Raw genomic sequence first — 115,343 nt, 5'->3', positions numbered from 1 at the left:
TTACCAAAGTAAGAGCAATAGCTTAAGTAACCAACGATACCATAGAGTTAACAACTATTTCATCTTTGAGGGCTACATTAATATTCAAGTGTAGTAATTAGTTATATCTGGGTCGTCACAATCACGTTTTAATCATTGGAATTATGAACACCGTTAGGCAACGGAATTATAAGTGCCCTTTGTATGCCAAACCGCAAGACGAGCTATATGTATTAGCAAACACTGAGAACCAATATACAGTGACCAATTTACGTATTTCGCAACAGGAAAGAAACCTTCCCCGCCATTGCCGTAGATCCAAAATTGACCAATAACGCCATCAGCAACCGCAGCTAATACAAGCCCAATGGCAACAAGCCAAACGACACGCTTTATTGCTGAATTATGATACGCAGTTAACAAGATAAATCCGCTAACACCAACAAGAGTGATGAGCACAGCATAACTACCCGTTACAATGGAAACATGTGTTCCAGTACCTGAAAGATGCATAGAAACAAAGGATACCACCCCTATTAAAGATGCGATAAGCCCCCAAATAATCAGCAATTTTGGTTTGAAGCCATTGGCGACAGCGAGCGAGCAGGCAACCGTTAGAAATAAAGCGTAACCTGGAGCAAAAAAAGTGACTGAGTCGGCAAGATAATCATGTTTTACAATGCCGCCATAGCGATAGTATGTCAGTGGTAAATTAAAATTAACCACATCTCCACAAACGCACAAGGCCAAAGCAATAACAACAACCCACGCGATAACCCGATGTGATGTTTCTGTGGAATGACGATATACCCAGTTTTTTATGGCATAACAATTAGCAAGAAGCGCGACAAGAACAGCACATTCAATAAACAAAATAACGAAACGTGCATTGCCGGTAATAGACCAGTAACCCGCAAGGCCACCAATAGATTCAATCGTAGCAATGACCCAAATAATGAGTGAGGTTACGAAATACCTGTCTATAAGGTTCATTTAATAAAGTCGATTTTAAATATCATTAAAAAGGAGTAAAACGCACAATAAAGACGCGCGTTAACGCGTCATTATTGCTCGTTATTATACTTTATCTAACGCTTGGCTAACATCAGCAATGATATCGTCAATGTGCTCGATACCTACAGATATTCTGATCAAATCGGAGCTTACACCTGCAGCAGCGAGTTCTTTCTCATTTAATTGTCTATGAGTAGTAGAGGCAGGATGACATGCTAGCGACTTTGCATCACCAATATTAACTAAACGTAAAATCATTTGCAGCGCATCAATAAACTTAGTGCCTGACTCAAGTCCGCCAGTAATACCAAAACTTAAAATACCAGAGGCTTTACCAGAGGTGATTTTTTCGCAGTTTGCACGATAAGGACTGTCAGGTAATGCTGCATAGTTAACCCATTCAACTTTATCATGCTGTTGAAGATAGGCAGCCAGTTTTTCAGCATTTTCACAATGACGATCCATACGTAAACCGAGAGTTTCAAGGCCTTGTAGAATTTGAAAAGAATTCATTGGTGATATTGCAGCGCCCGTATTTCTTAACGGACCTACACGACATCGACCAATATAAGCAGCAGCACCTAAGGCTTCTGTGTATACCACACCGTGATAAGCAGGATCTGGTTCATTTAATACTGGAAAACGTTCTTTATTGGCTACCCAGTCAAATTTACCAGAATCAATGATAACACCACCAATTGAAGTACCGTGACCACCAATGTACTTAGTGAGTGAATGCACAACAATATCTGCACCTAACTCAAACGGACGACACAAGTAAGGCGTAGCCACTGTATTATCGACGATTAACGGCACACCATGTTTATGAGCAATGTCAGCTAAACGCGAAATATCGACTACGTTACCGGCAGGGTTTCCGATAGACTCACAAAAGATCGCTTTAGTTTTTGCATCAATTGACTGCTCAAATCCTTCAAAATCATCGTGCTTAACCATGCGAGATTCAATGCCTTGCTTAGGTAATGCATGAGCAAATAGGTTATACGTACCACCATAAAGCTCGCTGGTGCTAACAATATTATCGCCCGTTTCACAAATACACTGCAGTGCATAAGTAATTGCAGCCATACCTGAAGCAACACAAACTGAGCCTATGCCACCTTCCATTGCCGCAATACGTTTTTCCAACACATCAGTCGTTGGGTTCATAATACGTGTGTAAATATTACCCTGCACTTTCAGGTCAAATAAATCGGCACCGTGCTGAGTATCATCAAAGGTATAAGAGGTTGTTTGGTAAATAGGAACTGCAGCCGCTTTCGTTGTATCTTCGGATTTATAGCCTTCGTGTAACGCTATTGATTCTAATTTCATTACGTTTCTTTCCATAGTTAAGTTTAAATTCGTATTTATATTTAGGTTTAAGTTAAATAATAAAAAACCACCTCAAGTGGCTAAAACAGTTGGTTATAATAATGAACAGAGAAAAACCAATCGTAATTGTTATGTCTTACCTTCAGTTGCAACCAAAGCGCTTTATGCGAGAGCACTATTGATTACAATCACCTCCATTTAAGAGCTAATAACAACAAAACAATGATGTATTATTCGATAATGACCACATTCAAATAGACAACATAGTCTCATGCCTAAATATCAAAGCAGAGTCAGCTTATTATGAATAGCATAAATAATCAAAATGAAATTAACCTCGACGATAAAACAATAGTTATTAGTTCGATATTTGACGCAATATTCTCGTTATTTATCTCATGATTAAAATATAGAAAGTGTTTAAAAACCAAAAAAGTGCACTTTATTAATGATTTACTTCAAGGAAGAAAGAAATTTAATAAGCTGTAGTTAAAAGAAGTTCAGTCAAATATAAGGCATAAGCAATAACAGCGTTAAAGCAACACACCTTAACCTTACCAAATAAACAGATTGGTGAAGTGAATATAAAACGTCAAAAAGTAAATAATTAATACAATAGTGACAAACAAAAAATAACGTTAAATGAAATAATTATCACTAATCATCGTTCTACTAAAGGTACTGAGATGAACACCATAACTAACTCAAGGAACGACTAGAATGAAAACGAGAAATTTACTTATTATTGCGTTATCCCTTTTCCCTGCAATAACCTTTGCTACCGATAATAAAGTCCTGGTAAAACCAAACTTAGAAGGTTTAACCTTACCCGAGAAATATAAAGACTGGCGCGTAATTTCAGCTTCCCATCGAACAGACAACAAGAGTATGAGAATTATTTTAGGTAATGATATTGCCATCAAAGCATCACGCTCAAATCAAACCAACCCATGGCCAGATGGTACGATATTAGGAAAGTTGGTTTGGAAACAAACGACTGAAAAGAACTGGCCTACAGCAATTGCCCCAGAAGAGTTTATTCATGCTGAATTTATGTATAAAGATAGTAATAAATTTAAAGCGAACGGCACAGGTTGGGGATGGGCACGTTGGTTAGGAAAAGAACAAAAACCTTATGGTGATGACAACGATTTAAATCAATCGTGTATCGCTTGCCATACCCCCGTAAAAGGAAGAGATTGGGTTTACACTACCCCAGTGCAATTACCCTAAGCAATAAAAAAGAAGCAACAAAGGAGCAACAAAGGAGCAAAAACCAAGGCTTATGACTCCTTTTGAGTACTGCGTTAAGCTTTTATTGTCGTAGCCAATAACATCACAGTGCTTTTTTATATGCTAGTTGTTACATGCACAAGCTAGTTTTCCGTCTTTTTGATACCATTCTTCATAATTACCACCGGAACAATTACGCTTAATGTCTGCGCAGCTTGCACCATTGTAACTGATATCATTTCCCGTAGCGTGTTCAAGGGCACGCTCAACTATTTGCTCACTAAGAGATCTAGAAGAGCAACCTGAAAGTAGGATGAGTATAAATATTAGCGCTAGATATTTCATGCGGACTCCATTGTATTTAGCAACTTAAGGCATTGTTATATTTGGTTAACGAATTAACTCACATTTACCTTCAACACCATGTTTATCTAGTCTTGTTTGACACGCTTCAAGAGCTGCTGCTTTTGCTTTGTATGTTGAGCTATAACCTTCTCCGTAACCATAAAACTCCGAACCATCAGATGTCTGACCTAGAGCAAAAGCTTTGTTTGATTTTCTAGATGCAAACTCTTCGAGTGCTTGATCGGTATTATACTGATAAGTTTTTTGATTACATAAATTTGAATCAGGCTCACTCTCACAAAATGATGGTATTGACTGACAACCAGCCAGAAAAATTATTGATATCAATCCTAAATATTTCATTGATAGTCCTTTAAAAATGTAACGCCCAGATAAGGGGCTGATTAATAGTTGGTTAAAATTAACGACGAAGGAGAAAAAACCAACTGTTATTTGTCCTGATTAATTTGCTTGTTGTGTGTTTTTTGCACTCCACCTTCCAAAGACAATAATGACATAAACACTGATGGTAATTGTACCAAGCATGAACCCTATGAAAATCGATGAATTACCAACGAAAATAGACATACCAAGTGAAGTACTTAAACATAAGGTTAAAGCACCAAGTTGGGCTCGATTGAGTTTGTTGTTGAATCTCATTTTTGACTCCTCATCCGTGAATTTACAGTGAATAATCCTAAACACATCACGCCTACTTAAGCGGAAAAATATAGTTGGCTAAAATGTAGAACGGAGTGAAAACAGCCAACTGTATTTTTACCGTTTGAAGTTCTTGTTATTTATTATTACGACTAACTAGTTCTTTTTTATACTTTCGTTCCGACATATACCAAGTCAGCACACCAAACAGCACTCCAGTTAATGGCCAAACTATATAATGAATAATGGCGGATTTCGATGTGAAGCCATCAGCAAAAGGTTTGTTCATGAAAGCCATTAAAATAAACATTGGTAAGCCCCATGATAAGACACCAGTAAATAGAACAAAATTTAATTTTCCTTTTGTTCGCGTTGATTCCCATGCTTTAAATTGATCATCTTTCATTTGATTTAACGTCCATATTTGAATAAAACATAACAATTTATTATGTAGACGTATCAGTAATCATCATCTACTTTAATGTTGAATAAAATAACTCAATATCCTTTAATTTCAAACCCTTATTCTATTATTTTTTACTTTGTTAATAGAAAAGCATAAATATTACTGAGTCTTCTCAGTAATTTGACGATAGGATGCATTATAAAATATGAGAAAAATTAAAGCTTAATGTCCACAATGGCACTTAACAGCCTTTCATAGGAAGATTAAACATTAGATATATCCTCAAAGTGATTACCATCGCACCCTATGTCACAGGCTAACCTTGTTCCACCTCTTCTTTGTAGATTTTAAAACCGCGCGCTTTGTAATTTTGTAAAGCACTTAGGTGGTCAAGGCTACAGGTATGCAACCAAACACGTTTTGCATCAGGCAGAGACCATGCTGATTTAATGGCACAAGTCAGAAGATAGCCGCCGAAGCCTTTACCGATAAAATCTGGTGCCAAGCCAAAGTACATAATTTCTACATCACCTGATGAAGTATTTTGTAGTTCAAAATAACCTGCAATAGCGCCTCGATAATAAGCCACATAAGTACTGACCATTGGACTTTCAGCATAAGTTTTCCATGATTCATCACTGTGGGTAAGTTTATCAGTCCATTCCCATGGCTCTCCAACATACTGATAAAGAAAACGGTTGAAGCGGAAATTTTTAATTTCAACCTGTGTAACAGTCAAACCTCTGGACTCGAGCTTAGGGTTTAATTCAGTTAGTGTGTTCATTTCAAGGTAATAAATAGTGACTTCAGACATCTGTTAATCCTGTTATTATTGTTAAGTGACGAAGTACCATCAAGGCTAAAAATAGTGCTTTATGCTGTAAACATGAAACCAAGCATACCAAGAACAAAACCTAGTACAGCGCCCATTGGTGGAGCCCAGTGTTTTTCTAGTTTTACTTGAGGGGCTATGTCTTGGAATATTGAATAGAGAATACCGCCTGAGGCAAATAGCATAATCGCTGCGATAATTTCTGGGTAATCAGATAACCATAAATAACCAGAAACGCCAGAGATTGGGCCAAGTAAAGCCATTAACGTAAACATGATGATAATTTTTTTCGGTTTATAAACGGAAGTCCCGTTCAACTCACGATAGGCACTAAACCCTTCTGGTAAATTTTGTAATGCAATTAAACCTGCAAGTAGAAAAGCGGTACTTTCTCCCGTCGCAAATGCTGCCCCTAAGGCGATTGATTCTGGAATAAAATCAGACAGCATTGCAGCAAGTTGACTCGCTGGGGTATCTATTTTCTTTAGGTAAATATCAAGGGACATAAAACTGAGCCCACCGACTATAAACCAAAAACATACCGACAGCGGTTCTAGAACAGCCATGCCTTCAGGCACTAGCACTAGCGCAACAGCTGACAATAACGCCCCACCCCCAAATGCCATAACACTGTGTCTAAACTCTTCCTCAATCCATTTTTCTTTGATACTTTCAAAATGTGCAATGGCAGCCCCTAAAGGCATAGCCAAACCAGCAATTAAGCTTGAAACGATAACTGTCAATAAAAGATACATGTGCTCATCCGTGTTGGGGTATAACGCCCTTTAAAAGGCTGATAATGTCCGGAGTTATAGTTAACTTTTTACCTGTCGTCCATTCTCTGCAGGTTATCTCCTTCAACGCTATGAATGTTGGTAGTATAGTAATTTAAACTGTATTCAATGTTTAACGAAAAATATAAGCTTTGTTTTAAGTGCGCTTTTACTGCCGCTTCTATTTCACTGCTTAACTTTTGGGTAAACCTTTTGTCTCGATGCGGTTTAGGTAATAACGAAACGGTAACAAGTATGTGTGCGTATTTATATTGAGAGCATGGGTAGGCTCTTGATTTGCATTCCCCTGCACTTACATCGTGCTTTGTAATGACCGCTTCTATCGCGTCAAAAACTTTGTTCGTATCGAACTCTACATTATCTGAATATTTAATTTCTACATGAGGCATTTGAATAATTCCTTAAGCTTACAGGTTTAATAAAGGACTAAAATTGAGAGCAAACTTAGGAACACAGCATAACTGAGACAGAGCTATGCCACTACTAGCAGTCTCGATTTAATTACTAGTGACTTTTTGTATTTGGTGATTATGAATTTTTGATAAGACCATTAAAGAACAAATTGCACCTAACAAGGCCAACCCCATATCTGACTGTGTATCCCATACATAACCTTGTGTTCCTAAAAAGGCTTCTGCATCTTCACCAGACATTAACGCAACCCACCATTCAATTAACTCATAAAAAGCACTGAATGCTAAGCAGATAGAAACAATAATAACATTTCGCCAAACGTTACCGTTGACAACATTTTTACGGATTAAAATTTCTCTCGCTAAAAGTGCAGGAACAAAGCCTTGAAAAAAGTGTCCCACTTTGTCGTAGTTATTGCGCTCTGCACCGAATAAACCATCAAAAAAAGGTACTTCAGCATAGGTGTAATGACCGCCAATCATTAACACAATGCAATGTAATAAGATGAAGAAATATAGCATCGAAGTAAGGCGGAACGAGCGGTATGTAACTGTTAATAAAGCAGCCCCGATTAATGCAGGAAACACTTCAAGAAACCAAGTGAACTGATCTTTAGGAGATATTCCCGACCAAATAAGCACAGTGATAAATATGACTATCCATAGAGGTTTAATGTGAAGATACTCCTGATAAAGGTCACGAACACTTAAATAGACAACTATTGCGGGTTATCAGATATGCGTAGTTTTACGTGAACAACTCTTTGTATTAAATCAGTTTAAAATATTGTTGAGAACTTTTAAACAAAAATATAATAGTTATAGACTTATACCAATAGTATTAGTTACCGTAATCGCGTTCTACTTTTGAAATTCGCACTTTAAACGAATCATACCAAGACTTACGACCCGTTTTTTGAGCTTCTAAATGTTCCACGTTCGCCTTCCAGTTTTTAATAGAGTCGAGGTCTGTCCAATAAGAAACAGTGATACCAAGCTCTTCTCTGGCTGATTCAATGCCCAAAAATCCTGATTGCTGCTGTGCTAATTCAACCATTCTGTTGGCCATTTCACCATACCCATTATCACCTTCAGTCCTTGTAGACGTGAAGATTACGGCAAAGTATGGCGGTTTAGGTGTATTTGAGATCAACGACATTATTACTCCGAGTTAAATGATTTTGTCCCTATCGAGCTAAAGTTTGTTAATTAATCCCTGTTGGCTAAATTTAGCACCCCTATCTTAAAAAGCTTAAATAGAATATGAGATAGCGAGTGATACTGTTATTTACCTCACATTAATTCCCACGGGTTGTCACTATACTGCTAACATAAATGATGTTAACCCCATTGATTTTAGAGAAGTAATTATGCGCTTAATCGTCTCATTAATAGTATTGTCATTCAGTATAAATGCAATCGCTAAACCTAATTCTGAAGAAAAACCCTGGGGTTTAGGTCTTCTCGTCAGGAGTGCTAGCATCCCATTTGATGCCGAGGATGATAAGGTTAACAGTATCGTACCTATGATGTTTTATGAAGGTGATACTTTTTTCTTACGCGGCATCGAAGGTGGCGGTCACTTGTTAAAAAAAGCTGACTGGGAACTAAATGCCCTTGGTCGTCTGCGCTTTGTCGATATTCCTACTGAATACCAAAATGAAACACAAGCAGATACCTTTGATTTTGGTTTTCAATGGCGTAAAAACATAAGTGACAGCCATCATTTTGATGTGGAAATATTGAGTGATCTTGATGGTAAACCGTATGCTAATTTCATCAGTAGCTGGTACTTTCAAAACGATAGCTGGGAATTTATGCCAAAAATATCAGCGCGGTATAAAAGTGCTGAGTTTAATAGTTATTATTATGCCTTGAATGAATTAACAGATGAACGCATTGGTGCGGGTATTGATGTAAATGCAACCATTGAATCAAGATACCATGTAATTTCAAACTTATACTTCATTGGTTCACTCGGCCTAACCGGATTAGATAATAACGCTTATCAAAGTGCTATTGTTGATAAACGCTGGCAAAGTGAAGCTTACCTTGGTATTGCATTTTTTAATGATAAAACAAAAAGTAGAAAAAGCTCCCTCAATAATGGTAGCTACCTGCGCGTTGCTCATGGCTGGGCAACCCCTTCTAATATTGGCGAAATTCTCGCCGGTGACACTGAAAAAGACGAATTCAACAATCAACTCACTTCAGTTTTCTATGGCGTACCGCTAACGGATGAATTATTTAGTTTACCCATTGAGTTGTATCTAATCACAGGATTGGCTTGGCACTGGAGATCAGATGTACAAGATAGTGAACAAGAATATCAACTCGGCATCAAAGCTTATTACACCATTCATTGGCCTGTTCGATGGCGCTTAGGGTTTGCCGAAGGAATTTCATATATTTCTGATGTGACTTATATTGAGAGAACCGAGATGGAAGAAAAAGGCTATAGCCCAAGTAAGCTCATGAATGCGATAGATTTTTCTATAGATATAAATTTGGGTGATATTTTCAATGCTAATGCATTAAAAGGTACGTGGCTTGGCTATGGTATTCACCATCGTTCTTCTATATTTGAATCGGCTTCGCAGTTTGGTCGTATTAAAGGTGGTAGTAATTACAATACTGTCTATCTGCAATTTGATTTTTAGCTTTTCACTTGTTGTATCTTTTCAATACATCCCCCAAAGTATTTTTAGGTCATGAAAAAGCTAATTACCACGAAGTTATAAAGTTATTTATTGTTCGTCAATCACTTTATACCAATTTGATTAAATTTCTTCCCAACTCAGAGCTATGTTAGATGTTCAATAACAAGGCGAATTTGTTTAGGTCTAGTCATTCTAAATCAAATGAATTTAACGATGTTAATGGGCATAGAACAAGCTCCCAAGGGCGAGTTTAAAAGGCTTACATGCAGCGTTATTGATTTTGACAAGGACGCTGCATGGATGCAGCTTATTAGAGAATGCAGGAGCATATTCTCCTGAATAACCATTCTCTTCAATCAATGTCTTGCCTCTAAGCCTTTTATTTCTCGCTGAGTGGGAGAGAACTTAATCAACTTGGTATTAGAGACTTTTTAGGTAAATTTGGTTTGAGTTACCCCTTTAAAAACACCGCATGACGCCACCGAGTGTTTGCTAATACTCGTAGTCACAATGCTATTTATAGCGTAATATTTGCCATTCTAACAGTAACAAATTCTTCAGGAATAATATCTACTTAATGGTTTTGAACATTCCACATTACCTCAAGACGCTATCAAAGATTTTTAATCTAAAAATCAAAATGTTAGTAGTATCGTTCTTGTTCCTATTTTTCACCAACGTCGCTCTTGCAAGCAATTTAAAGGTGACACTTGATGGCGAACTATCAAAGGCTGTTGAAAAAAACATCCATTCATATTTAGGTACTTTGCCAACATCTGATTTAGAACGCTCTGCCTTTATCTATTCTGCCAAAGATAATGCCTTCAAAGCATTAAATTCGTTAGGTTATTACCAAGCTGACATTCGTGTTGTAGTTGAAAAAGATCCGTGGAAACTGATCCTTATCATCACATTAAACGAACCAACTTTGCTCGATAATATCAACATCAACATAACTGGCGCTGCACAAAACGATCCGGCTTTTATTGCCTTACTAAATGATATTGACATTCACCATGGCGATAAACTTCATCATGGTAAATATGAAACTGTAAAATCTGACTTATTGTCCTTGGCACTACAACGAGGTTATTTCGACGGCAGTTTAGTCGATAGTAATATAACAATAAAACAAGGTTATCATTATGCAAACATCACCATTACTTATAATAGTGGTCCTAGATATCGCTTTGGTGAAGTAAATTTCAATGACTTTGATCTTAAACCACAATTATTAACCAGTATGATCCCTTTTAAAAAAGGCGATTTTTATAACACCCATGATTTTCATAAATTGCAGCAACAGCTTCAATCTACGCAGTATTTCGGTAATGTACAGGCGGTTCCCGCTCAGAAAATTGAAGACAAAGTAAATGATAATTACAGCATTCCTATCAATGTGACACTGACACCAGCAAAAAGTCATCAATTTGATTTTGGTGTCGGTTATGCCACCGATACTAAGTTTCGTCTTTCCGTTGGCTGGCGCACACCGCTTATAAATAAATATGGCCACTTTCAAGAAACAAAAATTGAGTACTCTCCTAAAAATCCTACTGGTAACTTTATTTACAGTATTCCGTTAGGTCATCCGACTGAAGACCTTCTACAAGTTAAAGTGACGGTTGAAAATGATGAATATCCTGATTTAAAATCTAAGTTTTATTCTGCTCAAATCGGTCGGGTGCTCAGTAAAGACAACTGGAATAGACAATTTTATACCCGACTGCATCAGGAAGCTTGGCGTTATAATTTAGACGAAGTTGAACCTAATATTGATTGGTCTAAAGAAGATAACGTGCAATACATTATTCCCGGTATTATTTGGTCTAGAACTATTCGAGGTGGCTCGGCTTTGGATCCAAGTTCAGGCTTTAGACAAATATATAATATAGAAGGAGCACATTTAAAAGCAGGCTCTGACAATAGTTTTTTTAGAATACACGGACGTTGGAATTACATTACCACATTAAAACCAAAACACCGTTTAGTGACCCGCGCGGAATTAGGGGCTATCTATATTGATAGAGACGCCGAATTAGCCCCTTCATTACGATTTTATGCCGGTGGAGACCAAAGTATTCGTGGCTTTGCTTATCAGTCCATTGGTTCTACCGTGCCTTCATCATCTGACCCTGAAAACTCTGTTCAAGTAGTCGTTGGCGGTACGCGGTTGATGGTAGCAAGCATTGAGTATCAATATTATCTAACCAATAAATGGCGTGTGGCATTATTTTCTGATGGCGGCAGTGTGGCAAATAAAGGTGAATTTAATCCGGTCTATTCATTTGGCACAGGTTTACATTACCTATCTCCCGTTGGTGCAGTTAAATTTGATTTTGCCTACGGCATTGATGATGATGAAAAAGGCTGGCGAGTTCATATTAGTTTAGGTGCTGAATTATGATGTGGCGCAGAATTAGTTTGGTTGTATCTAAGTATTTGGCAATATCACTTTGCTTTATCACCGTACTCGTTACGACTCCTTGGGGCACAAATATCACCTTAACATTACTCAATAATTTTGATGGTGTTACCTTTGACTATAACAGCGGAGCTTTAGTTCGAGATGTACGATTAAACTCATTTCAGTTGCAGTTAGCAAATCTTGATATTAGGGTAAATGGCTTATCAACTGAGATTAACTTTGCTTGTGTCTGGAATAAAACCTTATGTATTAAATCAGCAAAAGCTGACTATTTCTCTTTACGTTACTTGTCTGACGATGAGGGTGATGAGCAAGTTTCATCAGTAAATAATACCGCATCTCAACTTTTTGTAATGCCCTTTTCAATTAACGCTGATTCAGTTGAGCTTAAAAAAAGTCTGATAGTTATCAATGATACCGAGATCACAATTGAGCAATTTATTACACAATTGTCGATCAGTAAAAGTGAGTTTAACTTCTTACAACCCAGAGCAAAGCAGTTGACGTTATTACTCGTTGGAGAAGAACAAACAACGCCTGTTAACAACCAGAGCACAACTTCGTTAGTCAATAATACTTTTACTAAGTTACCAGAAATTAACCTGCCTATTGCGCTGAACATTGAGCAATTACAACTCGATAGTTTGGCTGTAGACACTTTGACTGTTAACACTAAGGCTCAGCCAGAACATGCTCAAGCTACTTCAATAGACAATCACCAAGCAAGAAATTCACTGTGGCTTTCAAACAATAATCATCTAAGCGCTACTTGGATTAATACCGATGTCAGTATCAGCCAATTTAAAACCACCACATCAGCGTTCTCTATCAACCAATTAACTGCTGAGGCAAAGCTACTACCTCCCTACCAGCTTACAACTCACTTAGAAAGCCAACTACACAAGGTGGCATGGTGGTCAGAAATTGATGACAGTACTCAACAATTATCAATACAAGGCTCATTTGAAGATTTAACATTTGATGTGATCAGCGAAGGTAACTTAGCGCTTAAAAGCCAAGGTAAAATTAACTTCATTGATGAAGCCATGCCCTTTAACCTAACCATAGACGCTCAACAAATTCCAACGCCTTTATCATTAACTGAGTATGGTGAGTATTCCTCATTATTGTTATCTCTCTCAGGCGATGTAAAACAACAAACGATGGATTTAGCCAGTCAGATTAAAGGTTATGGCTATAATAATGCACAGCTGAAACTCAAAGCCAGTTATCAGAAAAACCGCGCTACTATTGACCAGTTTATTTTTAACGATGAAGACTCAGAAAGCCAAGTATATTTAACGGGTGATATAGGCTTATTAGCTGACGATATTAGTTGGCAGTTATCTGCTCAATCAACCGGTTTTACCTTGCCCGAAATAAACATACCGGCGCTATCAGAGTTAGGCACCAGTGAAGAACAAGTTGCGATGTTAACAAAAACACTGCCTGATTTAATTACCGGTAGATTGCAAGGAAGCATCAACAGTCATGGTGCATGGTCAAAAAAAGCATGGTCTGTCTCGCTAAGCGATACCGACATTTCAGGAAATATAAATGCACTAGACCTAACGATAAAAGCAGATATTGGTTTAAATCAATTAGGTAATCTACAACCAGGTAAACTGCTGATCGACTTCAATAATAGTGCCTTAACACTGCAAGCCTCGGATAGTGACTTTTGGGATATTAAAGGAAAGTTAACAGTAGATAATATTAATCAATGGCATCAAGAGATACACGGCAGTTTTACCAGTGATTTTTCAGTTACCGGAGCGCAAGACAATCCTACTGTTAACCTACAAAGTCAATTAAACCAGTTAAATTGGCAACAATGGTATAGTGATTCGTTAGCTATTAAGGCGAACTATCAACCAATGAGTGGTCACGACATTCAATTAACAGTAAAGAATGACTATTTGGATTGGGTGAACGAATCTACGCGTTATCGCATTAAAAATATCCTATTTGATATAACAGGCAACGCGAGTAATCATCAAATAAACGCTCAGTGGTTAGGTGATTTTGCTGGCAAACTTGCCCTGTCTGGTCATTGGGATGATGAATTTACTTTATGGCAGAGTACTATTGAGCAAAGTGCATTAACCTATAAGAATATTACCCTTAAAAATAATAAAGACTTCGATGTTAATGTCGATTTAGCCAAACAAGAAAGCATGGTAGCGAGTCATTGCTGGCAAGGTGAAGGGTTTGGTCTTTGTTTGCCCCATCAAGTGAATCTCGGTAATGTTGGTGATGTTGCCCTTAAAATGAATATTGACCTTGCTGTCATTGACGAATTATTTTTACCTAAAGACACTGAGATCATTAGTGAAATTGACGGTGATATTCAGATAAATTGGTCTACCCAGCAAGCTATCTCAGCAAAGGCGCGCTTTACGATGTCGCCGGGTTATTTAAAAGTGAGTGATGATTTTGGCGAGCATGTGCTGTCACAGTGGTCGCAAGGTTTGTTTGCTTTGACTGTTGATGAAAAGCAATTAACGAGCAAGTTAGCGCTAATAGCGACTAATAACCTTCCCTTGGTAGATATCACTTCAAGCATTGACTTTATTGATGATAGTTTTACTGATAATAACTTAGTGAGTAACCCTAAAGCCGACTATTCTTTTACTGATTCCACGGTAAATGCACAAATATCATTAAATCAAATAAACTTATTACCTTTCCAAGGCATTTTAACAGATGTAATTACTTTAGAAGGTAAAGTAACAGCGGATATATCCGTTGATGGCACTCTCGGCTCTCCTTTGTTTAATGGTGACATAGCATTAACTAAAGGTAAATTTCGATTGCTGCAAAATGCCAATACCTTAGAAAACATATCCTCTTCAGTCATGATTAATAATAATCAAGCGACAATGGACGCTGACTTTTATCTCGCCGATAAACTGGCAAAAGTACAAGGAAATATGTCATGGCAAAACAGTTTGTCGATGAACTTAGATTTAACAGGCTACGCGTTGCCGTTAGTTTTCCCTCCACAATTAGTGATGAGCATTTCGCCCACGTTGAATTTTTCACTGGTAGAAAAAGCATTAACCATAAGTGGCAATATTGACGTGGTAGACGGCACGTTTAATATCGAGAAACTACCTCAAAGCAGCGTTTCATTGAGTGATGATGTCATCATTCTTGACCAATATGGCAAAGCTGTTGTTAAAGAAACTTCTGGTTTTGATATAAAAACCGACATTAGCGTAAATATAAAACCCGCTTTTGAAGTATCCGGACAAGGATTATCAAGCCATTTATCTGGCCAATTGAAAATTAGCCAACAAGAGAAAAACCCATTCCAGTTATTTGGCAATATACAATCGTCTGATGGTACTTTTCAAGCATACGGGCAAAAACTTAAAATAGAAAAGGGAGAGTTCACCTTCAACGGACCAATGGATAATCCTTACTTTAATCTCCGTGCAAGTAGACATATTAAATCTGAAGATATTGATGTCGGCATTCGGGTAACCGGATTAGCCAATACATTAAATATGGAACTTTTCTCAACCCCGACAATGGAAATGCCTGAAATTTTATCTTATCTAGTCAGAGGAAGAGGCTTAGATGCAGGGGCAGAAAAAAGCACCGTTGCAGCCAGTTTGTTGGTCGGCTTTGGGGCTACCAATAGCGCTGGATTATTTGACCAAATCGAAAAAATACCACTGATTAGTAATATCGCAGTGGATACTGAAGGTGAAGGCGATCAAATTCAAGCAACGGTTAGTGGTTATGTCGGCAACAGAGTTTATTTGAAGTATGGTATTGGCGTATATGAACCCATTAATGAACTTACGGTGAGAATGTTCATTTTAAATCGATTTTGGTTAGAAATTGTCAGTGGTATTGAGCAATCGACAGATCTTTATTACTCGTTCTACATTGATTAATAAACGGAGAAAGTCACTGTTAGTTCAGCCATTTTATCTTCATACAACAGAAGTTAAAATTTAATGGATATCAATAAAAATATATCTGTGAGGTGAAAATTGACTTACCGATTTCCCATAGCATTAACAATATTGTAAACACTAGATTTGAGCCTATTATATTATTGCTCTTCTAAGTTGTTAAAACGCCGATAGTATTATCTACAACCGTGTGCTGTCATTAATAAAGGAATAAGCTAATTGTTTCTGCTACAGACTACACTGCTAAATATATTGATATTTACTATATAAAAAGATAGCAATAGGACATTATACTTAATCAGCTTATAGGTTATCTATATAATGTTAGGAGATTGGATATGAATATAGAACACCTAAAGCTCTTTTTACGACTGGCCGCCACTAATAACATCAGCCAAGCTGGAAATGATTTAGGGCTATCACCTGCGGTAGCAAGTGCACATATTAACAAACTCGAACAAGGACTAGGCATCCGTTTGGTGCACCGTACCACTCGAAAAGTATCATTAACAGAAGAAGGTGAAACCTTTCTCCCACACGCTGAAGAAGTAATTTCTAGCATTGAAACCGCTCGAGCATCTGTTGGTGTAGGGCAAGCCTCTCCAAAAGGAAGGTTACGCATCACGGCCCCTGCTTCCTTTGGCCGAATGCATATTGTCTCAGCAATGAAGGGATTTTTATCCCTGTATCCTGACATACAAGTCGATATCCGCCTAACAGATAACATAGTTGACTTAGTTGAAGGTGGTTTTGATATCGCTATTCGTGATGCTGAGCTTAAAGATTCAACATTAATAGCCCGCAAGCTATCACCGGATAAACGTATTATTTGTGTCTCTCCTGATTACCTTAAAAAATTTGGCGAGCCTAATTCGCCACAAGATCTACGCGATCATCAGTGTGTAATTTTAAATGGCCTTGAAACGTGGGTATTTGATACCCCTGCAGGTCATATAAATATTAAACCAAAAGGCAATTTTAGAACCGATAATGGTGAAGCCATGCGAGATGCGTGCGTTGATGGTTTAGGGATCGCTATGAATGCCACATGGAGCGTCTATCGTCATTTACAATCAGGGGAACTGGTTCAAATTCTTAAAGAATATCCTCTGATTTCTAATGCTGCTATCTGGGCGGTTTATCCCAGTTCACGTTTATTAGCGCCTAAAGTAAGAGCTTTTATAGACTATTTATCCGAACAATATGGCAGATATCCTTATTGGGATGAATCGCTAAACAAATAAGTGTTCAATTATAACTGCATAAATTAAAATTTCGGCCGTTCTACACAGCGAAAATAAAAGCACTGCTGTTAATTGACTAAACTCACTCAATAGCAATAAGTTGTTTAGTAAGTGCCCAAAGCCTTTTTTGAGCGGTTAAATTGTAAGCTTGTTCATTCGCTCTGTCGGGACGTAGCTGTGTAAAATATTGTCCCGTCACACCGTTTAACTCAGGGGCACAAGCTAGAAACAATTGGGCAAGTGCTCCTGATTCAGGACTATTGTTTGAGCCGCCATAAGCCTGTTGAACCATACGAGTATTTAGAAATGAACCAGGGTCGAGTGCGTTAATTGTAATACCTTCATCACGAATCTGCTCAGCAAAAAAAGTACTGAACATCACCACTGCCAGCTTACTTTGAGCATAAGCCGATGAAGCATTAAACGCATTTTTCATCATCAAGTCATCAAACTTCAATGGTCGCTGCGCCGCCGAGGCAATATTAATGATACGACCTTGAGTTAGCGTTAGTGCAGGTAACAATAGTTCGCATAAATTGCTTTTCGCTGGGCCCAGGTCCGACACCCGCATTATTGATCAATACGTCAAGTTTAGGATGGTCTGATAATATCTCTTCAGCAAGATGTCGTATCTGTACTAACGCACTTAGATCAGCATGATAACCATACACTTGGACATTACCCGTTGTTTCTTTGATACTTTCAACGGTATCATTAATTTTATTGATTGAACGTCCATGTATCAACACTGTTGCACCACGTAATGCTAATTTTTCAGCCGTGATCCGACCGACGCCATTGGTTGACCCCGTAATGAGTACGGTTTTATTGTGCATAGTCAATTTGTAATCATCTAAATCGATATCATTCATATTGTGTCCCCCAATGGCGTTTTGTCACGTTAGTTATCAATAAAAACCGATTTTACGTGTAATGTATCCATATACTCTCTAATAGTTATGATTTGTTCATCCTTAATTTCAAACAAAAAATGGTACATGTTATTGTAAATAGTCCCATCAGATTTTTGACCATAGGATTCAACCTCAGCAGCAACGCGATCTCCGCTAGCTGTCCATCCTGAAGGCGTTAGTGTCATACCTTTTGGGAATATATTATTGACCGTATTCATCAAATCAGCGACAGCAATTTTGTCCATTTCGCCTGAAAGAGGTAAACCACCTTCTCGACCCATGACTCTCCAGATGGCAGCGTTATTTAGCAGAGATAGTACACCTTCCACATCATTAGCCGAAAATCGTTCAAGAAATCTATTAATCACTAATTTATTCTTTTCAGTACTCATTTGACCTCCTGAATGCCCATGACTAACTGGTCCCAATTACGTTGATTATCCATATCATTTTGCGCACCGTTATCATCAGCATATTGAAAACGTTGTTGAGCCGGTGTTTTACTCATAGATTGATATAGCCAATAAGCTTCTTCTTTAAGAGCAGCTTCAATTGGTAGATCAATAGATGCATAAACCGCACGCTTACATGCTTCGATTGATTCGGCTGGGAACTGACCGATACGATTAGCTAACTCATCTACATACGGACCAATTTTATCGGCATCGAGTGCTTGGTTGATAGTCCCATATGCTTGAGCCTGGTCTGCATCAAAATCACGAGCACTTAAAATTATTTCCAACGCACGACCCAAACCTACTTGTCTAGCCATACGAGATGCACCACCACCACAAGGTAAAATGCCCATACCCGCTTCCATCTGCATAAACTTCGCTCTACCCCTTGCAGCAAAACGCATATCACACGCCAGCATAAATTCATGTCCACCTCCACGGGCAAAGCCTTCAACTTTAGCGATTGTTGCTTGAGGAAGCGCACTAACTCGCTGTAAAACCTTTTGCAAATAAAGTAATTCTATTTCTTCCCTAGGTATAGCCTGCGTAGATATATCTTTAAGGAAGTTTGTGTCTGCATGAGCAACAAAAATTTCAGGATGAGCAGATTGAAATACAACGACTTTAACGCTGCGATCATCTTCTAAAGTTTCTGATAAGCGATTAAGATCATCAAGCATCGAAATGCCTTGAATATTAACAGGACCAAAGTCAAAAGTGACCGTTAGGACAGCTTGATTTTGGCTAGCATAAAACGTTGTATAATTTTCATAAACCATAAGAATCTCCAAATTTGTTACTAGATAAAAGTTGTAAATTACAGATACAGGTTAGCACTCGCATTATCTATTGATAATTGCCTTTTTGGTAGATTCTGTTTATAGATTTCATTGATAGTATTTTATGCTGTTATCCATTACTTATTTAAGCCACTATTTTGTAATATACATGGTGTAAAGCTTAGATATGAAAGCTGAAATTACACTATTACTTTCTTGAATTTCACATTCGTTTCACAGGCATACCCATACGATACCAGCATGAATTATTACTGTGGTGTAAATTTATGACTAGTTCAATTGAATTAAAAAGTGTGTCTCAATCCTTTGCAAGCAACTCTTCTGGCAGTCTTGGACATAAAAACTCTACTTCTGAAAACACGACTAATAAAAATAAGGCTTCAACTATTACCTTATTTAAAAATCTTGATTTAACTATAAACCAAGGACAATCCTACGCCATAACAGGCCCTTCAGGTGCTGGTAAGTCAAGTTTACTTATGCTGCTTTCAGGTTTAGAAAAACCCAGCTCAGGTCATGGTCATTACCTTAATGATAAACACACTTCAACACTTGATAACTTACGCTCAGACATTGGTTTTATTTTTCAACAATTTCATTTACTGCCTGAGTTAACTGCTTTGCACAACATTGCTTTACCATTGAAATTACGTGGTGATAAACAAGCAATAAGCAAAGCAAAGCAGTGGTTAGAAAAGGTAGGTTTGTCCGATAGAGCGGATCATAAACCATCACAATTAAGTGGTGGAGAACAACAACGTGTTGCCATCGCGCGTGCGTTAGTATTTTCACCCAAGTTTATATTTGCCGATGAACCAACGGGTAATTTAGACCAACATAATGCGAATGAAATTTCTGATATTTTATTTGCCTGCTGCCAAGAAAATAATGCCGCTTTAATCATAGTCACTCACAGCAATGCCCTTGCCAGTAAAGCACAGAACATTTATTCCCTTGCAGATGGAGAGCTCACTAAAACGTCATCGATTAATCCCACTGAAGAACAAGACATCACTAAATACCTCTCTACAGAAGAGCAGCGGGTAGCATCATGTTAAATCATCATATGCTATTGGCTTGGTACTATTTCACGCAAGAATACCGCCAGCCTCACCAACAATTACTGCGCTGGGTTCAAGCGATATTAATGATTTTTATCGTCACTTTATCGTTATCCAGCAACAGCATTCAAAAGTACCTGGAAGGAAATTTACAAAATCTTTTGGGTGCCGATGCGGTATTAACTCAAAAAGATAAATTAACAACGGCTCAGTTAACTTCGTTGAGCAATTTCAGTGATAATGTGGTCAAGACAATGCAGATTAATGCTACGTTAACATTCAACGATAAGTGGCAACGGTCCAAGCTCAAAGCGGTAGGAAATGACTACCCCTTACAAGGGAAACTACTCACTTCAACTTCTTTGCAGAGTCCAGCAACAGAAACCAACGGTGGTCCTACAGCAGGAAATATATGGTTAGACAGCCGTCTATTTGCCAGCCTAACATTATCGATTGGTGACGCTATAAGCATAGGTGAACGAGCCTTTATCGTATCAAGAGTGCTAATTCACGAGCCAGATAGATTGATGGAAGGACATAATGTAGCTATGCGCGCTATCATCAATGTTGATGATATGGAAAAGTTAGCTTTCCCAACAGATCTTATTCAGAATCGTTATCTTGTTACGGCATCAAAATCAAAAATACAGCAACTTATTGAGTGGCAACAAGCGCAACTTCCCGCAGCGAAAATTCATCATAAAAACGGCTCTCATCCGTTAGCCTCCTTTTGGCAACGCACTGAAAACTTTTTAGGCTTAGCCTCCATTATTTTATTTTTTATGGCTGCTATCGCTATTGAACAAATAGCGCAAGTACACTTAAAAAAAGAACAGTATTTTTCAGCAATTTGTATGAGCTTAGGCGCTTCAAAAGCAACAGGTTTACAGTTATCACTGATTAAATGGTTCATTAATATAGTGCTACTTATACCTGTTGTGGCGATTTTATCTATTTCATTGCATTGGTTGGTCATCGGTTGGTTATCTGAAACATTTGCTGAAATCACCTGGCAATTAGAGATCTGGCTTACCGCTAAAACGGTCGCAACTTGTGTATTACTGTTTGCCGTCTTTCATTCACCTGTTTGGTTAACCTTGTGTCAAACATCTGTGGCTAAGTTGTTTCATCAAAATCAAAAAAGTATTTCGTTAGCGCTCATTAAACTATGCGCCTTGGTGGTTCTTGTTTTTGTTGCTGTGAAGTACTCAGATAATGGTTTATTAACCCTGATGTTAGTCGGTAGTATTTCAATCACTATCGTATTAATGGCAGCGATTAGTTGGGCAGTGTTAAGCTTAGGTGAAAAAGCTACCCAACAATTTTCAGGACTCATCCCTTTTACCTTGTTTATGATGAAACAGCGTTTATTAAGCAAAAGCACTCAAATGTTGGGAATTGGATTAAGCACATTTTTATTATTGTTTACGCTCATGCTTTTAAAAGACTTAGGCGACACCATGGTTTCATACCAGAGAACACATGATGGTAATGTGATGATTTCACAAGCAAGTCAGCCTCAAATGAAAGCAATCGAGCAATGGTCAAAACAACATAATATTAGTCTGCGTCAAACTAAGCCTTACTTGTATGCCAAAGTAGTGAAAATCAACAACCAAACACTCAGTGAATTTACACAAAAGCCCAGTGACAGCTTAGCGACATTATCAAACGCTATTAGATTGCATTGGAGTGAAAAACTTCCAAAGAATAACCGCTTGGTTCAAGGGGCATGGTGGCAAAAAGAGGCTAAAAACTGGCAACAAATATCCCTTGAAGATGAAGTAATGACCGATTTAGGTTTATCCCTAGGAGACGAGCTTACCTTTATTATTCACCAACAAAGCTACACTTTTACTATTACAGCGAGTCATGAATTTAAACCCGGCGCAGGTTCAATTACTTTCTGGGTGCAAATGCCCCAGACAGCCCTGCAACACATCAATGCGCCGCAATATAATATGTCTAGTTTAGAACTGAATGAGGATCAATGGCCACTGCTTAGTCAATTATGGGAAAATCACCCTACTATAAGAATGGTCTCCCTACAGGAATTAACAAAACAGTTTGATGACATTTTAGCCATGATCACCAAAGTTATCAGCGGTTTTGCGGTGATGATTATTTTACTCGCTATTATTGTGATTTTGTCATCAATTAATGCACTTGAAAGCAAAGAAAAGAAAAAGAACAGCGTGATAATGAGCTTTGGTTTTTTAAAAAACACCTGTTTGCAGCTCAATATTATTGAATGGTTAATTACCGCCTTAATCATAGCAATAGGTGCAATAGCCGGTACCTACATTACCGGTATGTTAATTTATCAATCTCAGTTCTCACTTTCTTATCAACCTGACTTATTCATATTGTTCATAACATTAGCCATTATTTTGTCCACAGTTACCTTATTAGGTGTATACGCTAGTCGACATAGTTTAAAGAGTTCGGTTAAGCAATTAATGGCCGATATATAAAGCATTATGTTTAACAAAAAAGTATCACATATTGCTTGAGCCAAAACAGTTTCACATCTATTTCACGTAGTCTCGATCATAATGTCGTCATACTAAGGAGAGAGAAACAAATGAACATTTTAAAACAACACACAGTAGTATTAATCACGCTATTTGCTACGTTAGTGATGACGGCTTTACCTGCTCAAGCAGCATTAAAATCGGACAACAATAAAGTGTTAATGGTCGTTAGTGGTAATGACCAAGGAGATAAACAACCCGGATACGAATTTGATGATTTCTCAAAAGCGGATACTGTGTTTATAATCAATGGCATTGTTGTTGATATCGTCAGCCCTAAAGGCGGTCCAGTTGAAGCCAATAAGTACAATCCAAGTAATAGCTATAATGCAAAGGTATTAGTTGATAAAGCTATTACTGCAAAACCTAATTTCAAAGCAGCGCAAGACATGTTAAAAACCTTGTAAGATAATTGCTAACGCAAGCAGCCCTTACTATTTTTTACATCAAAATAGTAAAGAGCTCTTCAATTCGAGAAATTAAATGAATAATCAATCTTTGTATATTCTAGTCGTTGAAGATCAACAAAGTATCGCCCAAAATATTGCTAACTACATGGAAGATAAAGGACATGTATTAGACTTTGCAACCCAGGGTGATCAAGGATTGGAACTGGCATTAACTAATCATTATGATTTAGTCATTCTCGATTTGAATTTACCCGTTATGGATGGGCTTGAGGTTTGCAAAAAATTGCGTAAACAAGCTCGCCATCATGTACCCATTATCATGCTCACCGCAAGAGACAGTATCGATGATAAAATTTCAGGTTTTACTCTTGGTGCAGATGATTATTTAACTAAGCCCTTCTCTTTAGAAGAACTCGAAGTTCGCTGTTTCGCTTTATCAAGACGCCATTTATTACAAACCAATGATACCTTAATATTTGATCAGCTATGCATTGATAGAAAAAGACAACAAGTCACGCGTTCTGGACAAAACCTTGAATTACATACTATGGGCTATCGTATTCTCACAATTTTAGCGGAAGCTTATCCTCAAGTCGTGAGTCGTTCAAAGTTATCCCAGAAGTTATGGGGAGATGAGCCGACAGAATCCGACGCACTTAGATCTCATATTTACCAGTTGCGTAATATGTTAGATAAACCTTTTGATTATCCGATGATTAAAACCATGCACGGTATTGGCTTCCTCTTAAATGTAGAAAGTCATGTAAAAAGCGATGTAATAAACAATGATAAATAACAATAAAACTAATCAACCTCAAATTCCAACACCTAAAAATCCAGTGAAACTTCACAGTTTAAGTAGAAAAATTGTTAGCCAATTTTGTTTATTTACCTTGTTAATATCTGCGGTTTGGGGCGGGTTTTGTTTCATTTTAATGTACAACATTGAAGATGAATTTATTGAACGTGAAGTCAGACAAGAAGCTCAATTTTTACAACAACGTTATGATCAGGATAAGTCTTGGTCAGCCCCTCGCGTGAGCCATATGACGTTGTACTTCTCAAAAAGTACTTTACCTGATGACATCAAGCAGCGATATATTGCTGAACCAAACAGAAAAGAATTTTCAGGAGAAGACGGTCGTCACTATCATTTATTAGCATTACCCAAATCAGAAGATGTTTACCTTGTCGCAGAAGTCAGTGAAATGCTGTTAGTCCGCCCTTTCACTAAAGGCATCTTAAAATTAATGTTGATTGCAGGCTTAATATTAGTATTACTTGCCTTTGTTATCGCCTGGCAGATAGGCAGAAAAACCGCTATGCCATTGAAGCAACTCGCCGATTTAGTTAATGGTGTTGCCCCTGAACAAATCCCCGATAAGTTTGCACAGCAATTCCCTAATAATGAAATAGGAATTTTAGCGCAGACCCTAGAAACCGCGATGACCCGAATTAACCAAAGTTTGGTCAGAGAAAAATGTTTTACTCGTGACGTCAGCCATGAACTTAGAACCCCTGTCTCTATTATAAAAAATGCGGTAGAGGTTTATCGTAATCAACACTCGACTGATGTAAGTAATCCCGTGATCGATCGTATATCCCAAGCGAGCACGCAAATGGAGCAAACAGTTACCACGTTGCTTACCCTTGCAAGGGAAGAACATACCGAAGTAGACAAAAAGCACATAAAAATACTGCCCTTAATTGAGCAATCTATTATTGACCAGAATCACCTCATCAATAACAAACCAATACAAGTGGAAGTAAATGATAATTGTAATGTAGACGTTTATGCGCAATCAGGTATGTTAACGGTATTATTAGACAATTTAATTGCCAATGCTTTTCAATATACTCAACAAGGTAAGGTCATCATTGAGATGCAAGATAAAACACTGATTGTTGCTGATACCGGTCCAGGTATACAACAAAGCATTTCAGGTAATATAACCGAACCCGCAGTTAAAGGTAGTCAAAGTACGGGGTATGGTTTTGGCTTATCGATTGTAAAACGTTTATGTGAACATCAAAACTGGTTATTCACGCTTTCAAGTGAGCAAGGAACTAAAATTTCTATCACGTTGAAGTAAAACCTTGAAATGAATCACTTCGAAATAACGGTTTGCTCATGCATTGTCAATGGCCTGATTAATCAGGCCATTGTTTCATAGTTAAGCTGTTAAGCTGTTTAAATCAAGTTGGGGGAACTTTCAACTTCATTGTTGCTAGGATTTTCTTCTTCAGTCTCAACAATTATATCGCCATCAGGAAGCACCGCATTTAACAGCAACGCAATTACTGAGCCGGTAGTAATACCAGAAGCAAGAATGATTTTAAGGAAGTCGGGTAAGTGACTTAACAACTCAGGACGTACAGTTACTGCCATACCCGCGCCAATACTTACCGCGATAATAATGCCATTTCTTTTAGTATGTTTAGTGTGAGATAAAATATTTACCCCTGCAGTAATTATCATTGCAAACATAACCAAGCCAGCACCACCAAGCACAGGAAGTGGTATAGCTACTACCAAGGCACCAATGATTGGAAATAAACCAGCAAGAATCAACATGGCGCCCGTGATGGCAACAACATAGCGACTTGCTACGCCTGTCATGCCAACAATACCTACGTTTTGTGAGAAAGAGGAAAAAGGGGTAGTAGAAAATAATGACGCTAAAGCTGAACCTAGCCCATCACATAATATTCCACTAGATAATTTCTTTCCGGTTAATTTTGTTTTTGTCACATTCGATAGTGCTAAAAAGTCACCGGTAGATTCAACTATTGTCACCAAGTAGGCAATAGACATACCGATAATGCCGCTAATTGGAAAAGTTAAACCAAAATGAAAAGGACTTGGCAAAGCAAATAATGGAGAATCTTGCACAGGCTTAAAGTCGACCAAACCTAAGACCACACATGCCATGAATCCCAGCGCCATACCTATTACCACAGCGGCTGCCGATAAGATCCCTTTGCCAAAAATAGATAACAGTATCACCGTTGTTAAAACAAATAATCCTATCGCTAAATTAGGCAGTGATGCATAACCTTCTTGTCCTACTTGACCACCTGCAAACCAATCAACGGCGACGGGAATTAATGACAGTCCAATTAGGGTTACAACTGTGCCTGTAACTATTGGTGGGAAAAATCGTCTAATCATTGGCATAAAAAAGCTGCCAATAATCATAACGAGTGATGCAACTAAAGCCGAGCCTAGTATTCCTGCCACTCCGTGTTCAAATCCAATAGCGATGGAAACGCCGACAAAGGTAAAACTGGTTCCCATAACGCAAGGAAGCCTAATTCCAACGGGCCCAACCCCTTTACACTGAATAATAGTAACTACACCCGAAACTAGCATTGCCGCGTTAACCAATACGACAATATCCTCTACCGGTAGATTCAAAACACCACCAACGACTAGCGGTACAGTTATGATTGCTCCTAAAGCGGCGAGTAAGTGCTGTGCTGCAAGTAATATGGAGGTACCAATAGGCGGCTTATCTTCAACTTGATATAAAATTTCCATGATCTATTCCTAGTTTTTATTATATTTTTTGATATAGATTAAAAATATTGCTGATAATTTGGTCTATCAGATTCGCATGAACTTGACACTAGTGTCAACTCAGTGACGATTTAACTTTGGAAAGATGATTTCGCATAGTGAAATGTAATTTAGTTTTGACTCAGTCTAAACAACATTAACCTGCAAACAAAATTAGATAGAACGGGTGACTCTCATGAATAAACGATCAAGTTACTTATCAGGTTAATCGTTCTTCAAGTCTTCTAATAAGTAACCTACTAGAGATTTCATCAACGGATTTATCATTAACTTAGCAGGATAAACCAATGAAACAGGAATCCGGTCAAATTGAAATTCAGTTAATATTGGTATTAATGTTCCATTATCTAAATACTGTTGAGTCAGAAACGTCGGTAGATAAGCGATGCCTAGTCCTTCTGTTGCTAATTTTGCAACTATGTCGCCATCATTCGCTTCAGCAAAAGAATCAATAGCAGCATGATGCTCTTTGCCTTCTTCTTGATAACGCCAACGTAAAGGAAAGCGATTAGAGCTATCTACTAGACACTGATGCTTGGACAACTCTTTTGGGTGTTTAGGTTTACCATGTTGGTTGATGTACTGCTCACTAGCGACAAAGTTAATCTGGGTAGAACCGTATCGTCGAGCAATAAAATTAGAATCAGGTAACTCACCAACCCGAATAGATAAATCTATCCCCTCTTGCACCATATTGACGAATCGATTGACGAATAACCAAGATATTTTTACCTTTGGATGTAGTTTCATAAAATCACTGGCTGATTTTAGAAAGCCTAACGATGCAGAGCCACTAGGGGCTGAAATGGTTAAGTGTCCTGATAATACTCGATTCAAGTCGTCTGATTTATTCTCTAATTGTTCAACACTACCGATTATATTTCTAAATTGTTCAAGGTACTGTTTACCCTCGGCGGTGAGACTCATGGCTCTGGTGCTTCTATAAAGCAATTGACACGCAAAGTGATCTTCTAAATCTGAGACCTGTCGACTGATAGCAGAAGTCACTATATTGAGTTCTCTTGATGCCGCGCTAAAACTTCCTTTATCAATAACAACAATAAAGGTACTCATCGCTTTTAATAAGTCTATCTTTCTCTTCATGAGAACAATCATTTCTTTTCAAGGTTATTTTTCTATTTTATACAATCAATATAATACACACAACTTAAACAAGAAGACCATTTGGAGATTGATATGAAAATTTTATTAGTAGGTGCTAGCGGCACTATAGGACAAGCAGTTGAAGCAAACCTTAAAGCTAACCATGAAGTCATTTCAGCAAATTATGCTAACGGTGATGTAAAAGTTGATTTAGGTAGCCCAGAATCAATCCGCAACATGTTTGAAGTAGTTGGTCATGTAGATGCAGTGATTTCTACTGCAGGGGTAGCGGCTTTTGCAGGTTTTGATGACTTAACTGACATCGATTATCAAACGGCACTAAATAACAAATTGATGGGACAGATAAACTTACTACGTTTAGGAAAGAGTTTTATAAACGAAGGCGGTTCAATCACCTTAACATCAGGTGTTTTATCAAGAGAGCCTATGCATGGTAGTGCGGTAATAAGTATGGCTAACGGTGCATTAGAGAGTTTTGTTAAAGCAGCAGCTTTAGAAGTCGATAACTTTAGAGTAAATGTTGTTGCCCCAGTATTTGTTAAAGAAACAATGGCAATGATGGGTATGGATACGGAATCAGGTTTATCTGCTAACGATACTGCTAAAGCGTACATGGCAGCAGTTACAGGTAAAATGCATGGACAGACGCTAGATGCGCCAGATTACTTATAAGAGCACGAATTAACGACATAAATTAACTAACGACAGGTTAATTGCATCATTAAATCTGTAGTCCTGAATTAGGCTACAGATTTTTTATACTTAAGCGGATATAAAAATGACAATTAACTTTTTCTTTTTCAATTTTGATGTGTAAATAAACTCGGTACCCATAAAACGCCAACCAGGTAAATTTATGACATAAATATTAAAAATTCGAGCTACGTTTCACAACATTCTAAAATGAATATGATGTCATTCTACCGACTCAGTTTAGTTAGAATATACGGTAAAAAGTGATGAGTCGTTACTTCAAGAAAATGGACAGTCGTATGCTTGTCCTAGAAAAGTCACTGAGGTTCCAAATCCCATATGTTTCTCTATATAAATGGTATTAGCGCCAACGTCACTTGCTTGGTTCTTCAAGTCATTGATACTGGCAATAGTGAGTTCGGTATTAGAAATGAAAAAAAAGCTATACCAATGCCCTTCTGATCCCACTAATTCACTAATGTAACGACAACCACTTACTTGTTCGTAATTACTAATAACGATAATTGGGCGAGTATCATCGTGAAGTTGCTGGGTATCTATCAAACTTCAGGAAACTAGCGATAAGCTAGTTAACAACAACAGAATTTGTTTTATTTTAACTACTTTCATATTGCTCCATACTAGGGTCTGTTGATCTTTCGCGGTTAAATTTTGTTCGAGATAAAAGCGTTTTAATCGCGGCGAGTAGTATGTAGCCTAGTCATTCTAAGCAAATACTACTCAACAAAGAGTAAAACGCTTTTAGCCGAATCCTTCGGACAGCGTTTGTTGGTCATTTTTACGGCGTTATCGCCTTTTTATGTGGAACAACCACATGACAAAGGCTCTGCCTTGTATAAACACCCTACAAGTCGCTGCAAAAACAATCTCGAAAGATCAACAGACCCTAATGTAATTAACTGTTTTCTTACTCTTATTAATGAGATTAGTCTAATAAATACAAATTAAAACGTCATATTGAACATTATCTAACACCAGCCTACTTTGTCGTGCTTACCCTTAATAACACCTTAGCATTATACATTGGCGGAGTTGTTGCTAATTTTTAGCCAGAAATCTTCTTGGCAATGATTTATGAACGTCTTCTTTTTAGGAAATACTTGAGTATCGCCAGACTCAGCAATCACCTCATAAGAAATCCAACATTCAGCACATACTTGCTCATTCGCTTCAATTAAATCAGATTCGCTGCAATATTTCATTACAACGCCATTGGTAAAATGAAAGACTGATTCCGTGCACTTAACAACAATGTCTTGATCCACATATGATTTGTCAAACGATTGGGAAGTCACTAACTTCACAACGCTGATCTCACCTTTTGTTACCGCTATATAAGTACAAAGGTTGTTCATAAATCATCTTCCTGGTATCTAACTGATACATAAATCCATTTTACGTATTTGATAAGTATTAACTAAAACATATGAATCATGAAGCTATTCATATGTTTTAGTTCTGTTTTCATAACAGTTAATTATTTAATAAGTTAGGTTTCTTTTGCAAAATACGCCATTATCTCAGCGGTGGTCATTTCTTTTGTTTCATTGGCAAAGCAATAATAACTGGGACGCATATCACTAAAATACTGCATATCCATTTCTAAGCCTTCCAAGTTTGGAAACAAACCTACCGGCATATTATATTCACCTGTTCCTTTAAGTTTATAGAACAAATGCGTTCCACATTGAGTGCAAAAACCACGAGATGCCCAAGAAGAAGATTCATACATTTTAACGTTTTCCTCTCCTTCAATGTTAACATTAGTACCGCATTTAACTGCAAAAAAAGGAGCTCCACCCCAGGTTCTGCACGATTGGCAATGGCATACAGTAAATTTAGGATTAATTTGCTCTGCGGTAATTTTGACTGCTCCACAAAGGCAGCTTGTTTGTGAGTGAGACATTGATAACCCCTAAAAAAATAAAATGTAAATAATAAAAACTAAAATCCATTTATAACCGTATTAACCTAGATAACCAACTTAAAAGTGATTTAAATGTTCTCAATATTTAAGAAAGACCCAGTAAAAAAATTGAATAAACTTTATGAAGCTAAACTTGAGCAAGCGATGCATGCACAAAGAAATGGAGATATTAAATCCTATTCAATGATTACTGCAGAAGCAGAGAAAATAGCCGTTGAAATACAAGCAATAGAGAATTCAACAAAACCATAACGAACTAGTCATGACACGTAACGGTATAAGGTTGCGTGTCATTATTCATTACTTCTGATAAGTCATTTACACTGCAGTTAGCTTGGACAAAAAACAATTCTTATATACCGTTGCCTTAGTACTTTCAGATAACTCTTTTATACTGTTGCATATTACTTAGATTCTAATAATTCACGCAGTGCTACAGGTAATATTTTTCTCGCTTTATCTGTGATCCCTTGCTCATGTTTTTGCCATAGAATGCCAAGGTAAATGACCAATAATCCTAATACGGTTAATGTGATAGGAAATAACCAGCTATCTTGAAATATATCGAACGCAAGGTGACCTATGTAACCACTGCAACCTAAAGCACCGAAAACAACAAATACTCGACGAACCAGCATTACCCCAACAAAGATCATGATGAGATTAATACAAAAGTAAATGAATTTAGAGAGTTCGCTATCCGAGTATTGAAGTGACATTCCTATCCAAAAGGCAATCACCCCAAATAAATAGATCCAAAAAGCATAATCAGCTTTATTTCGTGATCGAATATCAATCCAAAAAGCTAATGCAATCATCAATAAACCGCTGTACATAGAAACTAATTTTCTTAGCTCCCAATCAAAATCTCCACCAGAAAGCATTGCGGTGATATCCATTGATAAATACCAAAGCGTCACTGCAATCGGCATCATTAAAAATGGGTATTTGTATTTCCATGCGAAAATAGCACCAACAGCTAATGTACTTAGCTCCATATACAGCCAATGCCATTTAATATACCGATGATATTCTCGATAGACACTTTCATCTGGCCATACACCTAAGGCATGTTGCAATCCATAAACAGCTAATGGTGTTAACGCAATAACAAAAGTCCCACATATCCCAGCAGGGATATCGTAACCTTTAGCTTTAAAACTATTGGTAAGTTTCAAGCCAATAGCAGCATAAAATAGAGAGATTGATACAATACCAAGACCTCCGAATGACTCCCAGCCTAAGCCCATAAAAAGCGTCATAGCAGCTATTGCAATCATGCCGCCAAAATAATAAAGAATATGAGTGAAATCGAATTTAGGTCCAATATTAGGTTGAGCGTTCAAAAATTCAATAAGTTTTTCTGATTGCTCAACGGAAAGAATATTTTCTGTTACAGCGTCTTTAAGGTTCTTTTTAGTTATGTTCAATCTAGATTCCTTCTATGATGAGCAGGTGACGTTCTGGTTAACAAACAACATTAAGTTTACGCGTATATCACTTTTAAATTGATATTATAAAAGTGCTTATTACAGCTCTGTTTCATGTACCGATATTGTAGTTTTACTTTTGACTGACTTATCAAAAAATTTTTCTTTAACAACTAAATAATCAGGATCTGAAAAAAAATCATCCATTTGCTTTTGATTAGGAAAAGCGATGGTGAAAACTCGATTAATATTGTCTGCTGTTTTTGTTAACAACACTTCAGAAACCCTGAAATCATAACCAAATGAACCACCAAAAGATTTTAGGATAGGCATCATTGCCTCCCGATACTTTTGATATTCTTGATCATCAATAACGTCTAGTCCCATTATTCTTTCATATGCCATGAAATATCCTTTAGAAGGTTGATAGATAGAAGGTCCCACTTAGAGGACAAATATTTTCACACTATTTATTAATTATTTTTCAACTTAATCACAAATAGATCTATAAAGCTACTCAATGCCTAGTAATACCAAACATTCATATACAGGGTAATTAGTGTAATATTTTACTAGCGGATTCAAAGGCTAAGCTGTGTTCGCATTGACTAGAAGAAAGGAGGGATATATTGCAGTATAAGAAAACATAGGGTCTAAATTCTCCTAGACCCTAAGCGATGATAGTAAGTGGCCTTGCAACACTACTTAACTATTACGCCAACTGATGAGTGGCATCAACGTTGGCTAAATTATCGGTTTTCTAATTATATCTTAACGATAAAACGCTTCAACTGTGCCTTTTACCGTTCTCATAAGAGGTTGTCCGCGACGATCTAATGCTTTGTGTGCTGGAATTTTTACCCAACCTTCACTGATGCAATATTCCTCAACATCAAAATGCTCTTTGCCGTTTAGCATAATACCTATGTCGTGCTCGAAGATTTCTTCCACATGATGTGGGCTGCGAGGGTTAACAGAAAGGCGATCAGGTAAAGCTGGTAGCGAGGTAGTGTCGTTCATGTGCGTGACTTGTAGTAAATAAAAAGTGCGCTATTGTAGACAATATGGGCATAACGCTCAAGAGTTTCAGCAATAAATGTTAGTCCCCTCTATCAGACTATTTGTAAACCCTCTATTTTATTAACACTTAAATCTACTTAAGAATACCCTACGTTGTGAATCACTATTAAACGTTTGTTAGTTCTCTAATCTAGAATATTTATTTTGCAACATACGCAACGCTTTACCCACTAAAACGATGATAACTGCCCCTATTAACACAGGTGTGATCAAAAACCCCCACCCCTGAGCTGATAGCATAATGAGAATAGGATTAGCTCCTGCTGGCGGATGCGTAGTCTTAGATGCCAACATTGCCGTGACACCAAGCCCAGTAGCTAGTGCTAACGTTAGTGGTGTTACACCGACATATTGAACAAATACCACGCCAATGAATGCAGTGATAAAATGCCCTAAAATTACATTTTTAGGTTGAGCTAACGGACTATCAGGGACGCCAAACACCAATACTGCGGTTGCCCCAAACGGTGCCATTAGTAAAGCAACATCCCCCAAAATAGCTTCCATATAGGACAACAAACCTATAGCTAAGAATGCCCCAAAGCCAGCTATAACGGATAGCAAATAATTATTCATAAAAACCTCACACAGAGTAGACCGATTTGTCTACCTGCTATAGTAGACAAGTCGGTATACATTTGTCAATATAGATATTGATAGCAAAGGAGAAATAAATGAATAAGAAACGTGAACTTTTGGTAAGTACTTCACTAGCGCTTTTTTACGACAATGGCGTAAACTCTATTGGTATCAATGAAATATTGAAAATTTCAGGTGTGGCCAAAAGAACGCTTTACAGCCATTTTGAAAGTAAAAATACGTTAGTTTTAGCCGCTTTAAGGCAAAGGCATGAAACGTTTATCACATGGTTAAAAGAGCAATTGTCAGACACTCAGTCTGATCAAGAGGTTATTGAGCAACTATTTAATGCGCTTGGGAACTGGTTCGATAACAAAGAGCCAAAGCTCGGTAATTTTAGAGGATGCTTCTTTATTAACACTGCGGCAGAATTTAGTGATAAGGGCAGTGATATTTCTCGCTATTGCAGTGAGCACAAAGAAGAAGTAAGACAATTAATACAAAAGAAGTTAACTTCAGATCACCCTCTCCTACTCGATGCTATATGCATTATGAAAGAAGGTGCCATTACTACAGCTTATGTAACAGGTAAAGGATCCGACGTTACCTCAAAATGCATCAAAGTATTGTCTGCGCTGTAAGTGCTAACGCCCACGTAAAGTGCCTTATAATACTGAACTTTAATAATTAAGAAACGAAAACAGGCAACAGTTTTTAATCCTTTTGAAGGTATTATTAGCTTGCAAGCTCTTCATTTAACACTTTTACTATTTTATTTATTGATGATGCACCATAACCAATTTTATGAAATAAAAGCTTACCATCCTTACCAACAATAAATAAATTTGGAATACCCTTAACGCCAAATTTTTTACCTATAGCACCACGTTTATCATGTGTTAGCGTTAATTTTAAAGTGGACAGTTTATTTTTAATGCGACGATATTGTTTACTATTTTCTTTAAAGTTTATAGCAACAACTTTAACTTTGTCGTCTCCAACTTTGTTTTGGATACCCTCTAAAATAGGAAGTTCTTTTAAACATGGTGAACACCAAGAAGCCCAAAAAGATATAACGACAATTTTTCCCTTATTATCTTCTAACGTAACATCGTTGCCATTAACATCACGACCTAAATAATTAGGTGGGTATTCGCCTAGTTCCAATACCGTCTCGGCATTAATATTTAGTGACGTCATTGCGATCATTAGAATAATTATACGATTTAGCATTTTTGTGATTCCTTTCTAACTAACACCCAAAATAACAAATTAAAGTATCGTTTAGTTAATTGTTAAAACAGCACATAACCTACTGCTTTTATTCCCTACTTTATTTTTTTATTGGGTAAGTTGAACACTCAATTCTTTTATTACAGGGATTACTGATATAACTAATAATCCCCCCATAGAATAGTTAAACACTTTCCGGTGTTGTTTAGATTTAAGTCGCTTTTTCAACGTTGATCCGAAAAACAACCAAATACCTACACAAGGAAACGAGATAACCAAAAATGTTAAGGCTATGATGATATTTTGGGTGTAAAAATCTACACCAACGGTTGTAAACGCAGCTATTGCTCCCGTTGCTACCACCCAAGCCTTTGCATTCAACCATTGAAACAAAGCGCCTTTCATGAAAGTTAACGGCTTGGCTGGAGTATTTGACATAGTTATTTCATCAGCCGTAGCGATTAAAAAAGCTAAATACAGTAAATACAAGGTACCAATAAATTTTATAAAGATATGTAAAGTAGGAATTTTTTCAAAGATCTGCCCAAAACCAATACCGACAAGCAGTAACATTACGGCAAACCCAACACAGATCCCCAAAAATAATGGCATACTTCTACGAATACCAAAATTGACACCAGAAGCCATAATCGTAATATTGTTTGGACCAGGAGTAACTGACGATGAGATTGCAAACAGTACAATTGCGATTAAATAATCCATATCCTCTCTTATTTTCCTAAGGCCTCATTAAGGCTAAATAAAAGGGACTGAAATTGAGCTGCATAACCCAAACTCGTATTGAGTCCCTATTAATGATTTATGATGTAAATTATTGTTATTTATCATCTTTCCTAAATAATAGATCGACTAAAATCGCTTCAACACTCAATGAATCATCACGGTTATCCTGAGCCATTTTACGTGATCTTTCAGCTGCTTCAGGCTGTCCTATAGATTCATAATAATCACCAGCCTTTTCATCATTGTCGGCTTTCTTGTTTAACGCTGAGTTTGATGCACAACCACTTAATATAAGGGTGAGAAGAAAAATAATAATATTTTGTTTTGGCATTCCATGCTCCATTTTAAAAATAGGTAGTATCTAGGTGACACTAACACTCTACGGCCCACTGAAGGGCTTTTATAGGTTGACTAAAATAGTGACGTACGTTCAGCAACTACTGTTGGGCATCACATTGATTTACCTTATCTGTTTTCACTCGCATCTTTAATGTGCTTTTTTAACGAATCAACTTTCGCCATACACTGTTCTCTTCTTTCACCTGTCATATCAGAGCACTTTTTTGAAGGTCCACTATCATGAGTAGCCATATTTGCAACGCCTGCTATGGCTAAACATACTGGAGTTGCAGAGCCACAATTTTTGGGTTCATAGTAATTGGGGTTTGAACTACAACCACTTAACCAAAGCACTAAAAAGATGAAGAATGATTTTAAAAATGACATATGTATTTAATCCTTTAAATATAACGGCCCCCTAAGAGGAAAAATAATTGGCTATTAGGCTAGTGGAACGAAAACTAGCCAAGGGTCACAAGGCCCGCTTAAATCAATGGCTATATGCCCTTTACCACTCTATATGGATTTTTGTACCTACTTTTACCAAAGACATAAATTGATCCATTTCTGAGTTCGTTAATGCGATGCACCCATTTGTCCAATTGAACCGCTGCGTAAATGCTGAAACCCCAGCAAGCTCATTTCGTTGTCCATGAATCATAATTAAGCCTCCTGCTGAAAAGCCTTTTATTTTTGCATTATCTAAATCGGCTTGATTAGGGTAACTAATATGCATTGCACGATAAAAGGATGAATCTTCCTTTTTGTAATCTAATATGTAAATACCTTCTGGTGTTTTTTCATCACCTTCTTTTTCTTTATGCCCTTTCGGATTTTCACCAAAAGCAACATGATATTCTTTAATTGTTTTTCCATTTTCAAGCAAATACATTCTGCGTTCAGATTTATCAATTTTAACAAGATCAATCTCTGCAAAGCAGGAAAAAGACAAAACAGTTAACATTAACACAAGTATTTTCATGGTATATAAGGTCCCATAAAGAGGTAAAAATTGATAGAACAACCAACTACATTTTGAACGTTTAAACGCATTGTTAGTTATAACTACAAGAGCTAATTATAACTCTTTAACCATAAAATACTTACAACCAGTTTTAGGATAATCCTGTTGTATCCACTCAGTTTTATAGCCGTGTTTTTCATAAAAAGGCATTGCTTGAAAATTTAGCGTATCTAAAAGACATTTTATACACCCGCGTTTTTTACCTAACGCTTCTACCTCTTTGAGAATTTTACTACCTATATTTTGGCCACGTAATTCATCTGAAACCCACAATGTATCTAATAATAACCAATTGCCAAATGAACGAGCTGCAGCACCAGCAATAACCTCACCTTCATCACTTTTAATTTGTACGGCTAAGGGGATTCGTTCGCTTACTTCCCAATTAGCCCAATTGAAGTCACTAATTTGTTTATTCAGATAATCAATTAATTCTTGCTCTGGGTTTTCTACTACTTCAATATTCATTAATACTCCGGGTTATCTTTTATTTGTTAATTTACTTGTTATATTTCTGCTCTACAAGTTATCAATCAGCTTAAAGTATCGGCTTAATACTCATTTTATTGGAATGATTAATTGATGTACCCAAGATAAACTCCTTCAACTGACTAAATATGAGATTGGTTAAATGTCTATCTAAGTGGAACATAGTCAACTGCTGCATGCCCTATTTTAGTTTTTTATAACCGAGTTTTTACGTAGATACAAGTTCTTCAAACACTCTGCTTCTCTTATATCTACGCATTGTAATAAAGTATCTTTAAATTTGCTCGATGCATCAACTTGTCCATTATCCTTAGGAATAAAAAAGAGTAGAGCTAGAAAAGAAAAAGTAATTGAGAATGGAATGTGAATAAGTGCATAGCCAATATGCTCGCTTTTAGATAGAGAGTAATCAAAGATCGCAATATAAATATGAATAGAAGTCACCACTATTATTGGTAAACTAAAAAGAATTAATAAATTCCCAGAGTATTGAATATCAAATAAATATAATATTATTGATAAAAAAACGTGTGCCATTGAAATAACAGGCGGAAGTATTAACAGAATATTTAGCATATGTTGTAAAAGCCTTTAATAACCTTTTAATAGACAGTTGTTTGAAAAAGAAAAAACGAGACATAATTGTCATTTAAAGCACATACTAAACCCGATTATTTCGCAACCAATACCCATTTATGAAGCTATTAAGGTTTTACTAAAATGGTGTAGAAAAGTGGCGCTTATTCTGTGTTATTAGTAACAGCCAAATCAATTAAAACACATTGAATAAAATGCCCACATGCACCTACAATGCTTAACGGCATTAATAAAATCAATAATGAATCAAGTTGATTTCCACCAGAAAAAAATTCAATACTTTTTATAAAAACAATAGGGACCATTGCTAAAAACATTGCAAACCCTAAATGTTTTTTTACAACTGATTCGATATTATTTTGAGTTAATAGATCCATATATATTCCTTTATTAGAGAGTCCTATATTCCAACCATATATCGCCCGTCAGAATAGGCAAAATTTAGTCGATTAGAAGGGTTTAACAAGATGAAGCGTAGCTTCAGGTACGTGTCCTAGTTTACTTTATTATTAGAGCTTTTCTCCACAAAATAATTTAATAAGTAACTGGTTTTGTTACGTAATGTAAATACGACCAAGGATAAAAACATTGCGACTGAAATAGCAGCTAAAATGTCGAGAGGAAAATGGATTCCACCAAACACTCTTGATAAACCACTAATAAGACTAAGTACAAACAACACAATACCTAAGCCCCACTACACTCCTTGCTTAATTTGTTATGTGTTAACAGCTAAATAATTTAACACTGAGACTGGAGAATATTTGCAAAATGTGGAGATACATAGCGCAATACCAATCCAAATGCGAAAAGCTACCGTACATTAATAAGAGAGACAATTAACAAAGAGAGCTTGTCATGAAAAAATTTGCACTTCAGATATACGATTACTACAAATATATTTTTGACTCTAGCAAAAACCCACTGAGACATATTCCTGACCCAGTCAGTAGATTCTATATTATGACAATCCTAGCACTTATGTGGAGCGGAGCATTTGCGGCCTATCTCGGCAGTATCATCTACTTTGGGATAAGCCTAGCAGCACACATCATATTATTACTCATGTTTTTCTTCACCATGGCCGTGTTTTATGATGCAGAGAGAAACCACACTTCCTGGTTGCTTAAATTGCGTAGAGAGAACTGATAGAACTTAGTTAGCGGATGCTTTGTGCGAAGGAGTTAGGAGTTTCTTTCATTATCAATTCGTTATTATCTAGAAATGAAACTCCAAGTATTTTGTCATTTGTTAGTCATATTTAATTAATTGTTATGCGCTTTACTGACTTTGCTTACACTCAACGTTTAAATCTTTGCATATTTTCAATACCGCCATTAATGGCGTTGATTCATTGTCAGAAGTGAGTCCAGAGGTGATTGTTAATTGAGAAACTTTAGCGTTTAATGCCGTGACTTTAATGCTGCCATCGTTTCCATTTTGACGTAAATCAAGCAACATAGCAGAATCATCTTTGTTTATAATAACTATGCTGGAATTTCCTTCCACCCTCTTAAGTACAGCTCTATAAATATTTTCACTAGGGGCTTCTATGTCAACTGACGCCACTTCATGATTTTGACTCTTGTAATACATCACAGCGCCAACCGTAGCAACGCCAAGACCTGCACAACCTGATACTGATAATACAACCAACAAAACCATTAATATTTTATTCATTCTATATCCTCTCTAAATTATTAAGCATAGTGTAAAGTTATAATTTTTGTGTGAATTATTCCATACTTACAACTAACACTTAATTGAGAGGCTCAACTTGGGCCATGTGAACGACCTGTTGTATTTAACTTTTGGAATCCGCTTTTATACCGACTTTTTATCTACCAGAATTTGGTAAGTTACTCTAGGAACAAAGGACAAACCATCACTGTTTGTTTACTATTATCATTTCTTTAGCTACGTGCGCTGCTGACGGTAAAAACATTGTAGAAACAATTCGTTGATCAACTACCACCTCATACTTATCTTTTAACGTTTTTTTATTTTGTGCAATAGCACCGTTTTTATTCAACTGACTTTCAACTAAGAAAGGTAATAAACTACCTTCTTTTGCCCATGGTTTAGACTTTTCAGTTGAGTCAGGAAAACCAGCAACTCTTTTACCTTTAACTAGAAATTGACCAGAAGATAAAGTCACATTAGCAAAAGAACCTGCTCCGTGACCTCCTGAACCTACAACACCATTTGCTTCATAAATTTTAGCAATAATTAACTGCAACTCTTTGTTGTTAGCAACATCAAACAATGGACCATAACCGCCACCAATATATACCCCCCAATAATTATCGGTAATAACTTGCTTGGGAGCTAAAGAGTTATTAGCTTTATCTAAAAAACCTTCATATTTTATGGTATAGCTACTGATCCCTAGAGGATCCATCATGAATTCAACCCGCCCTCCTTTAGGAGAAACAAAATCAACTTCATAACCATGACTTAAGAAAATATGATAAGGAGGGGCTACTTCCCATAAGTTATTTCTTGCATCATGCTTTTCAGCATCCCCCATATCAATGATGTTTGATGCAATAATTAAAATCTTTTTCGGTGGCGTCGCAGTTGAACTAAATGAAATTAATAATATTGTTATAAATAAAATAGAAGTTAAGTATTTCATTATTTTCCTTAATAAATAAATTTGTAGTTTAGATGCATCAAAGTAATAAAAGGTTTAAATGAAGATGTATAAGCACTTAAAATCTATATAGCAGCTTATACTATTGTAATTAGAATTTAATTTTACCGATTACCATATCCTTAAACATAACCCAATCACCTATCAAACTGTAAATCGGATATACAAAAGTAGCAGGTCTATTTTTTTCAAATATATAGTGTCCCATCCAAGCGAAACCGTACCCAATCACAGGTATAAACCACAATAGATGGAAACCTCCGTACATTGCTACGTAAAAAATCAATAATAGAATAAAACAAGAGCCAACAAAATGAAGTCGACGGCATATCAAATTTGTATGTTGGCTGAGGTAGAATGGATAAAATTCAGAAAAATTATTATATTTTTTTGCCATAGGACTCTACTTGAATGTTTACACTATTGGTGTTGGATAGAAAGCATATAATGCCGCACTAACGGGTGAAGTAATAGTTTACATAACTGTGCACTGAGTGAATGCATCCACCGCTGCGTGTTACTTTGAATCACTTGTTAACCTTCGAGACTTGAGATACCCCAAAACCCATTGCTTTTGGAGTTTAGTTTCCAACCTTTTTTTATTAACGATCTTCGAATATGCAGGTTTAAATACCCATGACCAAACAAAATCACTTTATCTTGTTCTCGTGCTAATTCAACTAAGTGATCCGATGCTAATTCAGCACGAATTTTTGCTTGGCGATACGATTCAAAAGAACCTTTTAGTCCGAGCATCCAAAAAGCTCTATTGATATAAACCCAAGTCATCGCTTTAAATCGAAGTGGAAATTTATATCTCGGGATTTCCATTTCTCGATAAAGTTTAGAGGTTAATTCAGGTGACTGTCCAGTATAGATACTTGCAGAATGTATCGCACGCTCAAGATCACTTGATACAATGTAATGGGATTTATATTCATCAAGTATACTGTCAGGTCGGCTATTTGTTGAAACATCAGAGAAGTTATACCGACGAACCCATTTAGTAAAATCTACCGCATTTAGAACGGGGTTATTTGCCGAAGTAGGCTTTCCATGCCGAATTAATATTATTTCCATTAGAAACCTAAGCCACGTAAAGCGGCAAATAATAGCAGGTTGAATATGTGACGCACAAACAACAACCATCGGTTATGTATCCTGTTAGTTTTTTTGTCATAATTTAAACTGACACATACTCTTCTTTGATTATTTTATCATTTTTCCAAGTTTGAATATGCTTACCCGTAAACTCATTTAGTGTAGAGTCAGAGTTCATCATTTTATAATTAAAGGTTAATTCAGCAACATTACCATCAATAGTTTTTGATACTAATTCAACAGTAAACTCTTTAATCGAACTAACAAAACCTTTTTGCTTATCATAAGATTCCCGCATGGATTTCGCGAAAACTTTACCATTATTAAGCATGATGACATCTTCAGCATAATACTTTTCACATAACTCAAGAACCAAACCCGCTTGGTTCATCGCAATGAAATCATCTATTAATTTATGCACGATACAAAACCTTAAAATACAATGCCCCAATTAAAGGCAAATGTTGTTTGCTAAAATATTTAGAAACGAAACAATAAACTGTTTATTGTTCATCAAAATGGCTTGTTAAATACCTATTATTCCATACCTATGTACTTAGGATTAGCTTGAATACGAGCAATCCATTGTTGAATTGATGGGTATTCTGACAGTTCAAATCCCCCTTCATCAGCCACATGTGTATAACCATATAATGATATATCAGCAATAGTTAATTCAGAACCAACAAGATAAGGGCTACATTGTAATTGTTCTTCCATTACTTTAAGCGCCTTATGTCCACCAAGTTGCTTAGCTTCATACTCCGCTTTACGCTCTTCAGGTAATCCTAAATATTTGGCGATAAATCGAGCAACTGCTATAAAAGGCTCATGACTGTACTGTTCAAAGAATTGCCATTGTAGGACTTTAGCAGTGGTAAAACGACACGTACCAACTAATGAAGTCCCCGCTGCAAGATAATTTAAAATTGCATTTGATTCTGAAATAAATGTTCCATCATCTAGTTCAAGTAATGGTATTTTGCCATTTGGATTCTTTTTTAAATATGACTCTGCTTGAGTTTCACTTGCTAAGATATCCACTTCAATCCACTCATGATCAATATCTAAAAGTGAAGTAAGAAGTTTTACCTTATAACAATTCCCTGATTGAATATCTCCATAAATTTTCACTGAATTCTCCTTAGTCATGTATCACCTAAATACTAGACATAATCTAACATTGAGATGTCCACTCATAGTGGCTAACACTAATGTTTAACGCCACGTTAAGCAGCAAATAATAGTTAGCTTAAATTTGGAAACGAAAAAGACTAACTATGTTTTCCGTTTGATGTTCTTCTTAGGGCAACTTACCATATGACGTATCAATATCCACAGTGTAAGTAATACCGTCACGGTTAAAATTGAAATTTGTACTCTCACCTACAGTCAAATCTGTAGCACGTCCACCAACATAATAAGGCTTACCTGTTGATAAATCCTTTAGGTTTATTAATACATTAACTTTCTTATAGTCTTCGGTTCGAGTAGTTAATTTTAATGAATATAATCCTTTAAAATCGAACGAATGAACGTCATTAAAGTTTACTAATACAGCGTTATTATAACTATGCTTGGTATTTGAACCATCAACGACTTTGGTTATAACAAATTGAGTAATTAAACCATCTTCAGCTGATGCACTTAATGAAAATACAGAAAAAATAATAGCAATGATAAATTTCATAACCTAACCTTCTTAGTGCCCTAGCGCCTATATAACAGGCTTGAAATGCGTGACTAAAATGTCAGAAGCGGAAGCTAGCCAACGGTTAACCAAAGTAATGACTGAGCCATTAATGCTACAAATGCTACAAATGCAAATATAACCAAGCATTTTGAGTCTCACCATGGTTGGTTTTGATGTCATACTGCTTATTAGCTTTTTTTAATGTAGCCATTAATTTATATGCTAATTTATTTCCCGCTTTTTCTAATAGATTACAATTGGCTTTAGGACCAATAGAAAGTAAATCTTTCTCTATTTTAAATGCAGTATCTTTCGCTAACTTCCCATGTCCCTTTTCATGTTTCTCCAAATTGGGATACCAATTAGACCAAACAACGTTAACGTCTGACTTTGAAGATGTAAGCTGAGGCATCGTATATTTTAACTTCAGTGTTGTTTCGACCTTAGTAAAAGCACATTGATTATTATTTGATTTCCACCAAAATCGCCAGTTAATTTCATATTTAGTGTAACCATGAAAAACATTACCATCTTCTCTGATTGGTGAGCTGCTATTCAAAGTTTCCAATAAGTCATCCTTAGATGTTGGGGCTACTTCATAAAATAAAGTATCTTCTACAACGATAGTTTCTGCACTTGAATAGAATGACAAGAAGATAGTTATTAATAGTATTACTTTCACAACATTCTCCGTGAGGCTGATTTATAGTTCAACAAAATGCGAAGCGGAACGAAACAGATAAAACGGTTAACAGTCCGGCTTTAAATTCTTGTTAAGCTACTATTTAGCAAAGAGTTTTAGTTTACTTGCAAAATAATAGTAATAAACGAATAGTAAAATACCTGTAAATAAAACGTCTACAGGTGTTGTTTGATAAGTATCACTTTCATCTAAGTAAGAGGATTCAATAAAAATTGCGTCAACTACTCCAAAGAGAATACCAACAACAATTAATAGCGCTAATAAACGTAAAGTAACCGGTAATCCTATGGTTACAAACCTAAGAATAAAATCTTTATCATCAATTGATTTGTTAACTTTATAACAATAAGTAATTCCAACAATAGTCAATATACTCATAGATACAGTATTGACTGCGTCATAGAATCCATAATCTAAATAAACAGATAAAGGTAGTTCTGAAGCAATAATCATTAGGACGCTATAAGTTAAAAAGTACTTCAATTGCTCCTTTTGACTTAAACTGTCAGATTTTAATTGTTCAATTAATGGTGATATCTTCCAAATATACATAACTTTCCTTAGTTACTTAGTTCCCTAATAAAGGGAAAGAATATTGTTTTAAAAATGTTGAGGGACGAAAAAACCAACAGCTTTTTTGTCCGTTAGAAGGTATTGTTAGCAGTAGATTACTCTACTGGTACAACAAATGCGGCATCAGGATTACCAACTTGAAATACTGCCAACTTTAATGAGTTTTCATTACTTGGATTACGCGCCTCCATTTCTATGCCTGAATTCATTTGAAGAGCCTCACCTTTTCGATAAGTGATTTTTTTGCTACCTTCGAGTTCTACTTCAAACTCACCTTCAATAACATATATAAATAAATTGCTATTGTGATAGTGACGAGGAGCTTTCCATTTAGGAGGAAAAAGTGCTTCCCTAATTTGAACATCCTTACCGTCTTTTTCAGAAATAAAGCTTTTAAATAGTATCTTGTTATATTTTGCTGGCTCATCCGCTTTAGATGAGTAAGCCACACTTAAAAGTAGTAAAATTAAAATAGTTTCAATAATTTTATTCATTAGGACTTCACCTTAAATCAATAATTACTATAACGCTAAACTAAAAATTACACCTTTACCACTTTGAAATGCTAGCGACTTGTTATAGTTTTTTTACTAAACAATATGTTGTATGACCTTTTGGATAATCAGGTAACTCACCAAATACTTTGTAACCTAGCTTTTCATAGAAAGGTTTAGCTTGGAAGCTAAGTGTTTCAGTTCGCATGTAGCCAAACCCTCTGTCTTTAGCAAAGTTTTCAGCTGCTTCCATTAAATTAGTACCTAGCCCTAAGCCCCTAGTTTCTTCAGATAACCAAAGCAATTCAATCGTGCAGTAGTTCCAGAATGCATTGGCTCTAATGCCTCCTAAGACTTTTCCATTTGCGTCTTTAGCAATGACAGCAAATTTGGTATCTTTTTCAAAACCAACTTCGTCAGGTAGGTAATCTTTATTATAAGACCCAATACCAACACTTAATGCTTTAAGATCTTCCTGCGTAGGTGAAGTAGTTACGACGAGATTCATATATTTCGATATCCGATAGAGTTATAACCCCCTGTTAACAGGGTAAATATTGTTGGTTAGAATAAGTGACGAAAGAGTAAAAGCCAACTATATTTTTGCCTGTTTAACAACTGGTTACATTTTAATTTACACCACACACATACCAATTACTTTTGCTGTCCCAAAACTCTGAGCCAAGGTTTAACAAAATGCCTTTTGCTAATGGAGGTTTTTTTAAATACGGTTGCCATTTTTGTAAATTTACGTTTTTTGTAAACCACCCGTAGTCCTTAATTTCATATCTTTGTGATCATCAGATAACGAAAGTATTACACCTTGAGCTTGAACTTTTGCGTGAAACATTCCACTCACTGCATTTTGGTCAATAACACGATAAGTTACTTCTACATTATCTCTACAGGCCTGTTGGTTCAACAACGGAGAAGCATTGTCGTTAACTTTTTCTTTTCTCTTAATATCCTGACCATGCTCATTAAAAAAGTTGATGGGTGATTGAACTACTTTTTGTTCCTTAATTGGAACTTGCATTGTAGATAACTTACCCAAGGCATGATTATCAATAATTGTTGGGTTAGAGGGGATTGTTTTTAGAGGGAATGATTCCTCTACTTTTTTACTTTCTGTTGATTGACAGCCTGCGAATAGAAAAACACAAGGTAAAATACAGTAGAGCTTTATGATAGCGATAGTCCTTTAAAATATAACGTCCAAAATAATAGCCTTAATAATGATTGGCTATAATGTGTTACTGAGCAGAAACCTAGCAAACTATTAAAAGTCCTACTCTAACTCCTTGTTAGCTTCGCCTAAAGCTCTTTTAGCATCCAAACATCACAACCGTTATGAATAGTACCTTGAAGTGGCTTATCTAGATGGCTAAACCCCAACTTCTCGTATAAAGCGATTGCTGACTTCATGCTTGTTAGGGTATCCAAATAGCATTTTTTATAACCTTTACTTTTGGCATACTTAAGGCAACCTTCGGTAAGATTTTTACCAATACCTAAACCTCTGCTTTCTGGTAAAAGAAATAATTTTCGTAATTCACAAATTTCATTACTGTTATTAAAAGCAGCGATACCACAGCCACCGACGATACGCCCTTCTATACTTGCGACGATATAGCGGCTAGAGCTTTCATCTTTGTAGTTCTGGCTCATCGCTTGAACTTCAGAATCAGATGGACCAAACCCCTCGCCAGTAGCACCGTATTCTTTGCCTACTTGTTTAATAATTTCGCACACTTGAATATCGTGTTGAGATTTGATTTCTTGAACTATATAACTCACTATTTATCTCCAATCCGTCTGTGCATTGATTAACCTATTTAGTAACAATTAAATAACTGTGCTCCAAAGCGGTACAAGATCAGAGTGGAAACTGACAATTGTAATTTGTCCCGCTTGAACAGCTTATTATCTTTTGATTACTCTACTTTAACCTGAAAAAGTTAATGATGAATTAAAACAAAATATCGGTTCCAAATCTATATAAGGCCCAGGAGCCCAACAAGTAGTTCTAAATTTTTCATAAACATCTCTAAAAGGAGATACTACTAATTCACTTTCATCCATCATTATATTAGAAAAATCATCGGACTTGATAACGATATAGATGCATTCAAATTTATCTTCTTTTTCATAAAATACAGAATCCCAAAAGTAACCTTTTTGCTCCATTTCACTTTTTGGAAACTCAATATTTTCGCGCATATAAGAGATCAAAGTATCTAAATGGCTTCGAGAATTGGGATTCAATTTGATTTTTAATAACTTAGATTGCACTCAAACCTCTAGAAAAACATAACGCCCCATTAGCGGGCAATAAAATAGTTGGTTAAAATTAGCGATTCAGGAGCAAAAGCAACTGCTTTTTTCCTGCTTTAATGACTTGTTATATAAAACTTTTAAATACACTCGCCATATAGAATGAAAGTAAGCATGGCGAAAAAGTACCAAGAATAACAAATGAACCGAGCAATAATTTAAGTATTAAGCTATTTCCATTTGCGAATGTTTTACCAAATAAAGTCGTACTTTGATCTGAAGGCCAATTTTTAAAGGTTTTAAACCAATGATAAGACCAATAAGAACAAGGCAACAATAAAAACATACCTACTTTCAACTCTAATAGGTAACGCTGCTCAAATAGATCTTCTATTGGTAGGGATGCGTTAGATGCGTTAGATGCGTTAACTATATTTTGAGTTTCAAAATAGCCAAACGCATAAGCAATAACTATTAGTAGAAGTGATAATCGATTTAAAAATTTATGCATGCACCGAACAGTCTCGTTTTATATAACAGCTTATTATGGAGACTTCTCAGTAATATCAGCCCCATAATATTTATTTAATTGACATTAATATCCCATAATTTCAAAGCTTTATATACTAAAAATATTTTATTATTTTCAGTATTTGGGCATTACTAAGAAGTCTCAGTAATGTCCAACATAGAATTAAATACAATTACTAATACTATCAATATATTACATTAAATACAGATGGTTTTCGGGTTATTACTGAGACTTCTCAGTAATATGACATGTTGTTCATCAGAGAATATATGGCAATCCAATTAATAATTAACATCCCTGCCCCTTTTATTAATGGTAAAGCACTTAATACAGAGAGATTCCCTACAAGTTTATAGCAAACATGATCCTGAATATTACACTCTGATTTTTAATCAATTATTTTAGTTGTCTTCTTGTTATATTATTGTTTATTTTACATAATATATAGTGTGTAGTATTAACTTGTTATAAGGATATTTTAAATTTATGTATAACGCTCAACTAGGTATTGGCATCCTAAAATACGTTAACACTATGACAAAATACTCTGCATTACTTGTTCTTTTCTTATTCTCAATGATCGCCAATTCTATCAATGCACAACCCTTTGTAGCATTGGATAATCGAAATAAAATTGAATTAAATGAACATGACCTTTGGTTTAAAACTCAGTCCCTCGACACCAATCCTAGCTTTTTAGCATTAAGTCAATTGCACCAAAATGCCAATAGAGTCACGTCTACGTTCGGCGGTAGTGGCGCTTATATTTCAAAGATTAAATTAACCAATACCAAAGGTCAAAAAGATACTTGGTTTGTTAATATTCATGCGGTTTACTTAGATATAGGGACAGCTTATTGGCAACCTGAACATGGCGAACCAATAGTATTAGAAAGCTTCGGCCACATGGGAAGTGAAAATCCAAAGCTGGCTCATTCACAAGCTTTTTCTTTGCTATTAAACCAAAACGAAAGTGGTACGCTTTGGGTTTATATTCAAGCTAAAATGTTTGCAACACCCGTCGTGGTAGAACTTTACAGTAAAAAAGAGTTCTACAAAAAACAGTTTATAACCAATAGTATCTCCACAATTTCATTTACAGTAATGATGACGCTAGCCTTAATCGCTTTCTTCATTTACCTCAGAACCAAGTATTTAGTTACCTTGGCTTGTACCGGGTATATTGGCATACAAGGCCTAGGTTGGTTTACTGCATCAGGAAGCTTTGGCCATTTATTGACTGTGTCTGCATTTAATCCTGTTTATAGCGGCATCATTATCTTTCCTTTTGCTATCGCCTCTGCCAGCCAGTTCACTAAGTTGCTGTTTAACTGCCCTCAAAAACACCCTAAGTTGACCTTAACATTTAACTTACTATCAATAGTCTGCTTTAGTTTAGGTATTATTATGCCTTTTATCCCCTTTACGCAGAGCTTCTTAATATCGCATATCATCGCAACTATATGGATTCCTCTTTGTATTGGTACCGGTATATTTATGCTCGCTAAAAATGACTTCAGGGCGAAGTATTACTTAATAGGCAACCTTGTATATGGTTTCACTTTAGCTGGCTATATTTTATCTCACCTCTATAAAATTGACTGGAATATTTCACTCGAAGTGATTGTGCAAATTGCATTAACTATTGATTGTATGTGCATTCTGCTTTCTTTATCAGAGTGGCTGCAAATTCAACAAAAAGAGTTTCATCGCAGTTATGCTATTTCTCGTATCGACCCATTAACGCAAATAGGCAACCGTTTTGCTCAAAATGAAAAGCTGGCTAGTTTAAAAGGCCCCTACTGCATCACTTTCATTGACCTTGATGGGTTTAAAAAAATTAATGACAAACTCGGCCATGAAGAAGGCGATAAAGTGCTCATTGCTACAGCCAATATAATGCAAAAGAAACTGCAAGAACTTGGATCTATATATCGCTGTGGTGGTGATGAATTTATTTGGGTAGTCGATATTGAAAATGTGCAACAAACCGAAGCGATAATCACGAAATTGTCTGATCTACTGCTTCAAACAGAAAAAGAGCTACAGCACAGAGGATGGAGCGAAGCTGGGCTTAGTTTTGGTATTGCCACCAGTTTTGAAACGCTAAATCAATCAGAGTGTTTATCACTAGCTGACCAACGAATGTATAAATACAAACAGGATAAGAAATCAATAAAGGGTTTGGCTGCATGTAGTTAGCCATATACCCAAACTACTTGGTGGTTACCCAGAGAATTTGTGCATCATGGTCACTCACAGAAATAACTAAATGCCCCATCATTGCATCATAATAGACGCTATCGCCTTCTACTAAATTCACGGGTTCATAGAATTCGGTAAGCAATTGTACCTCCCCTTCAAGCACTAACATGTACTCTTCACCACTATGGCGTACCCATTCACCGAAGTCATTGAAACTTCGCGCGTGAACTCTGCATTTGTATGGCATCATTTTTTTATGGCTAAATTGCGTGGACAGTAACTCATGCTCATACGTGGAAGTTAAATGATAATTACCTTGCCCCTTTAACGTTACATCACGGCGGCCAACTGCTTGAGCCACTGTTGGTTTAGTAAATAATTGTGGTAACTCAATATTTAAACCAGTTGCTAACTTTTGCATCACAGTAAAGGTTGGCGAAATTTGTTCATTCTCAATTTTAGATAAAGTTGAAGGCGCCAAGTTAGTCAGGTTACCTGCTTCTTTAAGGGTTAGCTTGTTCCTCATTCGGATCGACTTTAGCTGCGCACCTATGCCAATAGCCCTTACTGCGCGTACGTCATGTTTACTTGCTACTGTCATTGACATCTATATATCCTTTTCACTATTGCTCATCACTTCATTTTTCTAAAGTGCCCCGAATAAAAGACAAAGCGCGCTATTAAAATGAGGTAAAGACTTTAAAAACAGCGACAATACTTACGCTAAAGTTCATAAACATTGTCGTTGTTTACTGCTGATAAAAAGCCCGCTACTTAGAAAAGACCACAGTCTTTTTCCCGTACATGAATATGCGATGTTCAATATGACAACGCACCGCACGCGACAGCGTTAAACATTCTATATCACGTCCTTTAGCCGCTAAGTCTTTAGGATAATAACCGTGGTCAACCGTCTCAACGCCTTGGCTGATGATTGGCCCTTCATCGAGGTCATCACTGACATAATGCGCAGTCGCGCCCACTAACTTAATGCCGCGGTCATAGGCTTGAAAATACGGTCTTGCGCCCTTAAAGCCTGGTAATAACGAGTGGTGAATATTAATGGCTTTACCGGACAACTTCTGACACAAATCGCTCGATAAGACCTGCATATAACGCGCTAATACCACCAAGTCCGCATCAGATTCTTGAATTATCTGCCATACCTTGGCTTCTTGCTCAGGTTTAGTGTCCTTCGTGATGGGCAGGTGGTAATAAGGAATTCCATGCCATTTAGCGAGCTCTTCTAAATCTGGGTGATTAGAGATGATCGCGGGGATCTCTATATCCAAATCGCCGGTGCGATAACGGTATAATAAGTCATTCAAGCAATGATCGTGTTTGGACACCATGATCACAACTTTAGATTTATACGGACTGGAGGCTAGTTGCCATTGCATCTCAAATTCACTGGCGCGTTGCTCAAACTCTTGGCTAAAGGTTTCAGCGCTAAAGTCTGTCGCCGTCTGTGCTCTAAATTCTATGCGGATGAAAAAACGATTGACCGCGGTATCATCAAACGAGTGAATTTCATTAATATAGAAGCCTTTTTCGCACAAAAAACGGGTCACCACATCAACCGTTCCCGGCCGACTAGGACAATCTGCGGTAATAATATGCGTTTGCGATACAGGTTTGATATCGGACATGTTCGATCCTATTTTGAAGTGAAAACCGCTTAGTTTGAACAGAATGATTTTATGCATTCAAGCTATTCAGTTAAACATAAGCGGTTTTATAATGAGTGATCGCTACCCTTAACGCGCATTGAAACAACAAACAATGTGCGTTAAGGGGCGATTGGTTTTAGCTAAACAAGCGTTAAACGATCGTCAGGCCGTATTCTTGGCTACCTTGTTGGATCCATAACCACACATAGTCAGAAAAACTGCGACGTACCACCAGCTGAAACGAATCTTCGCTCACGCGCAAGATATGCGCACCCGTTTTAGCAAAGGTGGTACCCACGACTTTACCCACGGGAAAGCTATCCAGGTGTAAATCATAACCAGTTGATTTTTTCATCAAGTCGATAACATGCTCACCACTCAGTTCAATCAGAGTTTGCGCGCCACTGATATCACTGACGGCAAAGTGGCCGGTTAAATACGAACGCAGCTTTTGCTCGACTTCATCTTCATTGCCTGAGGCGACAATAATTAACCATTCATCGGGCGCTAACCACATGATTTGTGCGAGCTCACTCTTGGCGCTGCTACACGGCGTAATAGGCAGTGCGACCCCGAGTGCTTCTTGTACACCAGCTAAAAATTCAGCATCCGCACAGTTGCCACGTAAGTTAAGGTGACCCAATAACTTATGCTCATGCAAGACAATGCCACCCGCGCTTGATTGGCCAATTAATTGGTCAAGTTGAGCATGGTGTAGCGGCGATTCTACCTGGATTGAGTTAGACATTTTGACGGTCTCCCTTTGGATCATAAAATACTGGGCTGCAAATTTCAGCTTCCACGGTGGTGCCATCACTTAATGGCAAATAGACACTCTCACCTTTGCGGCTAATACCGCCTTTAACGACTGCTAAGGCAAACGAGTAGCCCATACAAGCACTGTAATAACTTGAGGTAACGTGACCCACCATTTTCATTGGGATGGATTGGTTTTTCTCAAAGACAATTTGTGCGCCTTCAGGCAGTACAAAAGTAGGGTCTTTCGGTTTCAAGCCCACCATTTGTTTACGATCGTCACGTTTATTGTCAAAGCGCGTCCAAGAGCGTTTACCAATAAAGCTAAAGTCTTTTTTCTTACCCACAACCCAGTCCATGTCTAAATCTTGTGGTGTCACCGAGCCATCGGTGTCTTGTCCGACAATGATAAAGCCTTTTTCTGCACGTAAAATATGCATGGTTTCGGTGCCATACGGGGTGATATTAAATTCTTCACCCGCCGCCATCACCGCTTTCCAGGCATGCATGCCATAGTTTGCTTGCACGTTAATTTCAAACGACAGCTCGCCGGTAAACGAGATACGGAAAATGCGTGCTTTAACCCCCGCAACCGTCGCTGCGCGCCAATCCATGTACTTGAAACTGTCATTACTGACATCAATATCACAGATTTTCTCCAAGACTTTACGAGAGTTAGGTCCTGAGATAGTCATGGTTGACCAATGGTCAGTCACGGTTGAGAAATACACCTCCAGCTCAGGCCACTCGGTTTGATGCCATAGCTCTAACCATTGCAATACGCCCGCCGCCCCGCCAGTGGTGGTGGTCATGATAAAACGATTATCGTCAAGACAGACGGTAACCCCATCATCAAAGACCATACCGTCTTCTTTACACATAACGCCGTAGCGACATTTGCCTACGCCTAACTTGCTCCATGGGTTGGTATAGACGCGGTTTAAAAATTCGCGTGCATCTTTGCCTTGAATATCAATTTTACCTAAGGTCGAAGCATCTAAAATACCGACACTGTTACGTGTTGCTAAACATTCACGCTCGAGTGATTGCTGCATGGTTTCGCCTGGCTGTGGGAAGTACCACGGGCGTTTCCATTGGCCAACATCTTCAAACTCAGCGCCATTTTCTAAATGCCATTTATGCATAGCGCTAAAACGTGCTGGGTCGAACAAGTGCTTCACATCCGCACCCGCTAAGGCGCCAAACGTGGTGGGGGTATACATAGGGCGGAAGATAGTGGTGCCCGTTTCAGGGATAGTTTTACCTAACGATTTAGCGGTAATTGCCATGCCGTTGATATTACCTAACTTGCCTTGGTCCGTACCAAAACCTAACGCGGTGTAGCGTTTGACATGCTCAATCGATTCAAAGCCTTCACGGTTTGCCAGTTCAATACCTGCGGCGGTGACATCATTTTGATAATCAACAAACTGTTTTGGCGCGCGACTGGTTTTTTTACTGTGCGGTATGTGAAACAGCGCCATGGACGCATCTTCTTGTGGGTCGCTGGTTGTTGGCGAGTTCCCCGCATAACGTCCATCACCTTTGCCTGCGGCCTCTGCTGCGACAGCGCCAGTGGTGAAACCATCACTGATGACTTTTGATAACGCGTAAACGCCTTCCAGTCCACCGCAACTGTGTTGCTTTTGCACGGTATCACCGGGTACAAACCCCGCAATGTCGTCGTTCCACACCGGACGCGAGCCTGTGTGTGATGACAAATGAATAACAGGGCTCCAACCACCTGAGCTGGCAACCGTATCACAGACAATATGTTTCGCTGGACCAGTAACACTGTGATTACTCGCATTGATTGGCGCAACCTCAACGCCTTTGACGCGTTTGCTGCCTTTGACTTCAATCACGCCATGGCCAAAGATGATATCGATGCCCAGTTTTTTGACCTTATTGACCAAGTCGCCATTTGAGGTGCTTCGCGTATCAACGATAGCGACCACTTTACGACCGGCTTGATGCCAATCAATCGCGGTTTTGTAGGCATTATCATTGGTGGTCATTAACACCAATTGCTTGCCTGGTACTACATCATAGCGATTAATGTAGGTAGAAATTGCATTGGCTAACATACAACCTGGCACGTCATTGTTACCATAAACAAGCGGACGCTCATGAGCACCGGTGGCTAAAATCACTTGTTTAGCGCGCACTTTATGCACGCGTTGACGGGTGCTTTGCAGTTGATGCTCACCTAAATGGTCGGTGCGACGTTCATTAATGCCCACTAGGTTATGGTCGTAATAACCAAACACCGTGCTGCGAGGAAGTAACATCACGTTATCCATCTCGCTAAGCTGTGCCACGGTTTTTTCTACCCATTGACTCGGCAATTGGCCATCTATTTGCTGCGTTGAGCATAATAAACTGCCGCCAAATTCATTTTGCTCATCACTGATGATAACGCGTGCGCCTGTTTGCGCAGCAGATAACGCTGCGGCTAAGCCCGCAGGACCACCACCGACAATCATCACATCACAATGATGGTGCATTTTGTCATAACTGTCCGGGTCATTTTGCTGAGGACTTGCCCCTAAACCAGCGCCTTTGCGAATTAAGTGCTCGTATGACATCCATAACGATTGTGGAAACATAAAGGTTTTGTAATAAAACCCGGGCGGCATCATCGAGCCACCTAATTTGCCCACGGTGCCCATTAAATCGAAATCAACATTAGGCCAACCGTTGGTTGAGCTTGCGGTTAATCCTTGGTACAAGTCGGTTTGTGTCGCGCGTGGGTTAGGAATAGTGGTCGCTTGCGTCGAGCCAATTTGAAAAATGGCGTTCGGCTCTTGCGAGTCACTGGTAATAATACCGCGAGGACGTGAGTACTTAAAACTACGCCCAACGACATCAACACCATTAGCTAACAAGGCTGATGCGACGGTATCGCCTTCAAAACCTGTATATTCTTTGCCGTTAAAGCTAAAGGTTAAGGTGCGGTTGCGATTAATGCGTTTGCTGCTTCCAGCGATTCGATTAACTTGGCTCATGATTGGCCCTCTTCACTAGCGGTGACGCTGGGCTTTAGGCCCATTTTGTAAGTTTCCATGATTTCATAGGTCACGGTGTTTCGGGTCGCGTTGAAATATTTGCGACAACCGGCCGCATGTAGCCACATCTCGTGATGTAAACCGCGCGGGTTTTTACGGAAAAACAAGTAACGTGCCCATTGCTCATCACTAATTTCTTCGGGTTGAAGTGGGCGCACGATATGAGCTTGCCCAGCAGGGCTAAACTCTTCTTCTTCGCGCAGCTCTTCACAATAAGGACAGTGGATAAGTAACATAATAAATTCCTCTTAGTGCGCAACACCGGCAGCGCCGTGTTCGTCAATTAATTCGCCTGATGAAAAGCGGTCGATACTAAAGGGTTTGGCTAACGGGTGTGGCTCATCGTTGGCGATAGTATGCGCAAAGACATGCCCAGCGCCCGGCGTAGCCTTAAAACCACCCGTGCCCCAACCACAGTTAAAATACAGTCCTTTGATGTGTGTTTTCGAAATGATAGGACAGGCATCTGGGCACGTATCAACCACGCCGCCCCAGGCGCGATTAAGACGCACACGACTGAAAATAGGAAACATTTCGATAATGGCGGCAATAGTATGCTCAACCACATTAAAAGAGCCGCGCTGACCATAACCGGTATAACCATCAATACCCGCGCCGATGACCAAGTCACCTTTATCGGATTGACTGACATACCCGTGGACATGATTGGACATCACCACGGTATTTAAAATTGGTTTTAATGGCTCTGATACCATCGCTTGCAGTGGATGAGATTCAAGCGGTAATTCCATGCCCACCATCTTGGCGATAACACTGGAGTTACCCGCAGCGACACATGCCACTTTACCGGCCGAAATAAAGCCGCGATTGGTTTCAACGCCCTCTACTGCGCCATCTTTACGGCGAATGCCAGTGACTTCCGTTTGCTGTAATAAATCAACCCCTAACGCATCGGCTGCGCGAGCAAAACCCCAGGCAACCGCGTCGTGACGAGCCGTACCTGCACGGGCTTGCCATGAAGCGCCCATCACCGGAAAACGTGCATTGGTTGAGCAATCTAAAATAGGCACCATTTCTTGTACTTGTGCGGTGGTTAAGACTTCACCATCAATGCCGTTAAGACGGTTAGCATTCACGCGGCGTTCAATATCACGCATGTCTTGTAGGGTATGGCCTAGGTTTAATACACCGCGTTGACTAAACATCAAGTTATAGTTCAGCTCTTGTGCTAAGCCTTCCCATAATTTTAAGGAATGCTCATATAAGTGAGACGCTTCGTCCCATAAATAGTTTGAACGCACAATGGTGGTATTACGCGCGGTATTACCGCCGCCTAAATAACCTTTTTCAATCACGGCAATGTTAGTGATGCCATGCTCTTTCGCTAAATAATAAGCCGTTGCCAGACCATGTCCACCACCGCCTATGATAACAACATCATAGTGTTTTTTCGGGGTAGGATTACTCCAAACCCGTTGCCAATTCTCGTGGTAAGTTAACGAGTGTTTTAATAAACCAAATCCTGAATATTGTTGCATGGTATACCCTTTTTTCTACATTGTATTATTGGCTAAACAAGGATAGCTAAGCCGCTGCTAAGCCGCTTAGCGCTCAGTCGGGTTACCTAGCGGTAGACCGGATTTTTTTCACATAAGTCCAACACTTTACTTCGCACGTCATCAATCACTTGCTCATTGCTAATGTCATCTAACACATCACAAATCCAACCCGTTAATGCTGCTGCTTCCTCAAGTCCAAAACCACGACTGGTGATGGCTGGTGTGCCGATACGCAGACCACTGGTGACAAATGGTGATTGTGGGTCGTTAGGCACGGAGTTTTTATTGACCGTGATATTAGCGCGGCCAAGCGCAGCATCGGCGTCTTTACCGGTAATACCTTTATCGATTAAATCCAATAAAAATAAATGATTGTCCGTACCGCCAGAAACTACGTTATAACCACGGGTTTGGAATGTTTTTGCCATTTCACGGGCGTTATCGATAACCTGTTGCTGATACTCAACATAACCCTCGCCAAGTGCTTCTTTGAAACAAATCGCTTTGGCCGCGATAACATGCATCAACGGGCCACCTTGACCGGCAGGGAATACCGCTGAATTTAATTTCTTAGCCAGTTCGTCATTTTGTTTCGCTAAAATCAAACCGCCACGAGGACCACGTAAGGTTTTATGGGTAGTGGTAGTCACCACATCCGCAATCGGTACCGGGTTAGGATAAAGACCTGCCGCCACTAAACCAGCTACGTGCGCCATATCGACAAATAACCACGCGCCAATGCTATCGGCAATGTCACGAAAACGCTGCCAATCAACCACACGTGAATACGCTGAGAAACCGGCAATAATCATTTTCGGTTGATGCTCTTTTGCAAGACGCTCGACTTCTTCGTAGTCAATTTCACCGGTTGCTTCATTTAAGCCGTATTGCACTGCGTTATAAATTTTACCAGAGAAGCTTACTTTAGAGCCGTGGGTTAAATGACCACCGTGCGCTAAGCTCATGCCGAGCACCGTTTCACCGGGCTTAAGCAAGGCCATAAATACTGCGGCATTGGCTTGTGAGCCAGAATGGGGTTGTACATTGGCGTAATCAGCGCCGAACAATTCTTTTGCACGATCAATCGCCAGTTGCTCAATCACATCAACGTGTTCACAGCCGCCGTAATAACGTTTACCAGGATAACCTTCGGCGTATTTGTTGGTCAGTTGACTGCCTTGGGCTTGCATCACGCGCGCACTGGTATAGTTTTCTGAGGCAATTAATTCAACGTGATCTTGTTGACGTTTGTCTTCTTGCTCCATGGCTTGCCAAATACTGTCATCGAAACCGGCTATTTGATCATTTTTGTAAAACATTTTGCTTTCTCCGCGGCTAAACATGCCGTAGTTTTTATTTTAGGTTGTTTTTATACTGGCTTGATCACAAGCCAGTAATTGTTCTATTAACGCCATTACTACAATAAATTACGAACTCTACGTAGCAGTGACTTAATTAATTATGCTGCTAAGCGTGTTTGGCGGACATATTCGCCCCTTTCCTTACTTCAACAGTTTTATTTTCAGATATTTCCTCTTCTTCACGTTGATATCGGTCTAACTCTTCCGCTGACATTTTTGGTGAAAAACGTCCAAGTGCGGCATAAGTCAAACCAATTAATGGAGATAACCAACAGGCGAATGCTAACGGAATATAAAGTAGGTTTTCAATGTTACCTTCAGCAATCCCCAAACCTAGTGCGGTAATAACAAAAGCACCACCAGCATTCCAAGGTATTAGCGGAGAAATTAAGGTTCCACCTTCTTCAACAGCACGTGATAAGTTCAATTTCGAGTAACCTTTATCAACATAAGCTGGTGCAAACATTCTTCCTGGTAACGCAATGGAAAGGTAAGGGTCGCCAGCAACAAGGTTGGTTGCTATTGCAGCACCCGTAGCTGATGCTTGTAAGCCAAAAAATGACTTAACGCGGCTAAGTATTGCCGTAATAATAGTTTCCAGACATTTGGTACGTTCAAGTACGCCGCCAAAACCTAACGCAATGACAACTAACGTGATAACCCAGGTCATTGATTGAACACCACCACGATTTAGCAAGCCATCAATTTCAGAAACACCGGTTTCAATTTTATAACCTGATTGCATGAAGTTAAATATTTCATGCAATGAAGCGCCCTGAACGAATATAGCGAGTAACGCACCAGCCAATACACCAGCGAACAACGAAGGTAAGGCAGGCATCTTTTTAAGGGCAAGCACAATGACCAGTAATGGAGGTAGTAACACTAATAAGCTGATATTGAAATTGCTCTCTAGACCATTAGTAATAGCTTCTATTTTAGAGAAGTCGACTTCATTCGAACCAATTAGATTAAATCCAACGAATATATAGATGACCAAAGCAATAAGCATTGCAGGTACCGTTGTTGGTAACATATTACGAATATGATCAAATAAATTGACGCCCGTTACTGCAGGTGCCAAATTGGTAGTATCAGAGAGTGGTGATATTTTGTCACCAAAGAAAGCACCGGAAACTACAGCCCCGGCAGTCCAGTACATTGGGACATCAAAGCCAGAACCAATACCCATCAAGGCAAGGCCTACGGTACCTGTTGTACCCCAAGATGTTCCTAAAGATACAGATACTACGGCACATAACACCATGGCTGCAGCTAAAAATATTTCTGGATTCAATACTTTTAATCCGTAGTATATTAGCGCTGGTACAGTACCTGAGGCAATCCAGACGCCGACGATCATACCAACGGTCATTAGAATAGCAATTGATGGAAGCCCGACACGAATAACGTGCATCACTCCTTTTTCCATATCATCCCAGCGATAACCACGAAACCATCCCAAAGTGGCTGTAATCGCGATTCCAATAGCGAGAGGAATATGAGGCGTAAAGTCGCCGTAATAGAATAATTGAATGCCTAGAATTGTCAGTGTCAATATTATCGGCAGTATTGCCATAAATAAACTGGGTTTTATTATATTTTTTTCAGTCATTATTTACTCCTGTTGAGTTATCGGTTGTGAATAATAATTCAAAAATTTGAACTGTTTCTCACCACCCTGATAACACTAAAGGCTAGATGTAAACTCAGAATTAACAACTTGTATAAAGATGTAAACAGGATTGTTAGCGGTGTTACATGAACGATAAACTGATAGAAGAATTTGATTTGAAGTAAATGGATATGGGGCGTGCAGCTGATATAGACAATTAAGGAGATGTGGCTTTTTGTTGTCTTATTTATGATGTAATAGTGTTTAAGCTATAAAAAACTAGGTTGAAATTATAGTGAGACCCAATTTCAACCTAGATTAACCTCATCTTAATTTAAGAGGTAGTTTGTTTTTATGTGGTTTAACTGCAGTAGGTTTCTGCCTTAGCTAAACTCTGTTCCATGATAGGGTTGAGTTGTAAAAGCAGTTGTGAAACTTGCTTAATGGTACCCTTTTTGGCGTTCTGCTCTAGTTGACGCAATAGATTACTGGCTTTGACAAAACCGAGCATATCACAAGCACCTGCGAGTGCATGGGCTTGATGTTCTACTTCATAATGATCGTCACTCGCTAGGCTTTGTTTCAATGCAGGCCAAAGTTGCTGTTGAGTTTTACAAAAGCTTTCCATGAGTTTTGCTAATTTAGCCGGACCTAAGATCTGTAGATGAGTTTCGATCATTGATAGATCAAGTAACGGCATGTCACTAGTGGTATCTACCTGTTGGATAACTTTAGATAGTTTGGGTTTTTGTGGATCGAGTGCACGCTCTATAGCCTCTAATAGTAACTGTTGCTTCACAGGTTTAGCGACAACATCTTGTAATCCAGCATTAAAATAGTCTTGAATATCGTCGGGGCGAACGCTCGCGGTTAATGCTATTATCGGCGTTTTATAATTACAGCATTTATCGTTTTCACGTATTTTAGCACTGATATCGAGTCCGCTTATTCCTGGTAAATGCATATCCATCAAAATGATATCGAAAGTCTCACGATTGGCGGTTCCAATGGCATCATGACCATTATCAGCTAATATCACTTGGTGTTTTTCGAGTAACCCCAGCACTACCTGTTGATTAATTTCGACATCTTCTACTAATAAAATTTTCAGTAGTGGCAATTCAGGTAATACTGCTTTAGCTTTAAATTCGCTCGCTTTAGCAACTTTAAGTTTTACTTCAACCCAAAAAGTACTTCCTTGACCTACGGTACTTTCTACACCAATCTGTCCGCCCATTTCCTGACTTAATTGACGACAAATCGAAAGTCCTAAACCCGTTCCACCAAAGCGACGCGTGATCGACTCATCGGCCTGAGTAAAACGTTCAAATATGTGCTGCTGCAATGCCGGTTCAATGCCAATGCCGCTATCTTGTATTGAAAAACGCAATCGATGTTGATGCTCACTTTGTTCAAGGTGAGAGACACGGAGCAATATTTCACCTTGATCAGTAAATTTGATCGCATTAGCCAATAAATTAGTTAATATTTGGCGTAAGCTACCTGCCGCGTCATGGTAACAATCACCCGTGACTGGTGTATCAAGTTTCAACTGCAGATGTTTTTCATCCGCTTTAGGTTGCATCAAGCTAATAAGATTATGTAGTAACTCGTCCAAAGAGAAAAAAGATTCAGAGCAGACATATCCCCCCTCTTCCAGTTGAGCAAATTGCAATACATGGTCAAAGGTTTCAAGCAAGGCTTCCGTTGAATCATGCAAAATCTTCACACGATGAGATTGGGGATCGGTAAGTTCATTGTTTTGCAGTAGCTGAATCATGCCAAGCATACCATTCATCGGCGTGCGAATTTCATGACTCATGGTCGCTAAAAACTGTGATTTGGCCTTGTTAGCTTCTTCGGCGATTTCCTTCGCTTGTTGTAAACTCATGGTTCGACGTTCGACCATTTGTTGCAGCTGATCGCGATTATAACGTAATGCTTGCTTCTCTTCTTCTCGTCGATTTATATCATGACGAATCGCCAGTCGCATATCATTAAGCGCATTAACTAATTGGTTCAATTCATCAGGAAAATTTGGTTGTCGGCGGCTTAACGTCAGCGGAGCTTCGAGGTCACCGTCACCGATAGCTTTACTGTAACCCGCCATGCTTTCGAGATGCCTAGTAATCAGTCGTTGTAAAATGAACATAATCACTAACATGATCAGGACTACCAGCAGTGTCTGGTTTAATAAAATATTAAAACCAGTCTGCCATAATCTAGCGTGTATGGTGGCTAGGTTGGTGGCAATAATCAGTGTACCTAATTGACGTCTATTACTTTGTTCATTTTGACTATCATTATTGCCAACCCGCTTGTTAGGAATGCTGAGTCCAAAGCTTGATTTCATTACCTTGCCCTCAACGACTTGCTCAGGCAAACGGATAAGTGTTTTATTCGTATGATCTTTAAGTTCAAGGCTAGCGATATCTGGCAGCGCCTTAATACCTTTAAGTTGTAGTTCAAGCTGAGCTTGATCAAAATCCCACATACTACGAGCCAAACTGGCGATGTAACTAGTACTAATTAATTGGATCTGCTGATCGATATTACGCATTTCTCGACGGTAGTCTAAGGTAATTTGTACCGCGGTCGACAGCATAATAAACACAAAGCTATAGAGGGTGGTATAAACCATCATCCGATAACTTAATGGGTGATCTTTAGGGTAACGGATCAAACGACGTAAGCCGAGTATGTTAGGAAAATTCACGGGGTATTCGCTTTAGTTGATGACTCAAGGTAAGTCTTACTGTACTTAGTGACTAACTGCTGTATTTTACCACTTTGATGCAATTCAATTAAGCGTTGATTAATGTAAGGTAGGTGTTGACTAAGTTCACTATGGGAGCCTATCGCCAAATAATAGTACTCGGTTTTTAACTTAAACGGTGCAGCGATAATTTGTTTGGTATAACCAAATTTTTGAGTTTGTAATTTACCGCTAACAATGCCTAATGGTATGAAATCAATTCTACCTTGAGCTAATTTTTTTAAATTCTGTTGGCCCTCTGAAACGTACTCTACCTGATTATGCTCTTCAATAAATTTATCTAAACTATCACCGAAACTATCACCAAATAGCAAGCCCACGGTTTTTCCTTTTAAATCATTGAGTGAATGATAAATTTTACTCTTGTTCGGATTGACATAAATACCAATGGGATCGTCAACAATATGTTGTTCACTGAAGTCAAAATCAGGCTCGCGACTGGCGATCCTATAGGCCGCTACCACAATATCAGCATGTCCTGTTTTAACTTCCGACAAACAACGTTTCCAATTACCTAAGGTATCAAGCCTAACTTGGTAGCCAAGTTCGGCGAAAATCAGCTTAACTACTGCGGGAGCAACACCAACTAACTGTTCCTGTTGAACCCAAGAGACAGGTGGATAGTAAGGATGGCCACATGCGATTAGCTCTCTTGTTTGACCTTTGGGTGATTGGAACACCATCATTAAACCAATCATTATTAAAAAACAATGAGCTAACCAGGATGGTTTCATACGACATCAACAAGTTTTGGCGTGAATAAATAACCTGCGCCATGCACAGTCAAAATTAAGCGTGGATTGGTAGAATCATCACCAAGCTTGCGACGCAAACGACCGATTAAGACATCAACCGTGCGATCCGTTGGTACCCATTCTCGGTTACGTATTTGATCGAGAATTTGGTCTCGGGTCATTATCTGGCCAACATGGTCCATCAGACATTTTAGTAATTGAAATTCACCTTCAGTTAATTGCACTGTTGTTTGTTCTTCATCGATAAGTTGACGTCTAACTGGGTTCAGTTTCCAACAATCAAATGCCTTTAAAATATAGTCATCATTATCTGCAGATTTTACTTTTTGGCACAGTCTGACACGTCGAATAAGGTTTTTCGCCCTAGCCAATATTTCACGAGGATTAAAAGGTTTGGTCACATATTCATCTGCGCCACATTCGAGCCCAATCAGACGGTCAACTTCGTCCTGACTGCCCGTGACTAAAATAATGCCAACTTCGTTATTTACCCGTAACTCTCTGGTTAAAGTCAGGCCGTCTTTACCAGGCATTCGGATATCGAGCAAAATGAGATCTACTGTGCCGAGAATCAATAACTCTTCGGCCTCTTCAGCAGTCGTTGCACATGAAACGTCATAACCTTCATTTTCAAAGTAACTACTTAAAACTTGACGAGTCAGTTCATCATCATCAACTATTAAAATCTTAGTGTCAGATAGCATTATTAGTGTCCCCTAATTATTCTTCTTATTATTATTTTAGCTCAGTCTATCGATAAATTTCATCCCGTCAAGTCACAAAGGTGGCTTGTAAATGCCTTGGTATACCTTGTTTACAACTTTGCACATGTTATTTATCGTGGGTTTACATCGTACCGTTAGTGTTTTGTTCGCTGGTGTATAAACCACCAAGCAAAACAGGAAGGTTGGTGATTAAATTCCCATTTAGTCCGCCCTCACCTTCTTGAATAATTATAACAATTCCACAATAAGTACAAGGGTATAGCATGAAACACACAAGATTAAAGTCAGTATTACTTCCTTTAGCGTTAGCGTTACCTATTTTCGCCGCACAAGCTGCTGAAGATGTGACTGAAGCTGAATTACAACGCCAGTTTAATGAAATTAAAACACGCTTAGCGCAGCTAGAACAAGGCAAAGTAGTCACAGCAGAGCAAGAATCAAATACAAAAATGAGTTTCTATGGCACGTTGCGCCCTACTTTTGGTGTAACTAGTACTGATGACAACGATAGCTGGGATGTAGGCGACGCACTGTCACGTATAGGTTTTACTGCTGAGCATAAATTGAGTAATGGCATGATTGGCTTTACCAGAGGTGAATTTAAAGTCCAAATCCAAGGCGATGCTCACTTCGGTGACGCCCGCAAAGCTTATGTTGGTATAAAAGGTGACTTTGGACGAGTTGCTATTGGTAAACAAGACACTACTAGTTATGCAGTAATGGGAGTGGTTGATATATTTAACCGTACTAATACACCCTTAGCTTATGATGATGTCGGTGTATTCCGTAAGCAGGAATTAGTTTCTTATCGTAAATCTTTTGGTAACTTGCAAGTACGAGGTGAAGCACAATTCTCTGGTGAAAACGATGATATAGATGGCAGCGAACTATTCAATGCTGGTGCAATTTATACAGGCAGTGATTATACGCTTGGTTTTGCTTATCTAACCAGAGACTTTACAGGTGCCGATGAAAATAGCATTGCTGTAACAGCGTCTAAAAGTATTGGCGATTGGTATTTTGCCGCCGCTTATGGTGGTTTTTCACGCGATGTAGTGGATGGCGATATTACGACAATAGATGTCGTAGCGACCTATGCAATCAATAGCGAATATAAGTTATTGTTTGGCGCATCACAATTTGATGATGAGCAAGCTGAAGTCAATTCAAAAGATGTTGCACGCTTTAATACAACGCTTGAATGGCAAGGCAGCAAAGATTTCCGCTTATTTATTGAATACCAGCATAACGAATATGACAATGACGACGTTAACCTAGCCGTTAGCGATAGCGACCAGCTAACCGTTGGAATGCGTTACAACTTCGATGTTAAGTTTTAATCAAAATGATGATGCGTAGAATCAATCTTTTTGAACTATAAATCATCACTTTAATATTAGCGCGGCACTCAATTAAACCAAGTGCCGCGTCATTAAAACTTACGGTTCCTATTCACAGTTCCGACTTCAATCAAGGCGACAAGAGAATTTTATGATAAGTGCTTTTGACATGGTTAGTATAGGAATTGATCCTTCCAGCTCTCACACTGTTGGCCCAATGCGCGCTGCTTTTCGTTTTAGCAAATTGCTTCAACAAAAAAAGGTGTTAGACCGTGTCAGTCATGTAAAAACTGAATTATTTGGTTCTCTGGCACAAACTGATATCAGTCAGGGTAGCTGTAAAGCTGTGCTCTTAGGATTAGCCGGGTTCGAACCGGAAACCATTGATCCGGATATTATTGATGCATTCCTACTACAGGTTGAAACCACTCAGCGTTTATCATTACTCGGCGTGCACGACAGTAGTTTTCCACGTCAAAATGCCGTTACCTTTCATGGTCCACAAACGTTACCTGACCATGCTAATGCGATGGAGCTTAGAGCTTATAACGGTGAAGAATTATTACTTAGCCAAATTTACTATTCGGTTGGCGGTGGTTTTATTGTCAATAAACGAAAATGGAATCGTTAGCCCAAATACAAGGTTTCTGATGAGACCTATTGGCGCCGATGAATACTGACACTCACTTTTTAAAACAATATAAATTATAACTACAAAGGATTTTAAATATGAAACGTCTACTATCTACAGTTTTTACCCTTTCACTTGCTTTTTCAGGTATGGCATATGCTGAAAAAATAACCGCCACAGGTGATTCTTGGCCACCGTTCCTTTCCCCTGACTTACCAGGCCAAGGCATTGCATTACAAATAGTACGGGCTGCATTTAAAGAGCAAGGGCATGAAGTAGAAATGACATTCGTGCCATGGACAAGATCTATCAAAGCGGTCAAAGAAGGCAAAGTTGATATTCTTGTTGGTACTTGGTGGACGAAGAAGAGAACTACATTCTTAAATTACAGCGATGATTACCTCGTTAACAATATAAAATTTATCAAACGTGTAGACGATTCATTTGAGTACGATGGCTTAGAAAGTTTAAATAAAAAAAACGTCGGAGTAATTCGTGACTACGGTTACAGTGATAATTTTAAGAAAGCGATGAATTTCAAGAAACCTGAAACAACAAAATTTATTAATAATCTGAAAAAGTTGGTGCATAACCGTATAGATCTAACGTTAGAGGATGAAATAGTAGCGCGTGCTTTTATAAAACATGAAGCGCCTGAACTAAAAGATAAAGTTTCATTTTCATCGTCCCCACTATCGAGCAATACATTACATATTACCAGTGGATTAAGTAACCCTAAAAATAACAGAATTATTGCTGATTTTAATAAAGGGTTAGCAAAAATAAAAACCAATGGTATTTACGACTCAATATTAAAAACAAATGGTTTATTATAAAGAACTTACCAAGCGGCAGATACCCATTACCGATAAGGATGCATGTTACAGAGTGCTTGAGCGATTTCAATTATCACTCAAGTTCGGCACTTTGATTGGTAACGGGTATATAACCATTAATTAGTACTAGGAATAACTAAGTGAGCATAGAAAATAATTATCGAGAAATCATTGCAACCATTGGTGAAGACATTAACAGAGAAGGCCTAATTGATACCCCTAAACGCGCAGCAAAAGCGATGGAGTTTTTAACTCAAGGTTATCAACAAAACATTAATGATGTAGTAAATGGAGCATTATTTGAGTCTGAAGCAGATGAAATGGTTGTGGTAAAAAATATCGAATTATACTCGATGTGCGAACACCATATGCTGCCATTTATTGGTAAATGTCATATCGCTTATTTTCCTAGTGGTAAAGTTTTAGGACTATCAAAATTTGCCCGAATTGTTGATATGTATGCAAGGAGATTACAAATTCAAGAAAACCTAGCCAGAGAAATCGCATTATCTATACAAGAGATAACCGGTTCTATTGGTGTAGGTGTGATTATTGAAGCACAACATTTATGCATGATGATGCGTGGTGTAGAAAAACAAAACTCATCAATGACAACATCAGTAATGTTAGGGGAAATGAGAGAAAATCCCGCAGCAAGACAAGAGATGTTGTCGTTAGTTAAGTAACCTTTAGGAGCATTATGCCTTTTTAGACCATTTTTCTTTATGGATAAGTTGGCTAATGTTTTCTCTGGGTAACCAACCAAACGTTTCTAATTCTGGTTTATCTTTAAAGTTTGAAACATACCCTAAACATAAATAGGCAATTATCTCGATGTTGGCTGGTATATCTAATGTTTCTCTCAATACATCATCATGTATGATACTCACCCAGCCCAAACCTATATTTTCAGCCCTTGCCGCTAGCCAAATATTTTGAATTGCACACACTGTGCTATAGAGATCCATTTCAGGTTTTATTGTTCGTCCTATGACAACAGGTCCATTTCGTTCTCGATCACAGGTAACACATATTCCTAATGGTGCTTCTAAGATACCTTCCAATTTGAAACTTTGATATTCTGCTCTTTTTTCATCTGAAAATTTCTGAGCTGATTCAACGCTGGCTGATTCATAACCTTTTTTTAGTGCATTTTTTGTTTGTTGTTCAGTAACCAATATAAAGTCCCAAGGCTGCATAAAACCAACACTCGGCGCATGATGTCCGGCCTTAAGGATACGTTCTAATACTTCATCAGGAATAGTTTTTGGGATAAAGTCCTTTCGCACATCTCTACGTGAGTGAATCACCTTATATAACGCATCTCTTTCTACATCAGTAATATTCATATTTGCCTTTAACAAACCGTTTAATCGCCTTGTTGTATGAATTAGCTACAGGCTAATTTTGTTTGTTGTATACAGTCTTTTTGGGATTGTTCAGTTGACTCTCCCCCCATACAAAAATCAAGTCTTAGCGTTCTTTTTTCCACAGTAAAATTCACCTCTGAAGAAACAGGAAGCCATTTCCATTTTTTCAGCATTCTACGCGAATATTTACCAATACTCTTATTATACCAATTACACTAATTAATTTCCCATATTCAAATGGTCTATATCTACACTTTCTGCGTTACGCTCAATTCCAATAACCAGCAATTGCTCAATCACGCGCCTTGAACTTGAAGATTTATCCTCATTGAATTTTGATCACTAAATTAATGTAAATGGTATTAGGTATTGAATTAATAATTTCTACATTTTCAGTTTTACCCAAGTCTGAGATATCAAACGATAAGATTGCGCAGCCTCTGATCCCTGTTCGAGCAAGTTCTATTGGATACGTCCTTGTTTAAACAATTAACATAACCCCTTGTTAGGCTTTTGCACTATCTTTTATCACTTCCGTATTCGCAATGCGCTTGATGATCCAAACATTGAATAATTTGTTTACCTTGTTCAGATGAAAAAGTGTATTTACTTATTATGTTTTAACCACAGCAGTCACTGTCACTTGAACGTCCACCGATTAAATAAAACCTTTTACCCTTTTTATAACCCCGTAATACACCGAATCCAATAAAAAGTGAGATCGCGCCTAACAATGGTATATCTATATAAAATAGCAGTACGCTAACTGCGACTAGAACCACACCTATTAATATTTGCATTTATTTATCCTAAATATCGCGAACCGAATGATAGTAATTAGCACTAAAAGTTACCCTGTTATAGGCTAAATCCATTCTTGCTTTTCTGACGATACGGTTACTTCACTATGATGTTCGCCCGTATGAGCAGTAGATGAAGGTTCAACCATCATAAAATGTGTATCTGGCTGTGCTTTAGGGCAATGTTCAACACCTTTAGGAACGACATACATTTCACCGGCGTTAAGTACAATATTCTCACTTCTCAATTGCAAAGTAAGTTGCCCTCTAAACACAATAAAAAGTTCATCTTCATTATCATGTTTATGCCAGACAAGTTCGCCACTACCTTTGGCTATTTTAACTAATTGACCATTTGATTCAGCGATAACCTTTGGAGTCCATACTTCGTTGAACAGGCCAAACTTTTCACTAATATTGATTTTATTCATTAAACCCTACTTAATATATAGCGCCCAGTTACTGAGCTACGTAATAATTGAATATCTTTTTTCTCGAAACCGAACAAACGGCAAGTCATTTTTTTAATTTATCATTATGTTTTCAATATACTAAATATATGATTATCATAGAATTTACCGTCTTTATATATTGCTTTCTTGTGTATAGCCTCTAATTTTAAACCACATTTATCTAAAACGCGCATGGAAGCCGTGTTTTCTGAAAAGACGGATGCAAAAAGTCTAACAATGTCGGTAGTTGTAAATATCAATGGTATTAATTCGCTAATAGCTTGAGTAGCGACACCCTGTCTCCAGTAATCTTTTGCAATCCAATAGCCTATTTCAGCAGAGCGCTGATATTCAAACTCGCCTCTATCTGCTCCAATACACCCAATCAAAGAACCATTACACTCTATTGCTTTAACAATTCCAAATTTACTTCCAGTCGAAATCCACCATTGTGCATCTTGTAGAGTATCGGGTTTTGGTATTTTAGATGATAAGTATTTAACGACTTCTGGTTCATTCAAAATATGTGTAAGTTGTGCTGTATTTTCTTCTTTGAATTCTCTAAGAGTTATCATCGTGTTTATTCAATCTGCAAAGGTTAAAGGAAAACATAATGCCCTAAAAATGGGCTGGAAATTTTAACAACAATAAGCGAAGAGTATAAAGTCAAACGGCTTATTGTTTTGATAAGTTAGTTTGTTATAGGCCTAACACACTGTTTAATGAGTAACAGCATAATCAATGATTACACCATAGACGCTGTAAACAATAATAAATAACCCCATGTATCGAATTATCTTCAAGAAACTAGGACTCAAATTGAGATTAAATTTTGCGGTATCTAAAAATTTACCGTGAGATATTTGAACAAGCATAACGCCCAGTGCAAAGACAACAATAAAATCTATCCAGTATGCTAAATCCATTGTTCAACTCCAACCCTTGAAAGGTTCATAACGGCCAAATAAGAGACTGATAACGCGTTTAGACACAGTGACTAATTTGATAATGTCTTTGCAGATTTATGGTAACTTTACCCCAGTTCGAATTTTTCACTCTCAATTGATGGCTATCAAATGCTTGCTGGTCAGTAAACTCTTCGTAAACATTAAACTTATTACTATTGATACTATCTTTAGTTACGTCAAAAATTAAGCAACCAGACTCTTGCCTTGTCAACATTTGATGCGTGATAAGCGCTTCTTGCACTTTAGCTAAATCAACATCAGGAACAACGATGTGACCTTGTAAAATAATTTTAGACATTGCACTGCTCTCCTGAATGTACAACAACTTATTATGGTCATGTATCAGTAATACCTGCCCCATAAAACCATTCGATTATCGCTAATATCACACAAAATCAGCGCATTATAAACAGTGAAATCACTATTTTTTATATATAGTTTAATCTAACGATTATGTTTCATTAACGAATAACGCTCTCTAGATTTTACAGCGTTATAGCGTCTACATGTGGCTATTGGACTCCATGCAAATGTGTTATCGTTTAGCCAATAGATATACTCAAAGGTTTGTTACTAAAGATGTTGTTTGAACTGGTTTTTCTCTTCTTCGCAGGTATTTTGGGCGGCGTTATTAACTCAATTGCAGGCGGCGGAAGTTTCATTACATTCCCCGCACTTATGTTTGTCGGCATTCCCCCTATACTAGCAAGTGCGACCAATACTTTTGCGTCGTGCGCAGGTTATATGAGTGGTACTTATGCTTTTCGAAAAGAAATTTCTACTCATAAAGATGAACTGTCCCAAATCATAATAATCAGCTTAATTGGCGGTATTACTGGTGCATGGCTGTTACTGAAAACGCCTGAAGCAGTATTTCGTGAAGCCATTCCTTGGTTACTATTATTTGCTACCCTACTGTTTGTCTTTGGTGGACAAATTAATGCTCGATTAAAAAAAATGGCATCCAATCACCGTTATGCCTCATCCATAGGTGGGATCTTACTGTTAATTATACTCTTAGGTGTGTCGGCATATGGTGGTTTCTTCAACGCTGGACTAGGCATTATTACGCTCAGCTATTTAGCATTAGCTGGTCATACTAATATCAATACCATGAATGGTTTAAAGTTATTAATCTCATCGACAGTGTCACTGATTGCCATCGTACTGTTTATTTATAATGATGTCATTGCCTGGTATGAAGGCTCTATTGTATTATGTGGTACCTTAGCGGGAGGCTATGTTGCGGCGAATGTATCTCGCCAACTCCCTCAAAAACAGGTTAGACGATTTGTTATTGTGGCGAGTGTTGCTACCACACTTTATTTCTTTTTTGATATTTATGTAGCCTAACTCTCAGGTTGTAGTTCAGTGGATATAGCCAGTAATTAAGAACTAAAGAGCACTGTTACCAGCAAGCTTACTGACTAAGAACGAATAAAAAAGTCTGCTTCTTTATCAAAAGCAGACTCGATTTAATTTATCAAATAATGACGGAGCTATTTCACTGTCTTCTCGGGTGATATTTTACCATCCATCACTTTCTGGCTAAGTCCGTAGTAACGCATAGTAAAGGTGAAGTCTGTGCCTTTGGTGTCGATATTATTTACCGCATTGTCGCCACAGTTAAATGAAACAGTTACCGTACCATCTTTGTTTTCTTCCCACGTATGAGAACTAACATGTTTTACACCTTCAATTAAGTAACGACTGCTGTCATAAGCGGTAATTGAGGTAAAATACTTGGATTCTGGGTTTTCAAAAGTGGTAGATAGACATTCCCCACTACTTAATATTACCGAGTTAGTATATTTGTTAGCTACATTCACTTCGGGTGATGAGCCTCCCCAACCATTCGCATTCTCTAAATTCCACTGATGAAGGTCTGTGATATTTTTTGAAGTACGTGGAAAGGTATATTCAAAAGCTGAACCACTGGTTTCTTTAGTTAAACGTGCAGTCCACTCTTCAACTTCTTCAAAGTCGTAATTAGGCAACTGATAGGTACCAAATTTGAAGGAATCATCTTTGATCAACTGCTGTGCACTACGTGCTGCATCTAAACCTTTTTCAGTGCCGGTTCGATAGATTAAGAAAGCGTACTTCGTTTCAATCGACACATTATAATCACCTTCACCCACGACATAGTATTGGCCATGACCACCTTCGGTAACTACTTGCACGGCCATATACACATCACTTTTTGGAATAGAGAATTTTACTTTGCCATCAACTGCCTCAGTGATAACTACTGAATACAGAGTATCGTCATTCATTTGTACCGTTGGTGCAGCTTTGCCTCGTGGCGGTAACTGTTTCATGTGTGCAATATGATTATTAGCACCAAATTTCAGCCAATTATTGTAGTTTCTAGCCGTTTCAGCTTTAGCATAATTGGCTTCAGTAATTTTTATTTTATTGCTGTTAATATTTTCATCTACATTCATTTCTACAGGTTGGTTTTGTGCACAAGCTGAAAGCAGGCTAATTACTGATAATGCGACAATTGATTTTTTAACGTTCATTCTTAATATCCTTTTAACTGAGTATGTTAAGTGTTGTGTGCTAATTCATTGTAAGCATAATAGCTGAGCAATGAATCCCGCTCCAATGACTTAATTTCATAATTAATATGCGTGCCATACATATTACTGAGTACCAATACGTTCCATCTAGTGATATAGATTTACTCATTACTCTATTTTTATAGATCGATACTGCATGTAATTAATTGAACAATACAGCAGTTAAAAGAGTCAGCGTGAATACGCATGTGCTTTTATTGAACGGAAAAAGCATATTTAATGACCTATACTCCATGGGTTTAATGCGATTTAAGTTGTGTATTAAAGAAACTAACCTTCGGAGAAATCACAATGAAAATAGTTAACATTATTTTATTAATGCTATTAGTCAGTCTAAATGTTGTTGCTCAGGACCGATTAGAAATGTTTAAAGATTATGACTTAAGTAAAGAAGTCCTTTCTGTCACTACAGTTAAAGTAGATCCCAACATGGAAGATGTTTATTTGGCTGGATTAACAAAGAGCTGGATAAAAGCAGTAAAAATTCAGAAGGATTTAGGACACATAAAAGACTGGAATATATGGGCGAGTGAATTACCACAAAGTGGAGATTTTAATTTGGTTTTAACAGTCACCTTTGAAAGCTCTAAAGATCTAGATCCTAATAAAGCTAAGTATGATAAGTTCATGAAAATATGGGGAGAAGAAAATCAAAAGATCTCTCAGGAAACCTCAGCAAAATACCCTGAAGTTAGAGAGTTAACCGGTGAATACCGATTAAGAAAAATAATTTTTAAATAATAATGTTGAGCTTTGCCATAACAAATTTATAGAAAAACAACATTTTGTTTTAAAATTTAACAGCGCTAAGCAGAAGATTTATATTGCAACTTCTAGCTTCCGTTTAGCGCACATTAAAGCTCTTTCTCAACTTTAACTATAAATTAAAGATTCAACATTTCGTGTCTTCTTTTCTTCTTTATTTACTGGTTATTTTTTTAATTTAACCGCTGTTCCAAAAACCATAATTTCAGATGAGCCATCCATTATTGCACTTGTTGTAAAACGAATACCTACAACTGCATCCGCTCCCTTTTCTTCTGCATTCGCAACTAGACGTTGAATGGCGATGTCTCTCGCATCAGTTAGCATCTCTGTATAACCCCGTATTTCACCGCCGACAATACTTTTTAGGCCTGCCATTATGTCCCGTCCAATATGCTTCGCTTGAACTACATTACCAGTGACGACACCGACAATTTCTTCTATTTCTTTTCCTGGGATTGACTCAGTCGTTGAATAAATCATACAAGCTCCTTGAAAACGCCCAAATAACAGGCTAAGTAATTGTTGGCTAAAATGTAAAACGAACTGGAACGCAGCCAACGGTTACGTGTCCTTTTTTATTTACGTGTTAACTGGTATTTGAACACAATAATGCGACGTGTTGCTCATAGCCAACTTGATTAAAATTGCTAGAATAATAATTCATAAAACCATGTAAGTATTCAACTTGTGTTGTTATTACATTATGTTTTGTTGTTAGCACTTCTTTAAGCTTAGAAACATCAAAATGTGATTCATTTTTAGGAAAGACTAAATTTATTTTACAACAAGGCTCTATATTAGTGTAATTGCGTATTTGTGAACCATAAAAGCAAAACGCTTGTTTAATTATATGATTCACCTTATTGGTAGAGAGTCTCCAAATTGCTGAAGCTCCTACACTGAAACCAATAAGCGTTGTTTGACTATCGAGAGACTCTACCCTTCCTACTACTTTTGAAACGTATCTATCAAGCCCAACGGTAGTGATGAAACATGAATATGCCTCAGCTTCATTGATAAAATCCATACTTTTTCCTTCGTATGGATCAATAATCGTATTTGCCCCGAGTTTATCCTTTAGTGTTAATAAAGCGGGTGTGATACCAAAAACATCTGAAACTATAATTATACTCATAAACCTTGGTTGCCAATTTTCGCCCAAATTACAGGCTTAACAGAGTTAATCTATAAGCTCAACATCCGTTTTTTCAACCTTGCTAAATCAATCGCGTTTGAGCGCACCGTTAGTTTAATATGACTATTTTCATACTCTTCTTTAGTAACACTCATTCTCGATCGAATTTCACCTATGATACCGTTAGCGGTATAAGGAACAATAATTTCTTCTTCAATCATCTCTTCCTGCGCAATACCAACGATATATTTATGCAATTTACTCACATCAGCCGGATTACGCGCAGATGTCATCATGGCATTAGGAAACTCTTCCATCAATGCTTGTTGTTGCTCAATGCTAAGTTGATCTGATTTGTTTAGTACCAGTAACTTTTTACTGTCTTCAACACCAACTTCGTCCAGCACTTCGTGTACGACATCGAGTTGCGCACGAAACGAAGGATCAGAGGCATCGACTACATATAACAGTAATGATGCATCCTGCGCTTCTGCTAAGGTTGAATGAAATGAGGCGACTAGATCGTGTGGTAGCTTTTTAATAAAACCAACAGTGTCCGACACTAATATTCTTGGTTGAGTGATAGGAAATAAAGCACGAACCGTAGTATCAAGCGTCGCAAAAAGTTTATTTTCACCTTCAACATCACTGCCGGTAATAGCTCGCATCATTGATGACTTGCCCGCGTTGGTATAACCAACCAAAGCAACACAAAAAAGCTCAGAACGTTGGGTACGTCGGCCTTTCATTTCATGTTGAACACTCACCAATTCTCGCTTAAGTTCGGCTAATTGGTCACGCACGGCACGACGGTTCAGTTCTAGCGTAGTTTCGCCAGCACCTTTACCCATTTGACGTTCTTTATCACCACATGAGGTCTCACGAAGTCGTGGTGCTACATAATTAAGTCGGGCAATTTCAACCTGTAATTTCGCGGTTTTAGTACGGGCATGACGACTAAATATTTCAATAATAATGCCAGTACGGTCAAAAACCTCTACGCCTAATTGATTCTCGACATTACGCAGCTGAGATGGGCTTAAATCACAATCAAATACCACCACATCAGCACAAGCAAATGGAAGGTTGTCTGATGGGATATCTGAAGAATTAACCATAAATTCAACGTCATCAGTTTGTTCGCCAACAGAGAGGTCTTCAACTTCTTCCATGTCTTCAACCTCACCTTGATTACCCGTGAGATGCGCTATTTCTGCCAGTTTCCCTAAACCTAGTACATTAACTTTTTTAGTCGAACTCTGCTTTTGCGACTGAGTGCCGACTACTTTAAAACCGAGTGTAGTCACTAAACGCGCGAGCTCTGCCAGTGATTCTGTTGCTTCATCACCTTTAAAGTCAGGTGTACAAATAGAAATAAGTAAAGCGTTAGTGAGTGATGCTTTTGCTGTTAGTTGCATAATTTTTTATGTTAGTGCACTTAATACCCATTGGTAAAAATGCAAACCTAAGTTTTTATCTAAAGTAGTTTGATCCTACGCTGTTATAGCTGAGCTTTATAGAGCAAGAGAAAACTAAATACCAAATCTGCTAAGTTATTTCCATATTAGCGACATTAAAAGGCTTACCGGTAAATCCTTAAATGTAGATTATGATTAGGGTCTGTTGATCTTTCGAGATTATTTTTGCAGTGATTTGTTGGGTATTTATACAAGGCAGAGCCTTTGTCATGTGGTTGTTCCATATAAAAAGGCGATAACGCCGTAAAAATGACCAACAAACGCTGTCCGAAGGATTCGACTAAAAGCGTTTTACTCTTTGTTGAGTAGTATTTGCTTAGAGTGACTAGGCTACACACTACTCGCCGCGATTAAAACGCTTTACTCTCTTTAAAAAAGGCGAACAAAATTTAACAGTGAAAGATCAACAGCCCCTAATCTACAACTAATTCAGGCCAGTTAACGTTGGCATTATCTACGCCATTCTTACAACTCATTGGATCGTTTCCTTTATAATTTCGACAGCCCCAAAACTCGCCTTTTTTGCTCGTACGTAACACCATTTCCGCATCACATAAACTGCACGTTGGTATCAAGCTTTTGCATAAGTCATTCAAGCAGGTTTTAAAACCTGGGTAACGTTTGCGTGTCATTGGACTTTCACATTTAGCACAAGGCTTTTCTTTATGTTCACAGCGAGGAGAATTAGAACAGGCATAGAAGGTACCAAAACGGCCGGTACGTTTTTTTAATAGCCCTGTTTTACAAGCCAGACAATGTAAGTCGTCTACCAATGATTGAGTTGCTGTACATTCAAATTCATTCAGTTCAATTTGATGATCGTTCACAAGTTCTTTAACAAAGGGGTTTGATTCGGTCATATCTGCAATAATATAAACCCTGTCTTTCGCTCTGGTGAGCGCTACATAAAGTAATCTTCGCTCTTCTGCATAGGGAAATTTTTCTTTTTTCGCCAGTAATGCTTCATTAAGTGCAGGCGTTACTTTCTCAGAAGGAAAACCATGAGCGCCCTTTTTCAGACCAACAATAATGACATAATCGGCCTCTTTTCCTTTTGAAGTATGGAAAGATTGAGCATCAATGGTCAGTAAGGGATATTGATTATTTAACCTGTTAAGATCTATGTTACTTGGTAAAAAAAACCAAAAACGTGCTAATAAATAAACGGTAACAGGCTTACATACTTTAGCTGAAATAGCCGCTAAAACATCGTCGATTGCACCATTAGCCATTTCATCGATCAGTCCTGTTTTTCGAGAGCGAAATTGACTGTTATCTCGTTTGAGCAACGACACCGCAGGTGCATTAACTTGTTTCAACGAGGTGATTTTTTTGGTGATTTGTGCTGGGTTTTTGCTAATAAAATCGGTTGCAACTTTGCCAATTTGGTTGTTAAATCGAAAAGTTTGATCTAATTCTGATTGAGTTGTTGATCCAAAGTAATTAGAGAATTGAGTCGTTAAAGTGACATCAGCACCACTAAATCGGTATATAGCCTGCCAATCATCGCCTACTGCAAAAACAGAACATTCTTTATTGTTGTCACGTAACGCTTTTACCAAACGTGCTCGTGGCTCGGATATATCTTGAAATTCATCAACCATGATATAACGCCAGGGAGACTTAAATTGACCTGCTTGAACATAGGTTAACGCTTTATTAATCATATCTTCAAAATCAATTTCATGGTGCTGTGCTAAGTGTTGTTCATAAGCGCTTAAAATAGGCTTGAGCAATGCTAAGGCTTTTTCTGTTTGTTTAGGCTCTACCGAGTTAGCGATAATACTGTTTTGTAAACTACTCGCTAAGGTGCAGTCTAAAGTTGTATCTAGACAAGCAGCTTTATAAAGCCCAACTAATTGCGTAAATGTTTTAGCAAGCTCGGTTATTCTGCCACTCTCATTGAGTGTGGCTAGTATTACGTCGCTAGGTATCAGTTCAATTGGTCTTAGTTCAGCAGATATATGTTCACTAGACATTAATTCGCTAGGTGTTTTTTCGCTAGGAAAGGAATCAGCGGGTGATAAGTCAGAACGATTTTTTAGTTCAATCAATGATGCCTTTAAGGCACTTAGTAATTGACCTGTTTTATGTTGCGCATAGGTAAATTCAAGACACACAGTATTAAATTTATTATGAGTATCACGTTTCCATTGAATACCCTCATGGTATTCATCTTTATCTATGTATGGCGCTGTATCTTCGTTCTCATCAATCCCATAATATTCAATATAGACATTGAATTCAGGCAGAAAGAAGTCTGGCTGATATTGTTTTCGTTCGATTGATTTTACATCGTAAGCGTATTTAGCTTCATACTGATATTCTATGCCATAAGAGAATAAGCTATTGGCAATATAAAGCTCCCCGAAGCTTTTGACTTGCTCACCTTTAAAACTGCGAATATCATTGTCCGTTAAGTACTGGTAGTACTCGCCTTTGCTTTTAAAGTCAAAAGCACTGCGTTCAACATAATAGTACTTGCCAAAATACTCGAGGATGAGCTTGCGATACTGCCTATCTTCTTTAATGAGTCTTTCAAAATAACTTTGAATCCATTTAGATTTTGCTTTTTCATCATCTGCTAATACTGATAAACTGGGTTTTCCCCCTTCAACCTGAGCGATAATACTCAGGCCTAAACGATGAAAAGTAGTCGCGCTGATTTTATCAGTCGATAACTTATCTCTAATTCTTTCATCCATTTCATTAGCTGCTTTTCGGCCATAGGCTAACAATAATATTTCATCGCTCTTCGCTTGCAGGCTATTGAGTAAATAACCTGTCCGACCAATCATCACACTGGTTTTTCCGGTTCCCGCGCCAGCTAATAATAAATTATTGTCATTATCGATAATACAGGCTCTGCGCTGACACAGTGTTAATGGATTAGACTCGACATTATCAAAAAAGGCTTCATGAGTTTGAAGTTGCTTACTGATGTAGCTTTCTCGACAATCAGCTATTCCCTGCTGCTGCCAATGTTGGTAATACGATAATCGTTGTGTTATTTCAATAACATTGGTCAGTGAACTCGTTGATTTACTTGAGCTGTTTGAATTAAGCCACGGCAACCAACGGACTAATTCTTGCCTCGATGCTAATTGAATACGTTCAATTATTGAACGACGCATATATCGATTAGTCTTAAATCTTTCTATGGCGGTTAATAACGTTTCAACACGATGAATATTGGCTGCTGCCCAACGTTGCTCACAATTATTTTTGTGCTTACGCTTTGATTTATAGGCAAGCATGGTGAAAACATAGCTTTTGCTTTCTGTTTTAAATGAAATTATTTGACCAAAAAAGCTGAGATGAAAAGTTGGAGGAACGATAAGCTCTTCCCACTTGATAGTGGTCAAACTATCTTCAACGTCAATAACTACACCACAATCACTGATTTTTATCGCTGTTGGTATACCAATGAATCGACGAAAAAAACTGGAAGGGATACAGTAGTCAGATAGCTGTTCAATACTATCGACAACCGTTTGAGGGTTACTGCTCATCAATACAACATTCGTCTTGTAGAAATGCAATCACAGAAAGCAATTTGTCATATTCAACGACGCAATAAAGAACCCGTCCTTCACGACGCTGTGTAATCAACCCTGCAGAAGCCAAACTAGAGATGTGATGTGATAATGTTGAACCAGGTATCTGTAACTCTTCTTGCACTTCACCCACAGCAATACCTTGCTCACCTGATTTTACTAAGCGTTTAAATATTGCTAATCGAGTTGGATGGCCTAATTCTTTTAAGGCTTTGGCAATTACATCTATATCCATAACATTCTCACTAAATTGGTGTTTCACTTATATAATTCGATATTACTAGAAATATATTGACTCGGGTAGTTATTTCTTTATAATTCGAAGAATCTAGAAATAACGAATTGATTAACTTACGAGAACATTTATTATGACAATTACACAACAAATGGTATTTGATACCTTAAACATGTTTGCTTTTTTAGCCGTAGAGCTAACCGTACTGTTTTTACTGATCAGTTATATTGTCGGTGTTCTTCAGGAATATATTCCGCCGAGTAAAATTCAGAGTATTTTAAGTAGTAAGAATGGCAAAGGTTATATCGTCGCCGGGTTTCTTGGTGCCATTACGCCTTTTTGCTCCTGCTCAACAATTCCTTTTTTAAAAGGATTACTTAGAGCAAAAGCCGGCTTTGGCACTATGATGGTGTTCTTATTTGCTAGCCCATTACTTAACCCAATTATCATTGGTTTATTTGCCGTTACCTTTGGCTTAAAAGTTACGGCATTCTATTTTACCATAGCAATGGGTGTTTCAATTGCTGCGGGTTATTTGTTAGAGAAATTTGGTTTCGAAAGATACATTAAACCTGAAGCCTACATTACTCCTGAAAGTAAAAGCTGTGCAACTAGCTGTGGTAATAATATCGAGACGGTAAGTAAATGGACTAAGATTTGGCACAGCACCTGGTCTGATTTTAAAAAAGTATTGCCTTATTTAATAGGTGGTATCGCATTAGGTTCAATGATTTACGGATTTATGCCAACAGAATTTGTTGCCAGCGTAGCAAGTGAGAGCAATCCCTTTGCAGTGCCTATTGCAGCAGTGATTGGTATTCCACTCTATATAAGAGCTGAAGCAGTAATACCTTTAAGTGCAGCATTAGCAGCAAAAGGCATGGGACTTGGTGCAGTAATGGCATTAATTATTGGCAGTGCAGGAGCAAGTTTAACCGAAGTTATATTGCTTAAATCGTTATTCAAAAATCCAATGATAATTGCCTTTTTAACGGTAATATTATCAATGGCGGTAGGTGCTGGTTATTTGTATTCATTTCTTTTCTAAATAGAGTCTGAAACACAAAGTGTGTAATTTCTCATTTAAAATGAGTAATTACACACTTTCTCTCTGCTTCTCACTCTGTTCAGAATCTAGGGTTGTAGGATTTACATTGCTGCTTTCTTCCGTGAAAATAACAAAATTCAATGGTGCAGTCATTGAACCATTTAAAACTGCTAATTCAATATGTTTATAAGTATTCATGATTATACCTTCTTGTTAATTTACATTAATAAACTTGTTTACTAATTTAACTATAAACTTAGTTTTTAGGGTTTCAGCACCAGTACCTTCGATATAACGAGGATCACTTATCAAAAAATTCTACGATAACAAGTGATCCATTTTAGATACCTCTGTAACGCTTATAGTTGAGTTGCTAATTCCAGTCCTTGTTTAATAGCACGCTTAGCATCAAGCTCTGCCGCTACATCCGCACCACCAATTAAGTGATAGGATTTATTTAAACCCTCAACTAATTCTCTGGCAGGATCTTGCCCCGCACAAATAATGATATTATCAACATTAAGTACCTGCTTTTCACCGGCGATGCTCAAGTGCAAACCTGCATCATCAATTTTGTGATACTGACAAGACGGAATCATTTTTACTTGCTTGTTTTTAAGACCCGTACGATGGATCCAACCAGTCGTTTTACCTAAACCAGCACCTACTTTAGATTCTTTACGTTGGAGTAAAAACACTTCACGTGCCGGTGCTGATACTTGAGCTTTAACACCCTCAATGCCTGCACGTGCTTGAAGAGTCATATCAACACCCCATTCTTTCATATAAGCTTCAATATTCTGACTGGTCCCTTCACCTGAATGCACTAAGTACTCAGAAACATCAAAACCGATACCACCAGCGCCGATAACAGCTACTTTTTTGCCTACCTTCTTTTTATGTCTTAGCACATCGATATAGTTTAGAACTTTTGCATGCTCAATACCTTCAATCGGCGGTGTACGTGGGTTTATTCCTGTCGCAATAACGACTTCATCAAAATCACTATCGTTTAATTCAGCTGCCGTTACTTTGGTGTTTAACTTCACTGTGACGCCTGTTAATTCAAGCTTGCGAGCAAAATAACGAATAGTTTCTGAAAACTCTTCTTTACCTGGCACTTGTTTGGCAATATTAAATTGACCACCTACTTCACTGGCACCATCAAAAAGAGTTACCTCATGGCCTGCATCCGCAAGTGCGGTAGAGGCAGACAAACCAGCTGGACCTGCACCAATGACTGCTATTTTCTTCACTGTTTTTGTTGGAATTATATTAATTTCTGTTTCAAAACAAGCTCGAGGATTAACTAAACAACTAGACATTTCTCCCGAAAACACATGATCTAAACAGGCTTGGTTACAACCGATACAAGTATTGATTTCATCGCTACGACCTTGTGCTGCTTTGTTAACAAACTCAGCATCCGCTAGGAAAGGACGTGCCATTGAAATCATATCAGCATCACCATTTTGCAACACAGCTTCGGCAACTTCAGGGGTATTAATTCGATTTGAAGTGATTACTGGGATGTTAAAATGTTCTTTATATTTAGCCGTTACCCAAGTAAAGGCTGCTCGTGGCACTTTAGTTTGGATCGTAGGTATCCGCGCTTCATGCCAACCGATACCTGTATTAATAATAGTTGCACCAGCTTTTTCAATGGCTTGTCCAAACTGTACCGCTTCTTCAAAAGTACTGCCGCCTTCAACAAGATCCATCATAGATAAGCGGAATATTATGATAAATTTTTCGCCAACTGCTTCGCGGATTCGACGAACCACATCAACACCAAACTTAATGCGGTTTTCAAAAGCACCACCCCACTCATCATCACGTTGATTGGTTCTTAGAGCGGTAAATTGATTAATGAAGTAACCTTCTGAGCCCATTACTTCAACACCATCGTAATTAGCTTCTTGCGCTTTTACAGCCAGATCAATAAATCCTACTAGCTCTTCCTCTATCATTTCAGCGGTAGCTGCTTCAGGTTTAAATGGGTTAATTGGCGCTTGAATAGCTGACGGCGCGATAGGTTTTTTATTAAAAGCATAACGACCTGTATGTAATATCTGCATACATATCTTACTGTCATACTTATGAACTTCATCTGTTATAACTCTATGTTTAGCAATATCTTCCGCTGTTTCAATCATCTTAGTGTCGTGGTGAGTAGCACCGCGCTTAGTTGGACCATAACCACCGGTTACAATAAGACCACACCCACCTTTAGCGCGTTCTCCATAAAAGGCAACCATACGCTTAGTTCCTTCAGGGTGCTCTTCTAAACCCGTGTGCATTGATCCCATTAAAACTCGGTTCTTTAGTGTGGTGAAACCAAGATCAAGTGGTTCAAACAGTTTTGAAAATTGTTGCTCAGACATCGCTTACTCTCTTTATATAGCTAGTGTGAAATTTCAGGACTTTCACTGATTAAGTTAAACAAATGAGGAGATATAGCCAAGCCACTCGAAAATATTTATTTCGGGTATCTTGTGTATAAATCCCTTAAACCAAAGTTGACACTGTCAAGTTAAGATAAATAAAAGATACACCGTAAATATGACAGTGTCAAGATTGCTTGTTTTAGGGATAATTGCTAAATTAGCCTTATGAATAATATTAATGAAAAATCAACGTATCACCACGGTGATCTCCGCGAAACTTTACTGGTTGTTGCAACAGAAATGTTGCAAGAAAATGGCATAAAAGAAGTATCGTTACGTAAGCTTGCATCCCGCGTGGGAGTTTCCAGAACTGCACCCTATCATCACTTTAAAGATAAAAATGCCCTGCTTTGTGGCATGGCAGAAAAAGGTTTTGAACAATTACATCAGATAAACAAATGTGGTTATGAAGATGGAGAATTATCTATAAGAGAACATTTTTATCGATTTATTCATGATTACATTCAGTTTGCTCATAACAATCCTGACCTTTATGAATTAATGTTCGGACGTACTATCTGGAAAGACAAAAGTAGCACCCAGGAACTTCGAGACTCAGCCTACCCTTGTTTTCAATTTCAAGTGGCAATGACGCAAGAATGGCAAAAGAAAGGACTATTTAACGTCGATGATAATGCCTTGCGGGTATCACAAGTATTGTGGGGCACGGTACACGGCATAGCGAAGCTATTTATTGATGGTATCTATACTGATAACAGTAAAATTGATGAAATTTGTGACTATGCGGTCAGTATGTTTTTATCAAACTCAAAAAAATAAGAACTCGCTAGCATTAATAAATATTACTAATAAAGCTGAGTCCCTCGCAACTATTGCCCCAAGCATTGCCTCAGCTACTTCTTTCAACTAACAACTTAATGGCAATGGCCAGCGTCATCAGCACAATTAAGGGTTTGATTAAAGCGACGCCGCGATGAATCACTAAATTCGAACCCAGTCGCGCACCCACTACCTGTGAAGCAGCCATCGTAATAGCTAAACTCCAGACAATATGTCCGCCCCATAAAAAGATAATCATGGATGTGGTATTTACAATTAACACTAAGGGTTTAGTAAAAGCAGTTGCTTTTCGCATGTTAAAACCACGTAAAGAGGCAAAAGCAACCGCGAAAAATGACCCCATTCCTGGACCAAAAAAACCACCATAAAGTCCGATACCACCACCGATAAAGGGGGCAAAAGCTTTCTCTGATATTTTCGGTGGTAAATCTTCATCAGTAATGGTTGGAGAGAACATCATATAAAGTGCTAATACAATAAGCAGATACGGCATCATTACTGACAAATAGTCAGTTGATATTTGCTGTACTAAATAGGTACCTATCACAGAGCCAACAAAGGCATAACACAGTGCAGGCCTCAGGGCTTTCAAATCAATATATCCCTTGCGAAAGAAATTAATTGTTGAAGATAATGTACCAAAGACACTTTGAAATTTATTGGTTGCTAAGGCGTTAAGTGGAGGCAAACCTGCCCATAATAAAACAGGTAAAACAATGGCGCCACCTGCCCCGGCAATGGAACTGATAAAACCAGCAATAAAGGCAACTGCGGTTAAACCGATAAAAAGCATTAGTGATAATTCGATTTTTCGCTCCCATCTTTTGAAAGACACCTTAACCGCTAACGATCTAGGTCATCACCCTTATATTAAGTCAGGATATCATACTAAAATTCAAATAAAGTACGTAACGATAACAAGCTTAGTATGCTGTATTTATTATATAATTTATAATGTAAATTTCTAATAATGAATATTCTTCACCGACATAATATGAACCGTAATACCCAAATAAAAGTTACCTTTTTGTATCTTAAAGTTGACCAAATATGCCGGTTAACGTTACCACGTCTCATGGCTTCTTCAAAACAAAAGTGGGCATTACACTAATCTGTTATTCTGCACCCTTAGTTGACCTTAACAGATTGAAAAGGTTAATATATTTATATCGTTATTTGAGGACACCCTATTGTTATCTTAGGTATGCTCTCATTTCAATAAAATGGATTTACGAAATGTTTGGAAGAAAAATACTTATCACTTTGACCTCTATTATTTGTCTGGTAATTATATATCTAAATTCAGATAGCTACTTATCTGGAAATAAGGCCTTTATAACAAAAGAAACAAAAAAATCTACTGAACAAAGTGATAAGTCATTACCGAAAACACTAATAGTAACAACGGATCAAGTCGTTAGTGCGGTCTTTAAGAATGATGCTGACTTGGATACTTTTGAGTGCTTTCCAGACTTTACTTTCAATAAAAAAACATGGTTGGATGATGCTAAGCACTATTTCCAATCTCTTGATGCTGACTTTACCTTTGATGAAGAAGCTCACATGCTTGAGGGCGAACAATATCTTCAGTCTCTTGATGGCCATTTTTCTAAAGCAGCCCCGTTAAATTATGCGTTGTTTTCAACACCACCAAAGGGAATGAGTAGATTAGACTTGCTACTTAACTATCATACCCAATTTCAAAGTAACCCTCTCGTTTCTCTGAATTTAATCAATTTATGTAAGCACGCTTCGGATAAAAGATGCACTGTTGATATCGTTAATAATTTAATATCTTCCGATAGTAATAATGGGGCAATTTGGCTAAGTATTGCATCCTTCTACGCTGCTAACAGTGATGATGAGGGAGTCATAAGTGCTATTAATTCGTTGGAGAAAACGACATTATTTAACGAAAGATACGGTGAGAGTATTTTGCGATATGCACAAGCATTGGAAGACTCAATCTCAAATAACTTTTATTCTAACGTGATAGCAGGAGTAGGCAATGCTGCAGCTCAGTCTCCGAATAACTCACCTGTATTACAATGGTGTAAACAGGGAGTACAAGAACCAGAGAAAGCAGATGCCTGCTTAACACTTGGTAAACAGCTAGAAACAAGAGGTAAAACAATCAGTAGTAACGTAATTGGTCTCGTTCTACAGGACACGGTATTTACATCACTGGACAACAGTGAGGCAAAACAATTAGTCGAAAATAAAAAGAAAACTTTATTTTCTCATGCCGATAATGAACAATTTAAACAAGCCTCAATTATGATGATGTTAGACGAACGATTACTTCGAAATTGGTTGAATAATCTAGATTCTCAAGGGGAATTTGAATCACAACAGTTATTAGTCGAAGAAGCTGAAGCCCTGTATGAAGAGAATAAAAATGTACTATGCACAGCCATATACAAAATTATGGATGTTCTCTAATTTACTTTTTTCTCGTATTATTAATAAGTTTGAGTAATGTCTTCGGCTTACAAAATAAAGTTAATGCATACATATTAAGCCACTGAAATATAATAAATTAATTAGTATTAAGCAGATGATGATTATTAAGATGTCTATATAACAATTTGTTATACGAGTGGAAGTATTTGATGAATAAAGATGAAACAGAAGTTGAGGGCGAGCTATGAGTATTGGCACACCAAGAGATTATAGTGAAGACATGTATAAAGTTTATTTTGAGTTAGGAGAGTGGGAAGGAAGAGCCCTAGATATTCTTACCTCATTTGTCGGTGATTATCACTCAAAAAAAATTTTACACCTAGAGTTTGGGTATGAAGTGGCAATACCTATTCAATGTATACCAGATGTTGTAAAACTTTTGAGCCAAAATAATATAGCTATCTATCAGATAGTACGTGGCGACAAAATAGAGGAGGCATGGCGTTAGTCGTAAATTTAATATAACAAGAATTTAAAGCGGGACTGCGAAAAGTTTCTCAGTCTCACTACACATTTAACAAACAATTTTAACGTCATATTTTTAGCGTTAACTTAATAATCATGGAAGAGTATGCGTTTATCTAAAGTTTTATTAATTTCTTCTTTGTCTCTATTTCTTTGCTCATGTGCCGTTATGCCAACATTTACTGAGAAGTTTGATGAAAAATGCCAAGCAGTTCAAAAAAAGGTGGTGCTTTCCATTGAAGATGCTGGAATGTTTGGTGAATTAGAATGCCCCAGTAAGGATGATTGTAAAGCTCAGCTCTTAGGGCAAATATTAGGATCAGTGATTATTTTTCCTGTAAGTGCAATAATCTCTGGTTCAATCGCTGTTATTGGTAATTCTGTTTATTGGTTGAATGAACAAGGGCAATGCGGCGAATAAATTAAGCTAACAAGAAATATTCAACTACACGTAACCGTTGGCTGCGAAAGTGGTGAAAGATCACTTCACTTCATATTTTAACCAACACTTTTAAGCCTCTGATTGAGGCGTTAACTGCACAGGAGGTTTTGTGAAATACTTTGCATATGGTTCAAACATGTCACTTTTAAGGCTTAAAGAACGGGTACCCAGTTCCAAAAAACTTGGAATAGTGACACTTAAAAAGCACCAACTACGTTTTAATATGAGTGGTGATGATGATTCTGGCAAGTGTGATTCTTTTGAAACGAATAATCATGAAGACATAGTTATTGGGGCTCTGTTTGAGATAGACGAAAATGAAAAAGACGCTTTAGACAGAGCTGAAAGCTTAGGGGATGGATACGATGAAAAATTTGTCTTTGTTCAAAGTAACTCCGGTGAGGTGTTTGAGGCATTAACCTACTATGCAATCAAAATAGACGCTTCGTTACAGCCTTATTCTTGGTACCTAAATCACGTTATTATTGGGGCAAAAGAAACAAAATTACCTACTGATTATCTTGCAATCATTGAGTCTGTTGAATGCATCGAAGACCCAGATACAAGCAGAGACGCAAAACAGCGTGCAATGTACGTTTAAGTTGCTCCTCAATTGACAACTAATCTCAAGAAGGCAATCTTTTTTACAATCCGACATTTTTATAATAGCTTTAATCAATCATTATCATCATTTTAATCGATTTTATCGATTATTATTTTTGGTCTAATATTAAGTTTCTAAACACGTGATATTAGGAAGATATGATGAAAAAGAAACTTACCACCAATGCTGGCTGCCCCGTAGCTAACAACCAAAATGTTATGACCGCCGGTCCTCGTGGACCTCAATTACTACAAGACGTTTGGTTTCTAGAGAAACTAGCACATTTTGATCGTGAAGTTATACCAGAAAGACGTATGCATGCCAAAGGATCTGGTGCATACGGAACTTTTACTGTTACTCATGATATTACACAATACACAAGAGCAAAGATTTTCTCTGAAGTAGGGAAAAAAACCGAGATGTTTGCTCGATTTACCACTGTTGCAGGTGAACGAGGTGCCGCCGATGCTGAGCGTGATATCAGAGGGTTTGCGTTAAAGTTTTATACTGAAGAAGGTAATTGGGACTTAGTAGGTAATAACACCCCAGTTTTCTTTTTACGTGATCCGTTAAAATTCCCCGATTTAAACCATGCCGTAAAACGAGATCCTCGTACCAATATGCGTAGCGCGCAAAACAATTGGGATTTCTGGACCTCGCTGCCAGAGGCTTTACATCAAATCACTATCGTTATGAGTGATCGAGGTCTACCTGCAACTTATCGACATATGCACGGCTTTGGTAGCCATACATTTAGTATGATCAACGCAGACAATGAACGCGTATGGGTTAAGTTTCATTTTGAATCGAATCAAGGGATACAAAACTTAACTGACCAAGAAGCTGAAGTCGTTATTGGTCAGAACCGAGAAAGCCATCATGCTGATTTATATGACTCGCTTGAATCGGGCGATTTCCCGTCTTGGACTTTAAAAATTCAAGTTATGACTGAAGAGCAAGCAGAAAAATCTCCTTACAACCCTTTTGATTTAACGAAAGTATGGCCACACAAAGATTATCCTCTTATAGAAGTGGGCGTAATGGAATTGAATCGAAATCCAGAGAATTTTTTCGCTGAAGTAGAACAGTCCGCATTTAACCCTGCGAGTATAGTACCAGGCATAAGCTTTTCTCCTGACAAAATGTTGCAAGGTCGCTTATTTTCTTATGGTGATGCACAACGTTATCGTTTGGGCGTGAATCATCAACAAATACCGGTTAATGCGCCACGTTGTCCCGTACATAGCTATCACCGAGACGGAGCAATGCGAGTTGATGGCAACCATGGCAGTACTATAGGTTATGAGCCAAACACTCAAGGTGAATGGCAAGAACAACCAGACTTTTCTGAACCACCTATGGAATTATCTGGTGCTGCCGCCCATTGGAATCATCGAGAAGATGAAGATTATTTTTCACAACCGGGTGACTTATTCAGGTTAATGGATAACAGCCAACAGCAGGCTTTATTTGATAATACCGCCAGATCCGTTGGCGGTGCGAGTATTGATATCCAAAAAAGGCATATTTCACACTGTTTAAAAGCTGATCAAGCTTATGGTGCAGGTGTTGCTAAAGCACTTGGGATCTTGTTAGATACTATCTAACATTAATTAAGATAACGGTGGTTCAGTGATAAGTATTTATCTCAATCATTATCTGAATCATCGTTAACTGTATTTAAAGCTCATTTACCCCCTTTTATCATTGACACCAGCCTCTTCCTCCCCCATTGTTCACGATTTACCAAGCTCCCGTAAATTTTAGCGAGAATAAATGCCTACTACCTCTGCCAATAAGCAAGAACTACAGGGTTACTTCCTGATGTTTGGTTCGATCCTTATATTCTCATTGTTGCCTTATTACATACAGTTTTTGGCGCCTGTGGATGGTAATACCCTGTTTTCTTTTCGTGTGTTATCACAGTTAGGTTTTGGTTTTCTATTTTTGGTTTTGACTCGACAACTGTTCGCGCTTAAAGCCGTATTTGTACAGCCAAAAGAGTTGTTGCTGTTGTGCTTAACATCCCCCTTGATCGCAATACAATGGTGGATATTTTTTTGGGGCCCTGTCAATGGTGAAACTATTAATATCGCGATGGGTTACTTTTTATTACCCATTACCATTAGTTTAACCGGCCGCTTCTATTTTAAAGAAAAATTAAGTCCCCTATTATGGCTCGCTGTGGGCGCCGCCTTAATAGGAGTGAGCGTTGAGTTATATAGAAGCCACTCATTCTCTTGGGTTACTTTACTTATTTGTTTGGCTTATCCGCCGTATTTTATCTTGCGCCGCAAAAGCAAAATACCAACAACAAGTAATTTTGTTGCAGAGAACATTTTTGTCACACCGTTGGCTTTATTGCTGCTGTATTTTACCCACCAACAGCAACTGCCCTTTTTGCCTTCATTAGATTGGGGAATTCTATTGTTATTAGGCTCAGGGTTATTGGGCACTGTTGCTATGCTGTTTTTTGTTTCCGCATCAACACGTTTAAAATTTACAATCTTTGGTATGTTAAATTATGGCGAGCCCATATTGATGATGCTAGTCGCAATATTTTTATTAAATGAAGTCATAAGCCCAGAACAACTATGGAGCTATGGTTTCTTTGGTATCGCGGTATTGTTGGTTATCGGTGATAGTCTACTGCGTATCATAATCAGTAGAAAAAAAGCATTTCCCCCACGATAATCCAGAGTATATAAACAAAAAACCGCAAACATTGCAGTCTGCGGTTTTATTAAAACTATAAAAAGGTTTGTTTAAAGACAAACCGCTTTAATACGGATTTTATCTGTCCAACTAAGAAAACCATGATTAGTTAAATATTCAACGTTAATCATTGAAGTTCCGTTCGGACATTCAACTAACAGGTTTTTGTAAGCTTGGTCAACATAGTTAGTATCGTAAACAAAACCTAGTATATTTTTTTGAGATTTTTCAATTTCAATAACCTTGCCAATCTCAACGTCGTTAGCACTATTACTTCCAACATCTACTTGTGACATATGAACACTGCTAGTGCACGCACTTAGCATCGCCACTGTAAGTAACAAAAATAGCTTTTTCATTGCTACACCTCATTACAGTAGGCAGAAACAACAACTTCTCTTTTAAACATAAGCACATAACCTGTTGTTTGGTGTTTAGTGTAAACCCCTTCGATTTTTCCTGTTGGACATTGGCCTTTAAGCTTATCAATTGCTTCATCAACAAAAGCATTGCTAAAGTTAATACCTATGAAGTTCCAGCTAGATGACGTGGTAGTTATTACGTTATCTCTTTGTGCTGGAACTTGTGTCATAGAGACTGTATTTAAACCAACGCAGCCTGTGAGTGACATTGCAAGTACTGAAAATAATATTGTGTTCTTTAACATGTGATTTTTTCCTAAATTTAGTTAATCTGAGTCGTATTAATGCAGTAACCGTTGATGCGCACAACCTCGCCACTTACAGGCCCTACGTTGGTTGCTTCGCGAACTGACGTTAATCCAGTTAACTTTTTGCTTGGACATGCCTTTATGACCTCAGAGAGGACTTCATCGGCATAAGCGTCGTTATATACAGGGTTACCCGTTTTAGGACCAAAATTACTGATAGCCAAAATAAAAGCCACTAATTCTAAGTCTTCGCTAGTTGAGGATGATTTTGCTACCTCTGACCCTATCTCTGCAGCTTTAGCTGCATCAAAACCAAATTCATTCACCTTAATTGTGAATGGCGTTAACGTACCTTGAGACTGATCTATATCACCAATATGAACATGATGAAGTTGACTACACCCTCCAACAAGTAAAAAGCTGAGCCCAAGAATACTTTTCAATTTTATCGGCATAATTGCCTACCTTTTTATTATGTGGATTGATAAAGCGTGGCGCTATTATACTTTCTAATTAAACGAGTAGATCTGCTTTATTGTTTAGTAAGTGTCGGGGAAACGTAAGAAACTGTAAGCTACAGCTCTGCTAGCGGTGATTCAGCTATTAGTTAATCATCTATAGCTTGAGTTATATTTGAGGTGATCGGAATTACGCGTGAATAGAACGATTATGCTACAGTGTTAATCACTAAATATGATGGGCATACTACAATGAAATTATATCACTGCCGCGACTCTCGCTCTGTCAGGCCGTTATGGGCTCTCGAAGAATTACAGCTTGACTATGAACTGATTAATATGGAGTTTCCGCCAAGATATAACCATGCAGGTTATTTAGACATTAATCCATTGGGTACTGTGCCGACCTTCATCGACAGGAACTTAGTTATGACTGAGTCTGCTGCTATCTGTCAGTATTTGGTTGATAAATATGGGACGAGTGAAATAGGTTTAAGCATTGAACACCCAGAATACGGTGATTACCTTAATTGGATTCATCGAAGTGATACTACCTTCACTTTTCCGCAAGCCTTAATATTAAGATATGACCGTTATGAAAAGCCTGAACGTCTACAACCACAAGTCGTCGAAGATTATAAAAAATGGTTGTCATCACGTTTGAGTAGCGTTGAGGTTGCACTTGAAACCAGTGATTACCTTTGTGCTGGTAAATTTACAATAGCTGATATTTGTGTTGGTTATGCCCTTTTTCTCGCTCACAAAACAGATAACGATAAAAATTTCGGGCCGCATACTCGTGATTATTTAAAAAGACTAATGGCTCGGGTAGGCTTTAAATCAGCAATGAATCAACAAGAAGATCTTACACCAATTTTCTAATTAGCACAGGCTCACTCATTAATGTGACTTGCAATGAGCTATTCAGAAGATACAGCGCGAACTACTTTATCGGTAATTTGCGCTGAATATTGATGGTTTAGGAGAATAAGCTATAAAAAGCTAATGAGTTATTTTTCTGCTTCTGTAGCTGCTGCAGTGGCTGCCGTTGCTTTTCTCATAGCCGCTTTAATTTCCTTAATATCGCAGCCATCAAGCAGCAATAATACATCGGCGATAGAACTTCGTAATTCAGTACTTTCTTTCAGCGTTTTTTTGTTTTGTATATGTGAGATTGACTCTCTATTCATTACGGTATTAAGTAACTTCTTCAAACCATCCTCATCATCAATATCTAATGGGGCGAGAGGATTGGGTGTTACTTCATTATATGCATTATAAATAAGAGTGAGTGCTTCTTGAGATTCTTTTAATCTTTGCATTTTTTATTCTTATTAAATTGAATAGTCATTTTAGATTACATCAATAAAACACTTTGTCTATAAGATATTGAACAATATTGAAATAATCTTCTTTAGTCATCTCCTGTTTTGATCTCAATATAAGAAATGACCAAGCGCTTTATAATAAAAAAGCCCCTACATTACTGTAGAGGCTTTCTTTTGTGTCAGTGAAATCTAGTTTACATTATCAGCTGTAAGCCACTCTTGATATTAGGGTGAAACAGGACTTCTTACACAACTAACATAATTATAATCCGTAACACTTGATGATGATTGCACTACACCCATGCCTAAATCGATTACCTTATAGGTCGTACCTGAATCCTCTGTTGTTGATGTCCAATAATTTTCACCAACTGACCAGTTGTACTTGGTATAAAACTCATAGTCGACAGCAGGATCTGCAGTTTTATCGTTCCATAGTTTCGTCAATTCTGTAGAGGTAGGTAAACGGTAATTGGTATGTTTATTATAAACTAGTTCCTGACAAACACTTTCAGCTTCGTCGTAAGTTAGCATAATAAAAGATTGATTATCTGGGCCACTCATACCATCTTCAATATTGACTTCTTCACTGGTAATAGTTAACTGTAATTGCTCTACATCAAACTCTAGGAATGTTCCAGTAAAACTTAAATTATCGGAACTCAATACTTGCACTGCACCTAGGTTAGCATATGCAGGGTCATGTTCACCGCCAAGACCACCAACAGTTACATTCACAAACACCTGTTCAGTCTTCTTAAGTCCATTGTAAAATTGATTTGTAATCAGTCCTGTTTGAGGATGAATCGAAGCTGCAGAGTCTGAGTCTGAATTGTCAAGCAAGTCACTTATAGACCAAAAAATATCCTCTTGGTTATTTAGTATATGTTTTGATCTATCAGTATATTCCCCTATTGCAATGTATTGATGTGTTTGGCCTGGAACAAGGTATAAATCATTTGGTACCGTTGTAATAGTAGCCGTGACTAATTCAGCATCAGAAATAGTAAATTGTTGTATATCTGAAAAAAATTCTCCCTCTGCATCTGTATAACTTAGGGTAATATTTACCTTACCAAGGCCAACAGCGGTTAACATACCATCAGGATCAACTGTCGCAAAATCAGTGTTATCACTTTCCCAGTTTATATTATCTTCATCCGTGATGACTTTATTGATGCTACTGCTAAAATAGCCTCTTGCCGTTAATTGTGAACGAAGACCAATAGGAAATGAATCTTGATCTGGCTCTATGTCGACACTTAACAATATTTCGGATGTAACCGTAACAGGAATTTCACCAATAATAGTCCCAAATGTGGCCCTTACCCCAGCATTTCCAGAAGAAAGGCCTCTGAACGTTCCTTTCGGCTCTATCGCTTCTAAAAACGTATGATTAACGGCAAGCCAAGTGACTTTATCAGTCATAGGACCCGTTGAATCGTCAGAGTAAGTTCCTTCTGCGGTAAAATTGAATGTGTACCCAGCAGGAACACTAGTTTCACCTGGGATCTCTGGCGAGACAGTCAAACTAACTAAAGTTGCATTAGTTACCGTTAATAATGAAGAACTTTGCAACCCTTGAAAATTAACCGATATAGTAGTTTCCTCTGCAGACAATGTTTCAGCAATGCCTGTCAGGCCATCGATTTCAGCAACAGTTGGATTACTACTTGCCCAAACTATATCATTACTATCTAATTCATCATTAGTCTCGTCACTATATGTTGCAAAAACTTGATACTGTACATCTACGCCAAGAACTACGGTATTTACTTCTGAATAGAGCTGAATTTCAACAACTTCCGCTGGTGTAATCGTTATGTCAATAATACCCGTAACAAATTCACCTTCAGCATTTTGCGCACCATTATAAAGCGCATTAATTGTTGTTGTCCCTTCACCAACTCCAGTCACAACGCCAAAATAATCGACAGTAGCAATGCTTTCATCATCACTAGACCATGTGGAGCTTGTGCTCGAAGCGCTACGTGTTTCAGAATCCGAAAATGTTGCTTCGCCTTCTACCAGTTGGCTAACACCAACGGCAAACGAAGTATCAGTTGCATTAAGATCAATGTTGGTTACATATACGGAAACTGAGGGGGCGCTACTACCACTATCGCTTCCACAGGCTGTGATGAAACATAAAAGAGTGATTAAGAGAAGTCCTCTTAATTGATGAATAGAGTTAAACATGAAAAATTGCTTCCTTGTAAGTTGTTTTATGGGATAACACGTAGACAGGCGTCTAACTTTGTCTCGTATTAAAGTTGAAATATAATGAAGGTATTCTATCAATAATGGTGTGACTAAAGTATGCAGATTCCGAAAGGTAGTGATGTCTTAAGAGCAGTTTTTAGACCTGTTATTATTATTTTTTGACTCAATATTAAGGAGGGATTTTAATATGCTCAATGCTAAGAGCTGATTTAACTTGATTGAAGTATATTCAAAAGTGGCTTGTTCAATGAAAAACATCTTGGAGTTTTTCGCTTAAAAAACTTATTCAATTTGAATGATATAAATTTGTTTACTACATATATTTATATCACTCTATTATTCAATTAACTATTCAATTAATTAACTGGCTAAACTTTGCCGTGCTACCTAATGCCTCGGCATCTTTTACAACATGTGCTAACAGCCTATCTATTGTAGGACTGCCAGCAGCAGGTGCAGTACCGTGATGTTCTGCAGAGAAAACATAACCATTAACGTTATTACCTTCTCTATTTACCCCATTAGCTTTTAACGCAACTAGCTCAACAGTATCTTTATCAATACCATATTGAACTTTTGAACTGAAACCTAACTTTGGTGCCACTAACACTTTAATGTCACTAGGATTAAATTGTGACTTCATAGCTGCCATCATTAATCGTTTGGCAATGGCTTCAGACACAATATAAACATGCCCTATTCCTTCACCTTTCCCATCCACAGAGTTGATGGTTCCAGAACATGAGAATAAAGAGAGTGAAAGTATGGATAAGGTGATTAGTTTTACTATATATTTCATAATATTCCCAAATAATTACTGAATCGTTTGTTAGTTAATAGGTCAAAAAGCTGTTATTCGCATAACGCACGAACTTTAACAAGCGCATGATCTATTTCTTTATCATTCTTAGCCGTTAACACTAACTCTCTCGCCTCTTTGCACTGTTGTGCTTGAAATTGTTGCTGCGTGACAACTTCGGTTGAGGTCAGAACTTGATGACCCTTGTATTGGCAAAATGCTGAAGACACCCCACGAACATTGGTGTGTTTACCTTGAGTTTCTATCGCGACACAACGACCTTCACCAATACCGCCTTCTTGCATCGCAATTTTTCGCTCATTTCCATCCACATTGATAGTATATAAAAATACACGTCGATCGCCCTCCATAATGGAGGTAATAGCGAACCCTAGTGCTGCACCATTTAAGGTATAAAGAGCACTATCACCTATGGCCAAACCCAGAGCACCACCAACAATAGTGCCTTCCAATATTTTTGAATCCGCTGTTGTTATCAGTACTGACGCCACATTGCCATAAACGATGTCATGACCCTCTTTCGCTTTTACATTTAAGGTGACTGCTAGACTTATCCACGCAACCATAGTGGTAACTTTAATTAAATTCATCTTTATCTCCCGCGTTAAAATTGCGAATGCATGTCGTTTAATGCTTGGTGTAAACTATCATCATCGTGGTCTATTAATGGCTCATTCAAGCTCTGTTCATTCAGATCGTCATCTAATACAGCTAAATCATGATGGTGCTTATCGTCATCAAGTGGGCTATCAAAAGCATCAACTTGATTGGTATCTACCATATCTGCATCAGCCTCATTACTACTCAACACTTGCATATCAGGTAAGTTGCTCATAGTTGGTGCTCCATCCTTTGGTGCGATATCTTGAGGACTAATTCCAATCATCTGCAAGTAGTGATCGATAGGGGAACTTGTTACGGCAATGCTGACCGCCACTGGTGCTTCTGATACTGGTAAAATTGCTACTGGATCAGCTTGCGCTTGTTCTGTTGCACTCACTGTCGATGGTTCTTCATGGTCTTTATTAGCAGTTACATCAGAATCAACATTATCAGCAACGACGATAGCATCTAGATCTAGGCTGACATCAGCAATGAAATCACTTTGGGGCTCATCATGAGCATCAACTACCTGAGATGGAGGAGCTGGATGATTGAATGTTGGGGTCACGGTCATATCCAACACTTCTGAGCCTAAAGTTAGTTTACCACTGTGACCGGGGCCACGACTCAATATGTTTACCTGAACATGCATAATTACATCATCATGATGTGAGCCCTGCAGAGCTACCTCAAACCTGTCTTCATGAACGCCAACCGTTGATGCAGAGCCGTGTGGCCCGCTATGGGTATTGGCATGTTCTTGATAGTTCAATTGGCCAGTCTTTGGATTTATCGATAAAGTGCCCCACTGACTACTATAGCTCGTTTCATAGTGGCCATTAACCAGTATTTTCCAGCCCTGCTCAGCGACAGGAACTGGCGTTTGTGTTGGCATTAATGTAGGTATTCCTAAAGAAGCACCAATATGATGACTACCAGGTGGTGCTGTAACGACTATGGGCTCAGGTTTAGCATTGGCTGCCATATTGAGAGCAGAGTTACTATTACCGTACTCATCAGTCATGATGGCTTTTACAATGCCACTAGGTGCTACTTCAAGGGCGATACCGTGAGCTAAGCTATTTGCATCTAGTACATGGTCAACGCCATTAACACTGAGGTGTTCGCCTACTTTTGCGTCGGCTGAAGCATGAACTGTCGCGGTAACGGTACCCGCATGACCTTGAGCAATCTCTGCTTTACTATAAGCGTTGTCGCTGCCAGCGCTCTCAAAGGTAATGGTTGGCATACCTACTTTTGTGTCGGTGTCATAATGCATAACTTGCGTAGCGTTTGCAGTATTACCCGCATTGTCGATCGTTACAACGCTAGCCGTTATTGATGAATCAGAGGCTAACTCAGCACCAGCGATGTTTACGCTAAAGTGTCCGCTATGATCAACTGTTGCGGCATAACTATGTTGCCCGACGACCAAGCTAATGATATCGCCTTGGTGAACATCACCACTTACTTGACCTGTTACGCTAATATCGGTACCGCTCTCTTGTGCATTGATGACATTGTCGCTAGTGATAGGATCAATTTGAATCGTTACACTTGCTTGGGTATCAATTTGAACATCAAGCACTGATGACACAGCTGGCAGTATAGATGATGGCCCTAAGGCTTTTGCTGATAGACTATGAAGACCTTCAACTAAGTTCGATACTGTTACACTAAAATCTCCGCTGGCATTAGATAATGCGTGGCCTACCGGGGTATTACCGTCATAAATGCTCACTTTAGAAAAGGGAATATCAGTATGGCCAGTGATAGTTGGTGTGGTGTCATTGGTTAAGTCATCGTTGTTAGCACTACCTGAATCACTCGCACTACTTAAATCGATACTGACATGATTGCTTGTTGGCGTATTAATAACGGTATGCCCTGCAGGCAAGCTATTTGTTACAACTGGTTGATGCGGCACGCTGCTGCGAATCACTAAGTTGCCTGCCGTAGTGCTACTCACTGTGGCTTGCGCACTAAAGCTGATATATTTTCTCGCTACACCGCCATGGTTATCGCTCACCTGTACTTCAAAGATGTCGACGCCAGTATAAGTTGAAGTAGCTGAATTGTAGTTCATATGGGCTACTGAATTATGCTGGGTGTAGGTGTAGGTACCGCTATCAGGGTCGATAGACAAGTGACCAAAACTCCCTGTTGTTTGCGGTGCTGAGAAGCTAAGTGAGTCGCCAATATCGACATCCGTAGCGACTAAGTTACCTTGAATGTGATTTGTTTGGTTAATTGTCAGGGTCGGCAAGTCGTTTACTGCTGTAACACTTAATAGTGCAGTGTGACTAATTGAGTCTTGATGCCCGTCATTAGCAACATAACTAAAGTGAGCATCTCCATTGAAGTTTAACGCGGGCTTAAAGATAAGCTTATCAATATTGTTTGCGGTAATAGCTTGTCCTTGAGTGACAACGTGACCATTGAGGAGCAGAACACCGCTTGAGGCATCAGGGATTTTGGTGATAGTTAGATGATCAAGCGCATCACTGTCGCTGTCTTGATAATCGAAGCTTGCGGCACTAAATTGCAAATCAGTATCCTCATTAGTGCTGGTTGTCAGTGTTTGTACGGTAGGTTGATGATTTACATTAATATGAATATTTAAATTACTTTGACTATTGTCGTGATAGTCGCCATGGACATCAACGATACGATAGATAAATCCTGGGGTATCGCCATTGAAACTGGGATCGGGTATAAACGTATAATCCCCATTAGGGGCAATGGCAATATGACCAACACCTGTGATGCTCACATCTTGTCCTGCATGGACGGTCACATAATGGTGGCTACTAGGATCTTTAAACTGTAAATCTTGTAAAATGAGCTTCGCACCATCGTCTACATCGGTAGCCCCTTGAAGTAAATTGCCAGTCACCGGCCCACTAAATTGATCTGAGTTTGCGCTAAAGCTCTGAATCGCTGGACGATCGCTAGTCCCCGTTATAACAACCTGTGCTTGTTGGCTTGATTGATGTGCACTGCTGCCAGTGCCTTCTTGCAGTTGGTAGTTAACCAAAACCTTGTGTTGAACGCCATTAGCAAGATGATCATAAGCTACGTTAGCGGGATCCACTTCTAAGGTATGCCCATCAGCCGCTAAGTTGAATCCTGGCGGAATTTGACTGCTAAAATTAACGCCATCAGTAGAGTATTGTAACTGACTGATACCGTTACCTTGGATGCCTGCGAATAGATTTAACCCTTGCACTGCGCCAGCTTCTTGCAATTGCAAGCTCGGGGTATCGCTGTGACCCTGTATTGTAATTGCAATGGTTTCGCTGGCACTACCATCGGGTGAGATAACCGTTAGCGTATCAGTTAATTGTTGCCCTGCTTCTAAAGCATTAACTGTCGAAGAAGCGTTATTAAGTGCGTAATGCCAGCTGCCGTTTTCATCAAGCGTTAGCTGACCATACTGACCAGAGATTTGCGTATTGGCTGCAAACTTATCTTCGCCGGCATCTGGGTCAATCAAGGTTAAGTGGCCTGATATCACATTGTTGGTAGAATCTTCCGTAATTTCAGCTGAAATGTTCGACTGAGATTGTCCATCCATGGTAGCAACATCATTCACTGGATTGATATGCAGTGTATTAGTCGCCTCTTGTGAATCAGTATGTCCATCGTTGACAGTGTAAGAAAAATTCAAATCTCCATTAAAATCATTCGTAGGTACAAACTGTAATTTACTGATATCTGAAGTGGTTATTACTTGGTTCTCTGATACATCATGACCATCAAGCACAAATATTCCTGCTGTCGCACTTGGCAGATTCGTAAGGGTGATTGAATGAAGCGTGTCGCCTGAATCAACATCGGTAAAACCAAATTGATTGGCTTGCATTTGATAGTTAACATCCTCACTGCCATTAGATAAGTTTACGTGATTAACTGTTGGGGCGTCATTTGTACCAATAACATTGATGTGAAGATCGTAAGGAGTACCATCTCGGCTATGTACCCGATAAATAACCTCCTCTGTTTGACCTTCAGCTAACTGTTGCAAGCTAGCATTATCAACATGATAACCCCAGTTTCCACCGCTATCTATACGCAGTTCGCCACCAAAAGAATCTTGAACTTTAGTTTCACCGAACTGACTATATTGGAATGAGTTTTCACCACTATCAGGGTCAACCACATTAAGTGTTCCACTTGCAAGCTCGGTTACCATGCCTGCATTACCACTGCTATTAGGGCCATCTTCAACAATACTACCTGTGTTCACCTCGGTAATTACTGCACTATCTCTAACAGCCGCTAATGTTGTTGTTGCTCCAGTATGCGTAATACCTCCATGGGTGTCTTTTACATCATAAGTGAAATGAACTTGACCGTTGTAATCTTGCTCTGGATGAAAAGTATATGTACCGTTATTATTGTCACTAATAGTCCCATGATCTGCGACTAAATTAGCAATATTCAACTTACCTGCATCATTGTCATCAACATCAGTTGCATTCGCGAGTAGATCAATAGCATTGAGTTGTATATTGGTGTCTTCGCTACCATGTGCTATTTGAACCTGTGCTGAAACTACCGGCGCATCATTAGTTCCATGAACCGTAACAGTAATATCTTTCTGCGCACTACCGTCAATAGAGTCAACGGTGAAGGTCTTTTGATAACTTTCACCAGCTCCCAAGTGTTGCACTTTGTCATTATCGATTGTGTACGCCCAATTACCACGGGGATTTATAAAAAAGCTCCCGCCTTCAGAAGTAGTGATATGTTGTGCAATAAAACCAGCTTGACTATGATCAGGGTCGATAACATATAAATTACCACCACTGTATATTTGATTAGGTGTACTTCCTGGAGAAATATTGTCTTCATAAGCATGATTATCAAACCTAGAATATCGGCCGACTTCAATCCTAGCTTGATTATCTTCGCCAATCACCTTAACCATAATTGTTATTTTTTGTCCCTCATTGGTTTTAACCTCGTAAGGTATTTCCATTGACTCGCCAGCATGCAAACTACTGATAAGATCATCCGCATGGCGATTACTGGCGCCTTGTAATCTAAATTGATAAGAGCCATCAGGCCAAACATCAAAATGACCTGGCTCGTAGCCTAGCCCAAGATACTTACCGCTAAAGGTAAACTGGGTATTATCACCGCTATCAGGATCAATAAGCTGAAGGTTACCTTTGTAAATATGAAATTGACTATCTAGCGCTTGCGTTTCGGTTAATTGAATAACATTAGAAACCAGTGTGGCTTTATCATCAGTACCTTCAATGGTTAAATTGGCTGTTTGTTGAGTATGACCACCTTGTCCATCATTTACTTGATAAGCAATGGTGATTGTTTGTGACTGACCATTGGCCAGATGTTGATAAGCAGAGTTAGTTGCATCGACAATTATAGTATGACCATCTGTAGACAACGATAATCCTGCAGGTAACTGTGAAGAGCTAGAAGAACCATCGATAGAGTAAGATAATTGATTAATACTTAATGCGTCACCCTCTTTGTCTGAAGCGCCCAGTAATAAATCTACGGTATGATGATTACTAGCATCCTCTTTAACGCTATCAGTTATTGGTAAAACATCAGGATTATCATTAATGGCAGCGAGTGTTGTGCTAGCACCGGTATGTGTCACACCACCATGGGCATCTTTTACGTCATACGTAAAATGTACTTCACCGTTGTAGTCTTGTTCTTGAGTAAGTGTATAAGTGCCATCGTTGTTATCGACAATGGAACCATGATCCACCAGTAAATTATCAATTCTGAGCTGACCTGCATCATTACTGTCGACATCAACCGTATTAGCTAATAATTGTGCAAGAGTAAACGTTTGGTCGATATCTTCAGTGCCACTTTGTAAAGAAACTTCTGAAGAGCAATATGGTCGGTCGTTACTGCCATGAATAGTGATAAAAATATCATGCTCGGTTCCGTCTTTAGCGCGAACTGTAATCGTATCGGTAAGTGAGTCGCCATCACCTAATTTATCAATAGCTGTACCCACCGTACCAGGCATAGCGCCGTTATGTCGGTTTCCTGCATTAACGTTATAGTGCCATCCGCCATCCGCGTTTAATACAAGTTGGCCATAAGTGCCGTGATAGGTATACCCATATCCATGACCACCACCTTGATTGGTATCAAATTCATTTTCCCCTGTATCGGGGTCAGAGATATTCAACTTACCATCAGCATATAACATTGCGCCGGTTAAATGTCCCATACCAGCAAGAGCCTGATCAGGTGACATATCTTTACCTGCAGTATTTTCAGTCACACTGCCAGTGTCGACGCCACTGATAATTGCATTATCTTGAACAGCTGTTAACGAAGTCGTTGCAAGCGCTTGAGTGGCTCCGCCATGTGCATCTGTGACGTCATAACTGAAAAAGACTTCACCGTTGTAGTCTTTTTCAGGACTAAAGCTAAAAGTACCATCTTTATTATCAATAATAACGCCATGATCAGCGACTAGATTGGCAATACTTAATTGACCGACATCATTGTGATCAATGTCAGTCGCATTAGCGAGTAATTCGACTGAAGACAATTGTATGTCAGTATCTTCGGTACTAGGTGCTAGATGAACTGCTGCGGAAACTTTAGGTGCATCGTTAGTACCATGAACCGTGACTGTCAATAATTGGCTAGCAGTACCATCTTTAGAATGTACAGTATGCGTCTCTGTAAAAGACTCTCCAGCACCTAATTGTTGAACTGAATCTATGGCATTATCAATCTTATAACTCCAACTACCATTTGCGTTTATACTAAATTCACCATGGTGTGCGGTAGTTATTGTTTCAGGCTGTAGTTCGGCATCACCATGATCGGGATCGACCACTCTTAACATTCCACCCGCATATAAATGGGTTTGACTCGCAGGGACAAAATGCTCTTCTGTAACATTCTGGCTCGCAGGTAAGGCTTGTGGCATGCTGACTTCGATTCGAGCATTATCATTTTCGCCATGAATGGTTACGGTAATCAATTTTGTTTGACCGTCGCTGGTTTTAACTTCATGTTGGTCAGTTAAGGTTTCACCTGCTTTAAGGGCATCTATTCTATAATTTGAATGGTGATTACGCGCCATATCGAGATCATATTCATAATGCCCATCAGGCCAAATAGTTAACGCTCCATAGCCCTGAGTTCCTTGGTTACTAGAAAAAGTAAACTGTGTATGATCATTAGTATCAGCGTCAACTAAATTCAGTGTACCGCGGACCTTGCTACCCAATTGGTAATAAGTATGTAATGCCTCCCCTTCAGTCATATCGATATGTGATGAAACTAACGTTGCTTTGTCATCTGTGCCTATCATAGTCAGAGTGGCTACCGCTGGAGTTTGACCACCATGGTTATCATCGACCATATAGTTTACAACGATATCTGCTTTTTGCCCTTCGCTAAGATGCTGGAAGGTAGGGTTCTGACTATCAACAACAAGAGTATGGCCATCACTTGCAAAGCTAACACCTTTTGGTAATGGGCCTGTTCTCCCTTCAAAAGTTATTTGGACTTGACTAATAGAGAGAGTATCACCCTCGACGTCGGTGGCATTACCGAGTAAGTTCACTTGGTGTTGCTGTTCGGTGCCTTCAGTTAGACTATCTGTGATTGGTTTTACATCAGGATTATCATTAATGGCTTGTAAAGTTGTACTTGCTCCAGTGCGCGTAATACCACCATGGGTATCTTTCACATCATAAGTAAAATGCACTTGACCGTTGTAGTCTTGATCAGGATTAAAACTAAAGGTACCATCCTTGTTATCAACAATACTGCCGTGATCAGCAGTTAAATTCTCGACACTCAACTGTCCTAAATCGTTAGCATCAATATCGCTGGCATTGGCTAAAAGTTGCGCTGAAGATAAGTTAATAACAGTGTCTTCGCTACCCGGGCTTAATTGAACTTCTGAGCTACAAAAAGGCGCGTCGTTTGTTCCATGAATTGTCACAGTTACAACATGACTAGTACCATCTATCGATGTGACTGTTACTGTGTCAGTTGTACTTTCGCCTTCACCTAGGTTTTGTATAACACTTTTTCTTGTATCAATTCTATAAAACCAAGTTCCATCTGAGCCTATACTAAGATATCCGCCTAACGCACTGACAATAGGATGAAGTTCAGGGTGCCCTGCATCATTAATAAAACCATAGTTCTTAACATGAAAATGATTTTCTCCAGCATCAGGATCACTAATATGCATTTGACCATGCGTTTCTATCATATTTGCATTGCCTGCTACTACAGGGCCTACATTAATATCTTCTTTTACATCTCCACTGTCTTGTCCTGTAATGACTGCGTTATCTTGAATAGCTGTTAACGAAGTTGTTGCACCTGTATGTGTTAGACCACCATGAGAATCTTTTACATCGTAAGTGAAATGCACTTGGCCGTTGTAATCTTGATCTGGATGAAAGGTAAATGAACCATCAGCATTTGTAGTCACCACGCCATGATTTGAAGTGATGGAATCAACCTGTAATTGATTTAAATCATTGCTATCGATATCACTTGAATTTGCTAATAATTGCGTTTGAGTAAGAATAATATTGGTATCTTCTGTCCCTGTTTGCAGTATAACTTCAGCAGATACCTTTGGTGCATCGTTAGTACCTTGTATTGTTACGACAATATCATGTGTTGTTCCATCCGCGGAGCTAACAGAAATAGTATCAGTGATACTTTGGCCTAATCCTATCGATTGAACTGCACTCGATGAATTATCAACGGTATAGTTCCAGAAACCATTTTCATTTAAGATAAAAGTTCCATGAGCCTGGTCAGTTTGCTGACCAACAAAATGAGATTCTCCCTTGTCAAAATCACTTACTGTTAATTGACCATGTGTTGCGATTCCATGATGTATAGCCGTGTGACCTTTAAGCGTATTTACCGCATTAGCATTAATATCCTCAGTAACGCTAGCCGTTGAAGTACCGCCAATAATGGCTGTATCGTCCGTGCCATTAATGGTGACAGTCACCTGTTGTTCCGTGCCATCAATGGAGTGAACCAAGACCTTATCAGTAACCGACTCACCCGTTTTGAGACCTTGAATAGTTGGCTGAGAGTTATCCGCGGTATAAGTCCAGTGTCCTAAATTGTTAATGGATAAGGTACCAAACTGACCTTGCAGTGACTCTGCTGAAAACTGTGCTTGGCCGTTATCTTCATCAGTTACAGTAAGTGCGCCATCAACACGTAGCAGACCTGACTGAACATCTTTATCTTCAGTCAGGCTTGCTGTTGAAGTGCCTGCAATAACAGCCTTATCATCCGTACCATTAATGGTGACTGATATTTGTTGGGAAGTGCCATCAACTGAATGCACTAATACCGTATCAGTAACTGACTCACCCGTTTTTAAGCCTTGAATAGTCGGCTGTGAATTATCTGCCGTGTAGATCCAATGACCAAGATTGTTAATGGATAAGGAACCGAATTGACCTTGTAAAGACTCCGCACTAAACTGCGCTTGACCATTGTCTAGATCGGTAACGGTTAACGCACCATCGATACGTAGCTGACCCGCGTGAACGTCTTGATCTTCGGTTAATTGTGCTGTCGAAGTCCCGGAAATTACCGCTTTATCGTCTGTACCGTCAATAGTGATGGTGACTTTTTGCTGTGTGCCACCGAGCGAATGCACAAGCACTGTATCGGTTACCGACTCACCGGTTTTTAAGCCTTGTATGGTGGGCTGAGAGTTATCCGCAGTATAAGTCCAATGACCTAAGTTGTTAATTGATAAGGAACCGAATTGACCTTGTATATTTTCAGCGGAAAATTGATTCTCACCCGCATCAACATCAGTTACCGTTAGCGCGCCATCAACACGAAGTTGTCCTGAGTGAACGTCTTTATCTTCAGTAAGCGAAGCAGTGGAAGTACCAAATATAATACCTCTGTCATTTGTACCTTCAATTAGTGTTGTTAGTTTAGCTGTTGTTGTATTACCTGCATTGTCTTTAATTTCATAGTAGGCAAAGTCTTCGTGATGTTCACCTGCTCGAAAACTTTGTACTTTCGTATTATCTAATTCATAGGTATAACTACCATCGGTCTTAAAATGATATATACCAAATCGACCAACAAAATCTGTTGTTGTAACATGAGTGCTATCTTGGTCATCGTTACCTAACACATTGCCTGATGTAGCCAAAGCCCCTTGATCTTCAACTGCTGTACTTTGATCATCCTTTGCAAATATCGAAGTATCCACAAGATAATGCTGCTCTGTCGATACGGTTAAAGAGTGCCCTTCTGCATTATTCACGGTCAATTCGGCAATAACTTTATCTTCATTCAATAATGAAGAGCCTGATACTGCTATTTGAAATATCCCATTAACTACCACACCGTTAAAAACTTGATTACCAATGATTAACGTCACTAAATCATTATCTTTTACGTCCCCACCTACCGTACCTGTTATTTGAACTAATGCTGAAGATTCTACCTTATTGATGGTGTTATCTAGCGTAATTTCATTAAGTGTAATAACCGCAGAAAGCGGTATCTCTTGGCGTAGAGGCTCAGGAACTTTTTGTTGGATTTGTTCAGGTGGTTGCACAGCAACTATTTGCGGGATTTCTTTTGATAACGCTTGTGTGGAACCACCAGCTTTAGCTTTATCAGTTAACTGTTCAGTAGCATTAGCTAGTGCTTCTGGCGTTATTGTTTGATTCAGAGGTGGTATTTTATTTGCAGATTCTTTTAAAGCATTAATAGAATTATTGCTCGCTGTATTTTCATTACCTACTTGCGAACCCACATTATATTCACTGGAAAAATGAACGGTTGCACCTTCTGGTGTTGTTACCCCACCTCCTTTGCCTATTCGAGTCAATTGAGGTGTTTTTGCATTACCCTCGGTTTGCTCTGACGTTTCATCTTGATTAGTAACCGAATCGCTGGTGTTTTCATTTAAAGATTTACTTGTATCATCGATTAAGCTGCTCTGTTCTAAATTGCTCGCTAATAAATCAGAGTCATCCGTATGTTCTTCGGGACTTGCCTCTACCCCTGAATTTTTTTGATTCTCAGCTATCAGTATTGATGACTTGTCTGCAACCAAATCAGCATTAGAAGCACCTTGATAGGTAGATGTGCTTTTAAACTCTTTCGCTTTTAAACGCTCTACATCTTTATCCGTTTTAAGAGCTTTTTCTTGAGATAGTTTTAAATCACGCGCTTTTTTGGCTTCTTCTTTACCAACTTCATCTTTTGGATTTGATTTATCTTTATCGTTTGTCATAGTAAAGCCTCTTATCTTTCACCAAAAGCACTAGTTACGTTAGTAAATACTGGTTTCCATAAATATTGAAATATTGTTTTATCACCCGTAACAATATCAGCCTCACCTGTCATGCCTGGAATTAACTCTAAGTCACCAGGATTTTTGCCAAAATAGGGTTTATCAATGGCAATTTGCACCTTATAAAAAACACCACCTCTTTCATCTGCATCTGTACTTGGTGATATTTTTTTAACTATACCGTCTAAAGCGCCATATCGACTGTAATCAAAGGCATCGATTTTAATTCTGGCCTTTTGACCGATAGAAACAAAACCAATATCTCTTGGGGATAATTTAGCTTCCAGCAATGCTTTCTCTGTAACGGGGACAATAACTGCTACTGTCCCCCCAGGAGGAATAACACTGCCAACGCTACTACTGGGTATTGACTGAATAATGCCATTAACAGGCGCAACAACAGTGCTTTGTGAAACATCTGAATCTGATGATCTTTGTCTTGCTTCAACGGCAAGAATTTCACCTTGTGTTTCTGTTAATGTTTCACCTACAAGTTTTAAGAGAGACGCTTTCTTATTATTAAGTTGCTCATTTAAATTAGACATATTTTTAGACAGCACTTGCTCTTTCCCTTCTAAAACACTCAATTCACGTTGGTATGAATCAAGTTTTTGTTGGGTTTCTAAAAGCTTTAACTGCGAGATACCACCCGTTTTAGCAAGGGTTGTCATCATTGCTAATGTTTTTTCAGAGGCAATAATTTGATCTTTTAATGCCGGAATTTCTTTTTCTATCGCATGATATTCTGCTTGAGATTTAGCCACGTCAGATTTTGATAATGACTCAATAGCAACAAGCTCACTATTCATACTACCTAATGCTTGACGTTGTTGAAGTGCTAACCTTGGATATACTTCGTTATAATCATTAAAATCGGCCTCTCGTCTTTCTTTAAAAGCCGATAATCTTTCTTTTTTCATCATCAAATTAGCATATTTACTTGCCAGCTCTTCTTTTGCAGATTGACTATTAATAGCAATAAAATTGACTAAAACATCGCCTTTTTTGACCACGTCCCCTTCTTCGACAACAATCGCATTAATAGTACCGCCTAACTGACTTTGAATAACTTGTCGATGTCCAAGAGGAACAACCTGTCCTTGTGCTTTCGCTATTTCCTCAACTTTTGAAAAAATAGACCACAGTAATAAACAAAATATTGAGCCTAAAATCATATAGGTTATATTTCTGATCACTTTTCGTTCTATCGGGGCTTCAATAGCATCAGAAAACTCATGTTCGGGCCATTGACGGTTAGCAAGTTGGCGGTTATTCATGATTTGATGACTCCATTTCTTGTGAATTTTTTTCAGGGATTGGTCCTGCATAAACAACGCTACCTTTATCTAAAACAATCACTTTATCTGCCAGTTTGATTAACTCTGGATCATGACTACTAAAGACAATTGTCGCCTTTCCTTTTAAAGCTAAAATCGTATTGCTAAAGGCTTTTCTTGCTTGAGGGTTTCTGTTTGCTAAGGGTTCATCTAAAATAATAAAGTTAGACTTTTTAAGAAATGCTCTCGCTAAGTTTATATAACTCCCTTCTACGGCCGAAAGCATGTTTGACGCGTTGTTTTCTAACATGATGTTCAAATTTGAATTGAGCGCGATAAATAATGATTCACCTCCTGCATGTTTTAATGCAGCAATTAATTCTTCATCAGTCGCGTCAGGTTTTGCAATGCGCAAGTTATCCGCTAACGTACCTGGAAATAAATCAGGCTCTGCGGGGCAATATCCTGCGTATTCTCTAAAGGTTTCAGGGTCATATTGTTTTAAGTTTTTATTATTCACCATAATAAAACCCGCCTGAGGTTCAACTACGCCAAGTAAAGACAATAACAAGGATGTTTTGCCACAGGCATTAGGGCCAATCACGGCGACGCAATCACCTGATTCAATATCAGCCGAGACACCTGATAATACGGGCTCTTGATTCGCACTGTATCTCAAGGTTATTTGGTTTATTTTAATCGTCGGCGCAGTTTCTCTGTCGGGTTGCTCCATTCGGTATTCATTTTGTTCTGGACTTGCCCCCATGAACCGATCGAACTGTTGAATAGCACCACTCATCATGGTGAATTTTTGCCCTGATGAAAAAGCTAATTGAGCAGGTCCGGTAATTCGCCAAATCAACATCACACAGGCGATTAAAGCACCAGCGGTAATGCTTTGATTTAAGACTAAGAAGATCCCCGTAAATACAGTCGCTAACGCCGTAAGCATACTCAATGCATGAGCCGTAGCCGTTTTTAATCCGTTACGTTTTGCGAAAAGGAAGTTTTGTCTACAAGATTCTCGACACTGCCTAAAAAACTCAACTCTTCGTGCTTCAGTTTGTCCACTGGCTTTAAGTTGCAACACATTTTTAGATAACTCATTAATAGAGTTTTGATATTCACTGTTTATGGTCGGCACTACACGTGCGGTATAGCGATTCAGTAACTTCATCACTAAGTAATAGACAAACAGCATAATAATAGGGACTAAGACTAACCAGCCACTTAACAAGGCAATGGCTGAAAAAGCAATGATGGTGAAGGGTAAATCGATTAACCCTGCACCACCGGGTCCTGAAACCATGCCTCTTACTTTTTCCGCATTTCTCATTCTTGCGATGTGATTTGACAGACCAACGCGAGACAATACCATCAGCGGCATTCTTAATAGTCTACTAAAGGTTATATCTGATAAGTCACGCGCAAACTTATTACTAGCACTGGCCACTATTTTGGCTCTAATAAGCCGACTGCCAATTAATATGGCTAAGGCGATAAAGGCGCCTAAGGCTATTTGAGGTAGTACATCGGGTGCTTGTCCACCAATGACTCTGTCATAAACAGACATAGTAAATAAAGGTACTGCTAATCCCGTTAAACTTGATAACAAACTCAGCCAAAATACTGGTTTATACCATTTCTTTTGTTTTGATAAATGCTGTGAAAAGGTTTTACTTGAAGATTTCTTAGTTGGCAGGTTTTCTATAATAATGACTTTTGCCTGCTCAAAATCTTTCCTAAAAGAAACCCGTTGCCAAGACTGTTCACTCGTTAACTGCTCATATTGATTATTTTTACGTCGTGAAACAAAAGCCTCATCTTCTTGAGGAATAACCAAAAAAGGTAATAACGTATGGTCTATATCCTTTTTGTTCATTGGCCGCACATGAAAATTAAGACTGTATTTTCTTAAAACATCTAAGAGTTCAGTGGTATCTAATTTATCTAGCCGCGTGTCTACAGAAATGCTATTCGCTTGAGAGTGCAAACCTAACTGTTGCAATAGTGCGATTAATGCAACTTTAAGGTCATTATGATTATTCATGAGTTGACCCTCTTTTTTCAGACAATACCGTATTTTCCCCTTCCTCATTTGTCAGGGTCATTGTGACATCGCTAATTTCCGATAATTCATCAAAGTAGGAAACCGCTAACATGGTCATCTCACCTTTAAGTGATCGAAGTAAGGTTAACAACCTTGCTTGGGAGTCTGAATCAAGTGCAATCATGGGTTCATCCAACAACAGAATAGACGGACTTTGTACCATGGCGCGTATTATCGCCATTAACTTTATAGCGCCTTTACCAATCATCTTATTGTTGTCTTCTGTTACCTGTGTTGCATAGCCTGCAGGTAATTGTGCGATGGTATTTGTTAACCCTAAAACGTTAGCGTATTGCATTGCTAAACTTTCGTATTGCGGTTGAAACATGGTCATATTTTCTAATAAGCTGCCTGCAAATAACGTTGGCCAAGGTGGAACATACAAAACCGATTGACGAAATTCATTTGCTGCATGTTCGGCTATCTCCACACCATCAATAGAAATACTGCCAGCATTTACATGTTTAAATAAGCCTAACGTTTGCAGTACTGCGCTTGCATGCGTTAGAGGATTAGATTGAATAGTACAAAGCTGACCGGTTTGGATAGTTAATGATAGTTGAGTTAGTTTTGCGCCCATGTGTTCAAAGTTAACCGCCTTAAACTGTATAGGACCTAATGGCAGTTTTTCGTTATAAATTTTGGCACTAGTAAATGCTTCTTTGGGTAGTGACAATAATTCATCCACATTAGCCATGGCCACTTTTGCTGTCGCGATTCGAGAACGAAGACTGACAATAGCACTTAGGGGAGCAACAGCCCTACCCGCTAAAATTGAACAGGCTGCTAAACCACCCGTTGTTAAATCACCATTTAATACTGATAAACAACCCAGTAACACTAAGATTAACGTTGTTGCCTGGGAAGCACCTTGAATTAATTCTTGCAGTTTGGCTGATAACCAATCTATTTTCTCTTGCTCTGCTAATCGTTTAAAATTTAATTCACGGTATTCTCGCGATAAACGTTGCTCTAGTGCTAACGCTTTTACTGTCGTAAGGCCTGATAATACATGAAGTAAGATTGATGAACGCTGGCTGTCTGTTGCCGATAATTCATCCGTTACTTTTGATAGGTTTTTACTTATCAGTAACACCAACGAAATAACAACAAACCAAACTACGATGGGGATAAAAACTAAAGGTCCGCCAATATAAGCTACTAAACCGAGAAAAATTAGAACAAAGGGAAAGTCCATCATCGCAACGGCAGCTTGCCCTGAATATAAATCTCTCATTGTTGCGATACCCGACAAGCTATTGAATAAGCTTCCACTACCCATTTTATCTAGAGGTTGGTGATCGGCTTCCATTACCTTATTAACAACATTTATCGTGGTTTGTAATTCAAAGTTAGCCGCAGAAGAGGCAAGCACCCAGCTTCTTGCGTACCGAAGAAACAGCTCAAGTAATATGGCTATGGCGACCCCAATAACCAGGACGGTTGCAGTACCGTAACTCTGGTTAGGTAAAATTCTATCGTAAATTTGTAGCATGGTGAAAGGCAGCGCTAACGATAATAAATTGATAAATACTGATGAGAGCGAGAGTTGTGTTAACGCGGTGGTATTATTCAACAAGTTAAAAGTAGATTTCATTCCATTTAGTTCCTTACACTTACTTATTATTTTTATATATCATCACTTTATAGTAGTAGAAGCAGATGAAATAAAAAGTATTATCAAAAAAAACAATGAATATATTTTAAATAATTGTTTTCTTTGAAACCGACTTAAATTTCGACTTAAAACCACTTACATTCAATAACTTACTTCTTTGATGATGTAATAACAAGCATGTTCTTATTACTAAATAAATTTCATTAAATTTACTTAACGTTTAATACGCTGTGAATTGGTATTTAGATCATGATAGAAATGCCGGTACTCATCGGGTAATTAAGGATTAAGCAACTTGTTTACAAAGGAAGCTAGTATTAAATGATTCTACACGTCACTGGTTGTAGGCAACGCTATAAAATGTCATGCTCAGCTTCGCTCACCTTTTAGTCAGTTATGTGTACACTTTATAAAAAATAACTAAGTGAACTTAAATTATGGTCAACCTAATAAAACCTTATCTTATACAAGCACTGCTTAGTGATTTTATCGTCGAGTTAAAACGTAAATACGCTGATAAAAAACGCATTAAAAACAAGTTAAATCATCAGGTAACGGTTTATCTTGCCTTAGATGACCCTTACAGTTATTTATTACTGCAAACTCTTGCTGAGTTACAGCACAGATATCAAATAGAGTTCGATTTCAGAACTGTGCTTAACAAGCAAACAGAAATGTTTCCCGCACCAGAACTATGGGCAAACAATGCATTTCAAGATGGTGTGTTTTTAGCAAAGCTCTACAAGCTAAGCTTTCCAGAACAACCGCCTAAAGTGAGCCAGCAACAAACCTTTACTGCAACAGCTCAGCTACTCCATAATGAACTTCAACCGGAATATTTAACCAAAGCACTCGAAATATTTTCTAGCTATTGGCAAGGAGACAATGGCACGCTAGCCTCTTTGATTGATCCCGTGATACAAAACCATAACGAATGTTATCAGCAACATTTAAACAGTAACGAAGCAATGTTA

Annotated in this window: 115 protein-coding genes and 1 pseudogene (1 of these 116 running past the window's edge); 31 read left to right on the top strand and 85 right to left on the bottom strand. The window is 38.2% G+C overall.

Features of this window, described 5'->3' with window-relative positions; all coding sequences use genetic code 11:
- Nucleotides 1–153: 153 nt before the first annotated feature.
- Together CPS_RS11350 and CPS_RS11345 are read right to left on the bottom strand one after the other, a co-directional pair.
- The gene (locus tag CPS_RS11350; protein ID WP_011043356.1) at nucleotides 154–972 is read right to left on the bottom strand and encodes a hypothetical protein; all 819 of its coding nucleotides are present in this window, start codon (nucleotides 970–972) and stop codon (nucleotides 154–156) included.
- Nucleotides 973–1,056: 84 nt separating this feature from the next.
- A complete protein-coding gene (locus CPS_RS11345; protein WP_011043355.1) occupies nucleotides 1,057–2,328 on the bottom strand; it encodes an O-acetylhomoserine aminocarboxypropyltransferase/cysteine synthase family protein in 1,272 nt (423 codons plus the stop codon).
- A gap of 720 nt (nucleotides 2,329–3,048) precedes the next feature.
- Here CPS_RS11345 and CPS_RS11340 point away from each other — a divergent pair.
- The gene (locus tag CPS_RS11340) at nucleotides 3,049–3,561 is read left to right on the top strand and encodes a cytochrome P460 family protein (RefSeq protein WP_011043353.1); all 513 of its coding nucleotides are present in this window, start codon (nucleotides 3,049–3,051) and stop codon (nucleotides 3,559–3,561) included.
- A gap of 123 nt (nucleotides 3,562–3,684) precedes the next feature.
- Here CPS_RS11340 and CPS_RS11335 read toward each other — a convergent pair whose 3' ends face one another.
- From CPS_RS11335 to CPS_RS11295, 9 genes are all read right to left on the bottom strand, one after another.
- Nucleotides 3,685–3,906 (bottom strand): hypothetical protein, encoded by a 222-nt coding sequence (locus tag CPS_RS11335; RefSeq protein ID WP_011043352.1) that lies wholly within the window; start codon nucleotides 3,904–3,906, stop codon nucleotides 3,685–3,687.
- Nucleotides 3,907–3,951: 45 nt separating this feature from the next.
- Nucleotides 3,952–4,269 carry a hypothetical protein gene (locus tag CPS_RS11330; protein ID WP_011043351.1) on the bottom strand — a complete coding sequence of 106 codons (318 nt, stop codon included), beginning with the start codon at nucleotides 4,267–4,269 and terminating at the stop codon, nucleotides 3,952–3,954.
- A gap of 99 nt (nucleotides 4,270–4,368) precedes the next feature.
- The gene (locus tag CPS_RS11325; RefSeq protein WP_041736941.1) at nucleotides 4,369–4,566 is read right to left on the bottom strand and encodes a hypothetical protein; all 198 of its coding nucleotides are present in this window, start codon (nucleotides 4,564–4,566) and stop codon (nucleotides 4,369–4,371) included.
- Nucleotides 4,567–4,702: 136 nt separating this feature from the next.
- Nucleotides 4,703–4,972: a hypothetical protein gene (locus CPS_RS11320; RefSeq protein ID WP_138140271.1), complete on the bottom strand. Its 270-nt coding sequence runs from the start codon at nucleotides 4,970–4,972 to the stop codon at nucleotides 4,703–4,705.
- A 316-nt stretch (nucleotides 4,973–5,288) separates the two neighbouring features.
- Nucleotides 5,289–5,786 carry a GNAT family N-acetyltransferase gene (locus CPS_RS11315; protein ID WP_011043349.1) on the bottom strand — a complete coding sequence of 166 codons (498 nt, stop codon included), beginning with the start codon at nucleotides 5,784–5,786 and terminating at the stop codon, nucleotides 5,289–5,291.
- Between the two features lie 59 nt (nucleotides 5,787–5,845).
- Entirely contained in the window at nucleotides 5,846–6,559 is a 714-nt protein-coding gene (locus CPS_RS11310; RefSeq protein ID WP_011043348.1) for a ZIP family metal transporter, read from the bottom strand.
- Between the two features lie 68 nt (nucleotides 6,560–6,627).
- Nucleotides 6,628–6,987, bottom strand: a complete 360-nt coding sequence (locus tag CPS_RS11305; RefSeq protein ID WP_011043347.1) for a hypothetical protein — start codon at nucleotides 6,985–6,987, stop codon at nucleotides 6,628–6,630.
- 108 nt (nucleotides 6,988–7,095) lie between these two features.
- Nucleotides 7,096–7,686, bottom strand: coding sequence for a DUF2238 domain-containing protein (locus CPS_RS11300; protein WP_041736939.1), 591 nt, complete (start codon nucleotides 7,684–7,686; stop codon nucleotides 7,096–7,098).
- Nucleotides 7,687–7,852: 166 nt separating this feature from the next.
- A complete protein-coding gene (locus tag CPS_RS11295) occupies nucleotides 7,853–8,170 on the bottom strand; it encodes an antibiotic biosynthesis monooxygenase family protein (protein ID WP_011043345.1) in 318 nt (105 codons plus the stop codon).
- A 211-nt stretch (nucleotides 8,171–8,381) separates the two neighbouring features.
- Here CPS_RS11295 and CPS_RS11290 point away from each other — a divergent pair, with 211 nt between their 5' ends.
- From CPS_RS11290 to CPS_RS11275, 4 genes are all read left to right on the top strand, one after another.
- A complete protein-coding gene (locus CPS_RS11290) occupies nucleotides 8,382–9,671 on the top strand; it encodes a MipA/OmpV family protein (RefSeq protein ID WP_011043344.1) in 1,290 nt (429 codons plus the stop codon).
- Between the two features lie 640 nt (nucleotides 9,672–10,311).
- The gene (locus CPS_RS11285; RefSeq protein ID WP_041736938.1) at nucleotides 10,312–12,078 is read left to right on the top strand and encodes an autotransporter assembly complex protein TamA; all 1,767 of its coding nucleotides are present in this window, start codon (nucleotides 10,312–10,314) and stop codon (nucleotides 12,076–12,078) included.
- On the top strand, nucleotides 12,075–16,007 hold the full coding sequence (locus tag CPS_RS11280; RefSeq protein WP_011043341.1) for a translocation/assembly module TamB domain-containing protein: 3,933 nt from the start codon (nucleotides 12,075–12,077) through the stop codon (nucleotides 16,005–16,007). The genes CPS_RS11285 and CPS_RS11280 overlap by 4 nt, the downstream gene beginning before the upstream one ends.
- Nucleotides 16,008–16,366: 359 nt before the next feature.
- Entirely contained in the window at nucleotides 16,367–17,272 is a 906-nt protein-coding gene (locus CPS_RS11275; RefSeq protein ID WP_011043340.1) for a LysR family transcriptional regulator, read from the top strand.
- A gap of 82 nt (nucleotides 17,273–17,354) precedes the next feature.
- On the opposite strand, the pseudogene CPS_RS24110 reads toward CPS_RS11275, so the two are convergent.
- The 3 genes and pseudogenes from CPS_RS24110 to CPS_RS11260 all read right to left on the bottom strand — a co-directional run bounded on the left by CPS_RS24110 (nucleotide 17,355) and on the right by CPS_RS11260 (nucleotide 19,420).
- A pseudogene (locus CPS_RS24110) lies at nucleotides 17,355–18,108 on the bottom strand (SDR family NAD(P)-dependent oxidoreductase).
- Nucleotides 18,109–18,173: 65 nt separating this feature from the next.
- Entirely contained in the window at nucleotides 18,174–18,578 is a 405-nt protein-coding gene (locus CPS_RS11265) for a nuclear transport factor 2 family protein (protein WP_011043339.1), read from the bottom strand.
- The gene (locus CPS_RS11260; RefSeq protein WP_011043338.1) at nucleotides 18,575–19,420 is read right to left on the bottom strand and encodes an enoyl-CoA hydratase/isomerase family protein; all 846 of its coding nucleotides are present in this window, start codon (nucleotides 19,418–19,420) and stop codon (nucleotides 18,575–18,577) included. Before CPS_RS11260 ends, CPS_RS11265 begins: the two co-directional genes overlap by 4 nt.
- Before the next feature lie 287 nt (nucleotides 19,421–19,707).
- On the opposite strand from CPS_RS11260, the gene CPS_RS11255 reads away from it, so the two are divergent.
- From CPS_RS11255 to CPS_RS11235, 5 genes are all read left to right on the top strand, one after another.
- Complete coding sequence (locus CPS_RS11255; protein WP_011043337.1) at nucleotides 19,708–20,499, top strand: ABC transporter ATP-binding protein; 792 nt, start codon at nucleotides 19,708–19,710, stop codon at nucleotides 20,497–20,499.
- Entirely contained in the window at nucleotides 20,493–22,976 is a 2,484-nt protein-coding gene (locus CPS_RS11250; RefSeq protein WP_011043336.1) for an ABC transporter permease, read from the top strand. Before CPS_RS11255 ends, CPS_RS11250 begins: the two co-directional genes overlap by 7 nt.
- Nucleotides 22,977–23,086: 110 nt before the next feature.
- Nucleotides 23,087–23,443 carry a hypothetical protein gene (locus CPS_RS11245; RefSeq protein ID WP_011043335.1) on the top strand — a complete coding sequence of 119 codons (357 nt, stop codon included), beginning with the start codon at nucleotides 23,087–23,089 and terminating at the stop codon, nucleotides 23,441–23,443.
- 76 nt (nucleotides 23,444–23,519) lie between these two features.
- Nucleotides 23,520–24,242 carry a response regulator transcription factor gene (locus tag CPS_RS11240; RefSeq protein ID WP_011043334.1) on the top strand — a complete coding sequence of 241 codons (723 nt, stop codon included), beginning with the start codon at nucleotides 23,520–23,522 and terminating at the stop codon, nucleotides 24,240–24,242.
- Nucleotides 24,232–25,539: a sensor histidine kinase gene (locus CPS_RS11235; protein WP_011043333.1), complete on the top strand. Its 1,308-nt coding sequence runs from the start codon at nucleotides 24,232–24,234 to the stop codon at nucleotides 25,537–25,539. Before CPS_RS11240 ends, CPS_RS11235 begins: the two co-directional genes overlap by 11 nt.
- Nucleotides 25,540–25,637: 98 nt before the next feature.
- Here CPS_RS11235 and CPS_RS11230 read toward each other — a convergent pair whose 3' ends face one another.
- Nucleotides 25,638–26,987, bottom strand: a complete 1,350-nt coding sequence (locus tag CPS_RS11230; RefSeq protein WP_011043332.1) for a nucleobase:cation symporter-2 family protein — start codon at nucleotides 26,985–26,987, stop codon at nucleotides 25,638–25,640.
- A gap of 243 nt (nucleotides 26,988–27,230) precedes the next feature.
- Nucleotides 27,231–28,130 (bottom strand): LysR family transcriptional regulator, encoded by a 900-nt coding sequence (locus tag CPS_RS11225; protein ID WP_138140270.1) that lies wholly within the window; start codon nucleotides 28,128–28,130, stop codon nucleotides 27,231–27,233.
- Nucleotides 28,131–28,223: 93 nt separating this feature from the next.
- Between CPS_RS11225 and CPS_RS11220 the strand changes: the two genes are divergently transcribed.
- Complete coding sequence (locus tag CPS_RS11220) at nucleotides 28,224–28,823, top strand: short chain dehydrogenase (RefSeq protein WP_011043330.1); 600 nt, start codon at nucleotides 28,224–28,226, stop codon at nucleotides 28,821–28,823.
- Nucleotides 28,824–29,123: 300 nt separating this feature from the next.
- On the opposite strand, the gene CPS_RS11215 is transcribed toward CPS_RS11220, so the two are convergent.
- The gene (locus tag CPS_RS11215) at nucleotides 29,124–29,408 is read right to left on the bottom strand and encodes a DUF4156 domain-containing protein (RefSeq protein ID WP_011043329.1); all 285 of its coding nucleotides are present in this window, start codon (nucleotides 29,406–29,408) and stop codon (nucleotides 29,124–29,126) included.
- Nucleotides 29,409–29,567: 159 nt separating this feature from the next.
- Here CPS_RS11215 and CPS_RS24105 point away from each other — a divergent pair, with 159 nt between their 5' ends.
- The gene (locus CPS_RS24105; RefSeq protein WP_081428723.1) at nucleotides 29,568–29,813 is read left to right on the top strand and encodes a hypothetical protein; all 246 of its coding nucleotides are present in this window, start codon (nucleotides 29,568–29,570) and stop codon (nucleotides 29,811–29,813) included.
- A 68-nt stretch (nucleotides 29,814–29,881) separates the two neighbouring features.
- Here the strand turns inward: CPS_RS24105 and CPS_RS11210 are convergent, their stop codons facing one another.
- A complete protein-coding gene (locus CPS_RS11210) occupies nucleotides 29,882–30,220 on the bottom strand; it encodes a hypothetical protein (protein ID WP_011043328.1) in 339 nt (112 codons plus the stop codon).
- A gap of 134 nt (nucleotides 30,221–30,354) precedes the next feature.
- Nucleotides 30,355–30,771 carry a GFA family protein gene (locus CPS_RS11205; RefSeq protein WP_011043327.1) on the bottom strand — a complete coding sequence of 139 codons (417 nt, stop codon included), beginning with the start codon at nucleotides 30,769–30,771 and terminating at the stop codon, nucleotides 30,355–30,357.
- Nucleotides 30,772–30,864: 93 nt separating this feature from the next.
- On the opposite strand from CPS_RS11205, the gene CPS_RS11200 reads away from it, so the two are divergent.
- Nucleotides 30,865–31,044 (top strand): DUF6435 family protein, encoded by a 180-nt coding sequence (locus CPS_RS11200; RefSeq protein ID WP_011043326.1) that lies wholly within the window; start codon nucleotides 30,865–30,867, stop codon nucleotides 31,042–31,044.
- A 152-nt stretch (nucleotides 31,045–31,196) separates the two neighbouring features.
- Here CPS_RS11200 and CPS_RS11195 read toward each other — a convergent pair whose 3' ends face one another.
- The 4 genes from CPS_RS11195 to CPS_RS11180 all read right to left on the bottom strand — a co-directional run bounded on the left by CPS_RS11195 (nucleotide 31,197) and on the right by CPS_RS11180 (nucleotide 33,878).
- The gene (locus CPS_RS11195) at nucleotides 31,197–32,222 is read right to left on the bottom strand and encodes a hypothetical protein (protein WP_011043324.1); all 1,026 of its coding nucleotides are present in this window, start codon (nucleotides 32,220–32,222) and stop codon (nucleotides 31,197–31,199) included.
- Between the two features lie 99 nt (nucleotides 32,223–32,321).
- On the bottom strand, nucleotides 32,322–32,627 hold the full coding sequence (locus tag CPS_RS11190; RefSeq protein WP_011043323.1) for a DUF1330 domain-containing protein: 306 nt from the start codon (nucleotides 32,625–32,627) through the stop codon (nucleotides 32,322–32,324).
- A 366-nt stretch (nucleotides 32,628–32,993) separates the two neighbouring features.
- Nucleotides 32,994–33,242: a DUF3297 family protein gene (locus tag CPS_RS11185; RefSeq protein WP_011043322.1), complete on the bottom strand. Its 249-nt coding sequence runs from the start codon at nucleotides 33,240–33,242 to the stop codon at nucleotides 32,994–32,996.
- A gap of 177 nt (nucleotides 33,243–33,419) precedes the next feature.
- Nucleotides 33,420–33,878 carry an HPP family protein gene (locus CPS_RS11180; protein ID WP_011043321.1) on the bottom strand — a complete coding sequence of 153 codons (459 nt, stop codon included), beginning with the start codon at nucleotides 33,876–33,878 and terminating at the stop codon, nucleotides 33,420–33,422.
- A gap of 98 nt (nucleotides 33,879–33,976) precedes the next feature.
- Here CPS_RS11180 and CPS_RS11175 point away from each other — a divergent pair, with 98 nt between their 5' ends.
- Entirely contained in the window at nucleotides 33,977–34,522 is a 546-nt protein-coding gene (locus CPS_RS11175; protein ID WP_011043320.1) for a TetR/AcrR family transcriptional regulator, read from the top strand.
- 94 nt (nucleotides 34,523–34,616) lie between these two features.
- On the opposite strand, the gene CPS_RS11170 is transcribed toward CPS_RS11175, so the two are convergent.
- From CPS_RS11170 to CPS_RS11050, 23 genes are all read right to left on the bottom strand, one after another.
- A complete protein-coding gene (locus CPS_RS11170) occupies nucleotides 34,617–35,114 on the bottom strand; it encodes a TlpA disulfide reductase family protein (RefSeq protein ID WP_011043319.1) in 498 nt (165 codons plus the stop codon).
- 108 nt (nucleotides 35,115–35,222) lie between these two features.
- Entirely contained in the window at nucleotides 35,223–35,837 is a 615-nt protein-coding gene (locus CPS_RS11165) for a LysE family translocator (protein WP_011043318.1), read from the bottom strand.
- Between the two features lie 115 nt (nucleotides 35,838–35,952).
- Nucleotides 35,953–36,189, bottom strand: coding sequence for a hypothetical protein (locus CPS_RS11160; RefSeq protein WP_011043317.1), 237 nt, complete (start codon nucleotides 36,187–36,189; stop codon nucleotides 35,953–35,955).
- A gap of 134 nt (nucleotides 36,190–36,323) precedes the next feature.
- Nucleotides 36,324–36,584, bottom strand: coding sequence for a hypothetical protein (locus CPS_RS11155; protein ID WP_011043316.1), 261 nt, complete (start codon nucleotides 36,582–36,584; stop codon nucleotides 36,324–36,326).
- A gap of 121 nt (nucleotides 36,585–36,705) precedes the next feature.
- Nucleotides 36,706–37,179 (bottom strand): L,D-transpeptidase family protein, encoded by a 474-nt coding sequence (locus CPS_RS11150; RefSeq protein ID WP_041736935.1) that lies wholly within the window; start codon nucleotides 37,177–37,179, stop codon nucleotides 36,706–36,708.
- A 96-nt stretch (nucleotides 37,180–37,275) separates the two neighbouring features.
- Nucleotides 37,276–37,689, bottom strand: coding sequence for a GNAT family N-acetyltransferase (locus CPS_RS11145; protein ID WP_011043314.1), 414 nt, complete (start codon nucleotides 37,687–37,689; stop codon nucleotides 37,276–37,278).
- 761 nt (nucleotides 37,690–38,450) lie between these two features.
- Nucleotides 38,451–38,684: a hypothetical protein gene (locus CPS_RS11135; RefSeq protein ID WP_011043312.1), complete on the bottom strand. Its 234-nt coding sequence runs from the start codon at nucleotides 38,682–38,684 to the stop codon at nucleotides 38,451–38,453.
- Nucleotides 38,685–38,800: 116 nt separating this feature from the next.
- Nucleotides 38,801–38,989, bottom strand: coding sequence for a phosphatase PAP2 family protein (locus CPS_RS24365; RefSeq protein WP_011043311.1), 189 nt, complete (start codon nucleotides 38,987–38,989; stop codon nucleotides 38,801–38,803).
- A gap of 599 nt (nucleotides 38,990–39,588) precedes the next feature.
- Nucleotides 39,589–39,987 (bottom strand): DUF3568 family protein, encoded by a 399-nt coding sequence (locus CPS_RS11120; protein WP_011043310.1) that lies wholly within the window; start codon nucleotides 39,985–39,987, stop codon nucleotides 39,589–39,591.
- 205 nt (nucleotides 39,988–40,192) lie between these two features.
- Entirely contained in the window at nucleotides 40,193–40,945 is a 753-nt protein-coding gene (locus tag CPS_RS11115; RefSeq protein ID WP_041736932.1) for a type 1 glutamine amidotransferase domain-containing protein, read from the bottom strand.
- 109 nt (nucleotides 40,946–41,054) lie between these two features.
- The gene (locus CPS_RS11110; protein WP_011043308.1) at nucleotides 41,055–41,360 is read right to left on the bottom strand and encodes a DUF962 domain-containing protein; all 306 of its coding nucleotides are present in this window, start codon (nucleotides 41,358–41,360) and stop codon (nucleotides 41,055–41,057) included.
- Between the two features lie 137 nt (nucleotides 41,361–41,497).
- Nucleotides 41,498–42,043 (bottom strand): hypothetical protein, encoded by a 546-nt coding sequence (locus tag CPS_RS11105; protein ID WP_041736930.1) that lies wholly within the window; start codon nucleotides 42,041–42,043, stop codon nucleotides 41,498–41,500.
- 103 nt (nucleotides 42,044–42,146) lie between these two features.
- Nucleotides 42,147–42,485: a hypothetical protein gene (locus tag CPS_RS11100; protein ID WP_138140269.1), complete on the bottom strand. Its 339-nt coding sequence runs from the start codon at nucleotides 42,483–42,485 to the stop codon at nucleotides 42,147–42,149.
- Between the two features lie 116 nt (nucleotides 42,486–42,601).
- The gene (locus tag CPS_RS11095; RefSeq protein ID WP_041736927.1) at nucleotides 42,602–43,198 is read right to left on the bottom strand and encodes a glutathione S-transferase family protein; all 597 of its coding nucleotides are present in this window, start codon (nucleotides 43,196–43,198) and stop codon (nucleotides 42,602–42,604) included.
- A 169-nt stretch (nucleotides 43,199–43,367) separates the two neighbouring features.
- Complete coding sequence (locus CPS_RS11090; RefSeq protein WP_011043304.1) at nucleotides 43,368–43,754, bottom strand: hypothetical protein; 387 nt, start codon at nucleotides 43,752–43,754, stop codon at nucleotides 43,368–43,370.
- 124 nt (nucleotides 43,755–43,878) lie between these two features.
- Entirely contained in the window at nucleotides 43,879–44,439 is a 561-nt protein-coding gene (locus CPS_RS11085; RefSeq protein ID WP_011043302.1) for a DUF922 domain-containing Zn-dependent protease, read from the bottom strand.
- A gap of 99 nt (nucleotides 44,440–44,538) precedes the next feature.
- Nucleotides 44,539–45,012 (bottom strand): hypothetical protein, encoded by a 474-nt coding sequence (locus CPS_RS11080; RefSeq protein ID WP_011043301.1) that lies wholly within the window; start codon nucleotides 45,010–45,012, stop codon nucleotides 44,539–44,541.
- A gap of 116 nt (nucleotides 45,013–45,128) precedes the next feature.
- Entirely contained in the window at nucleotides 45,129–45,527 is a 399-nt protein-coding gene (locus tag CPS_RS11075; protein WP_011043300.1) for a cupin domain-containing protein, read from the bottom strand.
- A gap of 82 nt (nucleotides 45,528–45,609) precedes the next feature.
- Nucleotides 45,610–46,035: a GNAT family N-acetyltransferase gene (locus tag CPS_RS11070; RefSeq protein WP_011043299.1), complete on the bottom strand. Its 426-nt coding sequence runs from the start codon at nucleotides 46,033–46,035 to the stop codon at nucleotides 45,610–45,612.
- A 240-nt stretch (nucleotides 46,036–46,275) separates the two neighbouring features.
- The gene (locus tag CPS_RS11065; protein ID WP_041736926.1) at nucleotides 46,276–46,563 is read right to left on the bottom strand and encodes a hypothetical protein; all 288 of its coding nucleotides are present in this window, start codon (nucleotides 46,561–46,563) and stop codon (nucleotides 46,276–46,278) included.
- Nucleotides 46,564–46,841: 278 nt separating this feature from the next.
- Complete coding sequence (locus CPS_RS11060; RefSeq protein WP_011043297.1) at nucleotides 46,842–47,324, bottom strand: GNAT family N-acetyltransferase; 483 nt, start codon at nucleotides 47,322–47,324, stop codon at nucleotides 46,842–46,844.
- 147 nt (nucleotides 47,325–47,471) lie between these two features.
- Nucleotides 47,472–47,819: a DUF6176 family protein gene (locus CPS_RS11055; RefSeq protein WP_011043296.1), complete on the bottom strand. Its 348-nt coding sequence runs from the start codon at nucleotides 47,817–47,819 to the stop codon at nucleotides 47,472–47,474.
- A 109-nt stretch (nucleotides 47,820–47,928) separates the two neighbouring features.
- On the bottom strand, nucleotides 47,929–48,312 hold the full coding sequence (locus tag CPS_RS11050) for a hypothetical protein (protein ID WP_011043295.1): 384 nt from the start codon (nucleotides 48,310–48,312) through the stop codon (nucleotides 47,929–47,931).
- A 507-nt stretch (nucleotides 48,313–48,819) separates the two neighbouring features.
- On the opposite strand from CPS_RS11050, the gene CPS_RS11045 reads away from it, so the two are divergent.
- Nucleotides 48,820–50,535, top strand: coding sequence for a GGDEF domain-containing protein (locus tag CPS_RS11045; RefSeq protein ID WP_011043294.1), 1,716 nt, complete (start codon nucleotides 48,820–48,822; stop codon nucleotides 50,533–50,535).
- A 13-nt stretch (nucleotides 50,536–50,548) separates the two neighbouring features.
- Here CPS_RS11045 and CPS_RS11040 read toward each other — a convergent pair whose 3' ends face one another.
- The 11 genes from CPS_RS11040 to CPS_RS10990 all read right to left on the bottom strand — a co-directional run bounded on the left by CPS_RS11040 (nucleotide 50,549) and on the right by CPS_RS10990 (nucleotide 64,763).
- Entirely contained in the window at nucleotides 50,549–51,145 is a 597-nt protein-coding gene (locus CPS_RS11040; protein ID WP_011043293.1) for a helix-turn-helix domain-containing protein, read from the bottom strand.
- A gap of 163 nt (nucleotides 51,146–51,308) precedes the next feature.
- Nucleotides 51,309–52,178, bottom strand: coding sequence for a formyltetrahydrofolate deformylase (purU, locus tag CPS_RS11035; RefSeq protein ID WP_420794794.1), 870 nt, complete (start codon nucleotides 52,176–52,178; stop codon nucleotides 51,309–51,311).
- A 181-nt stretch (nucleotides 52,179–52,359) separates the two neighbouring features.
- Nucleotides 52,360–52,956: a sarcosine oxidase subunit gamma gene (locus tag CPS_RS11030; RefSeq protein ID WP_011043291.1), complete on the bottom strand. Its 597-nt coding sequence runs from the start codon at nucleotides 52,954–52,956 to the stop codon at nucleotides 52,360–52,362.
- Nucleotides 52,949–55,972: a sarcosine oxidase subunit alpha gene (locus CPS_RS11025; RefSeq protein ID WP_011043290.1), complete on the bottom strand. Its 3,024-nt coding sequence runs from the start codon at nucleotides 55,970–55,972 to the stop codon at nucleotides 52,949–52,951. The genes CPS_RS11030 and CPS_RS11025 overlap by 8 nt, the downstream gene beginning before the upstream one ends.
- Entirely contained in the window at nucleotides 55,969–56,268 is a 300-nt protein-coding gene (locus CPS_RS11020; protein ID WP_011043289.1) for a sarcosine oxidase subunit delta, read from the bottom strand. The genes CPS_RS11025 and CPS_RS11020 overlap by 4 nt, the downstream gene beginning before the upstream one ends.
- 12 nt (nucleotides 56,269–56,280) lie before the next feature.
- Nucleotides 56,281–57,531 carry a sarcosine oxidase subunit beta family protein gene (locus CPS_RS11015; protein WP_011043288.1) on the bottom strand — a complete coding sequence of 417 codons (1,251 nt, stop codon included), beginning with the start codon at nucleotides 57,529–57,531 and terminating at the stop codon, nucleotides 56,281–56,283.
- 86 nt (nucleotides 57,532–57,617) lie between these two features.
- Nucleotides 57,618–58,871 (bottom strand): serine hydroxymethyltransferase, encoded by a 1,254-nt coding sequence (glyA, locus tag CPS_RS11010; RefSeq protein ID WP_011043287.1) that lies wholly within the window; start codon nucleotides 58,869–58,871, stop codon nucleotides 57,618–57,620.
- 148 nt (nucleotides 58,872–59,019) lie between these two features.
- On the bottom strand, nucleotides 59,020–60,528 hold the full coding sequence (nhaC, locus tag CPS_RS11005; RefSeq protein ID WP_011043286.1) for a Na+/H+ antiporter NhaC: 1,509 nt from the start codon (nucleotides 60,526–60,528) through the stop codon (nucleotides 59,020–59,022).
- 361 nt (nucleotides 60,529–60,889) lie between these two features.
- Nucleotides 60,890–63,244: an ATP-binding protein gene (locus tag CPS_RS11000; protein WP_011043285.1), complete on the bottom strand. Its 2,355-nt coding sequence runs from the start codon at nucleotides 63,242–63,244 to the stop codon at nucleotides 60,890–60,892.
- Complete coding sequence (locus CPS_RS10995) at nucleotides 63,241–64,038, bottom strand: substrate-binding periplasmic protein (RefSeq protein ID WP_011043284.1); 798 nt, start codon at nucleotides 64,036–64,038, stop codon at nucleotides 63,241–63,243. The genes CPS_RS11000 and CPS_RS10995 overlap by 4 nt, the downstream gene beginning before the upstream one ends.
- Nucleotides 64,035–64,763: a response regulator transcription factor gene (locus tag CPS_RS10990; RefSeq protein WP_011043283.1), complete on the bottom strand. Its 729-nt coding sequence runs from the start codon at nucleotides 64,761–64,763 to the stop codon at nucleotides 64,035–64,037. The genes CPS_RS10995 and CPS_RS10990 overlap by 4 nt, the downstream gene beginning before the upstream one ends.
- A 284-nt stretch (nucleotides 64,764–65,047) precedes the next feature.
- Between CPS_RS10990 and CPS_RS10985 the strand changes: the two genes are divergently transcribed.
- The 4 genes from CPS_RS10985 (at nucleotide 65,048) to folE (ending at nucleotide 68,277) form a co-directional block, all read left to right on the top strand.
- Nucleotides 65,048–66,124 carry a porin gene (locus CPS_RS10985; protein ID WP_011043282.1) on the top strand — a complete coding sequence of 359 codons (1,077 nt, stop codon included), beginning with the start codon at nucleotides 65,048–65,050 and terminating at the stop codon, nucleotides 66,122–66,124.
- 151 nt (nucleotides 66,125–66,275) lie between these two features.
- Entirely contained in the window at nucleotides 66,276–66,755 is a 480-nt protein-coding gene (locus CPS_RS10980; RefSeq protein WP_011043281.1) for a serine dehydratase beta chain, read from the top strand.
- Nucleotides 66,756–66,853: 98 nt separating this feature from the next.
- Nucleotides 66,854–67,591: a substrate-binding periplasmic protein gene (locus CPS_RS10975; RefSeq protein ID WP_011043280.1), complete on the top strand. Its 738-nt coding sequence runs from the start codon at nucleotides 66,854–66,856 to the stop codon at nucleotides 67,589–67,591.
- A gap of 140 nt (nucleotides 67,592–67,731) precedes the next feature.
- Nucleotides 67,732–68,277 carry a GTP cyclohydrolase I FolE gene (gene folE / locus CPS_RS10970; RefSeq protein WP_011043279.1) on the top strand — a complete coding sequence of 182 codons (546 nt, stop codon included), beginning with the start codon at nucleotides 67,732–67,734 and terminating at the stop codon, nucleotides 68,275–68,277.
- A 12-nt stretch (nucleotides 68,278–68,289) separates the two neighbouring features.
- On the opposite strand, the gene bluB is transcribed toward folE, so the two are convergent.
- The 7 genes from bluB to CPS_RS10940 form a co-directional block, all read right to left on the bottom strand.
- Nucleotides 68,290–68,940 (bottom strand): 5,6-dimethylbenzimidazole synthase, encoded by a 651-nt coding sequence (gene bluB, locus CPS_RS10965; protein WP_011043278.1) that lies wholly within the window; start codon nucleotides 68,938–68,940, stop codon nucleotides 68,290–68,292.
- Between the two features lie 346 nt (nucleotides 68,941–69,286).
- On the bottom strand, nucleotides 69,287–69,427 hold the full coding sequence (locus CPS_RS23385) for a hypothetical protein (RefSeq protein WP_081428722.1): 141 nt from the start codon (nucleotides 69,425–69,427) through the stop codon (nucleotides 69,287–69,289).
- 154 nt (nucleotides 69,428–69,581) lie between these two features.
- A complete protein-coding gene (locus CPS_RS10960) occupies nucleotides 69,582–69,761 on the bottom strand; it encodes a hypothetical protein (protein WP_011043276.1) in 180 nt (59 codons plus the stop codon).
- Between the two features lie 65 nt (nucleotides 69,762–69,826).
- Entirely contained in the window at nucleotides 69,827–70,192 is a 366-nt protein-coding gene (locus CPS_RS10955) for a cupin domain-containing protein (protein ID WP_011043275.1), read from the bottom strand.
- A gap of 104 nt (nucleotides 70,193–70,296) precedes the next feature.
- The gene (locus CPS_RS10950) at nucleotides 70,297–70,788 is read right to left on the bottom strand and encodes a GNAT family N-acetyltransferase (RefSeq protein ID WP_011043274.1); all 492 of its coding nucleotides are present in this window, start codon (nucleotides 70,786–70,788) and stop codon (nucleotides 70,297–70,299) included.
- A gap of 144 nt (nucleotides 70,789–70,932) precedes the next feature.
- Nucleotides 70,933–71,139, bottom strand: a complete 207-nt coding sequence (locus CPS_RS10945; RefSeq protein WP_011043273.1) for a hypothetical protein — start codon at nucleotides 71,137–71,139, stop codon at nucleotides 70,933–70,935.
- A 58-nt stretch (nucleotides 71,140–71,197) separates the two neighbouring features.
- Entirely contained in the window at nucleotides 71,198–71,479 is a 282-nt protein-coding gene (locus CPS_RS10940) for a putative quinol monooxygenase (RefSeq protein WP_011043272.1), read from the bottom strand.
- 281 nt (nucleotides 71,480–71,760) lie between these two features.
- Between CPS_RS10940 and CPS_RS10935 the strand changes: the two genes are divergently transcribed.
- Nucleotides 71,761–72,534, top strand: coding sequence for a sulfite exporter TauE/SafE family protein (locus CPS_RS10935; protein WP_041736923.1), 774 nt, complete (start codon nucleotides 71,761–71,763; stop codon nucleotides 72,532–72,534).
- Nucleotides 72,535–72,680: 146 nt separating this feature from the next.
- On the opposite strand, the gene CPS_RS10930 is transcribed toward CPS_RS10935, so the two are convergent.
- Entirely contained in the window at nucleotides 72,681–73,706 is a 1,026-nt protein-coding gene (locus CPS_RS10930) for a DUF1254 domain-containing protein (RefSeq protein WP_011043270.1), read from the bottom strand.
- Nucleotides 73,707–74,057: 351 nt separating this feature from the next.
- Between CPS_RS10930 and CPS_RS10925 the strand changes: the two genes are divergently transcribed.
- Nucleotides 74,058–74,507, top strand: a complete 450-nt coding sequence (locus CPS_RS10925; RefSeq protein ID WP_011043269.1) for a hypothetical protein — start codon at nucleotides 74,058–74,060, stop codon at nucleotides 74,505–74,507.
- Nucleotides 74,508–74,696: 189 nt separating this feature from the next.
- Here CPS_RS10925 and CPS_RS10920 read toward each other — a convergent pair whose 3' ends face one another.
- The 6 genes from CPS_RS10920 to CPS_RS10900 all read right to left on the bottom strand — a co-directional run bounded on the left by CPS_RS10920 (nucleotide 74,697) and on the right by CPS_RS10900 (nucleotide 80,939).
- Entirely contained in the window at nucleotides 74,697–75,014 is a 318-nt protein-coding gene (locus tag CPS_RS10920; protein ID WP_011043268.1) for a heavy metal-binding domain-containing protein, read from the bottom strand.
- A gap of 106 nt (nucleotides 75,015–75,120) precedes the next feature.
- Entirely contained in the window at nucleotides 75,121–75,669 is a 549-nt protein-coding gene (locus CPS_RS10915) for a hypothetical protein (protein WP_041736921.1), read from the bottom strand.
- 50 nt (nucleotides 75,670–75,719) lie between these two features.
- Entirely contained in the window at nucleotides 75,720–77,087 is a 1,368-nt protein-coding gene (gene hflX / locus CPS_RS10910) for a GTPase HflX (RefSeq protein ID WP_011043266.1), read from the bottom strand.
- Nucleotides 77,088–77,251: 164 nt separating this feature from the next.
- Entirely contained in the window at nucleotides 77,252–77,485 is a 234-nt protein-coding gene (locus tag CPS_RS24100; protein ID WP_011043265.1) for a hypothetical protein, read from the bottom strand.
- Between the two features lie 75 nt (nucleotides 77,486–77,560).
- Nucleotides 77,561–80,659: a UvrD-helicase domain-containing protein gene (locus CPS_RS10905; RefSeq protein ID WP_041736919.1), complete on the bottom strand. Its 3,099-nt coding sequence runs from the start codon at nucleotides 80,657–80,659 to the stop codon at nucleotides 77,561–77,563.
- Nucleotides 80,649–80,939: an ArsR/SmtB family transcription factor gene (locus CPS_RS10900; RefSeq protein WP_011043263.1), complete on the bottom strand. Its 291-nt coding sequence runs from the start codon at nucleotides 80,937–80,939 to the stop codon at nucleotides 80,649–80,651. The genes CPS_RS10905 and CPS_RS10900 overlap by 11 nt, the downstream gene beginning before the upstream one ends.
- A 133-nt stretch (nucleotides 80,940–81,072) precedes the next feature.
- On the opposite strand from CPS_RS10900, the gene CPS_RS10895 reads away from it, so the two are divergent.
- Nucleotides 81,073–81,987, top strand: coding sequence for a permease (locus tag CPS_RS10895; RefSeq protein WP_011043262.1), 915 nt, complete (start codon nucleotides 81,073–81,075; stop codon nucleotides 81,985–81,987).
- Between the two features lie 48 nt (nucleotides 81,988–82,035).
- Here the strand turns inward: CPS_RS10895 and CPS_RS23895 are convergent, their stop codons facing one another.
- Both CPS_RS23895 and CPS_RS10890 read right to left on the bottom strand, forming a co-directional pair.
- On the bottom strand, nucleotides 82,036–82,185 hold the full coding sequence (locus CPS_RS23895; protein WP_011043261.1) for a hypothetical protein: 150 nt from the start codon (nucleotides 82,183–82,185) through the stop codon (nucleotides 82,036–82,038).
- A gap of 161 nt (nucleotides 82,186–82,346) precedes the next feature.
- Nucleotides 82,347–84,371, bottom strand: coding sequence for an NADPH-dependent 2,4-dienoyl-CoA reductase (locus CPS_RS10890; RefSeq protein WP_011043259.1), 2,025 nt, complete (start codon nucleotides 84,369–84,371; stop codon nucleotides 82,347–82,349).
- Nucleotides 84,372–84,599: 228 nt separating this feature from the next.
- Here CPS_RS10890 and CPS_RS10885 point away from each other — a divergent pair, with 228 nt between their 5' ends.
- Complete coding sequence (locus tag CPS_RS10885; RefSeq protein ID WP_011043258.1) at nucleotides 84,600–85,214, top strand: TetR/AcrR family transcriptional regulator; 615 nt, start codon at nucleotides 84,600–84,602, stop codon at nucleotides 85,212–85,214.
- A gap of 70 nt (nucleotides 85,215–85,284) precedes the next feature.
- Here the strand turns inward: CPS_RS10885 and CPS_RS10880 are convergent, their stop codons facing one another.
- Complete coding sequence (locus CPS_RS10880) at nucleotides 85,285–86,070, bottom strand: TSUP family transporter (RefSeq protein ID WP_202944309.1); 786 nt, start codon at nucleotides 86,068–86,070, stop codon at nucleotides 85,285–85,287.
- Between the two features lie 401 nt (nucleotides 86,071–86,471).
- Between CPS_RS10880 and CPS_RS10875 the strand changes: the two genes are divergently transcribed.
- The 6 genes from CPS_RS10875 (at nucleotide 86,472) to rarD (ending at nucleotide 91,903) form a co-directional block, all read left to right on the top strand.
- The gene (locus CPS_RS10875) at nucleotides 86,472–87,677 is read left to right on the top strand and encodes a hypothetical protein (RefSeq protein WP_041736917.1); all 1,206 of its coding nucleotides are present in this window, start codon (nucleotides 86,472–86,474) and stop codon (nucleotides 87,675–87,677) included.
- Between the two features lie 205 nt (nucleotides 87,678–87,882).
- Nucleotides 87,883–88,146, top strand: a complete 264-nt coding sequence (locus tag CPS_RS10870; RefSeq protein WP_011043254.1) for a hypothetical protein — start codon at nucleotides 87,883–87,885, stop codon at nucleotides 88,144–88,146.
- Between the two features lie 123 nt (nucleotides 88,147–88,269).
- A complete protein-coding gene (locus tag CPS_RS10865) occupies nucleotides 88,270–88,584 on the top strand; it encodes a hypothetical protein (RefSeq protein ID WP_011043253.1) in 315 nt (104 codons plus the stop codon).
- Nucleotides 88,585–88,714: 130 nt separating this feature from the next.
- Entirely contained in the window at nucleotides 88,715–89,206 is a 492-nt protein-coding gene (locus tag CPS_RS10860; protein WP_011043252.1) for a gamma-glutamylcyclotransferase family protein, read from the top strand.
- A gap of 164 nt (nucleotides 89,207–89,370) precedes the next feature.
- Nucleotides 89,371–90,816, top strand: a complete 1,446-nt coding sequence (locus CPS_RS10855) for a catalase (RefSeq protein ID WP_011043251.1) — start codon at nucleotides 89,371–89,373, stop codon at nucleotides 90,814–90,816.
- Between the two features lie 169 nt (nucleotides 90,817–90,985).
- Nucleotides 90,986–91,903: an EamA family transporter RarD gene (gene rarD / locus CPS_RS10850; protein WP_049757855.1), complete on the top strand. Its 918-nt coding sequence runs from the start codon at nucleotides 90,986–90,988 to the stop codon at nucleotides 91,901–91,903.
- Nucleotides 91,904–91,974: 71 nt separating this feature from the next.
- Here rarD and CPS_RS10845 read toward each other — a convergent pair whose 3' ends face one another.
- From CPS_RS10845 to CPS_RS10835, 3 genes are read right to left on the bottom strand one after another with little or no spacing between them, the layout of a single operon-like run.
- Nucleotides 91,975–92,283, bottom strand: a complete 309-nt coding sequence (locus tag CPS_RS10845; protein WP_011043249.1) for a hypothetical protein — start codon at nucleotides 92,281–92,283, stop codon at nucleotides 91,975–91,977.
- A 2-nt stretch (nucleotides 92,284–92,285) separates the two neighbouring features.
- Nucleotides 92,286–92,591, bottom strand: a complete 306-nt coding sequence (locus CPS_RS10840; RefSeq protein WP_011043248.1) for a hypothetical protein — start codon at nucleotides 92,589–92,591, stop codon at nucleotides 92,286–92,288.
- Nucleotides 92,592–92,608: 17 nt separating this feature from the next.
- On the bottom strand, nucleotides 92,609–93,049 hold the full coding sequence (locus CPS_RS10835) for a hypothetical protein (protein ID WP_011043247.1): 441 nt from the start codon (nucleotides 93,047–93,049) through the stop codon (nucleotides 92,609–92,611).
- A gap of 255 nt (nucleotides 93,050–93,304) precedes the next feature.
- On the opposite strand from CPS_RS10835, the gene CPS_RS10830 reads away from it, so the two are divergent.
- The gene (locus tag CPS_RS10830) at nucleotides 93,305–93,934 is read left to right on the top strand and encodes a glutathione S-transferase family protein (RefSeq protein WP_011043246.1); all 630 of its coding nucleotides are present in this window, start codon (nucleotides 93,305–93,307) and stop codon (nucleotides 93,932–93,934) included.
- A gap of 128 nt (nucleotides 93,935–94,062) precedes the next feature.
- Here the strand turns inward: CPS_RS10830 and CPS_RS10825 are convergent, their stop codons facing one another.
- The 8 genes from CPS_RS10825 to CPS_RS10790 form a co-directional block, all read right to left on the bottom strand.
- Nucleotides 94,063–94,374 (bottom strand): hypothetical protein, encoded by a 312-nt coding sequence (locus CPS_RS10825; protein ID WP_011043244.1) that lies wholly within the window; start codon nucleotides 94,372–94,374, stop codon nucleotides 94,063–94,065.
- A 231-nt stretch (nucleotides 94,375–94,605) separates the two neighbouring features.
- Complete coding sequence (locus CPS_RS10820) at nucleotides 94,606–96,579, bottom strand: Ig-like domain-containing protein (protein ID WP_011043243.1); 1,974 nt, start codon at nucleotides 96,577–96,579, stop codon at nucleotides 94,606–94,608.
- Nucleotides 96,580–96,955: 376 nt separating this feature from the next.
- On the bottom strand, nucleotides 96,956–97,402 hold the full coding sequence (locus tag CPS_RS10815) for a hypothetical protein (RefSeq protein WP_011043242.1): 447 nt from the start codon (nucleotides 97,400–97,402) through the stop codon (nucleotides 96,956–96,958).
- A 53-nt stretch (nucleotides 97,403–97,455) separates the two neighbouring features.
- Nucleotides 97,456–98,013, bottom strand: coding sequence for a hypothetical protein (locus CPS_RS10810; protein WP_011043241.1), 558 nt, complete (start codon nucleotides 98,011–98,013; stop codon nucleotides 97,456–97,458).
- Nucleotides 98,014–98,027: 14 nt separating this feature from the next.
- Nucleotides 98,028–109,304, bottom strand: coding sequence for a VCBS domain-containing protein (locus CPS_RS23735; protein WP_011043240.1), 11,277 nt, complete (start codon nucleotides 109,302–109,304; stop codon nucleotides 98,028–98,030).
- 11 nt (nucleotides 109,305–109,315) lie between these two features.
- Entirely contained in the window at nucleotides 109,316–110,641 is a 1,326-nt protein-coding gene (locus tag CPS_RS10800; RefSeq protein WP_011043239.1) for an HlyD family type I secretion periplasmic adaptor subunit, read from the bottom strand.
- Entirely contained in the window at nucleotides 110,634–112,691 is a 2,058-nt protein-coding gene (locus CPS_RS10795; RefSeq protein WP_011043238.1) for a peptidase domain-containing ABC transporter, read from the bottom strand. The genes CPS_RS10800 and CPS_RS10795 overlap by 8 nt, the downstream gene beginning before the upstream one ends.
- Nucleotides 112,684–114,348: an ABC transporter transmembrane domain-containing protein gene (locus CPS_RS10790; protein WP_011043237.1), complete on the bottom strand. Its 1,665-nt coding sequence runs from the start codon at nucleotides 114,346–114,348 to the stop codon at nucleotides 112,684–112,686. Before CPS_RS10790 ends, CPS_RS10795 begins: the two co-directional genes overlap by 8 nt.
- A 458-nt stretch (nucleotides 114,349–114,806) precedes the next feature.
- Between CPS_RS10790 and CPS_RS10785 the strand changes: the two genes are divergently transcribed.
- Nucleotides 114,807–115,343, top strand: the 5' portion of a protein-coding gene (locus tag CPS_RS10785) for a DsbA family protein (protein ID WP_011043235.1). It continues 774 nt past the right edge of the window; only the first 537 of its 1,311 coding nucleotides appear in the window; it begins with the start codon at nucleotides 114,807–114,809; its stop codon lies beyond the right edge, outside the window.

The sequence above is a fragment of the Colwellia psychrerythraea 34H genome (genome assembly GCF_000012325.1).
In the GTDB taxonomy this organism is placed as follows: domain Bacteria; phylum Pseudomonadota; class Gammaproteobacteria; order Enterobacterales; family Alteromonadaceae; genus Colwellia; species Colwellia psychrerythraea_A.
The sequence above is the reverse complement of the archived record's forward strand: the minus strand, read 5'-3'. Positions and strand labels throughout refer to the sequence as shown.

Coding starts and splice junctions, on each gene's coding strand:
- CPS_RS11350 (WP_011043356.1), bottom strand. CDS start 972: ATGAACCTTATAGACAGGTATTTCGTAACCTCACTCATTATTTGGGTC.
- CPS_RS11345 (WP_011043355.1), bottom strand. CDS start 2,328: ATGAAATTAGAATCAATAGCGTTACACGAAGGCTATAAATCCGAAGAT.
- CPS_RS11340 (WP_011043353.1), top strand. CDS start 3,049: ATGAAAACGAGAAATTTACTTATTATTGCGTTATCCCTTTTCCCTGCA.
- CPS_RS11335 (WP_011043352.1), bottom strand. CDS start 3,906: ATGAAATATCTAGCGCTAATATTTATACTCATCCTACTTTCAGGTTGC.
- CPS_RS11330 (WP_011043351.1), bottom strand. CDS start 4,269: ATGAAATATTTAGGATTGATATCAATAATTTTTCTGGCTGGTTGTCAG.
- CPS_RS11325 (WP_041736941.1), bottom strand. CDS start 4,566: ATGAGATTCAACAACAAACTCAATCGAGCCCAACTTGGTGCTTTAACC.
- CPS_RS11320 (WP_138140271.1), bottom strand. CDS start 4,972: ATGAAAGATGATCAATTTAAAGCATGGGAATCAACGCGAACAAAAGGA.
- CPS_RS11315 (WP_011043349.1), bottom strand. CDS start 5,786: ATGTCTGAAGTCACTATTTATTACCTTGAAATGAACACACTAACTGAA.
- CPS_RS11310 (WP_011043348.1), bottom strand. CDS start 6,559: ATGTATCTTTTATTGACAGTTATCGTTTCAAGCTTAATTGCTGGTTTG.
- CPS_RS11305 (WP_011043347.1), bottom strand. CDS start 6,987: ATGCCTCATGTAGAAATTAAATATTCAGATAATGTAGAGTTCGATACG.
- CPS_RS11295 (WP_011043345.1), bottom strand. CDS start 8,170: ATGTCGTTGATCTCAAATACACCTAAACCGCCATACTTTGCCGTAATC.
- CPS_RS11290 (WP_011043344.1), top strand. CDS start 8,382: ATGCGCTTAATCGTCTCATTAATAGTATTGTCATTCAGTATAAATGCA.
- CPS_RS11285 (WP_041736938.1), top strand. CDS start 10,312: ATGTTAGTAGTATCGTTCTTGTTCCTATTTTTCACCAACGTCGCTCTT.
- CPS_RS11280 (WP_011043341.1), top strand. CDS start 12,075: ATGATGTGGCGCAGAATTAGTTTGGTTGTATCTAAGTATTTGGCAATA.
- CPS_RS11275 (WP_011043340.1), top strand. CDS start 16,367: ATGAATATAGAACACCTAAAGCTCTTTTTACGACTGGCCGCCACTAAT.
- CPS_RS11265 (WP_011043339.1), bottom strand. CDS start 18,578: ATGAGTACTGAAAAGAATAAATTAGTGATTAATAGATTTCTTGAACGA.
- CPS_RS11260 (WP_011043338.1), bottom strand. CDS start 19,420: ATGGTTTATGAAAATTATACAACGTTTTATGCTAGCCAAAATCAAGCT.
- CPS_RS11255 (WP_011043337.1), top strand. CDS start 19,708: ATGACTAGTTCAATTGAATTAAAAAGTGTGTCTCAATCCTTTGCAAGC.
- CPS_RS11250 (WP_011043336.1), top strand. CDS start 20,493: ATGTTAAATCATCATATGCTATTGGCTTGGTACTATTTCACGCAAGAA.
- CPS_RS11245 (WP_011043335.1), top strand. CDS start 23,087: ATGAACATTTTAAAACAACACACAGTAGTATTAATCACGCTATTTGCT.
- CPS_RS11240 (WP_011043334.1), top strand. CDS start 23,520: ATGAATAATCAATCTTTGTATATTCTAGTCGTTGAAGATCAACAAAGT.
- CPS_RS11235 (WP_011043333.1), top strand. CDS start 24,232: ATGATAAATAACAATAAAACTAATCAACCTCAAATTCCAACACCTAAA.
- CPS_RS11230 (WP_011043332.1), bottom strand. CDS start 26,987: ATGGAAATTTTATATCAAGTTGAAGATAAGCCGCCTATTGGTACCTCC.
- CPS_RS11225 (WP_138140270.1), bottom strand. CDS start 28,130: ATGAAGAGAAAGATAGACTTATTAAAAGCGATGAGTACCTTTATTGTT.
- CPS_RS11220 (WP_011043330.1), top strand. CDS start 28,224: ATGAAAATTTTATTAGTAGGTGCTAGCGGCACTATAGGACAAGCAGTT.
- CPS_RS11210 (WP_011043328.1), bottom strand. CDS start 30,220: ATGAACAACCTTTGTACTTATATAGCGGTAACAAAAGGTGAGATCAGC.
- CPS_RS11205 (WP_011043327.1), bottom strand. CDS start 30,771: ATGTCTCACTCACAAACAAGCTGCCTTTGTGGAGCAGTCAAAATTACC.
- CPS_RS11200 (WP_011043326.1), top strand. CDS start 30,865: ATGTTCTCAATATTTAAGAAAGACCCAGTAAAAAAATTGAATAAACTT.
- CPS_RS11190 (WP_011043323.1), bottom strand. CDS start 32,627: ATGGCATATGAAAGAATAATGGGACTAGACGTTATTGATGATCAAGAA.
- CPS_RS11185 (WP_011043322.1), bottom strand. CDS start 33,242: ATGAACGACACTACCTCGCTACCAGCTTTACCTGATCGCCTTTCTGTT.
- CPS_RS11180 (WP_011043321.1), bottom strand. CDS start 33,878: ATGAATAATTATTTGCTATCCGTTATAGCTGGCTTTGGGGCATTCTTA.
- CPS_RS11175 (WP_011043320.1), top strand. CDS start 33,977: ATGAATAAGAAACGTGAACTTTTGGTAAGTACTTCACTAGCGCTTTTT.
- CPS_RS11170 (WP_011043319.1), bottom strand. CDS start 35,114: ATGCTAAATCGTATAATTATTCTAATGATCGCAATGACGTCACTAAAT.
- CPS_RS11165 (WP_011043318.1), bottom strand. CDS start 35,837: ATGGATTATTTAATCGCAATTGTACTGTTTGCAATCTCATCGTCAGTT.
- CPS_RS11160 (WP_011043317.1), bottom strand. CDS start 36,189: ATGCCAAAACAAAATATTATTATTTTTCTTCTCACCCTTATATTAAGT.
- CPS_RS11155 (WP_011043316.1), bottom strand. CDS start 36,584: ATGTCATTTTTAAAATCATTCTTCATCTTTTTAGTGCTTTGGTTAAGT.
- CPS_RS11150 (WP_041736935.1), bottom strand. CDS start 37,179: ATGAAAATACTTGTGTTAATGTTAACTGTTTTGTCTTTTTCCTGCTTT.
- CPS_RS11145 (WP_011043314.1), bottom strand. CDS start 37,689: ATGAATATTGAAGTAGTAGAAAACCCAGAGCAAGAATTAATTGATTAT.
- CPS_RS11135 (WP_011043312.1), bottom strand. CDS start 38,684: ATGGATCTATTAACTCAAAATAATATCGAATCAGTTGTAAAAAAACAT.
- CPS_RS11120 (WP_011043310.1), bottom strand. CDS start 39,987: ATGAATAAAATATTAATGGTTTTGTTGGTTGTATTATCAGTATCAGGT.
- CPS_RS11115 (WP_041736932.1), bottom strand. CDS start 40,945: ATGAAATACTTAACTTCTATTTTATTTATAACAATATTATTAATTTCA.
- CPS_RS11110 (WP_011043308.1), bottom strand. CDS start 41,360: ATGGCAAAAAAATATAATAATTTTTCTGAATTTTATCCATTCTACCTC.
- CPS_RS11105 (WP_041736930.1), bottom strand. CDS start 42,043: ATGGAAATAATATTAATTCGGCATGGAAAGCCTACTTCGGCAAATAAC.
- CPS_RS11090 (WP_011043304.1), bottom strand. CDS start 43,754: ATGAAATTTATCATTGCTATTATTTTTTCTGTATTTTCATTAAGTGCA.
- CPS_RS11080 (WP_011043301.1), bottom strand. CDS start 45,012: ATGTATATTTGGAAGATATCACCATTAATTGAACAATTAAAATCTGAC.
- CPS_RS11075 (WP_011043300.1), bottom strand. CDS start 45,527: ATGAATAAAATTATTGAAACTATTTTAATTTTACTACTTTTAAGTGTG.
- CPS_RS11070 (WP_011043299.1), bottom strand. CDS start 46,035: ATGAATCTCGTCGTAACTACTTCACCTACGCAGGAAGATCTTAAAGCA.
- CPS_RS11065 (WP_041736926.1), bottom strand. CDS start 46,563: ATGCAAGTTCCAATTAAGGAACAAAAAGTAGTTCAATCACCCATCAAC.
- CPS_RS11050 (WP_011043295.1), bottom strand. CDS start 48,312: ATGCATAAATTTTTAAATCGATTATCACTTCTACTAATAGTTATTGCT.
- CPS_RS11045 (WP_011043294.1), top strand. CDS start 48,820: ATGTATAACGCTCAACTAGGTATTGGCATCCTAAAATACGTTAACACT.
- CPS_RS11040 (WP_011043293.1), bottom strand. CDS start 51,145: ATGTCAATGACAGTAGCAAGTAAACATGACGTACGCGCAGTAAGGGCT.
- CPS_RS11030 (WP_011043291.1), bottom strand. CDS start 52,956: ATGTCTAACTCAATCCAGGTAGAATCGCCGCTACACCATGCTCAACTT.
- CPS_RS11025 (WP_011043290.1), bottom strand. CDS start 55,972: ATGAGCCAAGTTAATCGAATCGCTGGAAGCAGCAAACGCATTAATCGC.
- CPS_RS11020 (WP_011043289.1), bottom strand. CDS start 56,268: ATGTTACTTATCCACTGTCCTTATTGTGAAGAGCTGCGCGAAGAAGAA.
- CPS_RS11015 (WP_011043288.1), bottom strand. CDS start 57,531: ATGCAACAATATTCAGGATTTGGTTTATTAAAACACTCGTTAACTTAC.
- glyA (WP_011043287.1), bottom strand. CDS start 58,871: ATGTTTTACAAAAATGATCAAATAGCCGGTTTCGATGACAGTATTTGG.
- nhaC (WP_011043286.1), bottom strand. CDS start 60,528: ATGACTGAAAAAAATATAATAAAACCCAGTTTATTTATGGCAATACTG.
- CPS_RS10995 (WP_011043284.1), bottom strand. CDS start 64,038: ATGAAACCATCCTGGTTAGCTCATTGTTTTTTAATAATGATTGGTTTA.
- CPS_RS10990 (WP_011043283.1), bottom strand. CDS start 64,763: ATGCTATCTGACACTAAGATTTTAATAGTTGATGATGATGAACTGACT.
- CPS_RS10985 (WP_011043282.1), top strand. CDS start 65,048: ATGAAACACACAAGATTAAAGTCAGTATTACTTCCTTTAGCGTTAGCG.
- CPS_RS10980 (WP_011043281.1), top strand. CDS start 66,276: ATGATAAGTGCTTTTGACATGGTTAGTATAGGAATTGATCCTTCCAGC.
- CPS_RS10975 (WP_011043280.1), top strand. CDS start 66,854: ATGAAACGTCTACTATCTACAGTTTTTACCCTTTCACTTGCTTTTTCA.
- bluB (WP_011043278.1), bottom strand. CDS start 68,940: ATGAATATTACTGATGTAGAAAGAGATGCGTTATATAAGGTGATTCAC.
- CPS_RS10960 (WP_011043276.1), bottom strand. CDS start 69,761: ATGCAAATATTAATAGGTGTGGTTCTAGTCGCAGTTAGCGTACTGCTA.
- CPS_RS10955 (WP_011043275.1), bottom strand. CDS start 70,192: ATGAATAAAATCAATATTAGTGAAAAGTTTGGCCTGTTCAACGAAGTA.
- CPS_RS10950 (WP_011043274.1), bottom strand. CDS start 70,788: ATGATAACTCTTAGAGAATTCAAAGAAGAAAATACAGCACAACTTACA.
- CPS_RS10945 (WP_011043273.1), bottom strand. CDS start 71,139: ATGGATTTAGCATACTGGATAGATTTTATTGTTGTCTTTGCACTGGGC.
- CPS_RS10940 (WP_011043272.1), bottom strand. CDS start 71,479: ATGTCTAAAATTATTTTACAAGGTCACATCGTTGTTCCTGATGTTGAT.
- CPS_RS10935 (WP_041736923.1), top strand. CDS start 71,761: ATGTTGTTTGAACTGGTTTTTCTCTTCTTCGCAGGTATTTTGGGCGGC.
- CPS_RS10930 (WP_011043270.1), bottom strand. CDS start 73,706: ATGAACGTTAAAAAATCAATTGTCGCATTATCAGTAATTAGCCTGCTT.
- CPS_RS10925 (WP_011043269.1), top strand. CDS start 74,058: ATGAAAATAGTTAACATTATTTTATTAATGCTATTAGTCAGTCTAAAT.
- CPS_RS10920 (WP_011043268.1), bottom strand. CDS start 75,014: ATGATTTATTCAACGACTGAGTCAATCCCAGGAAAAGAAATAGAAGAA.
- CPS_RS10915 (WP_041736921.1), bottom strand. CDS start 75,669: ATGAGTATAATTATAGTTTCAGATGTTTTTGGTATCACACCCGCTTTA.
- hflX (WP_011043266.1), bottom strand. CDS start 77,087: ATGCAACTAACAGCAAAAGCATCACTCACTAACGCTTTACTTATTTCT.
- CPS_RS10905 (WP_041736919.1), bottom strand. CDS start 80,659: ATGAGCAGTAACCCTCAAACGGTTGTCGATAGTATTGAACAGCTATCT.
- CPS_RS10900 (WP_011043263.1), bottom strand. CDS start 80,939: ATGGATATAGATGTAATTGCCAAAGCCTTAAAAGAATTAGGCCATCCA.
- CPS_RS10895 (WP_011043262.1), top strand. CDS start 81,073: ATGACAATTACACAACAAATGGTATTTGATACCTTAAACATGTTTGCT.
- CPS_RS23895 (WP_011043261.1), bottom strand. CDS start 82,185: ATGAATACTTATAAACATATTGAATTAGCAGTTTTAAATGGTTCAATG.
- CPS_RS10890 (WP_011043259.1), bottom strand. CDS start 84,371: ATGTCTGAGCAACAATTTTCAAAACTGTTTGAACCACTTGATCTTGGT.
- CPS_RS10885 (WP_011043258.1), top strand. CDS start 84,600: ATGAATAATATTAATGAAAAATCAACGTATCACCACGGTGATCTCCGC.
- CPS_RS10875 (WP_041736917.1), top strand. CDS start 86,472: ATGTTTGGAAGAAAAATACTTATCACTTTGACCTCTATTATTTGTCTG.
- CPS_RS10870 (WP_011043254.1), top strand. CDS start 87,883: ATGAGTATTGGCACACCAAGAGATTATAGTGAAGACATGTATAAAGTT.
- CPS_RS10865 (WP_011043253.1), top strand. CDS start 88,270: ATGCGTTTATCTAAAGTTTTATTAATTTCTTCTTTGTCTCTATTTCTT.
- CPS_RS10855 (WP_011043251.1), top strand. CDS start 89,371: ATGAAAAAGAAACTTACCACCAATGCTGGCTGCCCCGTAGCTAACAAC.
- rarD (WP_049757855.1), top strand. CDS start 90,986: ATGCCTACTACCTCTGCCAATAAGCAAGAACTACAGGGTTACTTCCTG.
- CPS_RS10845 (WP_011043249.1), bottom strand. CDS start 92,283: ATGAAAAAGCTATTTTTGTTACTTACAGTGGCGATGCTAAGTGCGTGC.
- CPS_RS10840 (WP_011043248.1), bottom strand. CDS start 92,591: ATGTTAAAGAACACAATATTATTTTCAGTACTTGCAATGTCACTCACA.
- CPS_RS10835 (WP_011043247.1), bottom strand. CDS start 93,049: ATGCCGATAAAATTGAAAAGTATTCTTGGGCTCAGCTTTTTACTTGTT.
- CPS_RS10830 (WP_011043246.1), top strand. CDS start 93,305: ATGAAATTATATCACTGCCGCGACTCTCGCTCTGTCAGGCCGTTATGG.
- CPS_RS10825 (WP_011043244.1), bottom strand. CDS start 94,374: ATGCAAAGATTAAAAGAATCTCAAGAAGCACTCACTCTTATTTATAAT.
- CPS_RS10820 (WP_011043243.1), bottom strand. CDS start 96,579: ATGTTTAACTCTATTCATCAATTAAGAGGACTTCTCTTAATCACTCTT.
- CPS_RS10815 (WP_011043242.1), bottom strand. CDS start 97,402: ATGAAATATATAGTAAAACTAATCACCTTATCCATACTTTCACTCTCT.
- CPS_RS10810 (WP_011043241.1), bottom strand. CDS start 98,013: ATGAATTTAATTAAAGTTACCACTATGGTTGCGTGGATAAGTCTAGCA.
- CPS_RS23735 (WP_011043240.1), bottom strand. CDS start 109,304: ATGACAAACGATAAAGATAAATCAAATCCAAAAGATGAAGTTGGTAAA.
- CPS_RS10800 (WP_011043239.1), bottom strand. CDS start 110,641: ATGAATAACCGCCAACTTGCTAACCGTCAATGGCCCGAACATGAGTTT.
- CPS_RS10795 (WP_011043238.1), bottom strand. CDS start 112,691: ATGAATAATCATAATGACCTTAAAGTTGCATTAATCGCACTATTGCAA.
- CPS_RS10790 (WP_011043237.1), bottom strand. CDS start 114,348: ATGAAATCTACTTTTAACTTGTTGAATAATACCACCGCGTTAACACAA.